This window comes from Arthrobacter sp. CAN_A212, from assembly GCF_015752345.1.
Classification (GTDB): domain Bacteria; phylum Actinomycetota; class Actinomycetes; order Actinomycetales; family Micrococcaceae; genus Arthrobacter_D.
Genome location: NZ_JADOUT010000013.1, coordinates 1 through 102,738 on the forward strand (window position 1 = coordinate 1; position 102,738 = coordinate 102,738).

Genomic DNA, 102,738 nt, shown 5'->3' on the forward strand with positions numbered 1-102,738 from the left:
GGCTCCCGCCAGGACGCGGTCGCCTGGGCCAACGAATTCTTCCTTTACTATAATTTCGAACACCGCCATTCCGGGATCGGGCTGCATACCCCCGCGACGGTCTTCGACGGCACCTACGCGGCCATCCAGGGCCGCCGGGCCGCGGTGCTCCAGGACGCCTACGCGGCGACCCCGCACCGGTTCGGTCAACCGCCGGCGCCGCCGGCGGGCCCCACGGCGGCGTGGATCAACCAGCCCCAACAAAGCGAGGTCCCCACACACGCCTAACCACTTAGCTGTGTCTCAAACGCCTTGACAGATTCCGGCGCCAGTGTTGGGTACTCAAGGAGATGGGCGGGCAATCGTACGAGGACATCGCCGAGACGCTGGAAATCAGCACCGACAGCGTTCGCGGCAGGCTATCGAGAGCACGAACCACCCTGATGAAGGAAATGGAGGACTGGCGATGAGCAACGACATCCCTGATCCCGGTTGCGGCCACAGCCTCGACGAGCTCGAAGAATACCTGCGGACCGGTCAGTCGACCGCCGAACAGCACTATGAGCGCTGCCCCGAATGCCAGGCCGGGTTGGCTGGACTCCGTGCGCTGCGTCGGCTGACCGGCGAACTCGCGGCGGCCGATACCGAGCAGGCCGGCTCGGGTGACGAACCCTGGCTGCAGTCAATTCTTGGCAACCTCCGGTTGGAGATGCGTTCCGGCCGGAGCATTCCGCTGTCCAGCGAGTACCCGGAGGACTCCTTCGCGGAGACCGAGGGTAGCCTCGTCGCGTTGATCCGCTCCACGGGCGACGACGTCGACGGCGCCACGATCGGCAAATGCCGCCTGCACGGGAACATCACCGAGCCGGGCGCCGAGGTCCGGATCGAAGTGAACGTGACGGCTTTCTTCGGCTACCCACTCCCCACCATGGTCGAGTCCCTCCGGGCACGGATCGCTGAGACGGTCAGAACCCAGACGGAGCTGGTTCTGACTGACGTCGATGTGTCGGTGACCGACATCCACGAGCGTGTTGCCCGGGATCCGAGAGGAGAGGTCAATGAATAAGGATCGGCTGGAGCTCCGGGTGGAGGAGATCATCGCCGGAGTCGACGGGGTGGCGGGACTGTACCCGGCGCGTTCGGCAATCCTGGCGGGGATTGCCAGCACCCTGCGCGCCGACGAAACGCTGGTGGCCATTGACGTCTCCGGGCCCAGGCTGGTGATCAGGGCGCGGATCGCCGCACTGGCTGATGTGTCGGCACCGCGGCTGGTCCGCGCGGTGGCCGCAGCAATCCGGGCCGGGCTGGCCGGGGAACCGGATGCCCGCTCCCGGGAGGTCGCCGTGGAGATCACCGTCTGCGGGTTCACCAACGCCGCGTTCTCCTAGTTTCCGCACCTGGTCAGCCAGAAACGGCCCCGAGGCTCACGTTCGCCGCTTGCTGGCGGCGGGTCTGAGCCTCGGGGCCGTTTTTCGTCCGGCGCGGGCAGGTTAGCCGCCGAAGAGTGGCGCGACCGCGCCGACCAGCTGGTTGAGTCCGAGCACGATGAACAGCAGCGCGACAACCGCCAGCGCGATGTTGCTGTACATCTTGTTCGCGTACTTCTTGGGGATTCGCTTGCCGTTCAGCAGACCCAGGAGGGTGACGGCCAGGAACGGCATGAACAGTGATCCGAGGACACCGTAGGCGAGGATCAATCCGATGGGCTGACCCAGGGCAAACAGAATCATCGGCGGGAAGGTCAGCCACAGCACGTAGAACCTGAAGTACTTGCCGCCCACCCGGGTATCGGGGTGGCCCGACTCCTTGCCGCGCAGGTTGCCCCAGAAGTCGGCGAACATCAGGGAGACGCCGTTCCAGACGCCGATGATCGAGGAGAAGGAAGCAGCCCAGAAGCCCACGAGGAAGCCGATCCCGACGACGTCGCCGTACTCGTCGCGGAGCACGGTGGAAAGATCGAGCAGCCCCTCGTCACCGGCACTGAGACTGACCCCGGCGGACCGGACGACTTCGGCACCGACGATGAGCATGGCGATGACGAAGATACCGGTCATCACGTACGCCATCGAGTTGTCGATGCGCATGACCTTCATCCACTTGGGTGTGTACCAGCCCTTTTCGCGGAGCCAGTAGCCGTAGGCCGCGAGCGTGATAGTCCCGCCCACGCCGCCGGCGAGCGCCAGCGTGTACAGCAGCCCACCCTCGGGGATGATCGGCACCAGTCCGGTCACCATCTCCGGGAGGTTCGGCGCCGCAATGATAGCGAGACCCACCACGGTGACGAACATGATGCCGACCAGGACGGCGGTGATCTTCTCGAAGGTGGCGTAGCGGCCAAACCAGACCATCACGAAGCCGGCCAGGCCCATCACGATGGCCCACGCCCAGAGCGGGAAGACCGGGAACAGGGCGGCGAGGGGCAGCGCAGCACTCGACATCGCCGTCGCCCCGTAGACGAAGCCCCAGATCATGATGTACGGCCCGAAGTACCAGGTGGTCCACCTGCCCAGGGACCGCCAGCCCTCGAAGATCGTGTAGCCGGTGGCCAGGGTGAACCGCCCGGCACCTTCAACGAGGATGATTTTCAGGAAGACACCGAGGATGACCGCCCACAGGAGGCCGTACCCGTACCGGGACCCGGCCACCAGGGTGGCGACCATGTCCGCGGCGCCGACACCGGTGGCGGCCACCACCAGGCCCGGACCGACGATCTTCCATTTGGCGGGCTTACCGCCGTCGTCGTCCACCCGTTCGGCGTGGTTGAGTTTCTCGGCGGGCGCGTGGCCCGTCTTCTCAGGGGGCATCTCGCCGGGCATCAAAATTCCTTCAGGTTTGGGGCGGGGAGCCCGTGCCGTCGTGGAACGGGCCCTAGGAATCCTCTCATGGATCCGGATTTCATCTGTGAGTTGACCCACATGATCGCACGCGCCGATATCCCGCCTTCTGGCTGGGCAGCAGCCGGAGCCTTTATTCTGAACTCCGGAACCGGAAAAGTTCGGCAAATACCTTTCTTACTCCGAGATCGGTATCGGAGCAGCGCTGCTGGCTCCCTTCATCCCCGCCCGGCTGGCGGGTCTCGCCCTGGGTGCTTTTGCTGGCGGCACCATGCTGATGTACTTCCGCACTCCGGAGATGACCGAAGCGGATGGCATCCGTCCCAGCCAGGAGGGCATCCCCGTTGCGAAGGACGTCTGGATGGCCGGTATTGCTCTGGCCCTGATTCTCGCTCGCAAAAAACGGTAGCCCAGCAGCGACGGATCCAGATCCGGGCCCGCGTCCCCCCGTGCGGCGGGTGGGCCCGGATCGCCTAATGTTGCTCTCATGGACTCTCCGATCGAAAGCTACCTCAAACGCATCCACCAGGAGATCGCCGAGCTCAAGGATGGCAAGCCCTACAGCACCATCCCCGCCATGGCGAACGTCGATCCGAATAACTTCGGCATCTGCCTCACCACAGTGGACGGCTACATCTACGAAGTGGGAGACACCCGGGACGAGTTCAGCATCCAGTCCATCTCCAAGCCCTTCACCTACGGACTGGCCCTCGCCGACCTGGGGATGGATGCCGTGGACGAAAAGGTGGACGTCGAACCGTCCGGCGACTCATTCAACGAGATCTCGCTCGCCGAAGGCACCGGCCGCCCCTCCAACGCGATGATCAACGCCGGCGCCCTGACCGCCACCTCCCTGATCAAAGGATCAGGCGGCAACGGACGCTTCAAACGCATCCTGAACACCTACTCGGCCTTCGCCGGCCGCCAGCTGAGCGTCAACACCGAAATCTACGAGTCCGAGCTTAAACACGGGCACCGCAACCGGGCGCTCGCCCATCTGCTGCGCTCATTCAACATCATCGAGGACGATCCGCAGCCGGTGATCGAGGACTACTTTCGCCAGTGCTCGGTGCTGGTGAATTGCCTTGACCTCTCAGTGATGGCGGCCACCCTCGCCAACAGTGGCCGCAACCCGCTCACCGGACGCCAGGTGCTGGAGATCGGCCCCATTGAACGCGTGCTGTCCGTGATGACCACCTGTGGCATGTACGACGACGCCGGCGCCTGGATCAGCACCGTCGGCATGCCCGCCAAGAGCGGGGTCGCCGGCGGAACCATCGCCGTCCTGCCTGGCCAGGTGGGACTCGCCGTGTACTCCCCGCCCCTCGACGAGCACGGCAGCAGCGTACGCGGCATGGCCACCAGCCAGCGCCTTTCCCGGGACATGGAACTCCACTTCGTCAGGGCCGCCCGGACTGGCAAGTCGGCGATCCGGTCCACCTACGACATCTCCGCATCGCCGTCGGGCATCCGCCGCAACGACGAGGCCATGGACATTCTCCGTGACAACGGTCACCGCGCCCGGGTGATCGAACTCAACGGCGACCTGCTCTTCGCCGGTACCGAGTCGATGATCCGCGAACTGAGCTCCCTCGACCAGACCGTCGAACTGATCATCCTGGACCTTCGCCGCGTGGACGAGGTGGCCGATGTCTCCCTGCGTCTGCTGGCCGAAGCACGCGAGAACCTGGTCGCCGACGGAAGGGAGTTGGTCCTGATTGACAGCGACGGGACCCTCGCCGAGACCTTCCAGGATGTCGACCGCGACGTGCCCACGTTTGACACCCGCACCGCCGCCGTCGAATGGTGCGAAGACCGGCTGATCGCCGCGTACGGCGATGACCTGTACCTCCCCTCGGTGGTCAAGGTCATTGACTGCCCCGCGCTGAGCCCGCTGACCGGCGCCGATGCCTCGGCGCTTGCCGACCGGATGGAGGAGCGCGAGTACGACGACGGCCACGTGATCCGCCGCGTGGGCCAACGATTCGGCGGCGTGTTCTTCATCCTTTCCGGGAAGATTACGACGTCGGTGCCCGGACCGACCGGCGGACGGGTGCGGCTCACCACTCTCAGCGCCGGCATGACCTTCGGTGAACTGGCGCTGGGCAGCGACGACCGGCAGGAGACCACCGTGAAGGCCGAGGGCGGGGTGAAGGTCATGGTCCTGACCGCCGACGCCATTTCCGCCCTCGAATCCGAGGATCCCCGCCTCGCTGTTGAACTGTGGAAGGCCCTCACCCGGGACGCCTACACCCGGGTGGACCTCTACCTCCGTGAAACCGCTGTGCGGGTCCGGGACTAGCCGTTTCGGGTTTCCCTGGCCGAAATCGACGGAGCAATAGTGCGCGATCCTTCGGCGGAAACCTTCACCCTGGGCGTTTCGGCCAGCGATGATTTGGCAAACCCACTAAACAACAGCGAGGGTGAGACAGCTTAACGTCGGTCCGCCGCGAAACGCCAGCAGGCGTCCACCCGATGGAAGTGCATGCAGAAAGTCCCGCCAGTTCGGCAACCGGTTAGCCAAATCCGCATCAGCCTAAGTCATCCGAGTTGTCACTACTTCTAGGGACGTTGGCGATCATTACCGGAAAATCAGGTGTGGCGGCGGTTCAGCCAGTCTTTGGTCACGGCGACTGATGCGGCTACCAGGTAGAAGAGGATCGCGATCACCACAATGGCAGCACCGGGTGCGAAATCGCCGTAGTACGAGGCTGTCAGGCCGAGAACGGCGCTGACGGCACCGACGCCTGAGCCGATGGCGAGGGTGGCTCGGTAGCTGGTTGCTATTTGCGCGGCCGCCGCGATGGGAACGACCATCATTGCGTAGATGAGCAGCAGCCCGATGGTGGTCATCCCAGCGACCACGATGAGGGCCACCATGAGGGTTAGGACCAGGGTCAACGCCTGGGTTGGTATCCCAGCAACTCGCGCAGAAGCTTCATCGAAAGCCACTGCGACTAGCTGGCGGTAGACCACAGCGGTGACAAGCAAAACAATTCCTGCCAGTGCCCCGATGGCTGCCACCTCCCACCATTGCAGATTGAGAGGGCTGCCAAAGAGTAGTCCGACCACAGCGGTCTGCCCACCGCCCGCCCTGGCCGCGAACAAGAACCCAGCAGAGATACCTCCATAGAATAGAAGGGCCAACGACAGATCACCACCCCCGCGGCGTCTGGACATACGTACCAGTGCAACCGCCGCGACCACGGTCAGGCCCAGGGCGCCGCGGGCTGTACGCCTGGCAGGCAGGTTCCCTGGGCCAGAGCGGTATCGACAAGTTCCTCCTCCTCGGCCCCCTGGCCGGGGTGGTCATCCTGGTCCTCCTGCTGACATCGCGGTCCCTGGACCTGCTCACCCTCGGCGACGACCAGGCCCGCATGCTCGGCGTCAACGTCCGGCGCACCCAGGTAATCGCCATTGTCCTGACGGTCCTGCTGGCGGCGGCCGCGGTCACCATGGCTGGGCCGATCGGCTTCATCGGTCTCGCCGCTCCGGCACTGGTCCGGTTGGCGGCATCAGCGGTCCCCGGTCTGCACAAACACGCCGCAATGATTCCGGTGTCGGCGCTGACCGGCGTCGTCCTGGTGCTCGGCGCCGACGTCTCCTTGCGCGCACTGGTCGGCGCGCAGGCAGCCGTCGAAGTGCCCACCGGGGTGATCACCACCATGTTCGGTGCGATCTTCCTGGTGCTGCTGGCGCAGCGCCTGCGGACCGCCGGCCCGGTGCGAGAGCCGCGCCGGATCAGCATGGCCACGCCACGCTCACGCGGCCGGGTGGTGCTGATCATCGCGGTGATCGCCGTCCTCACCGTCGGCACCGCGTTTGCCGGCATCCTGCTCGGCGACACCAAACTTCTCCTCGGCGACCTGGCCAACTGGGCTGCCGGCCAGGCGGGACCGGTGGTGTCCAACGTGATGGACACCCGACTGCCGCGGGTCGGTGCCGCGTTGCTGGCGGGTGCCTCCCTGGCTTTGGCTGGCACCACCGTGCAGGCGGTGACCCGGAACCCGCTCGCTGAACCGGCAATTCTCGGCGTCAGTGGCGGCGCGGGATTGGGCGCCATCGCCATCATCACCTTCGCCCCGATCGCAGGGTTCTGGCTGATCAGCGCCGGAGCGGGCCTCGGCGCCGCGGTGACCGCCGCGATCGTCTTTGGCCTCGCGCTCCGCGGGGGGCTGCAGACGGACCGGCTCATCCTTATCGGGTTCGGGGTATCCGCCGCGGCCACCGCCGGAATCACCCTCCTGATCGTCCTGACCGACCCCTGGAACGAGGCGAAGGCACTGACCTGGCTCTCCGGCTCCACCTACGGCAGGTCCCTTCAACATCTGGTGCCGATGATCGTCGCGTTGCTCCTCACGGCACCGATCATCGCCGCCGCCCACCGCACCCACGACCTCCTCGCCCTCGATGACGACACGCCCCGCCTGCTCGGCATCCCGGTCCCGAAGGCAAGGGCCATCCTCATCAGCTGCGTCGTGGTCCTCACCGGATCCGCGGTGGCCGGCATCGGCGTGATCGGCTTTGTCGGCCTGGTGGCACCGCACGCGGCCCGGGCGCTGATCGGCCACCGGCACCGACTCGCCCTGCCCACGGCAATGCTGCTCGGCGCGCTGCTGGTCTGCCTCGCGGACCTGCTGGGGCGCACGGTGATTGCCCCGTCCCAGCTCCCCGCCGGACTGCTGACAGCCATTCTCGGCGCGCCGTACTTCATCTACCTGCTGTACCGCAGCCGCCGGAACAGCTGATCACCTGACAGACTGGGCAGATGGCAATGTTTGAGGAACTGGACTGGAAAAAGACCCGACTGGGCGAGATCAGCCTCAGACGGCGCTGGGATCGAACCTTCGACAAGGAGGTCTACGAGGTGAAGCTCGACGACGACTTCCTGATGTCCAGCCTCTTCACCGTCGCCGAGATCGAACTGACGGAGCTGGCACTCGCCGAGCTCCCGGACGACGGCCTCGACGTTGTCGTCGGCGGGTTGGGTCTCGGCTATACGGCCCAGGCGGTCCTGGACAGCCCGAAAGCCCAGTCCCTCCTGATCGTCGAAGCGCTCGGCGAGGTCATCGAATGGCACCAGAGCGAGCTGATCCCGGCCGGTAAGACACTCACGGCCGATCCCCGCTGCCGCTACGTCCACGGCGACTTCTTCGCGATGGCCGCCTCCGCCGAGGGCTTCGATCCCGAGACTCCGGGCCGACAGTTCCACGCGGTGATTCTCGACGTCGACCACTCCCCCCGGCACGTCCTGAATCCCAGCCACGCGCCGTTCTACGATCCGGCCGGGACGCAGCGGCTGGCTGGCCACCTGCACCCCGGCGGAATCTTCGCCCTCTGGTCCAACGACCCGCCCGACGACGAGTACCTTGCCGTTCTCCGCCAGGTGTTCACCGAGGTGCGCGCCGTCGTCGTCAGCTTCGACAACCCGCTGCAGGGCCGCGACTCGACCAACACGGTGTATCTGGGACGCAAACCCCGGTAGCCCCGCGACCCGCTACAGCCTGGCGATCCGTTCAATGTCCTCGCGGAATTCCTGTGCCACGGACGCCGACACAGTGGTCCGCGTTTCGGCGATGGCCGCCAGGTAATCCTCACTGCACGGCCCCGCAGCGGGCGTACCGCCGTCGGCCGCCCCAAAGACCGCATGTTCCAGCGCCCGCTGTGACGCTTTGCGGGCGGCGAACTCAATGTCCGCCGGGGAAAAGCCGTCGGAGGTGTCGACCAGCTGGTCAATGGCGACGTCTGCTGCCACCTCGGACGGAATGTAGCGCTGCCAGATGGCATAGCGGGCGGCGTCGTCGGGCAGACCGATCGGAATGACGTAGTCGAAGCGGCCGTGACGGAGGAACGCCGTGTCGAGCGCGCGGATGAAGTTCGTGGCACACACCAACAGCCGACCCGGCCGCTCTCTGAACGCCGGAATGATCTTAAGCAGTTCGTTGGTGACGCCCTGCAACGGGGACGGCGGCTCGCCCTGCCGTTGGGCGGCGATCTCCTCGACCTCGTCGATAAAGACCACAGCGTGTTCCAGTTCAGCGATCTCAAGGAAGGTCTCCCGCAACGCACCCGCAAGTCCCTTTGAATCGACGGCGAGCCGTGACGGAAACACCTCCACGAAAGGCCATTCCAGCCGTGACGCGATGGCCTTGGCGAAGGTGGTCTTCCCGGTACCCGGCGGCCCGAAGAGCATCACCGCGCGCGGCGGGACCACCCCGTACTGCTGGGCAAGATCGGGGTTGGCCAGCGGAAGGACCAGCCGGCGTTCGAGCAACTCCTTTTCCCGCTGCATCCCGCCGACGTTGTTCCACAGGTTCCGCGGCATCAACCGTCCGCCGAGTTCGCTCAGCAGACCCATTTCCTGCCGTTGAACAGGGATATCCCGTTCGAAGTACCTCAGATGTTTCCGGTCCTGAAAACCCGAGTGGAGGAGGGCATCCACCCGGTGTTCAGCGTCGGGCACCAGGGTGGAGAGCTTGGTCAGGCCATGCGGAGCCATCCTGCCCTCGATAGCGGCGAGCAGAGCGCTGCCAATGCCATGGTTCCGCCACCCCTCATCGATGGCGAAGAAGACAATCCACCCCTGATCGTGGGCGGCGCGGGCCACCGCCGTGCCAACCACCCTCTCACCGTGAACGGCGACGACGGCGTGGTCCTTCTGACACGACGCGAGTACCTCCGCAAGGGCATACACCGGTTCGACGCCGGCGCTGCGGGACTCCTCCCACAGGTGCAGGATCGCGTCCATGTCAGCGGCGTGAAAGTCCCTGATTCTCCAACCGGTCATGCTGATGACTCCTTCGTCGTGTGCTGATCGTGACGTCTGCGAAACGTTCCCTCGCTGATCATGGCATACGGCTGGACGGTACTGGAGATTGTGACTGTCAGAGGCGGCTGACAGGATGCTGTGATGCAACTCGATCGTTTCCCGATCCGAAGGGTCACCGCCCACCCGGCCCACCCGCTCGATCCCGGCACCTGGCCGGCGAGCCTGCCACCGGTGAGCCAGTTGCTGACAGACGGGATGGACCTCGGCGGCGCCACCGTGCTGGTGGGCGAGAACGGCTCCGGCAAATCGACGCTGGTGGAGGCAATTGCGCTGGCGTTTGGCCTGTCCCCGGAGGGCGGATCCACCGGCGCCCGGCATTCCACCCGGCCGTCCGAGTCGGAACTGTCGGAGAGCCTGCAGCTGGTCCGCAATCCGGGTGCCACGAAACGCGGCTACTTTCTGCGGGCTGAGACGATGCACGGGTTTTTCACCTACCTGGAGATGAACCCCAGCACCTCAGGACGCAGCGACTCCGAGTTCCATTCGATGTCTCACGGTGAGTCCTTTCTTGAGCTCGTCGTCGACCGTTTCCGCGGTCCCGGTCTGTGGGTGCTGGACGAGCCGGAATCTGCGCTGTCCTTCGGTGGCTGTCTGGCGCTGCTCGGTATCCTGAAGGAGCTGCTCGCGGACGGGAAATCCCAGGTGGTGCTCTCCACCCACTCCCCGCTGCTCGCAGCGCTTCCCGGCGCCTCGATTCTGGAGATCGGGCCCTGGGGGTTCCGCGAGAGGCACTGGGATCAGCTGGACCTGACCGTGAACTGGCGAAGCTTCATGAACGGACCCGACCGGTACCTGCGCCACCTCTGAACCGAGGCATTCGGAGAGTCGGGCTATCGGGTCAGACTGTCGTCACGGAAGAGATAGATGATGGGCACCGGGCATTCGTCCGCCGGACATTGGATCTCTTGAACGACCGGGTTCAGTGGCTTGCCGCAGACAAGTCCGTTTGCATTGCCCTCGGCGTCGATCACCCCGGGGACTCGGTAGCCCACCGCGAGGAGGTCGGCGACGACCAGGACCTGGTTACTGGCGGGACATCCGGTCGCCGAAGCAGGCGCGGCGAAGGACGCCGTCGACGGGATGAGGGCGAGCGCCGCGGTTGCCGCCGCGACAAGGAGGAAGCGTTTCATCGGATTACCTTTCGACAGGGCCGCACCATTGCGGCCATCGCCAGTGTGTCCCTCCCCGAATTAACCCGCAATGCCACAACGAGGTATCGGAAAAGAGCGCCCGGCTTCGGCTTTCGCAACATGCCTGTAACACAACGGTGCAAAACTCAACCATGTTCCTCACACCCTCAGACCAGGACAAGCTGCTGCTCAGCGTCGCTGGCATGGTGGCCCGCGACCGCCTCGACCGCGGTGTGCTGCTGAACTACCCCGAAACGGTTGCCCTGCTCTCCTGCTGGGTGATGGAGCGGGCCCGGGAGGGTGCCCAGGTCGCCGACCTGATGAGCCGGGGCCGCAGCGTCCTCACCCGTGCCGAGGTGATGGAAGGGGTGCCCGAGATGATCCCCGACCTGCAGATCGAAGCCACCTTCCCCGATGGCCGCAAGCTCGTCACCATCACTGAGCCCATTCCGTGAGCCGCGAGGAGAAACCGATGATTCCTGGCGAGATCCGCACCCTTCCCGGAACCCTTGAGCTCAACGCCGGCAGGGAGCATCGCACCCTGGTGGTGGTGAACGACGGCGACCGCCCCATCCAGGTGGGATCCCACTTCCACTTCGCTGCCGTCAACGCGGCGCTCACTTTTGACCGCGCAGCCGCCACCGGGTTCCGGCTGGGCATCCCGGCCGGTACCGCCGTCCGCTTTGAACCCGGGGCGTCCCGCGAGGTCCTCCTGGTCAAACTCGCCGGCACGGGCACCGTTCCCGGGCTCCAGCGTCGTCCCGCACCGGAAGGCGGCTAACCCATGGACATCAGCAGGCACGACTACTCCCACCTCTACGGACCCACCGTCGGCGACCAGATCAGACTCGGCGACACAGACCTGTGGATCACCCCCGAACAGGACTACACGTTCGGCGGAGACGAGTCAGTGTTTGGCGGCGGCAAGAACATCCGCGAATCCATGGCCCAGTCCACCCGGACCAGCGCCGAGGGCGCCCCGGATCTGATCATCACGAACGCGGTCATCCTGGACCACTGGGGCATCGTCCGGGCCGACGTCGGGATCCGGCACGGAAGGATTATCGGCATCGGGAAGTCGGGCAACCCGGACATCATGGACGGGGTTGACCCAGCCCTGTTCATCGGGCCGGGGACCGAGGTGATCTCCGGGGAGGGCAAGATCCTCACCGCCGGCGGCATCGACAGCCACGTGCACCTGATGGGCACCGACGCACTCCGGGAGGCGGTCGCCTCCGGAATCACCACCGTCGGGGGCGGCGGAACCGGTCCCGCCGAGGGCACGAAGGCCACCACCGTGACCCCCGGCGCCTGGAACCTCGCCACCATTCACCGCGCCCTTGATTCGCTGCCCCTGAACTTCCTCCTGTACGGCAAGGGCAACACGGTCAGCGACGCGGCCCTGGATGAGCAGGCCCTCGCCGGCGCCGCCGGATACAAGGTCCATGAGGACTGGGGATCCACCCCCGCCGCCATCGACGCGGCACTACGGGCCGCAGACCGGTGGGGTATGCAGGTGGCGCTTCACGCCGACTCGCTCAACGAGGCAGGCTACGTCCAGCAGACCCTCGAGGCGGTCGGGGGCCGGGGCATCCACGTGTTCCACGCCGAGGGGGCCGGCGGGGGCCACGCCCCGGACATCATCACCGTCGCCGCAGCAGCCAATGTGCTCCCCGCGTCAACCAACCCCACGCTGCCGTTCACAGTCAACACGGTGGCGGAGCACCTGGACATGCTGATGGTGTGCCACCACCTCAACCCGCGCATCCCCGAAGACCTGGCGTTTGCCGAGTCGCGCATCCGGGCCACCACCATGATGGCCGAGGACGTGCTGCAGGACCTGGGCGCCCTCTCCATCACCTCCTCCGATGCGCAGGCGATGGGCCGCATCGGCGAGACCATCACCCGCACCTGGCAGGTGGCCCACGTGATGAAAAATCATCTGGGCGCCACCGACTCGGCGTCGCCCGCCGACAACGAAAGGGCCCGCCGCTACGTGGCCAAGTACACCATCTGCCCTGCGGTGGCCCACGGGATCGACGCCGAGGTGGGCTCGATCGCCGTCGGAAAGCTGGCGGATCTGGTGCTGTGGCATCCGGCGTTCTTCGGGATCCGGCCGTCGCTGGTGATCAAGGGCGGGGCTATTGTCGCCGGCCAGATGGGCGACCCCAACGCTTCGCTCCCCACCCCTCAACCCGTCTGGATGCGTGAGGCCTTGGCGGGGACGGCGACCTCGGCGCCGCACCTGTCGACGTCGTTCGTCACGCCCGCCGCGTTGGAGGACGGGCTCGCCGACCGGCTGGGCCTCACCCGACGCCTGACGGCCATCGCTGATACCCGCGGGGTCACCAAGGCGTCGCTGCCGAACAACACGGCGCTGCCGGATATCCAGGTGGACCCCGAAACGTTCAGGGTGAGCATCGACGGCCAGGAGATCGAACCAGCTCCCGCGTCCGAACTGCCCCTGACCCAGCGCTACACCCTGTTCTAGTCATGGGACACGGCATGGGATTAGGCATGGTTCGAGGAATGGGACTTTAGGCATGGTTCGAGGAATGGGACTTTAGGCATGGGCGTCAGCGCGTCGGCTCTTGCCGGCTTCCTGCTCGCGGATTCCCGCCTGCCCTCGGGCGCGTACGCCCATTCGGCGGGACTGGAGCCAGCGGTCCTGGGAGGGCTGGGACCGGGGCAGGTTTACGGTTATCTCCTGTCCCGGCTCACCACGGTGATGCGGGTGGAGGCAGCGGCGGCGGTCCTCGCCCACCGGCGCGCGGTGCTGGCGCTGGCGCAGGCGCAGGACGAGTCAACGGACACCGGCGGGTCACCCCCCGGGACGCTGGCCTTCGCCCCGATCGAGGCGGCGCTGGACGCGAGGACGCCTGCTGAGGCCCAGCGCGAAGCATCCCGCCAGCTCGGACGCGGGATGCTGCGTCTGGCCGTGACCCTCGTCCCGGGGAATCCCGCCGTCGCCCGGCTGGCCCGTGAGGTGCCCAAGCCCACCCGGCCGGTTGCGTTAGGCGTCCTCGGCGCGGCTCTCGGGGTGCCGGAACTGGAACTGGCACTGCTCTGCTGCTACGACGACGCGCAATCCGTGGTCGCCGCGGCGCTGAAGCTGCTCCCCATCGACCCGATGACCGGCACCCGCTGGATTCTCGACGCCGGCACCGCCATGGACGACGTCGCGCGTGCCGCCCTGACCATCCACACCGAAGACGACCTGCCCGCGCTCAGCGCTCCGTGGATGGAGCAGTGGGCGCAGGAACACACCACCAGAACAAGGAGACTGTTCGTTGCCTGAAATCCCTACCCCCTCCACCCGTTCCTTCCGGCTCGGCATTGCCGGCCCGGTCGGCACCGGGAAAAGTTCGCTGATCGCCTCGATCTGCCGCGCCATGTCCGGCGAGCTGTCCATCGGGGTCATCACCAATGACATCTACACCGACGAGGACGCGCGCTTCCTGAAATCCGCCGGGGTACTCCCCGGCGAGCGGATCCGCGCCGTCGAGACCGGGGCGTGCCCGCACACGGCCATCCGCGACGACGTCACCACCAACCTTCTGGCCGTGGAGGACCTCGAGTCCGACTTCGCACCCCTGGACCTGGTCATGGTGGAAAGCGGGGGCGACAACCTCACCGCCACGTTCTCGCCCGCCCTGGTGGACGCCCAGATCTTCGTGCTCGATGTGGCGGGCGGCGGCGACGTCGCCCGGAAGGGTGGCCCCGGCATTGCGCGGGCGGACCTGCTCGTCATCAACAAGATCGATCTGGCACCGTACGTGGACGTCGACGTCGACCTGATGCTGGCCGACGCCTCCGACGCCCGCGAGGGGGGCCCTGTCCTGGCCCTGTCACGCAAGGTTCCCGCGACCGTCGCCGAGCTCGCCGACTGGGTCCGGTCAATGGTGGTGCAGCACCGGGCCGGAACGCACACGCCGCAGGATCCGGGGCCAATGGCCCCGCATTTCCACGCCGACGACGACGGCGGCTACGTGCACACCCACGACGAATCCTCCGGGTCTGCTGGCACACACCGGCACTAGGGGTGACGGCTTTCGAAGGGTCGGCTTTAGAAGGGTCGATGGGTGAAGGATCGACGGGTGAGCCGGTACGTCCCACCCGGATCGGCGTCGAGCTGGCCCGCGGGCGGGCCAGCTATTCGGTGCTGGACCAGGGCCAGTTCCTCGCCCCACGCCCAGTGCATCCCCTGGCCGGCAGCCCCGGGGCGGGAGTGGACCCCACCCACGCGCGCGTCGCCCTGATCGGGATCTCCATGATGCTCCTCGGTGGCGACGAGGTGCTGATCGAGGTGTCGGTGGGCGCCGGGGTCACCCTTGAGGTGGTGGAACCGGCGGGCCTCGTCGCCTACAACGCGGCGGGTGTGCAGGCCCGGTGGCGGCTTTCGGCGACCGTCGCCGACGGCGGCACGTTGCTGTGGGCCGGGGCACCGCTGGTCGTGGCTGAGGGCGCCAATGTCCTCAGGGAAACCCGGGTGTCGCTGGCGGCGGGCGCACGGCTCGTCCTGCAGGAGGTCCTGGTGCGCGGCCGCACCGGGGAGCGGCCAGGGGAGCTGCGCAGCTCGGTGCGTTGCACCGGACCTGCCGGGGATCTTCTGGTCGAGGAACTGGATCTGACCGGGGACCACCGGTCGGCGGTGGGAGTGCTCGGTGGTACCCGGGTGCTGGGCGCCGTAACGGCCCTGGGCTTCACGCCTCCGGTCCTCCAGAGCACGAGCCTGACCCGATTCGACACCGCCTCCGGTGGTGCGGTCGCCCGGGTCCTGGCGGATAGTGCCCACTCTGTGACACAGCAGGTGGAGCAGGTTTTCACCGCGTGGCGATAGGCTCGTGAGTATGCCTCTTCACCACCCCAAGCGCGTTGTCGGTTTCGCAAGCACTGTCGTTCGGAGGGCTCTGATGGCCCTCGGTGTCCTGCAGGCTGCGGTCGCCGCAACCCTGGTGATTATTGACACGGTCCAGAAGAAGATCAGGACCAAGCGCGAGGGGTTCCCCAAGCCGGGCATCTTCGAGGGGCGGGTCGCAGGCTCGGCAACCACCGTCTACACCTATGGCGAGGACCTCTACGAGTCAATGCTCGAGGCGATCCGGTCCGCCGAGCACCAGATCCTGATGGAAACCTACATCTGGAAGGGCGACGCCGTCGGCCGTGCCTTCCGGGATGCCCTCAACGACGCCGCCGCGCGCGGGGTGAAGGTCTATGTCATCTACGACGGGTTCGCAAACCTCGTGGTCAGGCGGTCGTTCTACAAGTTCCACCCCGCTGTGCGGGTCTTCAGGTTTCCGGTGTTCCGACCGTCGATCATCTTCACGAACATCCGGGGCACCGGCTTCGACCACCGCAAACTGCTGGTTGTCGACGAGACCACCGGGTTTGTGGGCGGCTACAACATCGGCAGCCTCTATGCCACCAAGTGGCGCGACACCCACCTGCGGATCGTGGGCCCGTCGGTCTGGGAACTCAGGGAAGCCTTCGTCAGCGTCTGGAACCTGACCTCCTCACGGTCCCGTCGTCCATTGGACGACATCAGTGCCGAGTTCTGGGAGCCACGCCTCCGTGCGGTCAACAACATCCCGGCGAACCTGGTGTTCCCCATCCGCGGGGTCTACCTCGACGCGATCAACCGCGCCAGGGACCACATCTACATCACCACCGCCTACTTCATCCCGGACCAGCAGATCCTCAATGCCCTGTTGCGTGCCAGCAAGCGCGGGGTGGATGTGCGGGTAATCCTGCCGGAGGAATCCAACCACGTGCTGTCCGACTGGTTGTCCCGGGGGTTCTATTCGTCGCTGCTGGAGAACGGGATCCAGGTGCTGCTCTACCAGAACGCCATGATCCACGCGAAGACTGCCACCGTGGACGGCCAGTGGTCCACCGTGGGCACCGCCAACATTGACCGGTTGAGCCTGACCGGGAACTACGAGATCAACCTGGAAATTTTCGACGAGGGCCTCGCCGACAGCATGGAGAAGATCTTCGCCGTGGACAGCGGGAACAGCCGGATCCTGACCAGCAAGGAGTGGGAGCGCCGCCACATTGTGGCCCGCGTCAGCGAGGCCATTCTCGCCCCGCTCCGCCCCCTCCTCTAATCTGCGAACCCGTCAGGGTGCGGCGAAGCGGTCCAGGTATCCCACCCGCGACTGGTGGACGTGGCCAGCCATCAGCCGCTCGGCCTCGGCGGGGTTGCCGGCGTCGATCGCGGCCATGATCAGCCGGTGCTCGCTCCAGGACTGTTTGCCCCGGTTGTCGACGTCGGTGGCGTAGAGCCATTCGATCTTGCCGGAAATCTGGCGCAGCAACGCCGTCAGGGAGGCGCTGCCGCTCAGTTCCGCGATACCGAGGTGGAACCTGATGTTCAGTTCCGGCAGCAGTTCGAGGTTGCCCGCGGTGACGGCCTGATCGCCGTCGTCGAGCAGGTCAGCGAGCTGCCGGCGCACCCTCCACCACTCAGCGCTCGGGGCACCGGCACTGAACTGCGCGGCCGCGCGTCGCGCCGCACGCCGCGCCGTGGCGGCCTCCAGCGCCTCGCGGACGGAGAAGAGATCGTCGGCGTCGTCCACCGGGATCTCCGAGACGGTTGATCCGGCGTAGGGCTTGGACTCGACGAACCCCTCCGCCTCCAGCGCGCGCAGCGCCTCCCGCACCGGGATGCGGGACACCCCGTACTTCGCGGCGAGCACCGCCTCGGTCACCCGGGTACCCGGCTGGAGCGAACCGAAAATAATGTCGTGCCGGATCTCGTCCTGCACCCGCTGTTTGGGTGCCGGCTCGGCCGGCCTGGGGTCAGGCAGCAAAGGCAGCACCGGGAATCGCTCCCAGCAGTTCCCGGGTGTACCCGGACTCGGGCCGGTTGTACACCTGGTCCACGGTTCCCGATTCCATCACCTCGCCTGCCTTCATGACCACCACATTATCGGCAATCTGCCGGACGACGGCGAGGTCGTGGCTGATGAACAGGTAGGTCAGCCCCAGCCGGTCCTGCAGATCGGCGAGCAGCCGCAGGATCTGGTCCTGCACCAGCACGTCCAGGGCAGACACCGCCTCGTCGAGGATGAGCATTTCTGGCTCCAGTGCCAGGGCCCGCGCGATGGCCACGCGCTGGCGCTGCCCACCGGAAAGTTCGTTCGGCCGGCGCTGCGCCATGCTGTGTGGCATGCCCACCTGATCCAGCAGGTCGGCTACCTTCTTCCGGCGGCTCTCCTTGTCCCCCACCTTGAAGATCCGCAGGGGTTCGTCGATCAGCCGTTCAATGCTGAACGTCGGGTCGAGCGAGCCGTACGGGTCCTGGAACACCGGTTGCACCTTGCGCCTCAGCGCCCTGCGCTGCTGCCCACGGCTGGCGGTGATCGTCTGGCCGTCGATCAGTGCGTTGCCCGAGGTGGCGGTTTCCAGGCCCAGGATGATCCGGGCCACGGTGGTCTTGCCCGACCCGGATTCGCCGACGACGGCGGTGGTCGTCCCCCGCTGCACGCTGAAGGACACATCCTTCACCGCCTGGACGGTCCCGCCGCGCTGGCCGCGCAGCTTGAATTCCTTGAACAGGTCGCGGATGACCAGGATCGGTTCGGGACCGGCGATGGAGGACATGCCACCGCCCGCCGGTTCCCGGCCGAGTACCGCCGCGACCGACGGCGCCGCCGCCACGAGGGCCTTGGTGTAGTCCTCCTGCGGGTTGAGGAGGATCTCGCGCGGTGTGCCCACCTCGACGATGCGCCCCTCGGACATCACGATGATGCGGTCGGTGCGGTCTGCGGCCAGGCCCAGGTCGTGGGTGATGAACAGCAGTGACGTGCCGCGGGCGTCCACCAGGTTCTGCAGGTGGTTCAGGATCTGCCGCTGCACTGTCACATCGAGGGCCGACGTCGGCTCGTCAGCGATCAGCAGTTCCGGCTCCCCGGCGAGTGCGATCGCGATGAGCACCCGCTGGCGCATGCCGCCGGAGAACTCGTGCGGGTACTGCCCGTACCTGCGTTCGGCGTCGGGAATTCCCGCCTCCGCCATCAGCGCCACGGCACGCGACTTCACCTGTGCCCGGTCGAGCCGTTCGCTGCCCGGCTCCCGGTTGGAGATCAGCGCGTCGGCGATCTGCGGGCCCACCTTCATCGACGGATTGAGGTTGGACATCGGGTCCTGCGGGACCAGGCCGAGGCGCGAGCCGCGGATGGAGCGCATCTGGGCGTCCGACGCATCGGCCAGGTCGACCACGTCACCGGAGGACCCCAAGCGGATCGATCCGTTGGAGACGTACCCGTCACCGGGCAGCAGCTGCAGGATGGCGCCGATGGTGGTGGACTTGCCGGAACCGGACTGGCCCACGATCGCCACCCGCTCCCCCCGCCGCAGCTCGAAACTGACGTCGTGGAGGACGGGGGCGGAACCGAACGTTACCTCGAGGTTCTCGACCTTGAGCAGGACCTCGCGGGACACCTTGTCGGACTCCACTGCGGTCAACTTATCTCCGTTCAGGTCATCGCCCTGCTGCATAGCCCTGCGCTCCTCTCGGGTTGGCGGCGGCCTTCAGGACGCCGGTTGCGGGGTCGCTCACCACAGAGGAAATTCGGCCGAGGGCCCAGTCTCCCGCGCGGGTGACGACGTGGCCGCGGTCCTCCAGGTCGGTGATGACATCCTCACCGAGACGGTCCTCGACCACAGCCCCGCCGGGCTCCCAGGCCCGGGGGTAGAACGACCCGGGGATTGACGTGGTGTGCAGCGAGGGTGCGTCGATCGCCTGCTGCGGCGAGTAGCCGCCGACGATGGTCCGCAGAATGTAGAGCAGCTGCCACTGGTCCTGCTGGTCCCCTCCGGGCGAACCCAACGCCACCACGGGAACGCTGTCCTTCAGGATCAGGGTCGGTGTCAGCGTGGTGCGAGGCCGCTTGCCCGGGCGCAGGGTCGACGGCGCCCCGTCCTCCAGCCAGGTCATCTGCAGCCGGGACCCCAGGCAGAACCCGAGCTCGGGGATGGTCGGTGAGGACTGCAGCCAGCCGCCCGACGGCGTGGCGGAGACCATGTTGCCCCACTGGTCGACGACGTCGATGTGGCAGGTGTCCCCGCGGGTCTCACCGCTGCGCGAGACGGTCGGTTCGCCGACGCCCGCCATCGCGCCCACGCCAGCGAGGGCTGGGGCCGTGTATTCGGTGCGCAGCGGCGGGATGAAGGGTTCGCGGCCGGGCACGGTCCCGGGCCGGAACTCGGCAGATGCCTTCTCGGTGATCAGCGTGCGGCGCTCAGCGGCGTACTCCTCGGACAAGAGGTACTCCAGGGGGATGTCGGCGTCGCCGTAGTAGGCCTCCCGGTCCGCGATCGCCAGCTTCTGCGCCTCGAGGATGGTGTGGGCGCCGAGCGCGGTGGACGGGTCGAGGTGCTCGTCGTCGTACCCGGCGAGGATGGCGAGGGTCTGCAGCAAGGCGGGCCCCTGCCCCCAGGCGCCGGTCTTCGCGATGGTGTAGCCGCGGAACTCGAAGGTGGTGGCTGGCTCGTAGCCGGCCTGGCAGCCGGCGAAGTCCTCGAGGCTCATCACTCCTGCGTGGTCCGTGCCGGAGGAGTGACGGTGCGGCTGGGCGGAGAAGGCGACGGCGGCCTGCGCGACGAAACCTTCGCTCCATTCGCGCCGGGCTGCGTCGATGCGCTCCTCCCGCGTGGCTCCGGGTGCGCCGGCTGCGGCCAGCCGGTCCAGGACGGAGGCGTAGGCCTCGTTCTTGACCATGTCGCCGGCGGCGGGGGCCCGACCCTCGGGCATCCAGAGCGCTGCCGACGTCGGCCAGTGCTCGGTGAACAGTTCGGCGACCGAGGAGATGGTGGAGCCCACCCGTCCCACGATCGGGTGCCCGTTGCGGGCGTAGCCGATGGCGAAGGCCAGTACGTCGCCGAGTTCCCAGGTGCCGTGATCGCGGAGCAGCAGCAGCCAGGCGTCGACGGCGGCGGGCACCGCGGCGGCGAGCGCACCGGAGCCGGGCACCAGTTCCAGTCCCTCCGCGAGGTAGTGCTCGCGGGTGGCGGCGGCGGGGGCTGGGCCCTGCCCCATCAGGACGATGGGTTCGGACGGGTTCTCGGCGGTGGCAAACACGCCGGTCATATCGCCGCCGGGGCCGTTCAGGTGCGGCTCGACCACGTGCAGCACAAAGGCACTGGCGACGGCGGCGTCGAAAGCGTTCCCGCCACGCTCGAGGACCGCCTGCGCCGACGCGGTGGCCAGCCAGTGGGTGGACGCGGTCATTCCGAAGGTGCCCTCCAGGGTGGGCCGCGTGGTGAAGGTAGCTGGGGTGGTGTAGGTCATCGAGTCACTTTCGGTTCTTCTTGCGGGAACGGGAGGTGCTGGTGGGATCGAGTGCGTCGCGCAGTGCATCCCCAAACAGGTTGAACGCCAGGCAGATCACGGCGATCGCGATGCCGGGGAAGATGGCAGCCGTGGGAGACCTGAAAATGTACTGCTGTGCATCCGAGAGCATGATACCCAGGCTAGGTGTTGGAGGCTGGATGCCGAGGCCGAGGAAGGACAGCAGTGCTTCGCCGATCACCGCGACCGGCATGATCACAGTGGCTTGGACGATGATCGCCGAGGCCGCGTTGGGCAGCACGTGCTGAGCCATGATCCGCAGCCCCGAGGCATCCATGGTGCGCGCCCCCAAGACAAAGTCGCTTTCCTTGATCCGCAGCGTCTCGCCGCGGACCACCCGGATCATGGTGGGGATCTGCGCGATCCCCAGGGCGATCGCGGCGTTGGACAGGCTCGGACCGCTGATCGCGGCCAGCCCGACGGCGATGATCAGGAACGGGAACGCCAGGGTGACGTCGGTGAGGCGGGAGATGACGGCGTCGAACCCTTTCCAGTAGCCGGCCAGCAGCCCCAGAGGCGTGCCGATGACGACGGCGAGCAGCACCGACAGCGCACCCACCTGGAGCGACGCCTGCATGCCGAAGAGCATGCGGGAGAAGATGTCCCGGCCCAGGTCGTCGGTGCCCAGGAGGAACCCGACGGTCAGGGGGTCCTGGAAGGGTGCCTCGAAGTGGACCTCGGTGGGGTCATAGGGAGCGATCACCGGGGCCAGCACGGCGGCGAGGACCACCAGCGCCAGCATGATGCCGCCGGCAATGCCGAGCGGGTTCCGGCGCAGCGAGCGCCAGATCCGGCCACGCGCCGAGCCGAGGCCCGCGGTTTCCGCTCCGGTGCCCGGACCGTTGCCCGGTCCGGCGCCTGGGCCGGAGCCTGTGGGGGCGATTTCTGTGGCGGCCATCAGTTGGCTCCTCCGACTCGGATTTTCGGGTTGACGACTGAGTACAGGATGTCCACGGCCAGGTTGATCACAATGTAGGAAACGGTGATGATCAGGACCACGGCCTGGATGACCGGGTAGTCACGGGTAAACACTGCGTCGAGGGTGAGCTTCCCGAAGCCGGGAAGCGCGAAGATCCGTTCGGTCACCACAGCACCGGAGATCAGCCCACCGAGTTGCAGGCCAACGATGGTCACAACCACGATCAGCGAGTTCCGCAGGCCGTAGCGCATCAGGACCCTGCCCCGGCCCAGGCCCTTGGCCCGGGCGGTGCGCACATAGTCGGTGTTCATCGTTTCGATCATCGACGCGCGGGTCTGCCGCATGATCACCGCGGCCAGTCCGGTGCCCAGGATGATCGCCGGGAGGGTGAGGTAATAGAGGCCGCGCAGCGGGTCGCTGGCGACGTCAACGTAGCCCGACGCCGGGAACCAGCCGAGCGTCACCGCCAGGTAGAGGATCGCGAGGATTCCCAGCCAGAAGTTCGGGACCGACAATCCGATAAGCGCGAACCCGTTGGCCAGCCATTCCGGCCACCGCCCGCGGAACCGTTCGGCGATGACGCCAAAGAGGATGCCGACGACGACCGCGACGACGATCGCGTAGGCCGACAGCCATAGCGTGACCGGCAGGGTGGTGGCGATGAGCTCGGTAACCGGGGTCCCGGTGCGGGTGGACTCGCCGAAGTCACCGCGGGAGATGTTCCCGAGGAACGTCAAGTACTGGCTGGTCAGCGACTCGTTCAACCCCAGCTGCTCGCGGATGGCCTCCACCCGTTCGGGGGTGGCTTCCTCCCCGGCCATGGCCAGTGCCGGGTCGCCGGGTAGCTGGCGGACGCCGATGAACACCACCAGTGATGCCAGGATCAGGGTGAGCGCCGACTGCCAGAGCCGGGTGCCGACGTAGCGGATCATGGCTGTGCCCCTTCGGTCTCGATGAAGGCCACGTTGGACAGGTGCACCACGCCATCGGCGAAGGTTTCCACCCCGGCGATGTTGGTGGTGTAGGCGGTCAGGCTGCGCACCCGGTAGAGGTAGATCAGTGGGTTGTCTACCTGGATCTTCTCGACCACCTGGCCATACAGTTCGGCGCGTTCGTCGTCGTCAGTGGCCTGCGCTGCCTGCCGGAGCAGGGTGTCTGCCTCCTCAACGCTGTAACCGGAGTAGTTGTTGCCTCCCCCGGTGGAGAGGAAGTTGAACATGTTGCCGTGCGGGTCGACGCGGCCGGACCAGCCGAGCTGCAGCATCTCGAAGTCACCGCGTGACTGCACATCCAGCAGGGTGGAGTACTCGACCGGGACGATCTTCAGGCTGAACGCACCCTCCTCGGAGACGGCGGCCTGGAGGGCCTGCGCGAACCGGAGCGTGTCGGGAGCGTTGGAGACCTGCATTTCGATGTCGTAGGGAGTTTCGATGCCGGCCTCCTCCAGCAGGGCGACGGCGCCTTCCGGGTCGAACGGCGGGCAGTCTTCGCTGAGCTCTGAGGTGAAGGGGCTTTCCGGGGAGATGGGCGAACAGGCCGGCTGGTACCAGCTGTTGAACACGGTGTTCACCAGGGCTTCGCGGTCAATCGACATGGACAGGGCCATCCGCACCGCTGCCTCCTGCGCCAGCGGAGTGTCGATGGTGCCGACCGGTTCGCCGACTCCCTCGGTGTTGCCGAGGTTGATGGTCAGACCCTGGTAGCCGAGGGACCCGACCTGAAGTATGCCGATGCCGTTCTCCTGCGTCAGAGCATCAATGTCCTGCGGCGAGATGGTGTCGGCGACATGGACGTCACCGGATCGCAGGTTTGCCGCGCGGATATTCGCGTCGGTGATGATCCGGTAGGTGATGGTGTCCAGGTGGACGTTCTCGGCGTCGTAGTACAGGGGGTCCCGTTCGACGGAAATCGAGGTCTGCGGCACCCGGTCGACGAATTTGAACGGCCCCACGCAGACGGGGTTGTCACCGAAGTTCTCCCCCGTCGCGTCAAGGGCCTCGGGTGAGAGCATCATCCCGGCCCGGTCGGCCAGTGCAGCGGTCAGCGGCGCGAAGGGCGTCTCGTAGGTGATCTCAACCGTGTACTCGTCGGTCGTTTCGATGCTGGTGATCGGTCCGAGCTCGCTGGCACGGGAGGATCCCTCGAGGTTGAGGTGCCGGTCGAGTGTCTGACGGACCGCCTCGGCGTTAAACTCGGCGCCGTCGGCGAACACGGCGTCCTGACGGACCGGGATGGAGATGGTGAGTCCGTCCTCGGAGACCTCGGGGAGTTCAGTGGCGAGCTGGGGAACCAGCTCGCCCGACGCATCGATGTCGTAGAGCTTCTGGCACATGGTCTGCATGACGTAGCGCGTGTAGAGCGACGACGACGTCGTCGGGTCCAGGCGATCCGGTTCGGCGGAGAGCGCCATCACCAGGTCCCCGCCCTCGACAATGGTCTTGCCGTCGAGGGACGCGGTGGTGACCTCTTCGCGCTCGGGTGCTGGTTCAAGAGCCTGTAGTGGCTGGCAGGCGGTCATCGCGAGGGCCACGGCGGCGGCGCTGGCAAACACGCCGGCCAGTTTGAACGGCGACCGTGATCGCGTGTCAGGCGTTTCCGGTGTGTCGGGCGTTTCCGGCGGGGCCGGTGGCGTCAGTGGTGTGGGCGGCATTTTCATCCTTGGCTCAGGAGGCGGGGACTGCATGTGGTGCAGGTCTCATGTGACCGATTGCATACAACAATAAACTTTAAGGTGTATTTTGTATACATGCCGTTCGAAATGTGACGGTTCGTATAGCAAGACTCTGCACACCAGCTCTCACCGCACGGAGGATCCCATGAAGCGTCAGCCTGTCCCCACCGACCGGCTCCACCTGTGGCTCATGCTGACCCTTACCTTTTCCACCGGCGTCGTGGATGCCGTCGGTTTCCTGGGCCTGGACCAGGTCTTCACCGGAAACATGACCGGAAACGTCGTGCTGCTGGGCATGGCTATTGCCGGGGGCAGCGACCTGCCGGTACTGAGACCTGCCCTGGCGTTGCTCTTCTTCATGGTCGGCGCCGTCATTGGCGGGCGGGTGTTGCGGAAGGCACCCGAGGGGTGGAGCGGACGCACCTCGTTGACCTTTCTCACGGTGACCGTGCTCATCGGCGGTTTGGCTCTCTTCACCGCCCTCATCGATGTCACCGACGATCATCTGCTGGGCAGCATCACCACCAGCACGCTCGCCCTGGCCATGGGTGTTCAGGCCGCCACGGCAAAACGCCTCAAGGTCGCCGAGATCACCACCGTCGTCGTGACCTCCACGATCACCGGGCTGGCCTCGGACTCACGCCTCGCCGGAGGGAAGAGTCCCTTCTGGGCACGCCGGGCACTCGCCATCGCACTGATTCTGGTCGGCGCCCTCGTGGGAGCGGCCGCACTGCACATCGACCTCTGGGTCGGGATTGCACTCTCGGCCGTCCTGTCGGCAGTGGTGACGCTGATCGGCCAGCTCCGGCACCGCAAGGACAAGCGGGCAGCAGCGGCAGCGGTCGAATCCGGGCTGAAGTCGGTGACCGCCAGCTAGGAGCCCGCGCCGGCGCTCTAGTCCCACAGCGGGTTCCTTCTTTCCCACCGGCAGCGCTTAGTCACTGGGAATGTCTGGACTATCCCACTGAACGGTCCCCATCGGTGGGAAGCAAGCTGGCCCGCACCACTGTACGCTCGACATTTAAGGCATTTCGGCCGGTTCGAGAAGGGTAACGGCGTGAGCGAGGACAGGGCGATCCCGGGCGGAGTACTGATTGCCGGTTGCGGTGATCTGGGGACCGAAGCCGGGCTGAGATTCGCGGCGGCCGGACACCGGGTGACCGGGTGGCGGAGGTCGGCGGACAAGCTACCGGCACACTTCGACGGGGTCGCCGTGGATCTCACCGGCGAGTTGCCGACCATCCCGCTGGACACGAACATTGTGGTGATGGCTACCGCAGCCGACGGCCGCACCGAGGACGCCTACCGTGCCGCCTATCTGGAGGCCACCGGCAATCTCCTCGACGCCCTGGACCGGGACGGCATCGACGCACGCATACTCCTGGTGTCCTCCACCGCCGTGTACGGGGGCGACGACGGCGAGTGGATCGACGAATCCCACCCCGTGGCTCCGGCCACCCCAACGGCGACCATCCTGGCCAGCACCGAGGAGCTCCTGCGAGCCCGCCGCCCGGACGCCATTATCCTGCGGCTGTCGGGGATCTACGGGCCCGGGCGTACCCGGCTGATCGACCAGCTGACGGCGGGAACCGCCGTCGTCCCGCAGGAGATCCAGTGGACCAACCGGATCCACCGCGATGACGCGGCCGCGGCCATTGTGCACCTGACCACGCAGGTCAGCAACCCCGGGACCGAGTACATCGGGGTCGACAATGAACCCGTTGACCAGGGTGAGGTGGTCGAGTTCCTCGCCGCGCAGTTGGGTCTACCGACCCCGCCGGTGGGACCGTCGTCGTCGGCCAGGACCGGCGGAACGAAGCGGGGAACCGGGAAGCGCCTCAGCAACGCGGCGCTGCTGGCCACGGGGTTCGGGTTTACCTATCCGACGTTCCGCGAGGGGTACCTGGCCGTCATCAATGGTGACGGGGTCAGGCACCCCTAGCCCTCGTGCCGGGCCGGTTAGTGAACGGCTGGTACTCCGGCGCCGTCGACTGGAGCCTCTGCGGCGTCGACCGGCGTGTCTTCGGGCTTCCGGATGAAGAAGGCCGCTACGACGGCGAACATGAAGACGATCGCGCCGCAGAAGAACGCGGCCTGGATGCCACCGGCTTCGGCGGCCACCTCGGAGGCGCCGTCGTCGAGCAGGGCGGTGGCCTGGATGGTCAGGACCGAGATGAACAGGGCGGTGCCTGCGGCACCCGCAAGCTGCTGAACGGTGCCCACGATTGCACTGCCGTGTGAGTAGAGCTGCGGGCGGACGGACCCGAGGGCCGAGGTCAGCAGCGGGGTGAACATCAGGGCGAGGCCGATGCTGAGGAAGACGTGAGCCACCATCACCATGAGGAAGGGGGTGGTTTCGCTGAGCATCGTCAGACCCCAGAAAACCAGGCTGACAAGGATCGCGCCCGGCACCACGAGGACCCGGGGGCCGCGCCTGTCATAGATGCGGCCCACTATCGGGCCGAGCAGTCCCATGGTCAGGCCGCCCGGGAACAGCAGCATACCCGCTACCACTGGGGAGAGCCCGAGCACGTTCTGGACGTAGAGGGGCAGCAGGATGATGGTTCCGAAAAGCGCCATCATGGACACCGAAATGACCAGGATGGAGATGGTGAAGGTGCGGGACTTGAAGGTCCGCAGGTCCAGCAGGGCACGGTCGGCGCACTGCAGGCTGCGCTGCCGGAGGATGAACAGCACCAGCGCCACACCGCCGACGACGAGTGGCAGCCAGGGCGGTACCGGTCCCCCGCCTTCGGCAGCCTCGCCGAACTGGCTGAGGCCGTAGATGATCCCACCGAAGGCAAGCGCCGAGAGGATGACCGAAAGGACGTCAATGGGCAGGCGGCGCGGCGTGGTGACGTTCTGGATGCGGGTGGCACCGAGGACCAGTGCGCCGACGGCGATGGGGAGGACCAGCCAGAACAGCCAGCGCCAGTCCAGCACACTGAGGATCAGGCCGGACACGGTGGGGCCGATGGCCGGCGCCACGGAGATCACGATGGCGATATTGCCCATGGTGCGGCCGCGGGAGGCCGGGGGGACGAGCGTCATCACGGTGGTCATCAGGAGCGGCATCATGATGGCGGTGCCACTGGCCTGGATGATCCTGCCGACCAGGAGCACCTCAAACCCTGGCGCGAGCGCCGAGACCAGGGTGCCGAGGCTGAACAGGGACATGGCGGCCATGAATACGGGACGGGTATGGAACCGTTGCAGCAGGAACCCGGTGACCGGGATGACCACTGCCATGGTGAGCATGAAGGCCGTGGTGAGCCACTGCCCGGCACTGACGGTGATGCCCAGGTCAACCGTGAGTGTCTGCAGCGCAACGCTCATGATCGTCTCGTTCAGGATCACCACAAAAGCCGACACCAGCAGCAGCGAGATCACCAGCCGGTTGCGTTTGGCGTTGTCGATGTCGTCCGGACGCTCGGCCGACTGGGTCTCAGTGGCGGGCGGGGCGCTATGGGGCACGGAAGGTCCTTCGAAAGGGTATGGGCGCGGGAATCCTACTAGCGGCAACGCCGGGAGGATTGGCTTCTATTCCGGCCTGATTTTGGCGGGCGCCTATTGACGGCTGTCCCCGGACGACGTCGGCACGTACCCGAGCATCTTGTCCACCGGATGGGGCAGCCCCTTCCCGGCATGCCAGGTGAGGAAGTTGCGTTCGAACTGAAGCGCCAGATCGTCCAGCCAGGAGTCGGCGTCGCTGGCCATGTGGGGTGAGATGAGCACCTGGTCCATCCCCCAGAGCGGGCTGGAGGGCGGTAGTGGCTCGACGGCGAAGGTGTCCAGCACCGCCCCGGCGATGCCACCGTCGTCGAGCACTCGCACCAATGCTGCCTCATCCACCAGCTTTCCCCTCCCCACGTTGATCAGGACCGAGGTGGGAGCCATGGCGTCAAGCACAGCTGCGCTGACCATTCCGTTGGTCTGTGGGGTCAGCGGTGCCACCATGACCAGGTAGTCGTAGCCGCCGGCCAGGGCCGCCAGGTCGGAGCTGGCGTGGACTGTACCGAAGTCGGGGTCGTTAGTGCGGGCGTTCCTGCCGGCGCCGTCGACCCTGGCTCCGGCCGCCGTCAGGAGCCGTGCGGTGCACCGCCCGATGCTGCCGGTGCCCACCACGAGGACCCGGGAGCCGGCGATGTTCCGGGTGGTGCGCCGACCCCAGACCAACTGGCGCTGAAAGTCCCGGGTCTGACCGAAGCCTTTGGCGGCGAAGAGCATGGCGCCGAGTACGTACTCGGCCATGGGGCGATCAAACACGCCGTGCGCATTGGTCACGGTGACCGGCGAGTTGACCAGTCCCGGGAACAGCAGCTTGTCGACGCCGGCCGCCGCCACGTGCAGCCACTGCAGGGAACCTGCGTGTTGCCAGGCCGGTTCCAGTGCGCCCGAGAAGAAATCCCAGAGGTAGAGCACGTCGGCCCCGTCGATGGCTGCCGGCAGGCCGGCCGCGTCCGTCTCGCGGATGTCCGCGAGAGCTGCGACGCGCTCCAGTCCGATCACGGGCCGGTCCCCCACCAGGACTGCGACGATGGGCCTGCGGTCGGCGGGGGTGGAACTGGAAGGGGTAGAACTGGTGAGGTTGGACGAGGTCATGGTCAGCATTTTCCCACGGCACACCCCAGGTGAAGCACGAGCGGACGGCCGCGCTGCACTCGTTGAGCCGAGCGCTACTGGTGGCTCCGTGGCGAAGATCGGCTATCCCTGTGGCGGTAAATTAGTTCTAGCCTGGAAGAAATAGGATCAGGGTGGAACCAACAGACCTGAGGAGACCGATCATGGCGAGCAGTGGAGAAGTGGCAGTCGCACGTGCGGTGCTGATTCACGGACCCTTGTCCCGGGCAGCGCTGACGGCACGGCTCGACCTGTCGGCCGCCAGCCTGACCCGTCTGGCGAAACCCTTGCTGGATAGCGGGGTACTCGTGGAGGTCAACGACGTCGCCGACGGTTCAGTGGGACGCCCATCGCGGCCACTCGACATCGCCCCCCATAAAGGCCGATTCGTCGGGGTGAAGCTCACGGGAACCCACCTTTACGCCGTATCGACCGGAATTCGGGCGGAACCGATGGCATGGATTGATCACCCGCTAACGGACCGCAGCCCGGGGGGCGTCATCGACGACATAGCCCGCAGCATCAACAATCTGGAGATCGAGGACCTCACCGGCGTCGGCGTCAGCCTGGGCGGCTTTGTTCGGCACGGGGTCGTGGAGCACGCACCCTTTCTGGAGTGGCACGGCGTCCACCTCGCGGAGCTGCTGTCGGAACGCGTGGGCGCACCAGTCACCGTCGAAAACGACGTCGTCGCCCTCGCCGAGGCAGAGCGCTGGTTCGGCATAGGCCGCGACCTTCCGGGATTCGCCATCGTCACGATCGGAGCGGGTGTCGGCTACGGCCTGGTGGTGGGCGGCCAGGCCGTGCGTACCGTCGACGCCGGAGCGGGCACCGGCGGTCACATCCCGCTCGCAGCGGGCGGACCCGTCTGCCCAGATGGCCATCGGGGCTGCGCACAGGCCGTGCTGACATCCGGAGCGATCGCAGGGCAGGTTTCGGCCGCACTACAGCGGCCCGTCAGCTACGACGAAGTCCTCCGGTTGGCATCCGCCGGGGAGCCTTCAGCACAGACCGTGGTGAACGCCGCGGGCGATGCCCTCGGCAGATTCATCGCCCTTGCGGCTAACCTCACCCTTCAGTCCTCGGTGGTGCTGGCCGGTGAGGGGATCGGAATTTACGACCTCGTTGCCCACCGCGTCACCAATGCTGTCAACGCTGAGCGGGGGCCCAACGCCGAACCGGTACACATTCACGTGGACCGCTCCGGTTTCCGCGCGTGGGCGCGGGGAGCAGCCGCTGTCTCGATCCAAACGGCAATCCACCGGCTTCCCGCCTAGCGGGGCAGGTGGGCCGCCGGAGCGTTCGGCGCGCGTCATTCCCCTCAGAGCATGCCGCTCAGAGAAAGGCGAGGACCTCCTGCAGGACGGCCTCGGGCGCCTCCTCGGGCAGGTAGTGTCCGGCATCGAGCGCGCGGCCGGTGGCAGTGGGGGCCACCGCCCGCCAGAGGGCCAGCGGGTCGAACTGCTTGCCGACGACTCCGTGCTCGCCCCACAGGACCCGCAGCGGGGTGTCGATCAGGAGACCGTGGTTCCGGTCGTGGCGGTCGTGCTCCAGGTCGATGGTCGACGACGCCCGGTAGTCCTCACACATGGCGTGCACCGCACCGGGCCTGGACAGGGCGCCAACATACCGGTCCAGGACCTCTGCCGGGAACGGGGCGAGCCCGGCGTACCGGCTGCCCATCAGATTCTCGATGTAGGCCCTCGGGTTGGCTTCGATCAGCGACTCGGGCAACGGCTCCGGCTGGATCAGGAAGAACCAGTGGAAGTAGGCCTCGGCGAACGCCCGGTCTGTGGATTCATACATGTCAAGGGTCGGGGCGATGTCCAAAAGGATCGCGGCGGTCACCCGGTCCGGGTAATCGGCGACCAGCCGGTGGGCCACGCGGGCGCCCCGGTCGTGGGCGCAGACCGCGAACTGTTCGAAGCCGCGCTCAGCACCGAAGTGTTGCATCAGCAGCGCCTGATCTCGGGCCATGGTGCGCTTGCTGTAGGTGAGGTGCTGCGGGTCGCTGGCCGGCAGACCCGACGAGCCATAACCCCGCAGGTCCGGCATCACCACCGTGTACTTTTCCGCGAGCCGGTCGGCGATCTTGTGCCACATCAGGTGGGACTCCGGGTGCCCATGCAGCAACAGGAGAGCCGGCTTCGGATCGGCGGTCGGACGGGAGATCCGGCCTGCGATCTCGACGCCGTCAATCGTCGTCGCGAATTCCGTAAAAGCCTCAAACATTCAGCACTTCCTGTTCTGGTGGCAGCCTGAACCCACAGTAGTTGTACTTCACGTCTCCGCCGCGGTTGGGCGTTAAACGACGACTGACCGCCGGACCGTTCTCCTGCGGTCAGTCGTCGTTGATCTATTTACTGCGCGGGTGCCGGAAAACGGTCCCAGACGCGGTGCTTGGCCAGCAGTTCACCTAGAGCGGTGAGCACAGGTGTGGCGTCACCGGTCACCACGCCCGGCGCATCGATGCTGATGGCACTGGCCTGCAGCACTGCTGCCACGTCGCCTACGCCACCGATGGCCTTGGAGTGCCTGAACGCCTCGGAAAGAAGCAGGGCAACCCGTGGGTCAATGGTGCCCCCCGGGGATCCTGCCTTCGCGTCCCGGCTGTTGGCGGCGTCGTCGCCCGGTGTCGCAGCGCCGGCGACGATCAGTGCGTCGAACTCGGTGGAGCGGGCGGTGAGGTAGGTCCGCTGGACCACCATGCCGCCGTCGAGCTTCCCGCCGGTGGGAGCGATGAGCAGCGGAACCATCCCGGCGTCGTGAATACCGCTGGTCAAGGTGGCAACGGCCGTGAGGTCGCTGTTGGCGTCGGCGATGATGCCGATGATCCGGCCGTCGACCGGCCAGGTGCCGCCGATCTGCGAGACGGTGGGGCTTGGCTCGTGATCCTCGACCTGCACGGTTGGTGCTGGAGCTGTGAGACCGAGACCCAGGGCTACCTCGGCAGCGAGACGCTCGTCGATGTTGGCCAGATGCTGGAGCTGGCGAACCCGCAGGGTCTCTTCGTAGACCTTGCCCAGTTCGAAGGTGTAGGAGGAGATGACGTGGTCCTGCTCCAGCGGGGTCAGGGACTTGAAGAACATCCGCACCTGGCTGAAGTGGTCCTCGAACGTGGCGGGGCTTTCCCTCACCTTCTGCGACGCGGGCAGTTCCTCAGGCACCTCAATGTAGGCGCTCATGTCCTCGCCCGCGAGGAATGGGCATCCGCCGTCGAGCGAGTTGGGCCGGTAGGGCGCCACTCCGCCGTGGACCGCTGTCTGGTGCATTCCGTCCCGGAGCATGTCATTGACCGGTGCGTGGGGTCGGTTGATCGGCAGCTGGGCGAAGTTCGGCCCTCCGAGACGACTGATCTGGGTATCGATGTAGGAGAACAGCCGGCCCTGCAGCAGGGGGTCGTTCGTGACGTCGATGCCCGGTACCAGGTGCCCCGGGTGGAAGGCGATCTGCTCTGTCTCAGCGAAGTAGTTGGTCGGATTTGCGTTCAGGGTCATCGTGCCGATGATCTGGACGGGAGCCAACTCTTCTGGGACAAACTTGGTGGGGTCCAGCAGGTCGATGCCTTCGAACATTTCGTCTTCGGTATCAGGGAACGTCTGGATGCCCAGGTCCCACTGCGGGAAGGCGCCGGCCTCAATCGAGTCGGCGAGGTCGCGGCGGTGGAAGTCGGGGTCCATGCCGTTGATGATCTGGGCTTCTTCCCAGACCAGCGAATGCACGCCCTGCTTGGGCTTCCAGTGGATCTTCACCAGCGTGGTCTCGCCCGCCTTGTTCTGGAGCCGGAAGGTGTGGACGCCGAAGCCTTCCATCGTCCGGTACGACCGCGGGATTCCTCGATCGGACATGTTCCACATGGTGTGCGCCTGCGCTTCGCTATGCAGGGAGACGAAATCCCAGAACGTGTCGTGGGCACTCTGCGCCTGGGGGATCTCGCGGTCCGGGTGCGGTTTGCCTGCGTGGATCACGTCGGGGAACTTGATGGAGTCCTGGATGAAAAACACCGGGATGTTGTTTCCCACGAGGTCGTAGGTGCCCTCGTCGGTGTAGAACTTGGTGGCGAAGCCGCGGGTATCGCGCACCGCGTCAGCTGAGCCTCGCGAGCCCAACACTGTGGAGAATCGCACGAAGACTGGCGTCTCGACGTCTTTGGCGAGGAAGCCAGCCTTCGTGACGCCTGCTGCGGCACCATTGGCCACAAAGGTTCCATGAGCACCAGCGCCGCGGGCGTGGACGACACGCTCCGGGATGCGCTCGTGGTCGAAATGGGTAATCTTTTCGCGCAGGTGGTGGTCCTGCAGGAGCACCGGACCGCGGGGGCCCGCCTTAAGTGAGTGATCGGTGTCAGCGACCCGCGTGCCCTGGGCGGTGGTGAGGAAGCGCCCGCTCTGCGAGTTGACCGTTTTTGCTGCTCCGGTGGGGGTGCCGGTGGGCGACACCGTCTCGGGTGCGCCCTGATCTGGTTTGGGCGGCAGTGGCTCGCGAGGTTCCACCGGCTCCGTCAGGCTGGGAGGCTCCACCGAAGGTGCCCCGGGGATAGGCGGGGTGGTGCTCGGTGAATTCTCATCAGTCATTGATCGCTCCAAACGCTCGGATGGGGCAGTGTTCCTGCTCCACCTTCCCAGCCTACACTTAATACTAAGCAGGCTTTGTAGTTTGGCGAGATGGTTAGACCGGGGTGAAGGTTCCCGGGATGTCGGCGACCTTCCTGCGGATCTGATACACCAACCAGTCGACCAGCAGCCGACCCGCCGCAGGATGGTTCGCATCCGTGTCGTGCTGCTGGGCGTGCCAGCGCATCACGTCCTCGTTGGCGGGACTGTTGTTGAGCAGCCAGGTGAGTGGGCACTCTTCCAGCGCTCTGGGGTGTGGTGCACCCAACCGCGCGAACTGCCAGTGGTAGGCCAACCCGCCGAGGTAGGTGCGCGGAGCCGCCGGATGAATGTCCAGCGTGAATCCTTCCGCCCACTGCGCCGCCTCGGCGGCGGGGATGGGGCGGGAGAAGTAGTATCCCTGCCCCAGGGGCGAGCCGAGGACGACGGCGGCCTCAGTTATCCCCAAATCCTCCAGTCCTTCGATGGCCACATTCATTCCGAAATCCCGGCCCATCTGGATGAGCGAGGCAATCATGCTCAGTGTTTCCACCGGCTTCCTCCGGATTTCGGACAGCAGTTCGCGGTCCAGTTTGATCGCGCTGAACGGGAGCGCGGAGAGCCGTTTGAGGCTGCTGTAGCCGGCCCCCAGGTCATCCATGGCCAGCCCGACGCCGAGCGCCACCAGCTGGTCCAGAGCATCCCGCTGCACCTCCCACTCGAGGGTCTGGGATTCGAGCAGTTCAAGACCCAGCCTGTCCGCGGACACCCCATGACGCTGCAGCGAGCTGCGCACCAGGTCCAGGCACTCGGGGTTCAGCAGGGTACTGGGAGGAAGGTTCACCGAGATATTCGCGTGGAGGCCGTCCCTATCCCAGGCGGCAACCCATCCCACCGCCATATCAATCATCTGCGCAAACAGGTCATCAAGCTCAACGTCCGACAAATAGGGGAGGAATTCGCCAGGAGCCACCAGGCGCCCATCAGGCATCCGCAGCCGGGCCAGCGCCTCAAACAAATGGACAGACCCATCCCGCAGGTCGATGACGGGCTGCATGTGCGCTTCCAAGCCACCCGACCGCAGTTCCTTCCGGTAGGCCTCGATGACATCGGCGTCGGGACGCGGCCCCGCACCCGCGACCCCGGCGTGCAGGTACGTCAGGTTGGATCCAGCCTCGGCGAGTGGCTCAATCGCTGCAAGCGTCCACCACCGCGCACGGTTCGTTTTCGTCTTCTTCGATTGATAGAGCGCATCATCGGCGCTGCGCAGCAGGGACGCCATGTCACAGCCATCCCGGGGAAACAGCGCCAGCCCCATGCTCATACCCACCCTGACACTCCTGCCCGAGGCAAGGAACGGCCGCTCCAACGCAGTGTGGAGCAGGTCGAGGATGTTGGCGAGCACAGCCGGCGCGGAAGCCCGGTCAATATCCTGCACCACCAGGACGAATTCGTCACCGCCCATCCGGCCGAGGAAGTCGCCGTCGCGCAGGTTGGCCTGCATCCGCACTCCCCATTCCTTGAGCAGCTGGTCACCGGCCTCATGGCCAAAGGCGTTGTTGACCGCACGAAAGTCGTCGAGGTCGATCATGCCAACCGCCGCCGTGACTTCGGAATGATCCCCGACGGTGAAGATTTCCGACAGCCGCTCCGCGAGCGCCACCCGGTTGGGCAGTCCGGTCACGGGATCGTGCAACGCCTGGAACCGGAGCTGTTCGTGCAGTGCCATTCGGGTGTTGATGTCGCGCTGGACGCTGACGAAATGGGTCACCTTTCCCGCAACGTTGCGCAGCGGGGTGATGCTGAGATCGTTCCAGAAGGCCGACCCGTCCTTGCGGTAGTTGAGAATCTCGCCCCGGAAAGGCTCCCCTGCAGCCACCGCAGCCCGCATGGCCCTCTTGGTCTCGGGATCGGATCCGGGCCCCTGCAGCATGCTGCAGTTCCGACCCATCACATCCTCCGGCCGATGTCCGGTAATGGCGGTGAACGAGTCGGAGACATGGAGGATTCGCTGGTGCGCGTCGGTGATCAGGGATACTTCCGACATGGCAGCGTGTGCCTGCGCGAACAGCGAATCAGGCAGGCCCTCCCCCTTGAACCGAGATCCCCATTTCAGCGCCATTCAGATCATTCCCCTGAGAACTACCGCACACCAGCATGGCGCGCCTGTGACCGTTGATGATTGTTGCCGCAGTGCGGGCAGCTCGTCTCCCCAGACTGACTTCCTTACACGAATGCTAACCCCAATTGTGACCGACGCCTCACCCATCGGGGCGACACAACAAAAAAGGCGGACGACGACGCTTGATCATTGGCCCGTGCCTGCAACCGGCGTAGGGTGTCTTCACACCCAGCGCACCCCTGCCGAATCGCCGGAACTTTTAGCGGAAGGAACTCCCATGACCATCCCGGAGCCACCGGCACCCAGGCAGCCGGACCGACCCTTTGGGTAAGGCCACGCCCTCGGACAGCGCCATGCTGGCCGAGACCGCCTCGCACCTCTACGGACTACCCCTGGAGGCGTTCACCGCCGAACGTAACGCCCGCGCCAAGGACATCGCCGACAAGGAAGTGGCCGGCCAGGTCAGGAAGCTGCCCAAACCGTCAATGGCGGGCTGGCTCATAAACATGCTCACCCTGCACCGCCGCCCCGCCGTCGACGAAGCCTTGGCCCTGGGCGTTGAGTTGCGCGCCGCGCAGGAGCACCTCGATCAGGCCCGAATGAAGGAGCTTGGCCAGCAGCGGCGGCGCCTGCTGGCCACGCTGGGACAGGACAGTCTGGATCTTGCCAAGGAGTTGGGTCACGGTGTCAGCGCCTCGGTTGCCGCCGAGCTGGAACAGACGTTCCGCGCCGCGATGACCGACCCGGACGCGGCTGCTGCGGTCGCTACCGGCCGGTTGCTGCGTGCCCTCACCGCCAGCGGCTGGGATGCCGTCGATCTTGCCGGCGCCGTGGGCGGACCCTTTGATCGACCCACCAGCAGCCCCACATCCGGCTCTCAGAAGTCCGGGGACGACGGCGGCGCAGAGGTCGAGGGCGCCCGCAACGACCTGGAAGACGCCGAACGGACGCTCGCAGATGCCGACGACGACGCCGAGGACGCGGGGCGGCGGATCACCAAACTACAGGACCGCCGTCGGGGTCTCTCCTCCGAGATTGAGGAGTTACAGCGTCGCCTGACCGATCTGTCGACCGACCTGAGATCACTGGACGGGCAGATCGACGACGCCGAACGTGTCCAGTCCGGCGCGGTGCGCGCCGCCCGCGATGCGCAACGGACAGTGGACCAGGCCAAACGTCAGCTGGAGCGGCTCCTCCGCTGACTCGGGCTCTCCCCGCTTCCAATGCTTACCCTCCGGAAACGCCCCGTTAATCCGGCGGTGTCGCCATGGTGTTTGACTAACCGGCCATTCAACGAGGGATCAATGACACGTATCGGCCTCATTAGGGTTCTCACCTCCTCCAATCCACGACTGCTGAATCTCCATGGGCACGCGGTTCGGGAGGCTTTCGGCGTCGATGTGTTGTCCCGCGCCGTGCAGGAACAGCCGGAAGGCGTCCACGATCGCCGGACTCACGACGCTGCCGCGCCGAAGGTTCTGGCCATCGCGGCGGAACTGGCGCACCAGGTGGACGGCATCATGATCAGCTGCTCCTCCGATCCAGGACTGGACGAGGTCCGCGGTCTTGTGGACCTGCCGGAAGTCGGGGCCGGTTCGGCTGGAGCGGCCGCCGCGCTGGCGCTGGGATCCCGGGTGGGAGTGCTGGCCCTGGGCTCAGCCCCACCACGCGCGGTGTCGCAAGTTCTGGGCAGCCACCAGTATTCGGTCCGCTCGCCCGACGGCGTCCGACACACCCAGGATCTGCTCACGCCGTCCGGGGTGTACGAAACCTACCGTGCGGCGGAACGGCTGGTCGACGACGGCGCGGATGTGATCCTGCAGGCCTGCACCGGTCTCACCAGCATGGGCGTGGCCCTCGAGCTACGCCGCCGCTACGGGCTACCCGTCGTTGATGCAGTGCTCGCCGCCGGGTCCGCCCTCACCCTTCAGCTGGCGGCGCTCGGTGCCCAGAGATCGTCGGAGCAGCTCACCGCCGCCACCAGGTAGGCACGTCAAAGCAGTAGCGCAGCTTTCACTGCCAGCGGATCTCTGGAGTTTGGGCTACTGCCCGCTGGGCCGGGTGCGGCGGCTGAGTTTCGTGAGGGAATCCCATCTCCGTGCCGCAAGCCTCTGCAGGTCGCTCGTCGAACTCGAGGGGGCGGGTTTCCGCGACGTCCGCCGACTCGGCCAGCCGACCCTTTTCCGTTCAACTGAGCGATCCGTCCCCGTGTCGCCATCTGGCCGCGCGCCCGGGTCGTCACTCATTTCATGATGCTTGCTCATCCTGCTCAGCCCCCTCCTCGATACCTCGCGCCCAGTCAGCTGGACAGCCCTTCTCTCTCTCCTGCAACTCCTCTAGAAGTAGGAGGTAGTCTTCCTGCGCCCCAAATTCGGGAAAGTCATGGTTCATCTCGTTGAACACAGCATCGCAAAGTGCTGTCAGGTCGACCATTGGCAGGTCGGAAAGGTCCTCTGGAAGCCGCGACAATGGTGCTTCGAAATCGGACGGCAGGATCGGATAGTTGACTTCCCAATCCGCAGGGGTCAGCAGGCTAGGATCCGCCACTTCTGTCATCTCTTGATGTTTCATGAACCGCTCCACAAAATCACGCTGCTCTCGTGGCCCACTGCTAAACGCTGCTCCGATCATAAGGCCAAACGCATGTTTGGTAAACAGTTGTAAGAAACGTGGGTGCTCGCCGGCTTCGCTGGCCTCATCGAAAGATAGTAAGTATGCTTGGTGGTTGAACTAAGCGATATAACGCATCTGCACCCCCATGATCATCCTGTTTTAACTCTCGCCGGGTAGTGAGGATGTCCGACCGCGTACCGAGCCGCCCAATTCGGGTAGCGACCACTCGTTACAACGTGGACTGGAGGTTCTACCCTGAAGACCTCCGGGAAGAATAGGACACCATGATCGACTACGCCATCGACGCGCTCCCCCTCCATTCGCCAGAGGCATTGGTTAGTTTGGGGCGCGAACTCGAGAACCCCGTGGCCTGTCATGCGTTCATTCAGATCTCCATCGGCATGTGGGACCAGCGGTATTACCGGCTCACTCATGCCGTCGCTGACCGCGACGAAGCACAGCTGATGGACGTCATCCTCAGCATCGAAAGCTCCTGCAAAATGCTCGGACTCCAGCAACTTGCCGCGTTGGCCACCCTGATGAAGACCCGCCTCGAGAACCACGACCTTGACGGCGTGCAAAATCTTCTCGAACCCCTTGAGCGCTGCGGACAGTTGAGCATGCGTGCGCTTCAGGAAGCCTACCCAGCCTAGGCACCCGCCGACTCAGGTGTAACCGGTCAGGTCCCGCTATTCAGCGCCCAGCACCGGCGGACCCCGAGCGGCTTGCCCGCCACCGCGCAACCTCGGCGTCGACGTCGCGAGTCCGGGTAATCACTGGCGGTCCACCCAGCAACTGACGACGTGCGTTGATCACCCTTCGGTTGAACTCCTCGAGGATTTCGCGGACCGCAGCCTCAGTCCGCTCAGCCTTTAGCCGACCGTCCAGTTCAGCGTCGTCCTTCCGCAGGAGGAACGGCTCCGGGGCTAGACCCGTCAAACGCTCCCGAACGATCAGTTCCTTGACCCACCAGTCGGGGTCAACACTCTGTGCGGCCCGGTAGCCCCTGGCTCGCTGCACCCGACGGGCGGCGTCATTCATCTTGTCGTTCATCTCCGCCTCCCGTGCAGTGTCCGCTTGCACACCCAGTATCCAAAGATCCCGCATCGGCGGCAACAGGAATACCGGGGGCTGCCGATTGTTGTACCGGGCATGAGTGAACAGCTAAAGACAATAGGTTTCATTGGCAGCGGCCACATCGGCTCTCAGTTGGCACGGCTGGCGGCGGGGCACGGTTACCACGTGGTGGTGAGCAACTCGCGTGGACCGGAGACCCTGCAGGATCTGGTCGCTGAACTTGAGTCATCGGCTGGCAACGGCACGGCCCGAGCGGGAACGCCAGCCGAAGCAGCCGCGGCGGGCGACGTCGTCGTCGTGACCATCCCGCTGAAGAATATCGCGTCGGTGCCCGCCGAGCCGCTGACGGGGAAGATTGTCATCGACACGAACAATTACTATCCAGAACGTGACGGGCAGATTCCGGTCCTCGACAACGAGGCCAGCACCACCGCCGAATTGCTGCAGGACCTCCTGCCCACTTCACACGTGGTGAAGGCGTTCAACAACATCTACACGGCGCACCTGACCTCGAAGGGCACCCCCGAGGGGACACCGGGGCGGCGGGCGCTGCCCATCGCCGGGGACTCCGCTGCGGCCAAGGAGACGGTTGCCTCCCTCATGTCGCAGTTCGGGTTTGACACCGTCGACGCTGGCGCACTGGCTGAGGGATGGCGTTTCCAGCGGGATACGCCCGCCTACGGTCCCACGTTCGACGTCGACCAGCTGCGGGAGGCGCTGTCGCAGGCGAAGCGTTACGCGGAAATGGACTAGGCAGCGCGGCTCAGGTAGGAAAGTGGCATCGCAAAGGATCCCCGCCGTCAAGTCCTACCAGTCGTGAATGGTTCCGTCCTTCAACCGGTTGAACGGTAGGTAGGCAGGGTTGTAGGGATGCGCGGAGGCGGCCTCGAGATTCAGGTCGACGCCGAGTCCTGGCTTCTCCCCTGGGTGCAGGTAGCCGTCCTCGAAGCTGAAGGACTGCTGGAACACCTCGTTGGTGAGATCCCCGTGGCGCATGTACTCCTGGATACCGAAGTTGTGGATAGCCAGGTCCAGGTGCAGAGCGGCGGCCATCCCTACCGGTGAGATGTCGGTGGGCCCGTGGATACCTGATTTGATCTGGTACTGGGATGCATAGTCGAGGATTTTCTTCATTGCGCTGATTCCCCCAGTGTGGGTAACGGCGGAGCGGACATAGTCGATCAGCTGTTCCCGGATCAGGGTCTGGTAATCGAACACCGTGTTGAAGACCTCGCCAATCGCAAGTGGCGTGGTGGTGTGCTGGCGGACCAACCGTAGCGCATCCTGGTTTTCCGCTGGCGTGCAATCCTCGAGCCAGAACAGGTCGTACGGTTCCAGGGATTTCCCCAGCCGCGCAGCCTCGATTGGCGTCATCCGATGGTGACCGTCGTGCAGCAGCGGCAATTCCGGTCCAAACTCGCTGCGGACCGCCTCAAACACTGTCGGAATGTGTCGGAGGTAGGCGCGGGTGTCCCAGTCCTCCTCGGCGGGGAGCGCTGCGCGCTGCGCCGGCTCGTAGTCGTATCGGGTGCCGCCAGCACTCGGCTGGGCAGCCACCCCGTAGACAGCGTCGATACCGGGAACCGCCGTCTGGATCCGGATGGCCTTGTAGCCCAGGTCAAGGTGCTCCCGGACCGAGTCGAGAATCTCGGGGATGTCCCGCCCGCTTGCATGGCCGTAGGCGCGGATGCCATTTCGGGACGCGCCCCCCAGCAATTGGTAGAGCGGCATCCCGGCTGCCTTCGCCTTGATATCCCAGAGCGCAACATCGACCGCTGCGATCGCCGCCATGGTCACTGGTCCGCGGCGCCAGTACGCTCCCCGGTAGAGAAACTGCCAGGTATCCTCGATCCGGTGCGCGTCCCGCCCGATCAGCAGGGGTACTACGTGGTGCTCCAGGTATGCAGCAGCGGCAAGCTCCCGCCCGTTCAGGGTGGCATCACCAAGCCCGGTCAGGCCATCCTCGGTGGTGATCTGGAGAGTGACGAAGTTCCGGTCCGGACTGGACACGATCACTTCTGCGCTCTTGATTTTCACATAGTCTCCTTGATACGAACTCGTGATTGATGAAACGACTGGTTAGCGGATGGTGCTTCCCGCGGATTGCCCGGCAAGGGGAAGCTCGCTGCGGTAGGGCAGGTTCTCCCAGTCCCCGGAGCCGGCGACGGCGAAGGCCCCGAGTGCAACCCCTCGCAGCAGTCGGCCAGCGGTGGGCTCCCCGTCGAGCAGGGCAGACAGGTATCCGGCGGTGAACGCGTCACCGGCACCCACCGTGTCGACGACCGGCACCGGCAGGGCGCTTTGATGGACCGCTGCCTCCCGCACGGTGAAGGCCGAGGCGCCCGCTGCGCCGCGTTTGATGATGACGTCGGTGACGCCGCGCCGGTGCAGACTGGCCACTGCGCCGGCTTCCGAGTCGCTGGACGCCACGAGGGCGAGTTCGTCCTCGGAGGCGATGACGAGATCGGCCAGATCTGCCAGCGGACCCAGGACGGCAGCAGCTGCAGATACGGTCCACAGCTTGGCGCGATAGTTCACGTCGAAGCTGACCAGGATGCCCCGGCGGTTCGCCTCGCCAGCTGCCCACAGCGTCGCCGCTGCGGCACTGCTGGACAAGGCGGGGGTGATCCCCGTGAGGTGGAGAATCCGTGGCTGGCAGTCCAGTGCCGTCTTCAGGTCGTCGATACAGAGGGCCGAGCCCGCAGAGCCTGCCCGGTAGTAGGCGGCCCGGGACACATCGGCAATTCGCTTCTCCAGCAGCATCAGTCCGGTGGGTCGGCTGGGATCCGTGACGACGAGGTCGGTTATCACCGCCTCGGCGCGGAGGGTCCGCAACGCGAAGGCACCTACTTCGTCGTCGCCAAGCCGGCCGACCCAGCTCGCCAGATGGCCGAGTCGGGCGAGTCCGATTGCCACGTTGCTCTCCGCCCCGCCGAGGGACATGGTCATCGCTCCCCCGGCCCTCAGCAATCCTGCCGCGCGGAGCGAGGCCATGGTCTCACCGAAGGTCACCACCTCAACCTTCGAACCGGTTGGGGTCCCGTCACTCATTCGGCGACGGCTGCCGCGAGATCCAGGTACCGCCGCGCACGCTGCCGTAACGCGGCGAGGTCCCCGCCGGACGCCGAGTCCCCGATAAGAGGTGAACCCACTCCGACAGCGACTGCGCCGCGCGCCAGATAGTCGGCTGCGGCTGCCTCGTCCACCCCACCAACTGGCACAACCGGGATGCTCGGGAAGGGGTCGCGCAGCGCGGAGAGATACCGGGGTCCGCCGAGCGAAGCGGGAAAGAGTTTGATGCCGGTAGCGCCCTGATCCATCGCCGAGTACACCTCAGTGGGGGTCAGCGCTCCGGCAATGACGGGGAGGTGAAGCCGCACGGCGGCCGCCACCGATGCTGACACCGCTGGCGTGACAATGAACTGGCCCCCAGCAGCAGCAACCCGCTCGACGTCGTCAGCGGTCAGCACGGTGCCGGCTCCGACAGTCGCCCGCTCCCCCACCTCCTGGCGGATAGCGGCGATGACAGCGACGGCGTCCGGGGTGTTAAGGGACACCTCGAGAAAGCTGACCCCCTCGTCAGCCAAGGCCACGGCGGCACGGATGGAGGCGTCGCGGTCGGTACCGCGAATGATGGCCAGCAGGCGGTCTTCGGTGAGTCCGGCGAGGAAGTCAGACACAGGTTGTCCTTTCGTAGTACTGGAAGGTCGGCTCTACCACTCGGCGTAGGAACCGTCGGCGTGCCGCCACATGGGTGAGCGCCAGGCGTGGCCGCTTTTATCCACCCGGCGGACGGCGGCCTCGTCGATCTCGATCCCCAGCCCTGGACCAGTGAGGCGCTCCACATGACCGTCCACGAACCTGAGTGGAGTTTTGTCGAGGACGTAGTCGAGCACCTCGGCCCCCTGGTTGTAGTGGATGCCGATGCTCTGTTCCTGGATCAGGAAGTTGGTGGTGGCGAAGCCCACCTGCAGGCAGGCGGCGAGCGCCAACGGTCCGAGCGGGCAGTGGGGCGCTAGCTGGACATCGTAGATTTCCGCCAGTGTTGCAATCTTCCGGACCTCGGTGATCCCGCCGGCGTGTGAAAGGTCCGGCTGCGCGACGGAGATCCCGGCCTGGAGCACCGGCAGGAACTCCTGCCGGTTGTACAGCCGTTCCCCGGTGGCGATGGGAATGCTGGTGGAGCTGGCGAGTCCGCCGATCAGGTGCGAGTTCTCCGGCACCGTCGGCTCCTCGAGAAAGAACGGGTGCAACGGTTCGAGCAGCGGCGCCACCCGGCGGGTGTTGGCGAGAGTGAATCGGCCGTGAAAGTCGACGGCGACATCGCGGTGCGGGCCGAGGACCTCCCTGGCTGCGGCGACGCGCTCCACGACGGCATCGATTTCGGCGACGCTGCCTAGCGGGCTCATCCGGCCGCTGGCGTTCATCTTCACTGCGGTGAGCCCCACCTCAAGTTGGGCGGCAATGGAGTCGGCCACCTCGGCGGGCTCGTCGCCGCCAACCCAGCCGTACATCCGGATCCGGTCGCGGACGTGTCCGCCGAGCAACTGGTGCACCGGCACGCCGAGGGACTTTCCGGCGATGTCCCAGAGCGCCTGGTCCAGGCCGGCCACTGCGCTGGCAAGAATGGCGCCGCCGCGGTAGAAAGACCCTTTGGTCATGACCTGCCAGTGGTCCTCGATCCGCAGTGGGTCGGCGCCGATCAGCAGTTCAGAAAGTTGCTCGACGGCGGTGCGAACCGTCTCGGACCGCCCCTCAATTACCGGCTCACCCCACCCGACGATCCCGCTGTCTGTCTCCACCCTCACAAAGAGCCATCGCGGGGGAACGAGGAAGGTTTCGATCCTGCTAATGCGCATGAATATTGCTTTCGGTCAGGTACGCGACAACATTGTCAACCATTGCCTGCGGCGGGAGGGAAATGTCGATGGTCAGCCCACGTTCGTCGTCGCCCAGGGTCTGCAGGCTCTCGTACTGGGAGGCGAGCAGCGACGGCGGCATGTACTCGTGCTCGCGTGCCGAGATCCGCGCGGCCACCAGCTCCATGGTCCCGTGTGGGTGGACCACCACCAGCTCCGGCACATGGCCCCTCAGCAGGTCTCGATAGGCCAGCTTCAGGGCAGAGCAGGCGACGACGACGCCGGCCTGGCGGCCCTGCGCAAGCACGTTGCCCACGGTGTGCAGCCATGGCAGCCGGTTATCGTCGGTCAGCGGCGTGCCGGCCGACATGAGCGCCTTGTTGTCATCAGGGTGGAGATCGTCGCCGTCAATGAACCTGACACCTAGACGCTGCGCAAGCAGGGCCCCGACGGTGCTTTTGCCAGAGCCCTGCACCCCCATAACCACGATCGGAGGGGAGGTTGAGTATGCCATGACCTAGCCTTTGGTCGCGCCGGCGGTCAGGCCGGAAACTATGTACTTCTGAGTGAATAGGGCGATCACCATGATCGGGATGGTGACCACCACCGAGGCTGCCATCAGCCCTCCCCAGTCGATGCTGGCGTAGGCCACGAAGTTGAAGATGGCCACGGGCAGCGTCTTCGTCTCGGCGCCGGAAAGCACCAGGGCGAACATGAAGTTGTTCCACGAGAAGATAAACGCCAGGATTCCGGCGGTGGCTACACCTCCGACGGAGAGGGGCAGGGTGATCCGCAGGAACGCGCCGATATGGGTGAGTCCATCTACTCGGGCCGCCTCTTCCAGTTCCAGCGGCATCGAATCGTAGTAGGACATCATGATGTAAACGATCAGAGGCAGGGCCACGAACATGTGCGAGAGGATTAGCACCCCGTACCCGCCCACCAGCGACAGGTTGGAGAAAACGTAGTACCAGGGCACCAGCAGGCTGACTCCGGGGATGATGCGGGCCATCAGCACCACTACTGCCGAGCGACGCATAGCAAACCGGCTCATCGAGTAGGCGGCCGGGACCCCGATGATCAGGGACAGCGCGGTCGAAGCGAAGGCCACCCAGAAGCTGTTGAAGACGAACGAAAAGTAGTTGTTGCGGCCCAGCACCGTCTCGTAGTTGGCGGTGGTGGGGCTGAAGATCAGGGTTTTGCCGGCGTCGTAGATGTCCACGTTGGTCTTCAGCGACGCCAGGAACATCCAGACCAGTGGGGCAATGAAGGCCAGGACAACGAGCGTCAGAGCGACGATGCGGAAGATCTTGTAGCCCTGCCTGCGCAGTGGCTTCTTCCGCCGGGCGGGAATGCCGGCGGGCTTGGTACTGCCCTGGGTGAGGTTGGGAGCGATTGTGCTCATGTGCTACACGTCCTTCCGGCGCCGGGTCAGGACCCACATTGCCGCGATGATGATGAGGAAGAAGATGATCAGGACGGTTGAGGACAGCCCGTAGTCGTTGTAGTCGAAGCTGAGCCCGTAGGCGTAGATATTCAGCGTCTCCACCTCGTTGAAGGATCCGCCGCCGCGGCCCTTGGTGGCGTACAGCAGGTCGAAGGTCTTCAGCGCGTCGATGCTGCGCAGCAGGACCGCAACAATGATGGTCGGCATCAGCAGCGGGACGGTGACGTAGCGGAAGCGCTGCCAGGCGTTGGCGCCGTCGATCCGGGCCGCTTCGTCAGGTTCCTCGGATAGCGAGGTGAGTCCCGCGAGCAGGATAATGACCACCATCGGGGTCCACTGCCAGATGTCAATGAAGATCACCGTGGGCAATGCCGTCGACTGGCCGGACAGCCACGGCTGAGCCGGAATGCCCACGAAGGCCAGGACCTGGTTGGCGAAGCCGATGTTCGGGTCGAAGATCAGCCGCCACATCATGCCGACGGCAACGGGGGTGGCTACCAGGGGCAGGAGGATGGCTACCCGGACCCATTTCTCACCCTTGAAGGGTCGCCACAGCAGGAGGGCGATGCACATGCCGAGAATCATCTGGACGGCGAGCGCCACCGAGGTGAAGGCGAAGGTGCGCCCCACGGCAGGCCAGAAGCGGTCAGTGTCGGTGAGCACTTCGGCGTAGTTGGCGAATCCGATGAAGTCGGATTCCGCACGCACCGACCCGGAGGAATCGGTGAGGCTCAGATACATGGTCCAGCCGAGCGGGAAGATGATCAGGATGCCAACAAAGATCATTGCCGGTGCGGCGAACAACCATTTTCGGTGGTTGTTCGCCCAGTCGGAGTAGGTCTTGTAGCGGGTGTTCCCCGGCCTGCGATCCTTCGGCGGGTTTGTCCTCGGTGGGGAGGCGACAGTCATGGTCAACGTCCTTGTTGCAGGAGGTGCAGTGGTTGCATTCTTGGTGGGGTGGAGCGCGTGCGAGGGGATACTGAGCCCAGTTGTCGTCACGGGCCGGTGGTTGCGCCGCCCGGCGGAGTCTTAGTCCACCGGGCGGCGCCGCATCGCGGGGCGGCTAAAGGAGCCGCCGTCAAACGCTATTCGCGTTCGTCGTCCAGGAACGACTGGAAGGATTCGCTGGCCGCGTCAGCGGCGGCATCGACGTCGCCGCCGGTGATGCCGATGACAAGTGGGTCACCAACGATTTCCCGGGCTTCAGCCACATTGATCACGAGCGGGCGGTCGTAGCCCACGCCATTCTCGGCACTGGCTTCGATTGCTGCGGCGAGGTCCTCAGGGTAGGTCGAGGTGCCTTCAGGGTCGGCCCAAACCGAGGTGCGGGGACCGGGGACGCCTTCCTGCTGGATCTCAAGAACCATTTCCTTGCTGGTGGCCCATTCGAGGAACTTCCAGGCGTTGTCCTGGTTGTTCGACGCCTCGTTGATACCGAGACCCCACGAAGGAACGTTGTAGGGCTTGGAACCGGCGGGGCCGGCGGGCAATGGAGCGAAGCCCACGTTCTCGGCGACCTGGGAGTTGGCCGGGTCGGTGGCGTTCTGATACAGGCTGTCAGCCTCGGTGTAGAAGGCTGCACCGCCCTGCGTGAAGATGGCCATCGCCTCGGGCCAGCTCATGTCGGTGCTGACATTCTCCGGACCGTATTCGTTGATCATGCGGCCGTAATACGCGTAGGCTTCCTTCGCTTCAGGCGACGCGACGGCTGAGTTGCCCTCTTCGTCGATAAAGTCGCCGCCGAAGCTGTAGAGGAAGCTGGAGAACTGGGTGACTGCCGGTGACTTGCCGGTGCGGGCAACAAATCCTGCAACATCGGGGTTCTCTTCACTGATCTGCTGGGCAGCCGCTTCAAGTTCCTCGAGGGTCTCGGGGACCTCGAGGCCGGCAGCCTCGAGGAGGTCGGTGCGGTAGTAGAGCACCTCTCGTTCGGTAATGGTCGGAATTCCGACCACCTTGTCCTCGAATGTCGTCGAGTCCACGGGGCCGCTCTGGAAATCAGACCATTCCCACTCGGAGTTGGATTCGACGCGTTCGGTCAGGTCCGCCAGATAGCCGTTCTGGGCGAACAGCTTGCCCTCCTGCAGTGGGCGATACATCATGACGTCGATCTCATCGGTGCCAGCGTTGAGCTGAACGTTATACTGCGCCGAGAGCTGATCCTCGCCGAGTTGGGTGAGGTCAACCGTCAGGCCGGTCTCTTCCTCAAATTCGGGGATGGCCTCGATGATTTTCTCGGTCCATACGTGGTTGGCGAGGGTGACGCGCAGAGTGTCGGAAGCTTCGTCGCCGCCACCTCCGCCGCATGCTGCAAGGGTTCCTCCAAGCAATGCCGTGACCGCCAGTCCGGCTACCCGCATAGTTTTGCGCTGCACTGTTGCTCCAGTTCTCTTCGTTGAGGACACCCGTATTGACCGGGGCCAGGAGTAGATGATCGGTTTACATCTGCTATAAACCAAGATAGTAGTGACAAAGATCATACTTAAGCAACCTCACTGCCGAAATGGGATGCTCTTGGTACGCTTCATTCCATGCAGCCCACCGACCCGCTTCCCTCTCATGCCGTGTCATCCGGCGCTGTGTCATCCGGGTTGCACGCCTCGGTCATCGACCAGATGGGACTGGCAATCGGGGCAGGCGAGTGGGCGGCCGGATCAGTGATGCGAATCGAGGAACTGGAGGGCCGCTACGGCGTGTCCCGCTCCGTCATCCGCGAAGTGCTCCGGGTACTGGCGTCGATGGGCATGGTCGAGTCCCGACGCCGCGTGGGCGTGCAGGTGCTGCCCGCCACCGAATGGAACCTCTACGATCGCCAGGTCATCCGGTGGCGGCTGGCTTCGCCCGGTCGGGTAGCCCAGCTGCGGTCGCTCACGGAACTGCGCACAGCCATCGAGCCGCAGGCGGCCAAGCTAGCGGCAATGCGGGCACCCCTAGCCGACGCCAGCGAGCTGATGGGCTTGGCCGGGAAGTTATGGGCAGCCGGCCAGGACGGTGATACCGAGCTATTCCTTACCCTCGACATTCAGTTCCACCGCCTGGTCCTGTCGAGCTCCGGAAACGAAATGTTCGGCAAACTCAACTCCCTGGTCGCCGAGGTGCTCACCGGCCGGACCCACTACGGTCTGATGCCCGAACACCCGCACGAGGAAGCCCTGCAGCTGCACGTTGACGTCGCCAGCGCCATTCAGCGCGGCAACCCGGTGGACGCCCACCACTCGATGCTCGCCATTATGGAACGGGCGATGACCGAGATGAGCACCCTTTGGAATGAGGCGGCCCACAAGTAACCCGGTTGATTCAGGGCTGAGCTCCGCGCACGACCCTGTAGCCTTGAGCTACTAAACAGTCGACTTACTATCGGAGGCCGTAGTGAACATCAAAGACGTAACGTGGAATGACGAAGCTCGCGAGAAGATCCTGTCGGACGCGGACAAGGCACTGCAGGAGGCTGTCAAGGAAGCCGCTAACAACCACGCAGACAGTGAGAGGGACGAGATCTACAAGTTCCTGTTCGAAAAGCTGCAGCCTCAGTTCGTCGATTTCAAGCCGGGGCCAGACTTGGGTAAGTACGCAGATGCCATCGCCGCGGGTGAGCTGGCTCCCGAGTAACTATCGATGGAACTGATGCGGTGGGGTGAGTCTGGCCACGAAATCCCGGTGGTGCGCCAGGACGGCACGGTGTACGACTTGCGCGCCCTCACCGCCGATATCACCGGGCCCTTCCTGAGGGATGGCGGGATCGGGCGGGTCCGTGATGCGCTGACCGCCGGTGAGCTGCCGGAGCTCCCCGGGGCCGCGTCCCTTCGGGTGGGTGCACCCCTGGCGAACATCGGCGCCGTCGTCTGCGTCGGCCAGAACTATGCGGCGCATGCCGCCGAAACCGGCGATCTGCCACCGGCCGCTCCCATCATCTTCTTCAAGCACCCCAATACCGTGGTGGGACCGAACGACGACGTCGTCATCCCGCCGGGCGCGCAGAAGGTGGACTGGGAGGTGGAACTGGCGGTCGTGATCGGCCGACGTGCCTCCTACCTGGACCGCACCGAAGAGGCGCTGGCGTGCATCGCCGGGTTCACCATCAGCAACGACGTTTCCGAACGGGACTACCAGATTGGCCATTCCGGCGGTCAGTGGTCCAAGGGCAAGTGCGCTCCCACCTTCAATCCGATGGGACCCGCGCTGGTGCCAGCCGAAGAGGTCACTGACCCGCAGGCGCTTCGGCTGTATTCGAGCGTAAACCGCGACCCCCGGCAGGATTCCAGCACAGCAGACATGGTGTTCAGCGTCGCGGAGATCATCCGCGACCTGTCCCAGTACATGACCCTGGATCCGGGAGATGTGGTGAACACCGGCACCCCTGAGGGCGTCGCGCTCTCCGGCCGGTTCCCCTACCTAACCGCGGGCGACGTTGTCACGATAGGTATTGAAGGCCTCGGCGAGCAGGTCCAGCGCATTATCAACTCCTGAGTTTTCCGCCGAAACAGTCTCTCCAGGCGTAAAATCGGCGTTACAACGCACTTCTGGTTGCCGCGTTAGTCAAGGAGGACTGTGATGGAAAGAAACGCGGAGGATCCACATGTAGTCGTCGGCGTCGACGGTTCTGGACCTTCCATCCTCGCCCTGCGTCTGGCCGCGAAACTGGCTCCAGCGCTCGGATCCGAAATACACGCAATCGCGTGTTGGGATTATCCGAAAATGTACGAAGAATATCTTCTTCCGGATATGACCATCTTTGAAAAAGGTGCACGCAAACGCCTCGACGAGGCAATCCACGAAGCGTTTGGCGACGAGCCGCCTCCCGGCTTCACCAGCTCCACTGTCCGGGGCCACGCCCCAACCCGTCTGGTCGAGGCCGGAGCCAAAGCACAAATGCTGCTGGTCGGTCGACGCGGCCATGGAGGCCTGCGGGGCTTGCATCTGGGATCAGCGAGCAATGCCTGCGTAGCCCGTGCAGTGTGTCCGGTCGTGGTGGTGCATGAAGACGGACAGACGGAGCCTCACCACCGTTGGCGCGACCGCTACCGCGAGAACCGCCCCCTGGAGCCCTATGACCTGATCTGACAGCAACACGGGAAGCCGACCAGCCGTCGTCATGATGTCACCCAAGCGGTGACGCCGGGCCCGGCAGATCGAGGATCTGCCGGAAAGTCTGCAGAGTGACGGCCGACCCCAGCTCGATCCCGAATGGGTTGTCCAGCACTTTGGCGGGTTCGTCGTCTTCACCCGGATCGCCGAGGGAACTGACCACCAGCGAGGCGCCCGTGAGGTCCTCGCCCCGGGAGAAACCGCTGATGGTGACCACCGTGCGCAGTCCGGCGCCGACGGCGGCGCGGAGCCCGTTGGCGCTGTCCTCCACGACGATGGCCTCGCCGGGTTCGAGGCCCAGATCATCGAGGATCAGCAGGTAGATGTCCGGCGCGGGTTTCTTGGCCAGCACCATGTCGCTGGCGAAGATGCTGAACATGGCAGCAAGTCCCACCCCTACCGCGTGGGTGAGTACTGCCCGCACCTCGGGTTCGAGCGCGGTGTACGCGACCGCGAGGCCCCACCCGGCGAGGTGTGCTTCCTGCACCACCCGGAAGATGCCGGGCCGGGCCGGCATGACCCCTTTGTCCACCAGTTCCGTGTAGATTGCCGTCTTGCGTTTGTGCCAGGCCAGGATCGCCTCGTCCTTGGCGTCCTCGCTGGTCAATCCCAGCTGCTGGCTCAGCTCGTCGGTAAGAATGCTGCGCATCCGTTCTTTCCCGCCGCCGATCAGCACCTTCTGCGCGTACTCGTCGACGGTCCACTGGACGGGCACGCCAAATTCTTCAAAGGTCTGGTTGAAGGCGGGAAGGTGACCGAACTGTTCGGTATCGGCGATCACGCCGTCGCAGTCGAAGATCAGCGTGGGCACGATCTGTGGTGTGTCGGCCACGGCAACCCCCTTGTTGGCTGGTCTCCATGGTAGGCGAACCCAGACCGTCCGGATAGGAGGGACTGCCCTCCCCTCATTTACCGCAGCGCTTGCAAGAGCCCGGTACCCCCAGGTTTGACTAGCCGGTGAGCACCCGCGCCATCAGGGCCGGGTCCACCGAACCTCCCGACACAATTGCCGCAACCTTGGCACCGCGCGGCGCGAGATCGTGCATCCAGGCTGCGGTGGCAACGGCGCCGGATGGCTCGGCGACCAGCCGGCCCTCCACAGCAATGTGACGGACCGCGGCGAGGATCTGCTCTTCGGACACGGTGACGACGTCGTCGACGTAGCGCCTGATGTGCTCCCACGGGTGGACCCCGACAGCTGGCGTGCGCAGCCCGTCGGCGACCGTGCGGTAGGTGAGGGCGGTGTCCCAGGTGACGCGGCGCTGCTCGCGCAGGCTTTCGGCGGCGTCGGCTGCCAGTTCCGGTTCGACGCCGATCACCTGCACCTCCGGGCGCAGCGCCTTGATGGCGGTGGAGATTCCGGAGATCAGCCCGCCACCCGAAATGGGGACCAGGACGACGTCGACGTCGGGCAGTTGCTCAATCAGCTCGAGGCCTACGGTGCCCTGGCCGGCAATAATCCGCAGGTCGTCGTACGGGGGAACCTCGACGTATCCGTGCTCGGCGGCGAGTTCAAGCGTGTGGCTATCCCGTTTGGACGCGGGGACCAGGACCACTTCGGCGCCCAGCGCCCGGACGGCGGCAACCTTGGTGGGTGGGGCGGCGTCGGGCATCACTATCACCGCGCGCAGGTCGAGGCGCTTTGCCAGCCACGCGACCGCGCGGGCATGGTTGCCCGAGGACTGGGCGATGATCCCGCGTTCGCGGGACTCGTCGAGGACCTGCGAGATGGTGTTGTAGGCGCCGCGGAGCTTGAACGCGCCGGTGGGTTGCAGGGATTCAGCTTTCAGGTGCAGCACGTCTGACGGCCGGTCCGGGTGGGGCAACGCAACTATCGGGGTGCGCAACACCAGGTCCTGGATGCGGTGGGCGGCTGCTCGGATGTCAGCCAGGGTGACCAACTGGGCGTCGGTGCTGGAGGAAGGCTGATCCGTGGTGGCGTACGCGTTGTCCATAGGTGGATCTTACGTGGTGGTGTGGGCTCGGGAAGGGAGCCGGGACTCTCCGGCTATGCTTGGCGGGCTGTCCACAGACAAGTGGTCGGCGTCACAACACATTTGGGGGAAACATGAAAAAGCGAACAGCAGGACTGGCAGTTGCGGTGGCCGTTGGGTTCACCGCGTTGTCGGCTACACCAGCCCTTGCAGTAGCTCTTCCGTTCGAAACTTGCGATGCTGCAGCAGCAGTAGGGGTCTACAACATTCCGGCTGACACTCCCGGTTACCAACTCAAGTTGGATGCGGATAAGGATGGCTTCGGGTGCGACGCGCAGGGCAATCCTCCCTACGAAGCCTCCATCGTGGCAGACATCGTCGTGCAGAACACTCCTCCGGTTCCGGTAGAGGAGGTAGTCGAGGCGCCAGTCGTTCAGGTTCCGGCGGCCCCGGTGCCTGCGCAGGTTTATGAAATGCCAGTAGGCGGCGTCGACACCGGCGTGGCACAACAGGCAGGCACGGATATGGGCGCCATCGCACTGGGTGGCGGTCTGATCCTGACGGCTGCTCTCGGCGGGGCGTACCTGGTTCGCCGTGCGGCAACCCAGTCATAGGATTCGTTGCTGGCTAGCACCCTCTTCGGAGAGTGTCGCGGTCGGTGTAGCTGCTTCGGCGGCTACACCGACCGCTTTCGTCTAACTCCGGTGCCGCTGCGTAGTGGCGCCTATTCGCAGCCCACGCCGTCGCCGTCGCGGTCCAGATGGCTGCCGTACCCGGGCTGCCCTGCGTAGACCGGTGCGGCGCCGGCGGCGCGGGCGGCGGTGCAGTTCTCGAACGGGACGGCGGGTGCCGGAGCGGGTATCGGTGCAGGAGCGGGTGCAGGTGCAGGTGCCGGTGCTGGTGCCGGCGCAGGTGCGGGTGCGGGTGCCGGGGCCGGCGCCGGCACAGGCACCGGCACAGGCACCGGCGCCGTCTGGCTGGTCGGAGCCAGCAGGTCGGAGCAGTTCCCGAGAACCCGTGCCATCGCGTCCCGTTCGGCTTGGGTGACCCACAAATTGTAGGTGGCCTTCACCGAGATCTGCCGGGCGACGTACTCGCACCTGAACGACTGGTTCGGCGGCAGCCAGGTGGCGGCGTCGCCCGCTCCCTTTTGCCCGTTGGTCGGCCCATCGGTGGCCTGGAGGTTCAAGGGATCGTTGGCGAAGGCGATGCGCTGATCGACGGTGAGCTGCTGGGCACCCTTCTGCCAGGCATCGGAGAGTGCCACCACATGATCAATCTGGACCTCGATGCTGGTGGACTGGCCCCGCAGAAAGTTGATGGTGGTGCCCGTATAAGGGTCGTCGAGAATGCCTGACGAAACCTTGCAGGGCACCGAGTTGGCGTGAATGATCGCCGTGAGATCCCGGTTGAGCATGTCGTTGCGGGTGTCGCAGCCGTTGCGGTCGACGTCGGCCCAGGCCTGTCCAAACTGGTCCCGGTCATATCCGGTCTTCGGCGCCCGGCCCTTGACGGCAAGGGTGTCCAGCAGTTCGAGGGTGCGAACGCCGTACGCCGGCTGGTCTTCGGGAGCACTCGGGTCGCCGTCGACGGCGGTGGGCTCGTCAACGTCAACCGGCGCGACATCTTCGCTCAGTGCGGGCGTCGGCGTCGCAGTCGGAGTTGGTGTGGGTGTGGGTGTCGGCGTGGCACTGGGCGTCGGTGTCGTCGCGGGAGGGGTGGCCGACTCGACCTCGGCCGGAGCGGAGGTTGTCTCCTCGGCAACTGCCGCGGGCGTGGTGGTGTCGGTCGGAGGCGCCAGGAGCCCTCCGATCAGGAAGGCGGCCAGCGCGCCCGCCATGGTGATCGCGCCCATCTTCCTGCCGGCGATGCCGGCCCAGGACGCGCGGTTGGTGATCACCACGTACAGGCCGGTGAAGAACGCAACCAATCCCGCCATCACGAGGGCGCCACTGGGTCCGCTGGTGATGAGGCCCAATGCGATCAGGAAGAGACAGGCACCTGCTACCACCGCTGTAGAGATCCTGATTTTCGGTTTATCCGTCGCCGGCTCGGTCAACGGGTCAGGTGGCAGCGACGAATTTGGCAAGTGGTTCCCCCAGGAAAGTGATTGTCAGCGAAGCCTACCGTTGATCAGTCGGCCGCCCGGCATCAGACCAGACGCTCCTCCCGGGCGATGATGGCGGCCTGGGTGCGCGACCGGCAGCCGAGCTTGGTGAGCACCCGTGACACGTGGGTTTTGGTGGTTCCCGCCGAAATAGTGAGCCGCGCTGAAATATCCCGGTTGGACAGTCCCTCGGCAATCAGTGCGAGCACCTCAGTCTCCCGTTCGGTCAGCTGGTCCTCGGGCCCGCTGCTGCTCGGGGCGGGCGCGGTGTCCTGCCCGGCGGTGAGGAGTGACGCATCGCGATCCAGGGCAACGTACGCCTCCAGGAGGCGGCGGGTCGCTTCGGGGGCAATGACGGCGTCGCCAGCCGCGACCCGACGGACCGCGTCCAGCAAAGCCGCAGGCTCGGCGGTTTTGAGCAGGAACCCGGCCGCGCCAGCCCGCAGCGCGCCGAAGATGTACTCGTCCACGTCGAACGTGGTCAGGATCAGCACCTGTGCCAGCCCGGCGCCAACAATGGTCCGGGTGGCCGCGATCCCGTCCATTCCGGGCATCCGTACGTCCATCAGCACGACGTCGGGACGTAGTGCGGTCGCGTTGGCCACCGCCGCGTTGCCGTTGGATGCTTCACCGACCACCTCGACGTCGGGCGCTGCTTCGAGGATGAACCGCATGCCGGCCCTGATGGCTGCGTGATCGTCGACGAGGAGTACCCGGATCGGCGTGCCGTTCACGGGGTCGCGGTCGCCGGGGAAGAAGTCAGCGGGAGGATGGCCGCGACCGTCCAGTGGTGGGCGGTCGCGCCGGCCGTCACCTGTCCCCCGATGCCCGCTGCCCGTTCCCGCATCGAGATTAGGCCGAGGCCGAGACCTGGCGGCGAGTCAGTGCCGGCTTCCGTGGATAAGGTGTTGCGGATCGTGATGCCTGTGCCGGCCGGGTCGTGGTCCGGGATGACCTGCACGCTGACCTGACTGCGCGGGGCGTGCTTGGCTGCGTTGGTGAGCGCCTCCTGCACAATCCGATACCCGGCCAGTTCGGTCGCCGCACTGACGCGCCCACCCGGCAGGTGGGCGAGCTGGTTATCAACCGTCACTGTCAGACCGTTGGCCCGGGCCTGGTCCACGAGGGGTTGGAGGTGCGTCAACCGCGGGACGGCGGTGTCGTCGTCGTGCGGTGACCCGTCCATTGCACTGGACTGGTCATCCCCGCCAGGTTCGACGTCGGGGTTGCGGAGCAGAGCGATCATGGTGCGCATGTCCTCCATCGATTCGAGGGCCGATCGGCGGACCTGGGTGAGCGCTGCCCGGTCCTTTGCTTCGGCGGGCGGGGTGGCCAGCGCGCCGCCCGAGTGCAGGGCGATCGCGGAGAGGTGGGAGGCGACGACGTCGTGCAGGTCCCGGGCGAGCGAGTCGCGTTCCTGCCGGATGGCCTGCTGTCGGCTGGCGAGCGAGAGGCGCTCGACGGCGTCGGCCCGGGCAGCGGCGACCTCGGCGAGCTCGGTCTTGCGCCGCACGTCCATGGCCCACCAGAGCGGGGCGATGAAGATGGCTGCCTGTTGCAGGCCAGTGAGGACGGTGATTTCCAGGTCGCCGGTGTTGGCGAGCCGGTAGATCACCGGGAGGGCTACAAACACCCCGGCAACTATCCACAGCACGCGGCGCACCCGGGGAGACACGATCAGTCCTGCCGTGTAAAGGAGGTCGAAAAAGGGCAGGAGCATGGCGATGCTGCCGCCGAGGAGAAGGTCGACGGCGAGCGCAATCACGCCGATCAGCAGGGTGGTCACGGGTGCGCGCCGTTTGAAGACGAGGACCACACAGGACACGGCGAGCGGGAGGGCGAACCACCACCGCTCGTCGTCGGTCAGGCGCACCAGAGCGGTCTGGCCGCCCCACACCCCGGTAAGACCCAGCCCGATCAGCAGCAGCCCACAGACCAGGGTGATGGCTGCGGTGAGTGCGTCCCGGCGCAGGTTGGTGTTGTCCACCAGTTCATTGCATCACAGCTGGCCCGTGCAGGAGTCGGCCGAAAGTTGTATTGATTCACCCCAGATCAGTCTTATCGCAGATGCCGCCGGACGGTCCCCAGCCGTACCGTCCTTGGCATGACACTTGCACTTGCTGGAGCGCTCGCCGCGCTCGCCCTGATCGATTCCACGAGTTTCGGCACCCTGATGATTCCGCTGTGGCTGATGTTGGCGCCCGGAAGACTGCGGGTAGGGCGTATTCTGCTTTTCTTGGTGACGGTGGCATCCTTTTACTTCGGGGTGGGGCTGGCTGTCATGTTTGGTGCGGAGGCCGCGATGGAGCGGCTGGGCGGCCTGTTCAGTTCCCGACTCATGCTGACGGCGCTGTTTGTGGCTGGGATTGTCCTCGTCATCTGGAGTTTCCAGTTGGAGGCCAAGGCCAAGCGGGACAAGAAGGAGGGGACGCCGCCGTCGTCGCGCGTCCTGCGGTGGCGTGACCGCGCGGTGGGGACGCCGTCGTCGGGCACGGGTGACGGGTCGGGCGGTGTCGCGCTCATGGGGCTGGCGGTGGGCGCCGGGACAGTGGAGGTGGCCACGATGCTTCCCTACCTGGGGGCGATCGGGCTGCTGACCACTTCGGACGTTGGCTGGCCGCTGTCCGGCGGGGTGCTGGCAGCGTATTGCCTGGTGATGATTCTTCCGGCGCTGGTGTTTCTGCTGCTGCGGTTGGTGGCGGCCCGCTGGGTTGATCCGGCGCTGATGAAACTTGATGGGTGGCTCACCCGCAATTCGACCAACACCCTGTCCTGGGTGGCAGGGATCCTCGGCGTCCTGCTGGTGGTCAACACCGCCGGTGGGGTGCTCTAACTCAGGCTTGGTTGACGAGCGTTTCGTTGTTCCGGTTCCTGCCAACTGGCAGTATGTGGCGAATGGAGGAGAGCGAGATTATCGAGATCGTTTCTGCACTGCCGGGAGTCGTGTCTCTCACCGCGAGCGCTGCAGATGGTTCGCCCGAGAGCGCGTGGGGAGATACTTTCTTCTTTTACGATCCCGACGGCGACACCCCTGACACGCACCGGTTCCCTTTCGCGACAATTGTCGGCTCCAACTACAAGGGATTCGACGAGGCGTCCAATCTCGACCGGCCCGGAGTCTTCAGGGTGAATGTCGCCGTCGGTCGTTCGGCCTTTGAAACGCTCTTCGGTCGGTCGCCGAAGGACGCTGCAGAGCACCTTTCGGATCACGACGTCGCCGCGTCGGACGTTCTGTTTCCTCACCCGAATTACGCGTCGCAGGCCTGGGTGTCGGTCATCAATCCGGCGCAGCGGACCAGCGCTGAGCTGAGGCCGCTGCTGGAGTTGGCCCACGATCTCGCACGGAATCGGTACGACCCGCGGGGCTGAGGTGGCCTCGCCAATGGGACGGATATCCGTCCCATTAGCGAGCCTTCACCTACTTTTCGCATGGCTCAGCTATCGCCAGGCTGAATTCCGTCCTGAATCCAGGGATAGCCAGTTGCGAGGGGTGCTCCGTCGTCGTGATGGGAGAGCCACTCGACGGCGGCCCCATGGTATCGGTGGAAGCCCTTATAGTCGGCGAGTTCGAGGTCCAGTGAAGAAAGAGCCCGGTGTACTCGCTTTGCCCAATCCGGTGAGTGTTCCACAAGTTCAGCCAGGCTGACAAGGTACGTACGGACCGGGAACACTATGGCATTGGACCGGGGCAGACGGTGCAAAGGCTGCAGTTCGATGCGGAGGTAAACCTTCTCTCCTGCATTTTCGGCCGTGACTTTCGCCCGATCCGGCGCCCATTCAGGGAGCGTTTCCACCGAGGTCTCAAGTCGGGGGTTTACGGTCAGCGACCAATTGACCCGCCGGACTGGGTGGCCGGGTTTCATCCGAAGCAGGAACTTAAGCGCTCGGTCGAGAATGCCCAATTTGTCCACCTTCGGCACCGGACCATGGAACTCGGCGAAATTCATTCCCATATTGAACTGGAGGGAATAGTCTGCCCGCTGCGTCGTCATACCAGCGCCGATGACAAGGGTGTTGTCTCTCTCCTCAAGAACGACGAACTCACCCTGGGCCTGCCGCGTCGCGTACTCCATCGGATCCATTGGCAGCGTCGCAGGATCACCGAAAGTGAAAGAGTCATCAATGCCCAGCAGCCGGTTCTCCCACCGCCACTCGTTTCCGTTCTTGGTAAGCGTGAAGTGCTCAGGGAAATCCCTGTTGTAGGACTCGAAGATGAGCTCCAGGAGGTCCCACTGCGCCTCCAACATGTGCGGCAACGCCAGATAGTGGACACCTGGCATCTCCGCGAGCATCTGCGCGCGATGGGCACACTCGGACACATAGTGTTCATCGATGTCGAATGCGGCCACTAGGGCGCCGGTGCCAGCTGAGACATGAGGTTCTAGGTTCATCGAGTACATATACTCGTCGTCCGGAAATGGGAACGGGAGTCGACGGACTCCCTCACGGGAGTTGGCGAATCGGTATTGCCCCTCAGGTGTGTAGGTTTCGTCGGTAGTAAATTTGGTTGACTCAGGTATCGCTGTCATAGGAGCTCTCCTTAGGCGTTGATGACAAGTTTTGTGCAGGTGGCGCGCGAGACGCAGGGCATGATGAGCGTGTTGGCGCACCGCTCGGGTTCAGACAACCAGTCGTCCCTGTGATCGATAGTGCCCTCGAGTTCGAGAACCTCGGTCTCGCACTCACCGCATGCGCCACCGCGACAGAGGTAGGGCAGTTTATGACCAGCCTCTTCCACCGCCTCCAATAGCGATTGCTCCGGCGACACCACTACTTCTGCTCCAGACCGGGCCAGAGTGACTGTGAAGGGACTTCCGGTAGATCCGAGGTCTTCAAACCGTTCGTAGTGAATATGCGACTCGGTCCATCCGAGTGACTGTGCCGCCTCGATGACGTCATTTACCATCCGAGCTGGTCCGCAAACGTAGGTATGAGTGCCAAGTGGCCGTCCGGCGAGGATTTCTGCCGAGTTCAGCCGGGAGCCTTCCCCAAGGCCGTAGAGCGTAACCCGATCCCCGTAGAGTTCCTTGAGCTCACGGCCGAGGGCGGCATGAGCGGACCCTCGAACCGCCAGGTGGAGCTCAAACGAGCCTCCCTTGACGCTTAGCTCTTCCAATTGCGAGTAGATCGGAGTGACACCGACACCACCGGCAATGAACAGATGATGGCGAGCGTGTTTCGATACTGGAAAAAGGTTCGCTGGCGTCGTGACGGAGAGGACATCGCCTTCCCGGACGTTCCGGTGCATGGCAATTGAGCCACGCTTTCCTTCGTCAATACGACGGACGGCAATTTGGTACTTGCTCGTGTCATAGGGCGAACTCATGAGCGAATAGGCGTTGCGACGCGTCTCCCCCTCAAACGGAATGAGAACCCGAACATGGCTCCCTCCAGAGAAGGGTGGAAGCCAGGTCCCGTCCTCGGCGGAGAAGGTATATCGATTGATTTCCGGTGTGACCGCTTCGATCCGGTCGACTCTCAGCCGCAGGGCTCCGTTGTGCGCTTCACTCATGTATCCAACTCCTCGTCTTCCGGTAGTTCCCCAGGCACTTCTCCGTCGGCTTTCACTCCCTGGAATGCGGCGAGCCTCCCAGAGTAGTGATCGCGGACAACCAGATTTCTCTCACACCCGGGGCACCGAAACACCCGCCGGGTTACGTTCTCGGAATAGTGACTGCAGTGCGCGCACCACACACGTCGGACGAAGGAACCTGCGTGCTCTCGCAGCACCTCGTCCCTATTCATCCCATAAGAGGTGGCAACCTGCATCGAGGTGCCGATGAAGCCCTCAGAGCCCGAAATGTACAAGCGAATGCCCATCTTGGCCCCGGCGAGGAATGAGTCAAGACCGCTAACTGCATCGCCGTTGCTCTCAAAGACGAGGAGGTGACCCACGCCAGATTCCTGTAGTTCGGCCAAATAGTTTCGGCCCGTGAACGATTCAGTCGAGTACAGGACGCTGGTCGCGGACAGCTGTGCCGGATTCATTTCGCCGAGAAGGCGCATCAGCGGCTCTCCGCCGCTGCCCTGCGCAGCAGCCACGTGGGTCAAGCCCTTCGCCATGGGGGTGAGCTTGTCGTACACGGGGCGACTTTTGATGCCAGTGATGAGCATGAGCGTTGTTACCTCTCATCTTTCTCGACCACTGTCGGGGCCAGGGTGTCCGAGCTGTTACCTGACGTCGCCGCCGGAACAGCGTCAGCTGCTGGAGCGTCGCCCAGGAGGTAAGGCTTCTTCCAGGCCATGTAGACCAGACCGATGACTACGACGGTGACCGCTGAGATCAGGACGACGTAGTTTGCGAACCACCCGTCTTCAGGGGTCCGGGGCCACGCCATGTTGATCATGCCAAGCACTCCCCAGACGAGGGCCGCGATGTTCACCGGGATACCCCAAGCACCGAGTTGGAAAGCTCCATTAGGCTTCCATCCGAGAAGGCGAGCCCGCAGCGACGCCAGGACCACCATCTGGAACCCCATGTACATGCCCATCGCGGCGAACGAGATGATGACTGTCAGTGCGTCGCTGGAAACTTTTGATCCAATGACGATGAGCGCTGGAACCAGTCCTGCTAGAAGCAGTGCGTAGGGAGGTACGTGGCGTGATTCGCTGAAGGTGCGCAGGAGCTTGCTGCCCGGGAGGATGCCGTCGCGCGCCATCGAATAGGCAAGACGGGAGGTGGCCGCCTGCAGGCTCACCACGCAAGAGAGGAAAGAGACCAAGACGATCACGAGAACAGCTTTGAAACCGATAGGTCCAAAGGCAGAGAGGAGTACATTCCCCACGGGATCTGCGTCCTCTCCAGAGATCACTGCAGCGAAGTCAGGCACCGCGAGAATCAGGGAAAGACAAACGAACATTGCAGCAAAACCACCAATGTAGATGGTCATCCGCATGGCTTTGGGGATGGTCCGCCCGGGATTCGGGACCTCTTCCGCCACATCACCGCACGCTTCGAAACCGTAGTACTGGAAGATGCCGATGAGCCCGGCAGCTGCGAAGGCCACAAAATAGCCGCTGCCTTCCCCCGCCCCGAACGACTGAAACAGAACGCTGAGATCGTGCTGGCGGGCAGTCACGAATAGCCAGGTTCCCACTGCGAGTGCACCGCCGAGTTCAGCCAGGAGCCCAACCATTGCCACGGTGTTCAGAACTTTGGTTCCGCCAAGATTCAGGATCGTCGCAAGCGCAATGACCACCAGACCGGCAATGATCACGGAATTTGTGCTGTTCTCCATGCCGACAAGAGTGCTCAGGAATGGCCCGGCTCCGTATGCGACGCTGGCGATAGTGGTTAGCAGAGCAACGAGGTACACCCAGCCGTTCATCCAACCCCATTTGCGGCCCCAGAGCCGACGTGACCAGGGATAGACTCCGCCAGCCACCGGGTATGCCGCCACTACCTCACCGAAAACCGTTGCGACAAAAAACTGACCGAATCCGACGATGACCAGGGACCAAAACATCGGGGGTCCAGCAACACTCAGGGAAACCGCGAACAAGGAGTAAATGGCCACTACCGGTGACAGGTAGGTAAATCCCAGGGAGACGTTTCCCCAGAAGGTCATCTCCCGTTTGAACTGCTTCTCATATGAGTAACCAAGGCTGGCGAGGTGCTGAGCGTCTTCGTCAACGTCCAACTCTTTCGCAGGCTCCGTGATGTCTCCGCGCATGGAACTCCTTCCGGTCGGGCCCGATTGTCTGTGAGCAGGGCCACATTCGAAAAACCCTACTTCCAAAGGTTTAAAAGAGCAAGAAGCAGAGTCTGGCCAGACTCAAGCCCGTAAAAGAGCCATTAATCCGACATATTCGCAATTTAACCTTTGCTTCCATTGCTTTTTGCCAGGTCACAGCTAAACTCAACGAAGCACAAGCCGAGCCTTGAACGGATCTCGCACGTCCCACCTGACCACCCGGAGGATCAAACTTCGACACGGGTTAGAATCGGGCCTAGTCCCTACACCGCATGGAGTCGTTTCTTGGCAGCTACTACCGCGTTTCAAGCCCAGGTCTACCGGTCGTTGCCCGAAACAGAACGCTCCGAGGCGATCGTCAACAGGATCTCCAAAGCCATCGCCTTGGGCCTGTTGAAGGTTGGGGAACGTCTCCCGCCGGAGACGGCCCTTTCGGAGATGTTCGGGGTTGCTCCGTCGACGCTCAGGGAAGCTCTCGCCGACTTGCGGGATCAGGGAATCGTCACCACCCGACGCGGACGCAACGGCGGCACATTCATCGTCAAACAACCTTTCACCTCCGCCGATGCCATACGAAAATGGTTCGAAGAAACATCGATCGCCGAGATTCGTGATGTTGGCGACGAGCATGCAGCGATTGCCGCAGCGACCGTGCGGCTGGCCTGCGAGCGGGCCGAGCCTCACGAAATCGACAGACTGCTTGAGCTCGCCCGGGCCCTTGTCCTGTCGGACAAACCGGAACTGCAAGCTCGCGCCGACAGCAGGTTTCATATTGAGTTGGCGGTTCTGGCCCAATCGCCCAGGCTGACAAACGCCGAAATACGGCTGCAGGCCGAAACGGTTCAGGCACTGTGGACTCCGGTGTCGTTAACCCGAGATGCGGAACGTGTGGCGGCCGAGCACCTTGCTTTGGCCCGCGCTATCGCCGACGACTCTCCTGAAGACGCGCAACGGCTAGTGCTGAATCACATTCGGCAGGACGTTCATCATTTGGTGGATGCCAAATTGTCTCTCGGGTATCCGACACCCCAGGAGGATCGCCCGTGACCACCAATAGTCATGCGATGAAGGCTGCCGATGAAATTGCTGCCTGGATGAACACGCTGGGTCTCGACGTTCATCGTTTTGCGGAGCAGACGGCGGCGTTGTGGTTGGACCACCCAAGTCCCCTCAGCCTTGAGCGCAACGACCTCGCGAGACTGGAGATCATGACCCGGAATTTCCTTAAAGCACATAGTTTTGTCGTCGGAGCCGGCGTCATTTTCTCCCGGGAGGTTATCAGGAGCAGGGAAGGTGGTCTGGAGTGGTGGATCAAGCGCTCCGGAAACGTCGAGAAACTGGAGTTTGATCTGACGCCCGGCGGGGAACGGTTCTACGACTATCAAAATATGCCGTTTTTTGCCGCCGCCAACCGCACTGGAGAACAGACTGCGTGGGGGCCCTACGTCGATTATTTGGGACTCGACGAATACATCCTCACTCACTCCGCTCCCATTATGCTCGAGGGGAATTTCGCTGGAGTAGCTGGCTGCGACATCAGGATCAGGAAGCTAGAAGAGATATTCATGCCTTTTCTTCGTGCTATCCCTGGCGACGCGGCGCTTCTCAACGGAAACGGACGCGTCGTCGTCGGGAACTCAGGTGCCTACCTGGTGGGCGAGCGAATTCGCTCCATTCCGAGGGACAAAGAAATCATCCCGATCGACGTGCCCCACCTTGAATTCTCGCTATTGTGTGGGGGTTGTTGAGCACGGAGCGATGGTCACAAGCGAGATGTCATCGTGCTTGAATGGAGCCATGCGCAGGGATAGGAATCCTCCGAGAATGAACAAGCGTGCCGCCCGCGCGCTCGCCATCGGCGCGATGAGCCTCGCGCTCATCTTCGCCGCCTACGCCGTCGTCCTTGCCCTCTCCGGCGCTGAGCCGTGGTCGGTCGCGATGACCGCCGTCTTCGCCCTCGCCTACGCTGGCCTGTTCCTCTCGCTGCGAAGGAAACACCTCCTCCCGCCCCGGCGATCGACAGCAATACCCCTAGCCGTCTCAGCCAAACCGGAGTAGACAGTGCCTATGAGCAAATCACGGGGGTCCGCTGCACGGTTGGCTGAGGCATTGGCCATTTTCCTGGGCACCGAGGAAATCCCACTCCGTCTCAAGGCGTGGGACGGATCGGAGGCAGGACCCGCCGGTGCGCCGGTAATCGAGTTCCGTTCACGGCGGGCACTGCGGCGGATGCTCTGGTCCCCCGGCATGCTCGGCCTGAGCCGCGCCTACGTGGCGGGCGATATCGATGCCCCCGGCGACCTCTACGAAAGCTTCTCAGCGCTAAGCGCCGTCGGGAAGTTCGCCGACCTCGAACCCTTCAGCCCCCTGACCCTCCGCGAACGCGCCAAGCTGCTGGGCACCGCGATCCGGTTGGGTGCCATCGGCCGCAATCCCACGCCGCCGCCCGAGGAGATCAGCATCGACCGGGCTGGCCGGAAGCACTCCAAGAAGCGTGACGCCGCCGCGGTTTCCCACCACTACGACGTCGGCAACGACTTTTACGCGCTCGTCCTCGGTCCGTCGATGGTCTACTCCTGCGCGGTCTGGGACTCCCCCGATACCGGCCTCGACGCAGCGCAAACGGCCAAGATCGACCTGGTCTGCCGCAAACTCGGCCTGCAGCCGGGGATGCGGGTGCTGGATGTGGGCTGCGGGTGGGGCAGCTTCGCCCTTCACGCGGCGAAAAGGTATGGGGCCGTCGTCGTCGGCGTCACCCTGTCCACCGAGCAGGCCGAGCGTGCCCGCAAACGGGTGGCCGAGGCCGGGCTGACCGGCCAGGTGGAGATCCGGGTCCAGGATTATCGCGACGTCGACGACGGCCCGTTCGACGCCATCAGCTCCATCGGCATGTCCGAACATGTGGGGCGCGATCAGATCGGCGGCTATGCGGCACATCTGTTCGGTCTGCTCCGCCCTGGCGGCCGGCTGCTCAACCACGCCATCTCGTGGAACGCCGGCGACACGATGCGCCCCGATCCCGATTCGTTCATTCCGCGCTACGTCTTTCCCGACGGCGAGATGCTCAGCCTGACCGTGATGCTCGGCGCCCTCGAGTCGGCGAAGTTGGAGGTGCTCGACGTCGAAGCGCTGCGCCGACACTACGCCCTCACCCTCCGCGCCTGGGTGCAGAACCTCGAGGATCATTGGAAGGAGGCGGTGGGGTTGACAACTGAGGGTCGTGCACGGGTCTGGAGGCTCTATATGGCGACCAGCGCGCTTGGGTTTGAGAACGGGCTGACCGGCGTGAACCAGGTGTTGGCGCAGCGACCAGGCGGCGCGGAGCCACCGCTGCGGCGAGCCGACTGGCTGTAACTACTGAACGCAAAGGGCCTGGTTCGACGCATCGCGACAAAACAGGTGCGCCCCTGCGGCACCTCATCCGCAGCGCCCCCTACACGCCCGTGGTGCTCGCTGAAGCATCTCCCCGATCCCTGTACCGTTGAAGCCGTGAGTACACTCAGCGCTGCCTACGCCGCTGAACGGCTGTTTAAGGACCACCCCGCCTGGGCGCTCCTCCGCGGACGCAACGCCGCTGCCGCCGTCGCGCTGCTGGGCGCCCATCTGGCGGGAGACAGCCGACGTCGCCCTGCTCCTGAGCTTTTCGATCTGATCGAGGACGACCTTCAAAACCTTCGCGACCACGGGTTCGACCTGCCTCAGACCTCCCAGGCGTACTGTTCGGAGTGGCGCACGGAAGGTATCCTCATCCGCAGAGCGTCGGAAGAGGCACGGGGCGAAACCTTCGAGTTGTCGCAGGGGGCCCTAACCGCCATCCAGTTTGTCTCCCAGCTCGCCGAACCGCGGCAGGCGGTTACGGAGTCCCGCCTGTCGAGCATTTTCAGCTCGCTGCGCCAGCTTGCCCAGGACACCGATCCGAGCTCAGCCTCCCGGCTCGACGCCCTCAGGGCCGAGCAGGAACGCCTGGCTGCCGAAATCGAACGGGTACAGGCGGGCGATTTCGAAGTGCTGGACACCGGACGGGCGCTGGAACGCGTCAAGGAGCTTCTCCTCCTGGCTGACGAAATCCCCAGCGACTTCTCCAGGGTCCGCGCTGAACTTGAGTTGATCAATCGGAACCTGCGCGAGCGGCTCATCAGCCAGCAAGGATCGCGCGGCACAGTGCTCGAGGACATCTTCCGCGGCGTGGACCACCTCTCCGAGTCCGATGCCGGCCGCAGCTTCAATGGTTTCTTCTCCCTCATCCTCGACCCCGAGCAAAGCGCCGAGTTTGAGGTATCCGTGGGCAACGTACTGGACCGCGACTTCGCGGGAGAGCTGACCCCACGTCAGACTCGTTTTCTCAGGCGCCTGCTCCCGTCGCTCCAGGATTCAAGCGGCGAAATCCACGAGGTAATGACAAACCTCTCCCGCAGCCTTCGCCGGTTTGTCCAAAGCCAGGAACTCGAGGAAGACCGCAAAATCAACTCGCTGCTCCGGGACACGCTGCGCGAAGGTGTGGAGCTGAGCAGAACCGTCAGGGTGTGGCAGTCAACCTCGCTCGACCTTGACCTCACGTCCATGCCCCTCGGATCCATCTCCGCGTTCTCGCTGCACAACCCTGCCGATTCAGAGACCGTGGCTGGCATCGTGACCCGCGAACCCGAACCCGTGGATCTTCGCGAGCTACGGGCGCTGGCTCGCGCCTCAGAAATTGACATGAAGGAACTGGTGAGCAACGTGAACGCTGTTTTCGACCGCCGCGGTGCGGCCACGATAGCTGACATCCTGGACGCGCGCCCGGCCACCCAGGGGGTGGCCAGCGTGGTGGGCCTCCTGGTCCTCGCCGAAGCGCAGGGCCGCCTTCTCGACGGCGACGAACCGGTGACCTGGCACTCGTCCCAAGGCATAGCCAGGTATGGTGTGGTGCCGCGCTATCTCTTCACCCGGAGGATCACATGAGTTTCAACACTGACGAATCCATCACGGCTGACCCTCCCACGCACACCTCCGACGCTGGAGGCGGGCTGTGGGACGGCGATACCGGAACGCTCGGCGACGCATCCCGTCGGGCACTGGTCCAGTTGTACCGCGGTCCGTTCCTCTCCGCCGAGCGTCATGGCCACCTTTGGGCGGCACTGCTCAACGACGAGAGGGAAATCCGTTCCCGGTTGGCGGACGCTTACCTTGAACTGGTGATCGACGTCGAAAGTCAGTTGGCCTTTGCCCGGAACGCCCAGGCACCGGACACCGACATTCCAAAAGTAATGCGCAGCCATCCGCTCACCTTCATGGATACCGCCATGCTGCTGCACCTGCGCCAACAGCTGCTGCACGGAGACGGTCGCGAGCGGGTCATTGTGGGCAAGGACGAGGTCGCGGACCAGTTGCAGGTGTACCGCGGGGCCGATGACTCTGATCCAGCCGGCTTTGCCAAACGGATCAACTCCTCGTGGCAGAAGATGAGCACTTACGGCATTCTCGCGGCCACCAGCACCGAGGACAGGTTCGAGGTCTCCCCCGTGCTTCGATTGATTTTCGGGGCTGACGAGATCGCCGCAGTCCAGGCCGAATATCGCAGGCTTGCCAACGGACGGAACCTGTCCCCCGAACCAGTGAAGGGAGAATTGGCGTGACCACTGAAGCGTTACCGGGCCTTGATTTCAACCAGGCCGCCGACGCCGCGGACAATCATCCCGGCCAGTGGAGGCTGGACAGTGTGGAACTGGTGAACTGGGGGACGTTCCAGGGCCACCACCGGGTGGATGTGGCTCGCGAGGGCTTCCTGATCACCGGCCACTCGGGTTCCGGGAAATCCTCCCTGCTCGATGGCATCGCCGCTGTACTGACCCCACGCAAATGGCTCAGGTTCAACGCAGCAGCCCAGGATGCCTCCAGTCGGGGCGAGGACCGGTCGATCGTCAGCTACATCCGCGGGGCATGGCGGCGGCAGGCCGACGAAGTGACGGGCGAGGTGGCCAGCGACCACCTCCGGCCGGGTGCTACCTGGAGCGGCATCCTGTTGCGCTATCGGAACGGTAGTAGTGGACAACCGGTGGTCCTGACCAAGCTGTACCACCTGAAACGGGGCAGCAATACTCCGGCGGAGGTCAGCGAGCTGCACATCCTGCTCCAGGAGGACGTACAGCTCACCGATTTCGAGGACTTTGCCCGCAACGGTCTGGAGACCCGCAAAATCAAGGCCCGCTGGCCTGGCGCCGCCGTCGTCACCGACCAGCATTCCGCGTTTGCCCGGAAGTTCCGGGGCCTCCTGGGCATTGGCAGCGACAACGCGCTGCTCCTGCTTCACAAAACCCAGTCAGCCAAGAGCCTCGGGAATCTGGATGAGCTGTTCCGCAACTTCATGCTCGACGAGCCGGCTACCTTCAAGCTGGCGAAGACCGCCGTCGACCAGTTCTCCGAGCTCGCCGAGGCCCACCGGCTCGTGGTGGAGGCCCGCAGGCAGGTGGAGCACCTTCAACCGCTGGTCCCGCTGTGTCAGGACTATGAGGAGAGCACCTCCACGATGGACCGGACAGCCGGTCTGCGGCAAGCGCTCACTCCCTTTAAGGATGGGTGGAAGCTCAGGCTAGCAACAGAGGAAAAGGCGGTAGCCGACCAGCTGCTGAAGGTGACCGAAAGCGAGCTGGCTGCTGCAGCTGCCGCAATCGAGGCAGCGGAAAGGGCTCATTCCCTCGCCCGCGCCCAGGTGGAGAACAGCGGCGGCCAGGCTCTGGCTCAGCAGAAGGAATGGCTGACCATTGCGGAGGCCAGGGAACAAGACGTACGACGCCGTCAGGCTGAGTTGGAGAACGATCTCACCTCGGTGGGTGTGGAGTTTCCCAGCACTGCTGGTGAGTTTGAGGAATTGCGGTCCATGGCCGAACGGGAACGTGCCGAACTGGCTGCGGCACAGGTCCGCGGGGATGCCCAGCTGGACGGGCTAAGGGACACGCGAACCGATCTGACCCGTCGTCGTGACGCGCTGACCAATGAGGTTCGGTCGCTGCGCCAACAGTCCTCCAACATGGACAAACGGTATTTGGACGCGCGGCGCTTGATCTGCCACGCCACCGGCCTACCGGCGTCGTCGCTACCGTTCGTCGCCGAACTGATCCAGGTACGACGCGAGCATGCGTCCTGGACCGGGGCCCTGGAACGGGTGCTTCGTCCGTTGGCCACCATCATGGCTGTTCCGGCGGTCCACGAGGGCGCCGTCTCCGCAGCGATGAACAGCATCGACCTGGGTACCCGGCTGGTAGTGGAAGCCGTCGGCAATCGGATCGAGGCACCGCGCACCGCCCGCTCCGACCGCTCGCTGATCCACAGGTTGGAGGTTCACCGGGGCCCAATGGCGGAGTGGGTCCACGGACAGTTGTCCAAACTGTATGACTACGAGTGCGTCGATGACCCGGCCGAGCTGAAGGGCCTGGAGAAGGCTGTCACCATCGCTGGGCAGGTGAAACGGTCACGGACCCGCTACGAAAAGGACGACCGCCACCGGGTCGAGGACCGGGAGTTCTGGATCCTGGGCTTCGACAACGAGGCCAAAGTCGAACACTTGCTCGGATTGGTGAGGGAGGTCACCGGGCAACTCGACGCCGTGAACGGGCAGGTCACCAAGGCTGAGCGGCTCCGCGAAGCGGCACGCATCCGGGTCAAGGTACTCGAATCCCTGAACCGGCAGAGCTGGGAAAGTCTGGACGTCACGGCCGCAACCGCTGCCAGGCGGCAGCAACAGCAGCAGCTGACTTCGCTGCTCGCCGCCAGCACTGACCTGAGGTTAGCCGAAAAGGCGCAGGCGGAGGCGTCGGAGCGCCGATCCGCTGCGAAGAACCACGAAACCGCTGTGCGTACCCGGTTCGCCGACTATCGGAGCCAGCTCAGGGAGCTGGAAACCGTCATCGACGCCCTCATCGGACAGGACACGGGTTCCGTCGAGGCCGAGGACATGGCAACCCTCGAACAGCTCTTCCGATCGGTACGGCGCAGCATCACACATGCGCAGATTGACGACGTCGCGCTGCGGGTCAGCAACTCGCTCACCGAGGACGAGAACGCTGCGCGCAGAACGGCGCTCAAAGCGGAGCAGGCCATTGCCGACATTCAGCGGGGCTTCATCAACTTCTGGCACGCGATGGCAGGGGATCTGACCCCCGAGATCACCGATCGCGGCGGTTTCCTCGACATTCTCGGGCAGCTCCGGGCGGATCGGTTGCCGGATTTCGAACAGAAGTTCTTCGACCTGTTGGAGAGCCAGGCGCAGCGGAACGTGGGGCAGCTTGCGAACGAGATCCGGCGCGCCCCGGGCCAGATCCGGGAACGGATCGATCCAGTGAACCGCTCGCTCAGGCGGTCACCCTTTGACCAGGGCCGGTACCTGAAGATCACTGTCAAGGACAACAACTCGGCAGTCAAAGCCAGGTTCATGCAGGACCTCCAGACGGTCTCGGCCGGGTCCTGGGCGGCTGGCAGCCGGGACGCTGCGGAACAGAAGTTTGACGTGATGAACCGGCTGATGGCACGCCTGTCTTCCAGCGAATCGGGAGACAGAAGCTGGCAGAACCAGTGCCTCGACACGCGGCTGCACGTCCGGTTCACCGGGGTGGAACTGGATGGGTCCGGGCATACAGTCAATATCCATGATTCCAGCGCGGGCCTGTCCGGCGGGCAGCGTCAGAAGCTGGTGATCTTCTGTCTGGCGGCAGCCCTGCGCTACCAGCTGGCTGAGGATGAGGACGACATCCCCGGGTACGGCACCGTAATCCTCGACGAGGCGTTCGACAAGGCGGACAGCGCGTTCACCAAGATGGCCATGAACGTGTTCCTGGAATTCGGTTTCCACATGGTGCTTGCCACGCCCCTCAAACTGCTACAAACCCTCGAAGACTACGTGGGCGGTATTGCGCTTGTGGTGTGCCGGGACTTCAAGGACTCCCGGATGGGTGTGGTGTCAGTCAACGACGGAGAACTGCAGGCCTCGCTGGACGACGCATGACCACGCATTGGGGACGGGTTTCCTAATGGCCCGCCCCTGGGTCACCGTCGAGGCGGCGAGAAGGACAGCGGCCACCAAGTACTCCCGCAGCTTCGGTGAGTGGTCGGTGGGCAGAGGCACCGCGTTGATGGACGTTCCGCTGCACCCACCGACAGAATCAGGCGCTCTGGCGGATCAGGCTGCGGCTATCGCCTGGGTGACATCTTGGCGCAACGCTGGCCTGGATGACTCGGTGGTCTGGACTACACGCCGCTGGGCGAGCGTTGGAAGCCAGGAGATACCCGACCGTCTGCGACTGGAAGGTGCGGCGGCAATCGCTGGATTCGCTCGGAAGGGATCCCAGTGGTTGCAGATCCGTAGCCGGGCCGACGCACTGCTGACGCAGTTTGCGCCCGGGCCGGCTGCGCGCACCGGAGTTCCTGATGACCCTGTTGCCGGTGAGTCCACCAGCGATCGAGGCAATCGTGTCGCTGACGCAGTGCAGCGCAGCTCCAGAGCACTATCGGACCTGGCCGACATCGACTTCGAGCGGCTGTTGTCGGTTCTTCTCTGGCTGGAGGCCAACCCCGATTCGGGGTTGTATATCAGGCAACTGCCGGTTCGCGGTGTGGACACCAAATGGATCTCCATGCACCGTGTGCTGGTGGAGCGGCTGTTTGCTGCGGTAACCGGTCACGATTCGTTGGGGTTGGCGCTACCTCCCGCCCAGGTGAGAATAAGATTCCTGGATCCTGAGTATGCTCCCGGCGGGTTGGTGGACGTTGCCGTCCCGATTACTGAGCTGGCTGACTTGCCCATCCAGCCCCGAACTGTGTTTGTCTTCGAGAATCTCGAATCCGTGGTCGCAATGCCCCCGGTACCCGGCGCCGTGGTGATCCACGGTTCCGGGTACGCAGTGGGCCGGTTGAGCGGGATCCCGTGGGTCAGCGACGGCCACGTGGTCTATTGGGGAGACCTCGACTCGCATGGGTTCGGGATTCTCAACCGGGTCCGGTCGTCCTGCTCAGACGTGTCGGTGGTGCTGATGGACCTAGAAACCCTCAGGGCCCACCGTGACCTGTGGGTGGAGGAACCCTCACCGAACAGTGGCGTGTTTGGCTATCTGTTACCGGACGAGCTGGTCGTCGTGGCCGAGCTCCAGCGCCTTGGGAACGTGCGGCTTGAGCAGGAGCGGATTGGGTGGGCTTATGCCCTGACGCAACTTCTGCAATCAGCACAGAAAGCACGATAGACGTCCACCTTAATTCCCGATGTGCTACAGTTGCTACAGGTACTGAACCCTGGTACGGAGGCTACTTATGACAACCCAAATTCCCCATCGAGAGTTGCGGAATCAGAGCAGCAAAATTCTCGAACGCGTCAAAGGTGGCGAAACAATCGCCGTCACCAACAGCGGTGAAGTCGCGGCGATTCTGGTTCCGCCGTCAGCGTCCCCCCTTGAGCAACTGCTCCTATCAGGCAATATCAGACCCGCAGTTGTAGGCGGCGTCGATTTTCGTCTCCTGCCCCGTAGCCCGGGCGAGGAAACTACCGAAATTTTGTCTGATCTGCGGGGAGACCGTTGATCGTCTACGTCGACACGTCGGCGGCACTCAAACTCATCATCGACGAAAAAGAGTCCAGCGCGCTCGCTGACTTTCTCACCACTGCTGCCGACAGAGGAGATCAGCTTGTCTCGTCAATGCTGCTCTACACCGAGCTACATTGCGCCTCGCGTAGACGTTTGGGCATCCCGTCCTCCGCGGTAAATGCGGTCCTGCGGGGAATCAGCCTCGTTGACCTCACCCGGTCGGACATGGTGTATGCAGCCGCCTTGTCCAATGGCCTACGCAGCGCAGACGCGATTCACCTAGCGGTGGCACTCCGCCTCGAGGCGGATTCGTTGGCGGCGTATGACGGCGAGCTTGTTGCCGCAGCAGTAGATGCGGGACTTTCAGCGGTATCACCCCGGTAGGGTGAATTAGGCCACTACCACCAGCGAAAGGCACCCATGACGCAAGCGACTGTCCTCAAAAACGGCCACGTGTTCGACGGCGAACGCTTCCTCCCCGGCGCCACCGACGTCGTTTTCCGGGACGGAGCGATTGTGGCCGTGGGACGGGACGCCGGATTGGCCGCGGAGTACGCGGAGGCCACCGTGGTGGACTGCGCCGGGCGCACGGTGCTGCCGGGCATCATCGATCTGCATGTGCATGTGATGACTTCGACGCCCGGTTCCATCCAGTCGATGGTGGAGCCCTATTCGCTGCAGTTCTACGAGTCCGTCAAGAACCTTGAGGCAACGCTGCGGGCTGGCGTCACGACAGCGCGCGACGCCGGTGGTGCCGACCTGGGCGCCAAGACGGCAGTCGAATCAGGCCTCATCAAGGGTCCACGGCTCCGGTTGGCGGTCAGCATCATGTCCCAGACCGGCGGACACGGCGACATGTGGCACCCTTCAGGGCTTGAGTCGCCCGACTTTGGCCCCCATCCCGGGCGCCCGAGCGGAATCGCCGACGGCGTCGAGGAAGTCCGGAAGGTGACCCGCACCCTGCTCCGGGCAGGCGCCGACCAAATCAAGATCTGTTCCACCGGAGGCGTGCTCTCGCCGACCACCGATCCGCGGCACTCCCAGTTCACCCCCGCTGAGATCGCTGTAATCGTCGAGGAAGCCGGGATGCAGGGCAAATACGTGATGGCACACGCGCAGGGAACCGCCGGGATCATCAATGCGTTGCGGGCGGGAGTCCGGACGATCGAGCACGGCATTTACCTCACCGATGAAGCAATCCAGCTGTTCCTCGACTCCGAGGCCTACCTGGTGCCGACCCTTTCCGCTCCCCTGGCAGTAATCCGCAAGGGTGAGTCCGGCTCCAGCGGACTATCGCAGCAGGTCATCGATAAAGCGCAACGGGTTGCGGAGAACCACCGACAGTCGGTCGCGCGGGCAATTGCGGCCGGCGTGAAGATCGGAATGGGCACCGATGCCGGTGTCGGTGAGCACGGAGACAATCTGGAAGAACTTTCCCTCATGGCCGACGCCGGCATGAACCTTGAGCAGGTGCTGGCCGCTTCCACGTCGGTGCCGGGTGAGCTGATCACACCGGTGGGTGCTGTGGGCCGGCTGGCCGAGAAGCACCTGGCCGACGTCGTGGTGCTTAATGGGCTGCTGGAATCGACCGAGCAACTGGCTGGATTGAGGGGCATGATCGGGCAGGTCTACCAGGGCGGCGTGCTGCAGTTTCAGGAGGGGTAGCCGGTCAGGTCTTCCGAGCCTTCGATGAGTATCGACCTGAACTCGTCCTGAGCTCGACCGCACAAACACGCCGGTCGCTCGGTGGTCCACCTTCGGCATTACGGCTGGCTAGCACCTTGATAACGGGGATCTGAGGGTTGCCAGGGTGCCCTTGTTGAATTTTGCAAGCCATCCGCAGAACGACAACTTAGACTCGAACATTCATTCGAGAGGTTTGTCCACATAGCCGGGAATTCCGCAGGAATGTCGGTGGGGTTTGGGACAATAGAGGTATGGAAGGCAGCGCAGCTCCATCACCGAAACGGAAGGGAACCCCCTCCCGGGTGACGGCTCCGCGGGGCGCCTCTGGTACCGGTTATGGGCCCGACGGCGGCCGACTCTCTGGTGCTGCGGACGGCATTCCTGTCGATTCTTCTTCTGCTACGTCTGCCGGTGCTGCTCCGACGAGCAACACTCCTGTGAGCACCCTTGCCGGGGCTGGCCGTGAGCGTTCCACCCGGGCCCTGGCCGAAGCGCTGAACTCCCTGAAACCGGCGGTGGATGCGGCAGGGTTGATTGATCAGTTGCGGGAGCTGGAGGATCTGAAGTCGGCGATTGCTGGGGTGCAGGCCCGGATCACGGTCGCGATCGACGTCTCCGAACGCGACACCCAAACCCTCGCCGGGGTACCCGCCGCCGAACAGGGCAAAGGCGTGGGGGCGCAGGTCGCGTTGGCGAGGCGTGAATCCCCGTCCCGCGGCAGCCGGCTCCTCGGCTTGGCGCGGGCGCTGGTGACGGAGATGCCCCACACACTGGCGGCCCTTCACACGGGTCAGCTCAATGAGTGGCGGGCGACCCTGTTGGTGAAAGAGACCGCGTGCCTCAGCAGTGTTGACCGTGCTGCCGTGGATGAAGAGCTATCAGCTGATACGGGTAGGTTCACCGGGTGTGGGGATAAGGCGGTCGTCGCCGCGGTGAAGGCCGCCGCGTACCGGCGGGATCCCCGGTCGGTGGTGAACCGGGCCGCCCACGCTGTGACGGAGCGGTGTGTGAGTATCCGTCCGGCACCGGACACCATGGCCTATCTGACCGCCCTGCTCCCAGTGAAAGAGGCCGTCGCCACCTACGCCGTGTTGACTCGTCACGCTGACACTGTCCGGGGTGCCGGTGACCCCAGGTCCCGGGCTACGGCATCGTCCCCTCCAGCTGGGCACGCAACCTCATCGGCACCGGCACACCAACAGACTCCGGCACGCCAACAGGCTCAGACCACCAATTGATGGGCACAGACGGTTCTGGAAGCTCCTGTTATCCGGCTAGTTCAGACCCTTCGGCGCGCAGCAAGAAGCTTAATGGTCACGAACATCGAGCTTTCGATGTCTGGTTGCGTCGCCTCTACACCGCCCCATCGACCGGGGACCTGGTGGCGATGGACTCCACCGCCCGGCTCTTCACGAAAGCGCAAAGCCGGTTTATCACCGCCCGTGATGACACCTGCCGCACCCCGTACTGCGACGCACCGATCCGCCACTTCGACCACATCGTGCCGTGGCATGGGGGCGGACCGACCACCACCACGAACGGGGCAGGACTCTGCGAAGCGTGCAACCACACCAAAGAACACCATGGCTGGGCTGTAGTCCCCGTCCCCGGACCCAGGCATAGACTCCGAGTCACCACGCCTGCCGGCCACACCTACCACTCCACCGCACCACCTCTGCCAGGGGCAGCGACGATCGAACGTGAGCAGGTCAAGACCCTGAAGCAGGTCAGGTCACGACCCTGATCGAGTGCGACTACTGTCCCACCGCACCACTCAGCGCTCCAGGCCCCAGGCCCCAGGCCCCAGGCCCCAGGCCCCAGGCGACCGTAGTCTACAAAGTGGCCTACCCAGTGACGCCGGACCGTGTGGCACCCGACCTGGTAATGACCGATCCCGCCACGACAACCAACACCAGCACACCCGCCGACCAAGCCAGCCCGGCATACCCGATCAGCACCAAAGCTACGCCCGATGAGGCTCCGCCAACCGCCCCGGCGAGGTTCATGATGAGGTCGGTCCGACCCTGAATCTTTGGCCGGGCCGCGCCGGTCACCAGATCCGCCACCAGTGCCGATCCCGCAACTGTCGCAGCACTCCACCCCAACCCAAGGAATACCAGCCCTACCGTTACCAGAACCGGATCATCCTCGCCCAACGCCACAACCGGCAGCGACACAGCAAACAGGCCCTGGCCGATCAAGATGGTGGTGACGCGCCCCACTTTGTCGCTGAGCCATCCGAACAGCGGCGACAACGCGAACATGCCGGCAATGTGCAGGCTGATGGTCAGCCCAATGATCGTCAGCGTGACGCCGTGGTTGATCAGGTGGACGGGCGTCATGGACATGACCGCCACCATTACCGCGTGGCTGATGGCAATAGATCCGATCGCGAAAATCAACGGACCCCGTCCGCGGATCGCCCCGGGATCGGTCTCCTCGGCACTCTTTGCCGCACTCGACGTGCTCAACAGATACGGGTCCGGACGCAGCGCCACCAGATAAACAGCCGCGGCGGCAAGCTGGGCGGTGAAGGCGATAAGGAAGGAGCCGGTGAGATCGGGCATTCGCAGCGTCGAAGCGATCGTCTCACCCGGCCCGATGAGGTTAGGACCCAGGACGGCGCCAACGGTCGTAAACCACACCACCAGGGACAGGTCCCGGCCACGATGTTGCGGGCTGGCGAGGTCGGTAGCGGCGAACCGGGATTGCAGGTTCACGGCAGCACCCACACCCAAGAGGGCAAAGGCGAGCATCAGTAGAGGAAAGGAACCAAGGGCGGCCGCGGTGATGGCAACCACCGACCCCGAAGCAGCCAAGAGCGCACCGGTGGTCAGAGCCCGACGACGGCCCAACCGCTGCGCCAGTCTGGCCAGCGGGATGGCACTCGCCGCGGCGCCGAGCGTGCTCAGCGTGCTAGCCGTCCCGGACAGCGCGTCGGAGCCGGAGATATTGGCGGCCATCACCGCGCCAATCGACAGGGTGCAGCCAATACCAATCCCGCCCAGCACCTGCCCCACGATCAGCACCGCGACAGTCCGCCGCTGGACAGCGACGACGTCGATCGTCTGGGTCGGTCCGGCTGCCCCGGGAGCGCCGTGGGCGCCGTGGGCGCCGGGACCGCTGTGGGTGCCGAGGGCTCCGGATGCGGATGCGGCGCCGGGAGCGTTTGACCCGCCGGGCGGTCGATTCTGAGGCTGACTGCTAGTCATGGAAAGAGCGTAGCCCGAACCGTCCATTCCGCCGATGTGTGACCTATGGCGACTTCCGCGTCTCAGAAGTGGCCTTAACTCAGGGTTCAGTGGGGGTGGGTAGGCACCCGAGACCACCCTATCTGGGCATTACACCTAGATGCCCTACACCAAGCGGAGGTATCCACCCCTGCCCTTTCCCCCGCCGACAGCTGACAGCGCGGCCACGTATCCGGTGCTGTCCACCGTTGTGCTGAACCCAGCGGCAGGCCTATACCGGCTCGCATCCACATGACCGGCAAGCACCGACTGAAGCTGATCCAGGATCTCCTGCCGATTCAGACCCTGCGCCTGCAACCGTTGGGCGGCGTCCCACACCTGCAGGGGTTCACCATTCCACAATTGCGCCACGACCAGTTCGCGCAGAGCGGCAACCCACACGGGACTGCCATCGGGTTCCCCAGCGCTCGGGTATTCGTCCGTTCCCACAGCATGGAGTTCCTTGAGCTCGCCCAGCACCAGCAATCGCAGTTCGCCCGGAAGGTTGGCGTTGAGATGTGGATAGTCGACGGCGCCAATCCAGGTGCCGTAGTACGGCATGGCGAGTTGGCGGCGGGCCATCGCAGCCTGGGCCTCCTCCAGGTCGGCTAACTCAAGCCCCTCGAGGAAGTTGAGCCCCGGAGACCGCACCTCCTCGCCCGATTCCCTCATTTCTTGAGCCTCCTCGAGAACTTCCCCCACAACATCCACCAGTATGTCCATAGCCGCCTCGGGCAGCTCCATCTGTGCGCCGCACCAGTCGACCCACGCACCGAGGAACCAGGGAAGGGCATCAAGCTCGTCGGCGTCGAGCATTGTCTTCCTCGGGAGGAACCAGCTGATAAACGTTTCCATTTTGACCGGGCTCACGCGCACCAGCCTGCCGTCGTCGTAATAGCGGCCAAAACTAATCGCCAACTCGGCAAGACGAAGGAACTGCGCCCTGAAGGTCTGGGACGATGTGGGGGCGATGGTCTGTCGGATGTCCGCCATGAAGGTGGTCATCAGTCGCTTGGACTCAGCCTCGTCAGCGTCACTCTGCGCCATTCCATCGGCTTCACTGGGCACCCTTCGTGCGTCGAGGTCCACGACGTCGCCACCAGGCATTGCCTGCAACCGCTTCAGTGCGAGCGCTCGCTCAACGTTGTAATCCTGACCCACCTCGGGATCGGCGGTGGTATCGGTGGCGCCGATTGCTGCAATACCCAGCTTCCGCGCTTCGGGTAGCCCAACCGGCGCAACCGACATCATGCCTTGCATCTGCCCAGCCAGTCGTTCGAGAGCCTTCAGCAGGTCACGGGCACTGTTGCTGAACCCCACGTCGATGGCGTAACCGCCCAGGTGGTTGGTGTCGATACTGAGATGCATGCCATGTTTGCGCCGTCCGGTCCGGAACTCAATCACCAGCTCGATGGAGTCGCCAAACACGTCGGTCAGTATCCAGGCTTCGGTGGCCTTCAGGGTGCGCACCGGCTCGAGCCATGCGGGCGGAGCAACCCCGGCCTCGGCCAGGCGTTCAGCGGCGGCGGCGGCCTGGTCGGCTCCAGGATCGTCAGCGACCTGCGCCATGGCCCAGAGAATGGCCGCCGCCGACCGGTTCCCCTGGCGCTCAAGGTAGCGTAGCCACTCACCGAACAGCTTGCTGTCGATACCCGGACCCAGATTGGTGGTCTCATGCATGCCGCTGTAGATGTTGGACGCCAGCTGCTCTGACTCCAACGACGACGTTTGGTCGAGGGCTTGCTCGAAGAACGGGGCCACCCGTCGGTACATGGTGGCAATGATGCTGGTGGTGGACTCGGCGGTGTGCCGCTTATCCTTGCCTGCGGACTTCGGTTTACGGGTGCGACTCTTCGGGCTCATGAGTCGATGATGGCACTCTTGCCAAAAGAGCCCAACTCTTAAATTGTTGAACAATCCTCACTTTTCGTGCATCCTTGAGGGACACCCAAAAGAGACGAGGATCACAAATGGTTTCGATCGACCTCAACAGCGACGTCGGTGAATCGTTCGGCAACTGGACCATGGGCGACGACGCCGCCATCTTCCGCTCCGTCTCCAGCGCCAACGTGGCGTGCGGCTTCCACGCCGGCGATCCATCCACCATCGCCCAAACCTGCCGCGAAGCCGTCGCCGCGAACGTCACCATCGGCGCCCACGTGGGGTACCGCGATCTGGCCGGATTCGGCCGCCGCTTCCTCGACTGCTCCCCCACCGAACTGGCCGACGACGTCCTATACCAAATCGGCGCCCTCGACGCGCTCTCCCGCGCTGCCGGCGGCACCATTAAGTACGTGAAACCCCACGGCGCCCTCTACAACACGATCGTCACCCATGAGGTGCAGGCCCAGGCCGTGGTCGACGCCGTCAAGGCGTTCGGCGGCGACCTGCCACTCCTTCTCCTCCCCGGCTCCGTCGCACTGAAAGCCGCCGAGAAAGCTGGCCTCCGCGGGGTCTCCGAAGCCTTCGCCGACCGCGCGTACAACCCGGACGGCACCCTGGTCTCCCGCCGCGAACCCGGCGCCGTCCTGCATGACGAGGACGAGGTCGCCGCCAACATGGTCCGCCTCGCGACCGACGGCGTCATCATCGCCCGCGACGGATCCACCCTCAAGACCACCGCGGAAAGCATCTGCCTCCACGGCGACACCACCGGCGCGGTCTCGATGTCCGCCGCCGTCCGCCGAGACCTGGAGGCAGCCGGCGTCAGCATCCGGAGCTTCGTATGAGCCAGCCCGAGATCCGCTGGGCCGGGCCTCGCGCCCTCCTGATCGAACTCGATTCCCTGGAATCCGTCCTCGCCGTCCACTCCCGACTGCAGGAGCGGCCACTCCGCGGCCAGGTCAACGTTCTCGCCGCCGCCCAAACCGTGCTCGCCGTCTTCGACTCCGGCACCGCCGCCCGCGCAGCTCGAACCGCCCTCGCCTACCTCGACACCGCTCCCGCAACCGACACCGCGGCCACCGGGGATCCGGTCCGGATCGAGGTGGTGTACGACGGCGACGATCTCGCCGAAGTGGGACGCCTCACCGGCCTCGACCCGGACGGCGTCATCGCGGCCCACACCGGCCAACTCTGGACCGCCGCCTTTGGTGGCTTCGCCCCGGGTTTCGCCTACCTGGTCGGTGAAAACGAGACCCTCACCGTCCCCCGCCGCACCTCACCGCGCACCGCTGTCCCAGCCGGCGCGGTCGCCCTGGCCGGCAACTTCTCCGCCGTCTACCCGCGGCGCTCCCCTGGCGGCTGGCAGCTCATCGGCCGGACCGCGTCCCGCCTCTGGGACCTGAACCGGGACCAGCCCGCCCTGTTGCGCCCCGGCACCGCGGTGCAGTACGTCGCCGTGCGGGAAACCGTGACCCTCCCGGACCGAGCAGCCGACGACGACGCCCCCGCAGTCGCGACGCCTCAGTCCACTAGCCATGCCCTCGAGGTCATCGCCCCCGGGCCGCAGTCCCTCATCCAGGACTTGGGACGCCCCGGATTCGGCGACGTCGGCGTCTCCAAAGCCGGCGCGGCCGACACCGCGAGCGCCCGTCAAGCCAACCGGCTGGTCGGAAACGCCCCCGGCGATGCCGTGATCGAAACTATCCTCGGCGGCCTCACGGTTAGGGCACACGGCGAACTCACCCTCGCACTGACCGGTGCCATCACCCCCGCCGAGATCAGCGGCAAGGACAGCACCCGGACCGTCCCCCTGTGTTCCCCGTTCGCCCTGCACGACGGCGAGACTCTCCACCTCGACGCGCCCGACACCGGGCTGCGCACCTATCTAGCCATCCGCGGCGGCATCGACGTGCCGGAGGTACTCGGCAGCCGCTCCACCGACGTGATGTCGGGGATCGGGCCTGATCCTCTCGCTGCGGGCACCCTGCTGCCGATCGGCCCGATCGATCAGGGCCGCACGGTCGGCGCCGCGGAACCGTCCACCCTGCCCGACGCCATCCTCAGGGGGTCGAAAGAGCCAGTGCTCCTCCGGATCACCACCGGTCCCCGCCAGGACTGGTTCACTCCCGAATCGCAGGAAGCACTCACCGGACAGACCTGGACCGTGACGGCCGAATCGAACCGGATCGGTGTCCGCCTCGCGGCCGGCGAGCCGGGGCAACCAGACGAGACTGGCCAACCACTGGAACGGGTCACCACCGACGAACTTCCGAGCGAGGGCGTCGTCGCCGGATCACTGCAGGTGCCGCCGTCGGGCCTGCCCGTCCTCTTCCTCGCCGACCATCCGGTGACCGGCGGATACCCGGTGATCGGCGTCGTCGTGCCCGAGGACCTGCCGATTGCCGCCCAACTGGCACCCGGTACTACCCTCCAGTTCCAGACCGTGGATCCCACAACCCTGCAGTCGAAACAGACACCGCGCCCGATCACCACCCACAGCTCGTGAAAGTAGCACCCATGAAAAAGGTCCTGATCGCCAACCGCGGGGAAATTGCCGTCCGCATTGCCCGCGCGTGCACCGACGCGGAGCTCACCTCGGTGGCCGTGTACGCCGAACCGGACGCCGATGCCCTGCACGTCCGGCTCAGCGACGAGGCCTATGCGCTCGGCGGATCGGCCAGCGCAGACACCTACCTCAATATCGACAAGCTCCTCGCCATTGCCGAAAAGGCTGGCGCCGACGCCGTCCACCCCGGCTACGGGTTTCTCTCCGAGAACGCCGACTTCGCCGAGGCGGTGCAGGACGCCGGACTCATCTGGATCGGCCCCTCGCCAGCGGCGATCCGCAGTCTCGGCAACAAGGTCACCGCACGTGAAATCGCCGTCAAGGTGGGTGCCCCGCTGGTCCCCGGGTCCGACGGACCGGTCGCCAACGCCGAGGAAGTCCGCGCGTTCGCGGAGGAATTCGGCGTCCCCGTCGCCATCAAGGCGGCCTACGGTGGCGGTGGTCGCGGCATGCGGATTGCCCACCGGATGGAAGATATCGACGACGCATTCGACTCCGCGGTCCGCGAAGCCACTGTTGCGTTCGGCCGGGGCGAGTGCTTCGCCGAACGGTTCCTGGACAAGCCACGCCACGTCGAGGCGCAGGTGCTGGCCGATACGCACGGAAACGTGGTCGTCGTCGGCACCCGCGACTGTTCCCTGCAGCGCCGCAACCAGAAGCTCGTCGAGGAAGCGCCGGCCCCATTCCTCACCGACGAGCAGCGCGCCCGCATCCACGAATCCGCCCGCGCCATCTGCCGGGAGGCCGGGTACACCAGCGCAGGTACTGTCGAATACCTGGTGGCGCCCGACGGCGTGATCTCCTTCCTCGAGGTCAACACCCGCCTGCAGGTGGAGCACCCGGTGACGGAGGCGACGTCGGGCATCGACCTGGTGCGCGAACAGTTCCGCATCGCCGCGGGACTGCCCGTCAGCAATACTGAGGATCCGGCCCCGCGGGGCCACGCGATCGAGTTCCGGCTCAACGCCGAGGACGCTGGCCGCGGTTTCCTGCCCTCCCCCGGCCCGATCGACGTGTTCGAGGCGCCCACGGGCCCCGGCATCCGCGTCGACACCGGGGTGCGGTCCGGCTCCAGCGTCCCCGCCGAGTACGACTCCCTGATGGCCAAGCTGATCGTCCACGGCGAGGACCGGCCGCAGGCGTTGCGACGCGCCCGCGCCGCCCTCGACGAGTTGCGGATCGAGGGCCTCCCCACCGTGCTGCCGTTCCACCGCGCAGTGGTGCGGGACCCGGACTTCACCAACCCGGACCGGCTCGGCGTCTACACCACGTGGATCGAGAATGCGTTCGCCGAACGTCTGGACGCTGCCCTGTCCAGCGGGACTAAGGGTCCCCTCGCCCGCCGGGAAACGCTCACGGTGGAGCTTGATGGCAAGGCGGTCCAGCTGGGGCTGCCAGCCGAGATCTTCGCCGCGCTGATGAGCGGCGGCGGAACCGCAGGAGGCGCCGTCGTCGGGCAGACCTCGGGAACGACGGCCGCCGACGGCCACGTCGCCGCCTCGATGGGCGGCACCCTGGTGAAGTGGCTGGCCGACGACGGTGCCGAGGTCACCGCGGGGCAGGCTGTTGCGGTGCTGGAGGCGATGAAGATGGAGACCGAAGTGGTGTCCTCGGCGTCCGGGACCTTCAGCCGTGGCGGACAGCAGCCGGGCGCCGCCGTCGCGCGCGGTGAGGTGCTGGGCACAGTCGGCTAACATCTGTTGGTGACGAAGGTGGGGGAAAGCAATGGCAATAGAAGCCGCAACTGAGCTGGACAGGACATCGGGTGTGGCCGAGCACGCGCACACGGCGACGTGGATCGCCACCGTCCTGAGGGGCCGGATAGCCGCAGGAAAGCTCACGCCCGGGTCCAAGTTGTCGGAACAGACGTTGTCGACGGCGCTGGGAGTCTCCCGCAATACTCTCCGAGAGGCGTTTTCGACGCTCGCCAGCGAGTCGATGGTGACGAAAATCCCGAATCGCGGCGTGTTTGTGGCCTCTCCCGGGATCGAGGAAGTGCGCGAAATCTACCGGGTGCGCCGGATGATCGAACCGGCGGCGGCCCTGTGGGGCGAGGCCACCCCCGAGGTCCTGGAAAACATGGAAGCCATCGTGCGGCGCGCGCAGGCGGCCCGCGACGCCGGATCGGTCCCCGGCATGGCCGACGCCAACCAGGCGCTCCACAGTGCCGTGGTTGGCCTGGCTGGCAGCGCATCGTTGCGGACCCTGATGGACCGGGTGCTTGCCGAGATGCGGCTGGTGTTCCACGCGATGGCGTCGGCCCCCGACTTCCACAGCCACTATGTGGACCGCAACGTGGAGCTCGTTGAGCGGCTGCGCGCTGGGCACCGCGAGGAAGCCGCCGCCGGGCTGCGTGATTATCTGGACTCGGCTGAGGCTGAGCTCCTGGGGCACCTCGCAGGGGAAGCTGCCGCCCGGGCAGGCCCGGGCCGGCGAGGGTGCCCGGTAGGGGCCGGGTGCCAGCCGGACCTTTCCCGCTAGTGCAACGCTAGTCACCGGTTTCGTCCTTGGCCGTTTTCCGCTGGGTGAATCCGCGCGGTTCCTTTTCCGAGGCCCACTTGAAGAACTTCAGGGACAGGAAGGTTCCAGCAACTCCCCAGGCGAGCAGCAGCAGCATCGCACCGGTGTCCCAGGACGGACCGCTCTGAGACAGAGCCCCAGTGAACAAAGCCATCAAAGGTTTGCCTGGCAGCAGGGCCAGGATACCGTCGGCGGTCTCCCCCAGCGAGAGTGCGAAGAATGCGCCCGATAGGAACGCGAGCGGGAAGAAGATGCCATTGACGATCGGAACGGCGGAGTCTGCATTCGGCGGGACGAGGGAGAGTGCGGTGCCAAGGGGCGCAATGCAGAGGAAACCGATGGCGGTGGCGCCCAACAGCATAGGCAGCCGGTCAACGATCAGGTCCACCCCGAGGCCAAGAGTGCCGATGAGGGTCAGCGTCACGAAGACCACCACCAGGGTGACGATCGCGTTGGCGAGGAAGGCTCCCATCACCACCAGCGGGGATACCGGCGTCGTCCGGAACCGTTTGAAGAGTCCGTGGTGCCTGCGGATCGCAAGTCCAATCGCGACATTCGCGAAACAGACGGACAGAAGCGCAAAGGTCAGGACACCTGCGTAGCTGTAGTTGCCCTGGGTGATCTGGTTTGACTCCAATTCCAGGACGACTGCGGATTGGTCACGGTAGGCGAAACCGAAACCCACGTAAAACATCACCGGCAACAGGACAATAAATGCCAAAGAGATGATTGACCGCCAAAAATCCTTGAACTCAATTTCGACGTGCAGCAGGAATGACCGGACGAAGGTTCCCTCGTTGGTGGTGGGAGCGACGGTTGCGGTACTCATGGGTTTCCTCCTGTGGTGACTGCTGGCTGGAGCAGGGTCGCGTAGGCATCGTCCAGGCTCGGAGGGATGACGGTGAGGCCTTGAAGTGGCTGGCCAGCGTCGGTGGACCACCGCTGCAGTGCGGCGATCAGGTGATCCTGGTCGAGCGTTTCGTAGCGCACCATCCCGGCGTTCACCTCGGCACCGGCTGGTAACGACGACGGCTCAATGCCGCCCAGCAGGAAACGGACCTGCGTCTTGGAATGCGAGCCCGCGATGATTTCACGGGGCGATCCGGACGCAATGAACGCTCCGTCGGACAGGACGTGGACTGTGTGCGCCAGATCCTGGACCTCTTCAAGGTCGTGGGAGGTGAGAATCACCGTAGTTCCTGCACTGTTGACTTCGCGGATCAGTTCGCGGATGCTGCGGCGAGATAGTGGGTCCAAACCCGTGGTCGGCTCATCCAAAAACAGGATCTCTGGGTGGCCGATCAGTGCGAGAGCAATGTCGAGGCGCCTACGCATTCCGCCCGAGAGCGTTCGGACCAGATCGTTCTGTTTGTCGGCCAACCCCACCTTGCACAGGATGTCCTGCACCTCCATGGGATGGGAGTAGTAGGAGGACTGCCGCCGAAGGAGATCCCGGGAGGAGATGCCCGGTTCCAGCATGGTCTGCTGCAGGACAACGCCCATGCGCTGACGGAGCGACCGGAAGTCGGTCCGTTCTGCGGGGTCAAGTCCCAGGACGCTGAGGGTCCCCCCGGTGCGCATGCGGTGACCTTCCAGGATTTCAACCAGGGTGGTCTTGCCGGCCCCGTTGGGGCCAAGCAACGCAACGATCGCTCCTTGTGCAACGGAAAGATCAATGCCTCGGAGAACCGGGGTGGCGGAATAGGCCTTCACCACACCTACCGCGTTGATTGCGCTCACTGGCTGTTCCTCATCTCTTTTATCGAGCTGCATGAACTCGACCCGCTCGTTGCGCCGGTCTCGGGTACGACGACCGCTTTGCGGACCGACATCACCAAAATGGGACTCATGTTTGACACTTTTTTGTCAATTCACTTTTCGAGGAATGTATGCGTGAGGGTCAGACTAGATAGCCAGAAGATGACCCCTATCCGACTACATCTTCCTCCCAGCTAGGGCTTGCACCCGATCGCTGCCTACCTCCTGAATGTGATGTGTAGTAGAATTTCGACTACTTGTTACAAACATTTGACAAAATGAGTGAAACGGAGATTTGCAGGGTTGTCAATAGATACCGCTGGTCTGGGTACGTGCATGAAGGAGTGGCAGTGACTTTCGGAGAAAAGCTTCGTGAAGCGCGGATAGCCAAAGGCTTAACGCAAAATGAAGTGGGTGGAGGAAAGTACTCCACCAGTTATGTGTCACTGCTCGAACGGGCCCAGCGTCAGCCCACCCCTGCGATGACCCGCCACTTCGCGGGCATCCTGGGGATTGATGCAGAGCTGGTCGCCGGCTGGATTGACCCGCCCGAGGCCAACAGCGGTGGATTGTCGGCCGCAGTGCTTCATGCGAACAGCGCCTGGAACCTAAAAGATCAGGCGCTGGCAGCGTCGGAAGCCGAGTACGCGGCAAGCCTGGCCAAGGAACAGTCGAACACCGTCGTCTGGTGGACAATGACCGCCGTGCAGGCTGACGCCTATCTGGCGCTGGGCCGGTTCGGTGAGGCCGCTGCCACTCTGGATGAACTCCTGAAACACCCGACCACTCTGACGCAGCCGGAACTCCAGGTAACGGTTCTCGCGCGACTGTCGGCGATCAAACGCGCCACTGGCGAACTCGAAAGCGCGATTGCGCTGGCACGCTCTGCCACCAGGGCGGCTGCCAGCCTGCCCCAGCACTCAGCCACCCGACTCGAATCCGGCTACGTGCTGGTTGCGGCATTGGCGGTCCGGGGGAACCTCGACGAAGCCTGGCATTACGCCTCGGAGCTCGCCCAGATGGATAAGTTTCCGGAGGTGCCATCCCTGTCCATCGGCCGGGCTGCCTGGGTGGTGGGCAACGTTGCGTTCCGCCGCGGAGACTCCGAGACCGGACTGCAGCAACACCGGCTGGCCGCAGAACACATCACCCCCCATGCCGATCTCAGGATGTGGGCACAGTTCAACCGTGCCAGCGCATCGAGGCGGCTGGCGGCTGGAATAGCTGACGACGGCGTTGACCAGTGCATTGCGAACGCCGAACTCGGTCTTCGCATCTCCGGCAGCTCCGAAGAGCATCGCGAGCTGGCCCTGACGAAGGCACAACTGCACAGCATGCGGGGCGACTATGCAGCGGCGAAACCGTTGCTTCTTGAAGTCCTGGAGCAGGCGTCAGGACTTGAGTTCGAGGCAGCCGGACTGCTGCAGCACCTGTTGGGCCGCTACTACGCCAGCATTAACGACGATGACGCTACCAAGAAGCACTTCATGCTCGCAGCCAAGCTCTACTCCGATGCCGGCGCTTCGGACATCGCATCCCAGATTCTGGGCGAGCTGATGGACGTCACCCCGTGACTTGGCTGAAGGCCACCACTGCCCGAAAAATTCTCCACCAATCGTAAAAACCCCGAAAGGACACACCATGGAGTATTTCCCCTGGTTCGCATGGATCGCTATTGCAGGAATCGCGGCGTTCGCCGTCACACAGGTGGCGACCCAGCTCGCCCGCAGGAGATCTGAGCCCTCAGACGATCAGCTGATGCAGGCCATTCGGGAGACCCGCGACAGTAACCAGGCCCTGCGCGCCAGGCTTGAGCAGTTGGACGGTCGCTTGTCCGCGGTAGAGCGCGGCACCTCGGGTCGCAACGTCCCTCTCTAGCCCGGCGATTGGAACCCCGCCACGTCAGCGAAGCGTTCTATGGCACCAGGTAGTCGCTGTCCCGGGCATCGGTGATCAGCATGTGCCCCGGCGCGTGACCGATCGCCAGCGGCGGGCGTGAATGCATCACCGCCGCCTGCGGCGTAACGCCGCAGGCCCAGAACACCGGCAGGTGGCCTTCGGGGATCTGCACCGCATCGCCGAAGTCCGGTGAGCCCAGATCGACACCGAGCTCCTCCGGATTCCCCACGTGCACGGGAGCCCCGTGCACCGCTGGATAGCGGGAGGTAATGCGGACGGCGTCGGCCACCTGGGCTGCTGGCACCGGCCGCATCGAGACGACCAGCGGACCAGACATGGCTCCGGCCGGAGCGGCGTCGCGGTTTGTCCGGTACATCGGCACGTTCACGCCCTGGTCGATGTGCGCAATCCTGACTCCCCCGTCCTGCAGCGCAGCCTCGAAGGTGAATGAGCAACCAAACAAAAACGTCACCAGGTCATCGCGCCAGTGTTCGGTGATGTCGGTGGGCTCGTCCACCTTCACGCCCTCGTGATACACGGTGTACTTGGGAACGTCGGTCCGGATGTCACCGCCAGCCAGCAGGGGCCCGGTGGTTTCGCCCGGCTCCAGCACCCCGAGGATGGGGCACGGCTTGGGGTTGCGCTGGGCGAAGAGCAGGAGGTCGAACGCCTGCTCCCGCGGGATCGAGAGCACGTTCACCTGCGCGTAGCCGCGGGACCAGCCCGACGTCGGCGTCGCCAGTCCGGCGCGGAAGGCGGCCCGTGCATCGGCGGGCAGGATCGCGGCCGGGTCTTGCGGCATGCCGCTCAGCCCGGCGCTCAGCCCCATAGCTTCGCCAGCCCAGTGATGGAGGTGTAGCCGAGGAACAGGGTGAGGAACCAGGTGATGACGCCCACGATCAGCAGCCACTTGGGGTAGACGTAGCCGTGCAGCAGGTCCCGGCGGCGCCAGGCCACCCAGAGGAGCACCCCAAAGCCGACCGGCAGGATGAGCCCGTTGAACGCACCGGCGAAGATTAGTAGCTGCTGCGGCGCCTGGCCCAGGAAGAGGTAAACAGTCGCACAGCCGGCGATGAACGCAACGGTGATGAGGTTGCGCTTGCGTTCTGAAGTCTTCGAGGTGGTGATGAAGGAGACCGAGGTGAAGGCTGCACCGATCACCGAGGTGATTGCGGCGGCCCAGAGCACAATGCCAAAGACCCGCATGCCGATTTCCCCGGCTGCAATGCCGAAGGCTTCGGCGGCCATGTTGTCGCTGGTCAGCACCGCGCCGCCCGCAACGACGCCGAAGATTGCCAGGAACAGCAGCACCCGCATGACGCCGGTGACCAGGATGCCCAGCACAGAGCTGCGGGTGATTTCCCTGACGTTCTCAATCCCGGTGGCGCCCGAGTCGAGCATACGGTGGGCACCGGCGTAGGTGATGTAGCCGCCCACTGTGCCACCGACGAGAGTGGTGATGATCAGGAAGTCGATCTGCTCGGGCAGGATCGCGTTTTTCAGTGCTTCGCCGACCGGCGGGGCCGCAACGATGGCGACGTAGATCATCAGGAGGATCATGATCGCACCGAGGAATACTACTATGCGGTCCAGCGCCATGCCGGCCTTCTTGCTGACGAAGATCATGATCGCGATGACGGCTGAGATGGCGCCGCCGATCTTGGGGTCGACGCCGAGCATCGCATTGGCGCCGAGCCCGGTGCCGGCGATGTTGCCGATGTTGAATACCACTCCGCCGATGAAGACCAGCCCGGCAAGGAACCAGCCCACCCCGGGGATGACCTTGTTACCGAGTTCCTGGGCGCGAAGTCCTGAGACGCCGATGACACGCCAGACATTCATCTGGACGGCGATGTCGATGAGGATCGAGGCCAGGATGGCGAAGGCGAAGGCCGCGCCGATCTGGGCGGTGAACACTGTGGTCTGGGTGATGAAGCCCGGCCCAATGGCGCTGGTGGCCATCAGGAACATGGCCCCCAACAGCGCTGTGCGCCGAGCCGAAGAGCTCAACTTTGGTTTGTTCTCGGTATCTGCCATTGGTCCGTCCGTTACGTCAAGGTGACTGGAGTCACATCTAGTATTGGGAAAGACCCTACAGGTTGTTGAACAATCTACGCAAGGTATTGTTCAACAATTCTCGCGAATGACCTATTCGAACAGGTTCCGCACGTCGCCCGCTGTGAGGGCTGACGAGAACATTGCGTCGTCGTCCATGACCGCCGTGAAAAGCTTGGCTTTCTTCTCTTTGAGGGCCATCACCTTTTCCTCGATGGTGTCCTTGGCCACCAGCCGGTACACCATCACGTTGCGGGTCTGGCCGATCCGGTGTGCCCGGTCCACCGCCTGGTTCTCGCTGGCCGGGTTCCACCAGGGGTCCAGCAGGAAGCAGTAGTCCGCCTCAGCGAGGTTGAGCCCAAACCCACCCGCCTTGAGACTGATCAGAAACACCGGAGCCTTCCCGGACTTGAACTTCTCCACCACCTGCGCGCGGCGGCGGGTTTTTCCGTCCAGGTAGGCGTACTCCATTCCGGCCGCATCCAGTCGTTCCGCGGCCTTGGCCAAAAACCCGGTGAACTGGCTGAAAATCAGCGCGCGATGCCCCTCGGCAACGATGTCTTCGAGCTGCTCGAACAGGGCATCGAGCTTGCTGGACGGCACCGACGCATACTTCTCATCGACCAGCGATGCGTCGAGGCTGAGCCTGCGCAGCATGGTCAGCGAACGGAAGATCTCGAACCGGTTCCTGTTCATGTCATCCAGCAGGCCCAGCACCTTCTGTCGTTCGCGCTGCAGGTGCCGCTGATAGATGGTGCGGTGCCGCGGCGACAGCTCGAGCTCCAACACCTGCTCCTGCTTCGGCGGCAGGTCTTTGGCAACGAGTTCCTTGGTGCGCCGGGTGATCAGCGGACGGATCCGTCGCCGCAACTGCGCCAGCCGCTCGCGGTCCGCGTCCTTCTCGATGGGCCGCTGATAGTACTCGGCGAATTTCTTGGAACTAGGGAAAAGCCCCGGCGCCGTAATCGCGAACAGCGACCACAGCTCCATCAGGTTGTTCTCCATCGGCGTGCCCGTGATCGCCAGTTTGAACGGCGCAGGGAAACTTCGTGCGTTCTGGCTGCCCCGGGTCAGTGGATTCTTCACGAACTGCGCCTCATCCAGGATCAGGCCAGCCCAATCCTGAGTTGCATACAACTCGTAGTCCAACCGGAAAAGGGTGTAGGACACAATGACGACGTCGTTATCCGCGGCGAGTTCTGCGGGCTGCGCACCGCTGCGGCGCAAGGTATCCATTACAGCCGTTGTCCGCAGGTGCGGCGCGAAGCGGTGCGCTTCAGCGGCCCAGTTGGGAACCACCGAGGTGGGAGCCACCACCAGGAACGGCCTTGTCTCTTCCGCCGACTCGCGGGTATGGGAGATCAGCGCCAAGGTCTGCAGCGTCTTCCCCAAACCCATGTCGTCAGCGAGAACGCCGCCGAGCCCATGCTTCCAAAGGAAGACAAGCCAGCTGAAGCCCTCCTGCTGGTAGGGGCGCAGCGTCGCGTTGATACCCGCCGGGACGGGCACGACGGGAACCTCGGAGAGCTCAAGCAGGGCAGACACCGACTCCCGCCACGCGTCGGCCTGCGCTGCGACCGTCGCGAGGTCGGTGAACTCCTCCCAGAGACTCGCCTGAAACCGGCTGATCCGAAGCTCGCCGGTGTCCTTCTCCTGCAGCGACCGCGCCTCCTCGATGAGCCGCCGCAGTTGCTCGAACTCCGGCTGATCCAGCGCGAAATAGCCGCCGCCGGGCAGCAGCAGGTGCCGTTCGTCAAGGGCCAACGCACGGAACAACTCACCGAACGGCACCTCAATCCCGCCCAACGACACACTAACGCCGAGGCCAAACCAATCGCGGTCCTCTGTTTCGGTGGTGCTCACCGACACCTCCGGCTGCTCCGTCAGCTCGGTGTAGTCCGGCAAATCCTCGCCCTGTACCACCCGCACCCGTTCCACGGTTTCCAGCTCGGGCACCAGTTCGGCCACGAAGCGGGCCGCAGCCACACCCTCCAACTGGAGTGACTCGGACCGACCCGGGACGCCGTCAGCCGGGCGGGGGAAGGCGTCAAACCAGGCGGCACGAAACCCATCCAGGACGCCCGCGACGGCGGCGAGCGTCGCCTTCTCGGCGGCGCGGTCACGGTGGCGGGAGCCGTCGTCCGGCAGGAGGTGCGTCGTCGTCGTGCCGGCGTGGGTGTAGTCCCAGGACCAGCCCAACCGCACCGCGCCGTGGCTCGCCTCGCCGGATCCGGCAGAGCGACGGCGGGACCGGGCGCCCGACAACGACGGCGCGGGAATGTAGGTGAGCGTGAGGACCAGCGTGGGTGGCGCAATCTCGGGGAGGTCGACAGAGCCGTCTCTAGAGATCACCCGTACCTGTTGCTGCAGCTGCGGGTAGTACTCCTCCAGGAACGCCTGACGTCCGGTACCGGGAATCTTCAGCGGGGCGTTCGCAGTTACCAACGACCGCAACGCTTCGGGTACGGGAGCCCGGGTTCTGGCGAGCGAAATATTGCCTGCCGCCTGGGTGGGGATGGCGTCCCACCAGAAGAGACCGTGCGCGGGTGTGCCGATGAGGCCAAACGCTGCCGGGTCCAGGACGCGCCCGCCCACCTCCAGGTGGGGAGCCAGATGCAGCCCCCGACCCGCAGCGCTCACATCGAGGTGCACGTCAGCGACGTCGTGGAGGGTGACCCGCGCATCGCCCGTCCCCACAAACTCCACGCCGGCCTCACGGCCCTGCGCCAGGAGATCCCACAGCAGCGGCGACCGAAAATTGTTCAGCTTCATGGAGGTTCCGTGGCTGTAGCCGTAGCTTTGGCCCCGCCCGCCGACTGCCGCGAACGTGCACATCCAGTCCCAGTGCGCTTCCTCCAGCCCACCGGCTGAGTATCCGCCCTGAAACTTCTCCCAGCGCAACTGGCCAGTCACCCAGTTGCCTGCGGTGCTGCGCTGGACCGCCTTCACCGAGAGGAAGACCGCGACGGCTGACGTTGAGTAGTCTCGTTCCCCGTGCACCTCAAAGTGCAGAGCGAGTGGAACAGTGGGTGCTGCGGCCCGGGATCCGTAGCCGCTGGCTGAGTAGTGAGTGGTGGAGGCTGGCTTCGGCACGTTCACCAGGGCGTCCAGCCGGCGTTGCCAGGGTGACGGCTTCTGCTGCTGGGGTGCGGGCGATGGTTCCGGTGCTGGGGCAGGGGTGGCTTTGGTTGGCTTCCTGGATGCGCGCGGCTGGGCGGCATTGTGCGTGAGCAGCAACGCTGCAACGTGCTTGCAGTTGCTGCGCATCGGGCACGAACACAGGCCGTACGACAAACCGGGGATGGCACCGGAGGAGCCCGAGAACTTCACAGTCGTCCGGTACGCCGAACCGCGGGATCCCTCAACTTTTCCGGACAGCTCCGTGAAGCCGGCATTCCACGTCAGATCGTAAACCGAGCCCTTGCGGGCGTAGGTACCACCACGGCGGAAACTGGTGTCACCGACGAGGCCCCGAACCTGTTCGGGAAGTGCGGAGGGAGGAGCAGCAAAGGCCATTGAGTTAACGTTACTACCCACCGGTGGCGGTGATCCGCAAGTGACGCAGCGCGAAATATGCAAGAAACTCAGAGATTGGAGCTTCCTGCCTTGAGGGGCACCGGTCGCTTCCTCCGCTTCCAGCGATGTCCGGATATCCGAACACTGCGCATCGTCCTAATATCCGGGCATCAGGCGCTGCCCCAACCCGCATCATCCCCCGAAACCAAAAGCCAAACCAATACCTTGATGCCCAGATGATTGCGTAATACGATATTATTATGTGCACAGGAGAGACGATCAATGGCCTGCCGGTCTCCGAGGATCAAATCGAGGAATGGGCAGCCGAGGCCGAAGCTGGGTACGACGGCGGGGCGTTAAAGAAGCGCGGGCGCGGACGGCCGGGGCGGGGCGCAGGGCCGACGCAGGTCGTCGCGCTTCGTCTCACTTCAGAGGAGCTCGCCGCGATCGACGTTCGGGCGGCACATGAAGGGAAAACACGTTCCGAGGTTATCCGCGAGGCGCTAGCGACGTTCGCTGCATGAAGGTCCATGATGCTGCGCTCAGGCACGGCATCCTTCCTGTGGACGCTATTCAGGCCGCCACGTGGGCACTATGGATCGAGGAGCTCGACGAAGGAAGTCCAGCGCGCCAGCTTCGGCTCGGGTTTGATACCCAAGGTCGGCTGCTGGAGACCATTGTGCTCGTGTTCGACAGCGGGAACGAACTCGTCATCCACGCCATGAAGGCACGACCCGAGAGGCTCGATCTTCTCCCCTGACTGCTTCTCTCACCTGACCGAATACATTGCCACGGCAAACCTTCGCTTTGCGAGACCCGGCGGTGAATCCATGCTCGGGCAGCGACCGATCTCGCCGACGCGATCGGCGCCGCCCGTCCAATCGGTGCGGTGCTCTTCGGGTACATCGGCGACCGGGTGGGCCGCAGACCGGCCCTCTTGATCACCATCGTGATGATCGGTGTGGCCACCGGTCTGATCGGGGTCCTGCCGGACTTCGGCAGCATCGGCCTCGCGGCACCGGTCATGCTGGCGGTCCTGCGGCTGATGCAGGGTCTCGCCGTCGGTGGTGAGTGGGGCGGCGCCATGACGATCGCCGTCGAGCACGCCCCGATCGAGAAGCGCGGCAGGTACGCGGCGCTGGTGCAGGTCGGTTCGCCGGTCGGCACGCTGATGTCCTCGGGTGCGTTTGCCCTGGTGCTGCTGCTGCCCTCCGAAGCGTTCGACGCCTGGGGCTGGCGCCTACCTTTCCTGGCCGCATTCCCGCTGCTGCTGATCGCCCTGTACATCAGGTTGCAGGTCGAGGAATCCCCGATCTTCCGTGAACTGGTCAAGCTCGAAGAGCGCGCCAAGATCCCCGCCGTCGACGTGTTCAAGCAGGCCTGGGGCCGGCTGCTCGTCGCCATCGCCGCAGCATTCCTGGGCGTCGGCGGGTTCTACGTGATGACCACCTTTGTGATCAGCTACGGCACCACCACCCTGGGTATGGACCGCCAGCTGATGGTCAACGCCACCCTGGTGGCCGCCGTCGTGCAGATCGGCGTCGTCCTGTTGGTCGGCCGGATCAGCGAGAAGGTGGGCCCGGGCCGGATGACCTTCTTCGGCGGATTGGCGACGGCGGCGGGCGCGTTCCCGCTGTTCTGGATGATCGACACCCGCAACCCTGCGGCCATCATCCTCGCCGTAACCATCGGTATTGCGCTCGTTTCGCTGGCCTACGCTGTGACCGGCGCGCTGCTCACCGAATTGTTCCCACCGCACCTGCGGTACAGCGGTGTGGCCCTGGGCTACAACCTGGCCGGCGCGTTGAGTGGGTTCCTCCCGCTGATCGCGGTGGCCCTGCTGGGTGCCACCGACGGCGGGTCGTGGACCGCGTCGCTGCTGCTGATGGCGGTGGCGCTGATTACGGCGGCCGGCGGATTCTTCGGTGAGAAGCTCCGCGTCAAAGACAAAGCGATTGTGCAGTAGTCATGTTGACTCCAGAAATCACGAAACGGATTACCGACGCCGTCGACGCCGCCTTCGACCGTCAGCTTGAGTTCACCGCCGAGCTCGTGCGGCACCCGTCACTCCGGGCCGAGGAGGCCAGCGCGCAGGACCTGATGTTCGCGCAGATGGAAGCCCGTGGGCTCACCATGGACCGCTGGCAGCTGGACGAGGAAACCCTGTCCTCGCATGTGGGCTACGGGCCGACGACCGTCGCGTTCGAGGACCTCATCAACGTGGTCGGCACGTACACGCCTGCCCCGCCCGCCACCGGGCGGTCGCTGATCCTCAACGGGCACATCGACGTCGTCCCCACCGGGCCGGAAGACACCTGGTCGCGGAGTCCGTGGGACGCCGAGATCAAGGACGGCTGGATGTATGGGCGGGGGTCCGGCGATATGAAAGCCGGGCTCGCCGCGAACCTGTTCGCGTTCGATGCGCTGCGGGCGGCGGGGCTCGCTCCGGCGGCGTTCATCCACATGCAGTCGGTGGTGGAGGAAGAGTGCACGGGCAACGGTTCGCTGGCTGCGTTGCAGCGCGGGTACACGGCGGAGGCAGTGGTCATCCCCGAGCCGGAAGAGAACATGCTGGTGCGAGCCAACGTGGGAGTGATCTGGTTCAAGGTGCATGTCTCGGGGAAGCCGACCCATGTGCGGGAGATGGCGACCGGGTTCAACGCGATCGACGCCGCGTACACGGTGATGGGCGATCTGCGGGAGCTGCAGGACAAATGGAATGCCGACAAGGGAAGCCACCGGTACTTTGAGGACCTGGATCATCCGATCAACTTCAACATCGGGATGATCTCCGGCGGCGACTGGCCGTCGAGCGTGCCGTCGTGGTGCGAGTTCGATGTGCGGGCGGCGCTATATCCGGGGGTAACGGCTGCGGACGCGTGGTCGCAGATCGAGGACTACCTACGGGACTCCACGTCTGGCGCTGAGGTGTCGGCGGTGCGCAGTGGCTTCTTCTCGGAGGGCTATGTGCTGGAGGAGGGGTCCGACGCCGAGGGCGTCCTGGCGTCGGCGCATCGGGAGGTGTTCGGGTCGGCGTTGGAGTCGTTCACGACGCCGGGCTACCTGGATGGCCGGGTGTTCACCCTATACGGCGGGATCCCGGCGCTGGTCTATGGGCCGGTGTCGGAGGCGATCCACGGGTTCGATGAGCGAGTGCACGTCGAGTCGGTCCGGAAGGTCACGAAGGCTATCGCACTGTTCATCGCCGAGTGGTGCGGGGTGACTAAGACCGGCTAGGTCTTCGAACACACAAGGAAGGGGACGTCCGGCCGGACGTCCCCTTCCTTATGTCTATCTATTACTGCCGGTCGAGTTCCCCCTCGCACAGGCTGCGAACGACGTCGGTCAGGACATGCAGGCCGGTGACGATGTCCTGGTCGGTGGTGTACTCGTGTTCGTTGTGGGAGATGCCTTCGACCGAGGGGACGAAGAGCATGACGGTCGGAACGATGTCCTTCATGTTGGTGGAATCGTGCCCGGCGAGGGTCTTCACCCTTGCGTGGCTGACGCCGCGGTTGGCGGCAATCTTTTCCGCGAGGGCGACGCCTTCGGTTTGGTAGGGCGTGACGGGCCAGCAGTGGGAGCTGGCCTTCTCGATCTTGACCTGAGCGGAGCGTTCGATCTGTTCGAGGCGCTCGTGCAGCATCCGGTCTGCTTCCTGGAGCAGCGATTCATCGGCGGATCGCAGATCCAGTAAGAGGTTGACGCGTGAGGGGACGACGACGGGCGAGTTGGGGTAGACATCCAGCTGGCCAACCGAGGTGTGGACGGCGCCGTCGGGGAAATGGTCGGCAATTTCCCGTGCTGCTGCGACGAGCAATGAGGCTCCAAGGAGGTCGTCGTGCCGGTCGGCTATGACTGTGGAACCGGTGTGCGCCTGTTCGCCGTGAACAACGAATTCGTACTTGTTGGCGGCCCAGTTGGAGTCGACGACGCCGATGGCGATGCCGTCGCGCTCCATGCTGCGGCCTTGTTCGATATGAATCTCGGCGCAGTAGGCTGCCTGCGGCCCGGTGCCTTCGCCTAGTGTGTTGGTGAATTCAAGCGCCTCTCGAACGGTGACCCCTGCAGGGTCGGTAGTTGCCAGAGCCGAGTCAAGGGTCATCTTGCCGGTGTAGACGGAGCTGCCCATCATCGATGGTTTGAACCGGGATCCCTCTTCGTTGAACCAGTTTACGACCGCGAGGTTGTAGCGAGGGGTGACGCCGCTCGCTTGCCATTCGGCGGCGAGACGGAAGGCAGCGTGTGCTGCGGCAAGGACACCATAAGCACCGTCGTACCGGCCTGCGGTGGGCTGGGAATCAAGGTGAGAGCCGACAACAACGTAGGGCCTGCCAGCTTCAAGTTCCAGTAGCCCGAACTGGTTGCCGATCTGGTCGAAGCTGGCGGTGAATCCGTTCTCAGTGAGTAGCTGGGTGAACCAGGCGCGTTGCTCCCCGTCTGCTTCAGATCCGGCCTGTCGGTCCACACCTCCTCCGGCAGTGGCGCCAAAGGTGCTCAGCATCCTGAAGTGCTCTAGAAACTTGGTATCCTCCACACATACCTCGGAATGACCTGGCTCATGGTTACCAACGCTGCTCATAGATCTAGTCCTTCTCCTAATGGGTAAGCTCAACTCTTCCAACCAGAGCCGCTATAGCCAATGGCATCTAACATCGAGTTCTCGCGGAGCGCCTGTGCACAAACACATTCACGCCGCCATCCCGCATACACCGCACCGGGCTGTTTCAAGCTATATTTGCCTTACACCACAACGCAGACGTAGCGGGCCGGGACACTCTCTGATCGACAACTAAGAGGATTTACATGGATACCCTAAAAGCTCTCCTTGATCCCCCGGAAGAATCATTTCTAGGTGAAAAAACTGGCGTCGAAAAAGAAGATGAACAAGTAGAGATGGAATCGGTCAAACCTTGGGATCCTGAAAAAATCCGAGTGACCACGAAAAACTTTTCCCTTCGCAACATAATCGACATGATCGATGCAGAAGATCTGGATCTCGCTCCCGATTTTCAGCGTAACCAGGTGTGGAAAAGGCGCCAAAAGTCCCGGCTAGTTGAAAGCATACTCCTCCAGATCCCTCTACCAGCATTCTATTTCGCTGAAGATGAAGACGGAACCCTACGAGTAGTAGACGGCCTTCAACGTCTCTCTACCATTCACGCGTACGCAAGAGGTATTGATAAACACTTTGTGTTGCGGGACTTAGAGTATCTGGAGCACGAAGAGGGTAAACGATTTAATGATCTTCCGCTGGTGCTCCAGCGAAGAATACTAAATGCTCAAATTGTTGTTCACGTCATCGATCCTTCAACGCCAAATGAAGTCAAGTATGATATCTTCAAGCGAATTAACACGGGCGGGGAACCATTGAACGCAATGGAAATTCGCCATTGCATGAGCAAGACTCGAAGTCGCAGTTTCCTGAAGCGTTGCACCGAGAGCGAATTATTTCAAAACGCCACCGGCAATACCTTACGAAACCATATCAGAATGCAAGACAGAGAAGCCGTGCTCAGGTTTTGCGCCTTCTCGATGATCGATAAAATCGAAGACTATGAGAATTTCGGCTCGATGGAAAAGCTACTGTCATGGACCTCAGCCTCATTGGATGACAGCTCAGTCATCTCCGATGATGGTCTTGAAATTCTCTTCAATAGCTTCGAAAATGCTATGAGTAACGCAATAACCGTGTTTGGCGAAAAAGCTTTTCGGAAGTGGCCCCTGGACTCGAACCGAGCCGCACCAATCAATAGGGCTCTATTCGAGAGTTGGGGCCACGTGCTATCTAGATACGAGCTTCCTGAGATTGAAGCTGTGGCTGAAGAAATTCGTACCGAAGCCCGCACTCTAATGACTCACGAAGGTCCGTATCTAGACAGCATCAGCTACTCGACATCCGATCCTCGAAGAGTTTACACTAGGTTCAACCAAGCCTCCGTAATTGTAGCGAGGCTAGTCAAGTGATCTCGTCAATCCGAATCAAGGACTTTAAACGATTTAGAAATCTCACACTCGAGTTCGGTCAAATTACGGTACTAACCGGGATGAACGGGAGCGGGAAGAGTTCCGTCATACAAGCAATTTTGTTGGCGGACGAAATTGCTGGTTCACCCAACGAATGGGTAGGGCTAAACAACGAATTTGGCATTGAACTTGGCGAAGCCCAAGATGTCCTACATCAGGACTCGACTGATGGACTAATTGAAATTGAAATCGACGGAGCCACGTACATCTTGGATGCCGGCAATCTCGCCGGAGATTATACTCCGTATCTAACGATTACATCTAAACCGTCGGCTGTCGCATATACCGCGAACCGCGACAATACTCGACCAATTTATCTTTCTGCCGAACGGCTAGGTCCACGACGGACTAGTCCAACATCATCGAGCCTACCCAAAGAAGTCGCCCTCGGAGCGGATGGGCGGTTCACTGCCCATACGTTTGCCGCGAATACACAGAGAGAAGTCCATGAGGGTCGACGGAACGCCTCCGCGGGCAGTGTAAAAACCTTACGCGTGCAGGCAGAAGCCTGGCTCAGCGCGATCGTAGGTCCAATCGACGTTGAACCGAGGCTAATTTCTGGGACCAACCTCGCAGCAATTCGAATGCGGAAGGGTGGAGAGAATTCGGAATGGCGTCTACCAAGCAATATGGGCTTTGGTGTTAGCTACGTGCTACCTATCATCATTGCAGGACTCCTGGCACCTCAAGGGGGGTTGCTAATCGTGGATAGCCCAGAGGCCCACCTACACCCTGCGGGCCAATCAGCAATTGGCGAGTTCTTGGCTACTGTGGCTGGATCCGGGGTTCAGGTGATAATGGAGACTCATAGCGATCACGTGCTTAACGGAGTTCGGAAGGCCGTGTCTATAACGAAAAGCATACCGAGCGAACAAGTTTCGATACACTATTTTTCGGATAATATCCCTCCTAAAAAGCTGAAAATCTCCCCTCGTGGCAAGCTGAGCGAATGGCCCAAAGGCTTTTTTGATCAAATTAGCATAGATCTTGCGGCTTTAACCAAAAGGCGGGCATAACCTCATGCTCTTCGTCCTGGATGAATCCGGGTTGGATCTTGGCGATACAGATATATCTCTCCTGGAGGATTCTTTCAGGAAACTCTCTATGCTCCTAAATCTAGTCGTTACGTCTGATTTTCCAGCCTACTGTTGGAGTGATATATGGAGCGTAAAGTGCAACAGTTCCGATGAACTTCATCAGCTTGTGTTTAATCAAGCTGGAATCGACCCCGAGGTCACTCGACAGCTCGCGGTAGAAATTGATCGACTTAGCTATTGGGACGACGATTTCGACATCGACCCTGAATTTGAATTCACATGTGGGACACATCGAATTGAGTTCGCGCCAAGCACCGGTTTCTGTATGAGGATGATCGAACAGGGCCGCCGGGGGGTCATGGTCACCACACAACAGGGCACACTTCAGGGCGTAAAAGATTTATTCTCCCCACGGCAGTCCAAGCATACTGAGGTACTCTACATATCGGCAAAGACCGATTGGGTCAGTTGTATCCGAGAATGGCTCAAGTCGTCAGATTGCCCGGTTTCGCAGGTAGAGCGTTATTCTGAAGACGTGTTCGATAATTTAGTGTTTGCGGATGGTATATGGTCTCAAGTTCGACACTTTGAAGGTGATAATCGAACTATTCGTCGTCAGCTGATCAATAATCTTGCCGGACTCAACGACCATCTTTTGACTATCCGATCGCACCACGTCACCAATGATCGGATAATTCTTGAGATGAAGATTCGAGCTGACGTGGTTTGTTCACCTGACAGCCCTAAGACCCATAAAAATAATAGGGCGATGAAGCAGCGCGAAGTTGAAACTGCTTTCGGTAAGGTCGACTGCGAATGGCACGCAAAATTGGAACCACATAGAAATCGCATTCACTTCGGATTAAATAGAGGAAAGGTGTTTATAGGGATTTTCAGTGGACACCTCGAAACCTAGGAGCTTCGCAAGAATTGGTATCTTCGTAAGCTTCGACCACGCCAAACAACGAGCCCTCCGGTGAGCCCACCGTAACCGATTCAGCCTCTAAATCACCGCCCAGTGCACTGCCTCTACTTTGAACTCACGGTTATGGGGCTCTTCAGAATTGAGAGTGTAGTTGGCGGCGCCGTGAGGAGTCTGGGGCGGGAGGTTGTTTCGGCTGATGGGAGGGCCTTGGGAGAGAATCGG

General features: G+C 64.2%; 95 protein-coding genes and 2 pseudogenes. 54 read left to right on the forward strand and 43 right to left on the reverse strand.

Features of this window, described 5'->3' with window-relative positions; genetic code table 11:
* The 4 genes and pseudogenes from IWX64_RS10955 to IWX64_RS10970 all read left to right on the forward strand — a co-directional run.
* Positions 1-267, forward strand: a pseudogene (locus tag IWX64_RS10955) (IS3 family transposase); the annotation flags it as partial.
* A gap of 8 nt (positions 268-275) precedes the next feature.
* Positions 276-449, forward strand: a complete 174-nt coding sequence (locus tag IWX64_RS10960; protein WP_334683261.1) for an RNA polymerase sigma factor — start codon at positions 276-278, stop codon at positions 447-449.
* Complete coding sequence (locus tag IWX64_RS10965; RefSeq protein WP_196867165.1) at positions 446-1,045, forward strand: Asp23/Gls24 family envelope stress response protein; 600 nt, start codon at positions 446-448, stop codon at positions 1,043-1,045. Before IWX64_RS10960 ends, IWX64_RS10965 begins: the two co-directional genes overlap by 4 nt.
* Positions 1,038-1,367: a hypothetical protein gene (locus tag IWX64_RS10970; RefSeq protein WP_196867166.1), complete on the forward strand. Its 330-nt coding sequence runs from the start codon at positions 1,038-1,040 to the stop codon at positions 1,365-1,367. Before IWX64_RS10965 ends, IWX64_RS10970 begins: the two co-directional genes overlap by 8 nt.
* Positions 1,368-1,469: 102 nt before the next feature.
* On the opposite strand, the gene IWX64_RS10975 is transcribed toward IWX64_RS10970, so the two are convergent.
* Positions 1,470-2,795, reverse strand: a complete 1,326-nt coding sequence (locus IWX64_RS10975) for an Nramp family divalent metal transporter (protein WP_442859048.1) — start codon at positions 2,793-2,795, stop codon at positions 1,470-1,472.
* Positions 2,796-3,300: 505 nt separating this feature from the next.
* On the opposite strand from IWX64_RS10975, the gene glsA reads away from it, so the two are divergent.
* The gene (gene glsA / locus IWX64_RS10980; protein WP_196867167.1) at positions 3,301-5,115 is read left to right on the forward strand and encodes a glutaminase A; all 1,815 of its coding nucleotides are present in this window, start codon (positions 3,301-3,303) and stop codon (positions 5,113-5,115) included.
* Between the two features lie 290 nt (positions 5,116-5,405).
* On the opposite strand, the gene IWX64_RS10985 is transcribed toward glsA, so the two are convergent.
* Positions 5,406-5,993, reverse strand: a complete 588-nt coding sequence (locus tag IWX64_RS10985) for a metal ABC transporter permease (RefSeq protein WP_245345731.1) — start codon at positions 5,991-5,993, stop codon at positions 5,406-5,408.
* A gap of 8 nt (positions 5,994-6,001) precedes the next feature.
* Between IWX64_RS10985 and IWX64_RS10990 the strand changes: the two genes are divergently transcribed.
* Both IWX64_RS10990 and IWX64_RS10995 read left to right on the forward strand, forming a co-directional pair.
* Positions 6,002-7,561, forward strand: a complete 1,560-nt coding sequence (locus IWX64_RS10990; RefSeq protein ID WP_196867169.1) for an iron ABC transporter permease — start codon at positions 6,002-6,004, stop codon at positions 7,559-7,561.
* Between the two features lie 20 nt (positions 7,562-7,581).
* Positions 7,582-8,298 (forward strand): spermidine synthase, encoded by a 717-nt coding sequence (locus IWX64_RS10995; protein ID WP_196867170.1) that lies wholly within the window; start codon positions 7,582-7,584, stop codon positions 8,296-8,298.
* A gap of 12 nt (positions 8,299-8,310) precedes the next feature.
* Here the strand turns inward: IWX64_RS10995 and IWX64_RS11000 are convergent, their stop codons facing one another.
* Entirely contained in the window at positions 8,311-9,600 is a 1,290-nt protein-coding gene (locus tag IWX64_RS11000) for an ATP-binding protein (protein ID WP_196867171.1), read from the reverse strand.
* A gap of 123 nt (positions 9,601-9,723) precedes the next feature.
* On the opposite strand from IWX64_RS11000, the gene IWX64_RS11005 reads away from it, so the two are divergent.
* Positions 9,724-10,449, forward strand: a complete 726-nt coding sequence (locus IWX64_RS11005) for an AAA family ATPase (RefSeq protein ID WP_196867172.1) — start codon at positions 9,724-9,726, stop codon at positions 10,447-10,449.
* A 23-nt stretch (positions 10,450-10,472) separates the two neighbouring features.
* Here the strand turns inward: IWX64_RS11005 and IWX64_RS11010 are convergent, their stop codons facing one another.
* Complete coding sequence (locus IWX64_RS11010; protein WP_196867173.1) at positions 10,473-10,772, reverse strand: hypothetical protein; 300 nt, start codon at positions 10,770-10,772, stop codon at positions 10,473-10,475.
* A gap of 152 nt (positions 10,773-10,924) precedes the next feature.
* On the opposite strand from IWX64_RS11010, the gene IWX64_RS11015 reads away from it, so the two are divergent.
* The 7 genes from IWX64_RS11015 to IWX64_RS11045 all read left to right on the forward strand — a co-directional run bounded on the left by IWX64_RS11015 (position 10,925) and on the right by IWX64_RS11045 (position 16,879).
* The gene (locus tag IWX64_RS11015; RefSeq protein ID WP_171585516.1) at positions 10,925-11,227 is read left to right on the forward strand and encodes an urease subunit gamma; all 303 of its coding nucleotides are present in this window, start codon (positions 10,925-10,927) and stop codon (positions 11,225-11,227) included.
* A 17-nt stretch (positions 11,228-11,244) separates the two neighbouring features.
* Complete coding sequence (locus IWX64_RS11020) at positions 11,245-11,553, forward strand: urease subunit beta (RefSeq protein ID WP_196867174.1); 309 nt, start codon at positions 11,245-11,247, stop codon at positions 11,551-11,553.
* Positions 11,554-11,556: 3 nt separating this feature from the next.
* A complete protein-coding gene (locus IWX64_RS11025; RefSeq protein WP_196867175.1) occupies positions 11,557-13,263 on the forward strand; it encodes an urease subunit alpha in 1,707 nt (568 codons plus the stop codon).
* Positions 13,264-13,341: 78 nt separating this feature from the next.
* A complete protein-coding gene (locus IWX64_RS11030) occupies positions 13,342-14,070 on the forward strand; it encodes an urease accessory UreF family protein (RefSeq protein ID WP_196867176.1) in 729 nt (242 codons plus the stop codon).
* A complete protein-coding gene (gene ureG, locus IWX64_RS11035; RefSeq protein ID WP_196867177.1) occupies positions 14,063-14,812 on the forward strand; it encodes an urease accessory protein UreG in 750 nt (249 codons plus the stop codon). The genes IWX64_RS11030 and ureG overlap by 8 nt, the downstream gene beginning before the upstream one ends.
* Positions 14,813-14,850: 38 nt before the next feature.
* Positions 14,851-15,612 carry an urease accessory protein UreD gene (locus IWX64_RS11040; protein WP_196867178.1) on the forward strand — a complete coding sequence of 254 codons (762 nt, stop codon included), beginning with the start codon at positions 14,851-14,853 and terminating at the stop codon, positions 15,610-15,612.
* A gap of 73 nt (positions 15,613-15,685) precedes the next feature.
* Positions 15,686-16,879 carry a phospholipase D-like domain-containing protein gene (locus IWX64_RS11045; protein ID WP_196867249.1) on the forward strand — a complete coding sequence of 398 codons (1,194 nt, stop codon included), beginning with the start codon at positions 15,686-15,688 and terminating at the stop codon, positions 16,877-16,879.
* 12 nt (positions 16,880-16,891) lie between these two features.
* Here the strand turns inward: IWX64_RS11045 and IWX64_RS11050 are convergent, their stop codons facing one another.
* Genes IWX64_RS11050 through IWX64_RS11075 form a run of 6 tightly spaced genes read right to left on the reverse strand, consistent with a single transcriptional unit; the run spans position 16,892 to position 24,695 of the window.
* Positions 16,892-17,593, reverse strand: coding sequence for a GntR family transcriptional regulator (locus IWX64_RS11050; protein ID WP_334683255.1), 702 nt, complete (start codon positions 17,591-17,593; stop codon positions 16,892-16,894).
* The gene (locus tag IWX64_RS11055) at positions 17,574-19,274 is read right to left on the reverse strand and encodes a dipeptide ABC transporter ATP-binding protein (protein WP_196867179.1); all 1,701 of its coding nucleotides are present in this window, start codon (positions 19,272-19,274) and stop codon (positions 17,574-17,576) included. The genes IWX64_RS11050 and IWX64_RS11055 overlap by 20 nt, the downstream gene beginning before the upstream one ends.
* Entirely contained in the window at positions 19,258-21,066 is a 1,809-nt protein-coding gene (locus IWX64_RS11060) for a gamma-glutamyltransferase family protein (RefSeq protein ID WP_196867180.1), read from the reverse strand. The genes IWX64_RS11055 and IWX64_RS11060 overlap by 17 nt, the downstream gene beginning before the upstream one ends.
* Before the next feature lie 4 nt (positions 21,067-21,070).
* On the reverse strand, positions 21,071-22,024 hold the full coding sequence (locus IWX64_RS11065) for an ABC transporter permease (protein WP_196867181.1): 954 nt from the start codon (positions 22,022-22,024) through the stop codon (positions 21,071-21,073).
* Positions 22,024-22,977 (reverse strand): ABC transporter permease, encoded by a 954-nt coding sequence (locus IWX64_RS11070; RefSeq protein WP_196867182.1) that lies wholly within the window; start codon positions 22,975-22,977, stop codon positions 22,024-22,026. The genes IWX64_RS11065 and IWX64_RS11070 overlap by 1 nt, the downstream gene beginning before the upstream one ends.
* Positions 22,974-24,695 (reverse strand): ABC transporter substrate-binding protein, encoded by a 1,722-nt coding sequence (locus tag IWX64_RS11075; protein ID WP_196867183.1) that lies wholly within the window; start codon positions 24,693-24,695, stop codon positions 22,974-22,976. The genes IWX64_RS11070 and IWX64_RS11075 overlap by 4 nt, the downstream gene beginning before the upstream one ends.
* Before the next feature lie 166 nt (positions 24,696-24,861).
* Here IWX64_RS11075 and IWX64_RS11080 point away from each other — a divergent pair, with 166 nt between their 5' ends.
* A complete protein-coding gene (locus tag IWX64_RS11080; RefSeq protein WP_196867184.1) occupies positions 24,862-25,593 on the forward strand; it encodes a YoaK family protein in 732 nt (243 codons plus the stop codon).
* Between the two features lie 180 nt (positions 25,594-25,773).
* Entirely contained in the window at positions 25,774-26,658 is an 885-nt protein-coding gene (locus IWX64_RS11085; RefSeq protein ID WP_196867185.1) for an SDR family oxidoreductase, read from the forward strand.
* A gap of 17 nt (positions 26,659-26,675) precedes the next feature.
* On the opposite strand, the gene IWX64_RS11090 is transcribed toward IWX64_RS11085, so the two are convergent.
* Both IWX64_RS11090 and IWX64_RS11095 read right to left on the reverse strand, forming a co-directional pair.
* Positions 26,676-28,190 carry an MDR family MFS transporter gene (locus IWX64_RS11090; protein WP_442859049.1) on the reverse strand — a complete coding sequence of 505 codons (1,515 nt, stop codon included), beginning with the start codon at positions 28,188-28,190 and terminating at the stop codon, positions 26,676-26,678.
* Between the two features lie 93 nt (positions 28,191-28,283).
* Complete coding sequence (locus IWX64_RS11095; RefSeq protein WP_196867186.1) at positions 28,284-29,318, reverse strand: D-2-hydroxyacid dehydrogenase; 1,035 nt, start codon at positions 29,316-29,318, stop codon at positions 28,284-28,286.
* A 182-nt stretch (positions 29,319-29,500) separates the two neighbouring features.
* Here IWX64_RS11095 and IWX64_RS11100 point away from each other — a divergent pair, with 182 nt between their 5' ends.
* Positions 29,501-30,613, forward strand: a complete 1,113-nt coding sequence (locus tag IWX64_RS11100; RefSeq protein WP_196867187.1) for an ROK family protein — start codon at positions 29,501-29,503, stop codon at positions 30,611-30,613.
* Between the two features lie 58 nt (positions 30,614-30,671).
* Here the strand turns inward: IWX64_RS11100 and IWX64_RS11105 are convergent, their stop codons facing one another.
* The 3 genes from IWX64_RS11105 to IWX64_RS11115 all read right to left on the reverse strand — a co-directional run bounded on the left by IWX64_RS11105 (position 30,672) and on the right by IWX64_RS11115 (position 36,050).
* A complete protein-coding gene (locus IWX64_RS11105) occupies positions 30,672-31,568 on the reverse strand; it encodes an alpha/beta fold hydrolase (protein ID WP_196867188.1) in 897 nt (298 codons plus the stop codon).
* Positions 31,569-31,696: 128 nt separating this feature from the next.
* On the reverse strand, positions 31,697-33,910 hold the full coding sequence (locus IWX64_RS11110) for a catalase (protein ID WP_196867189.1): 2,214 nt from the start codon (positions 33,908-33,910) through the stop codon (positions 31,697-31,699).
* Between the two features lie 94 nt (positions 33,911-34,004).
* On the reverse strand, positions 34,005-36,050 hold the full coding sequence (locus IWX64_RS11115) for a putative bifunctional diguanylate cyclase/phosphodiesterase (RefSeq protein ID WP_196867190.1): 2,046 nt from the start codon (positions 36,048-36,050) through the stop codon (positions 34,005-34,007).
* 353 nt (positions 36,051-36,403) lie between these two features.
* Here IWX64_RS11115 and IWX64_RS11120 point away from each other — a divergent pair, with 353 nt between their 5' ends.
* Positions 36,404-37,252, forward strand: coding sequence for a hypothetical protein (locus IWX64_RS11120; RefSeq protein WP_196867191.1), 849 nt, complete (start codon positions 36,404-36,406; stop codon positions 37,250-37,252).
* Between the two features lie 102 nt (positions 37,253-37,354).
* Positions 37,355-38,038: an aspartate/glutamate racemase family protein gene (locus tag IWX64_RS11125; protein ID WP_334683256.1), complete on the forward strand. Its 684-nt coding sequence runs from the start codon at positions 37,355-37,357 to the stop codon at positions 38,036-38,038.
* Between the two features lie 259 nt (positions 38,039-38,297).
* Here IWX64_RS11125 and IWX64_RS11130 read toward each other — a convergent pair whose 3' ends face one another.
* On the reverse strand, positions 38,298-38,621 hold the full coding sequence (locus IWX64_RS11130) for a hypothetical protein (protein WP_196867192.1): 324 nt from the start codon (positions 38,619-38,621) through the stop codon (positions 38,298-38,300).
* 326 nt (positions 38,622-38,947) lie between these two features.
* Between IWX64_RS11130 and IWX64_RS11135 the strand changes: the two genes are divergently transcribed.
* Positions 38,948-39,316: a hypothetical protein gene (locus IWX64_RS11135; protein ID WP_196867193.1), complete on the forward strand. Its 369-nt coding sequence runs from the start codon at positions 38,948-38,950 to the stop codon at positions 39,314-39,316.
* Positions 39,317-39,356: 40 nt separating this feature from the next.
* Here IWX64_RS11135 and IWX64_RS11140 read toward each other — a convergent pair whose 3' ends face one another.
* On the reverse strand, positions 39,357-39,716 hold the full coding sequence (locus IWX64_RS11140) for a hypothetical protein (protein WP_196867194.1): 360 nt from the start codon (positions 39,714-39,716) through the stop codon (positions 39,357-39,359).
* Positions 39,717-39,815: 99 nt separating this feature from the next.
* Between IWX64_RS11140 and IWX64_RS11145 the strand changes: the two genes are divergently transcribed.
* The gene (locus IWX64_RS11145) at positions 39,816-40,493 is read left to right on the forward strand and encodes an NADPH-dependent F420 reductase (RefSeq protein WP_196867195.1); all 678 of its coding nucleotides are present in this window, start codon (positions 39,816-39,818) and stop codon (positions 40,491-40,493) included.
* Positions 40,494-40,547: 54 nt separating this feature from the next.
* Here IWX64_RS11145 and manD read toward each other — a convergent pair whose 3' ends face one another.
* From manD to IWX64_RS11185, 8 genes are all read right to left on the reverse strand, one after another.
* Positions 40,548-41,777, reverse strand: a complete 1,230-nt coding sequence (gene manD / locus IWX64_RS11150) for a D-mannonate dehydratase ManD (RefSeq protein ID WP_196867196.1) — start codon at positions 41,775-41,777, stop codon at positions 40,548-40,550.
* 42 nt (positions 41,778-41,819) lie between these two features.
* A complete protein-coding gene (locus IWX64_RS11155; RefSeq protein ID WP_196867197.1) occupies positions 41,820-42,791 on the reverse strand; it encodes a sugar kinase in 972 nt (323 codons plus the stop codon).
* A complete protein-coding gene (locus IWX64_RS11160) occupies positions 42,788-43,420 on the reverse strand; it encodes a bifunctional 4-hydroxy-2-oxoglutarate aldolase/2-dehydro-3-deoxy-phosphogluconate aldolase (RefSeq protein ID WP_196867198.1) in 633 nt (210 codons plus the stop codon). The genes IWX64_RS11155 and IWX64_RS11160 overlap by 4 nt, the downstream gene beginning before the upstream one ends.
* A 33-nt stretch (positions 43,421-43,453) precedes the next feature.
* A complete protein-coding gene (gene dgoD, locus IWX64_RS11165) occupies positions 43,454-44,599 on the reverse strand; it encodes a galactonate dehydratase (protein ID WP_196867199.1) in 1,146 nt (381 codons plus the stop codon).
* Positions 44,589-45,113 (reverse strand): gluconokinase, encoded by a 525-nt coding sequence (locus tag IWX64_RS11170; protein ID WP_196867200.1) that lies wholly within the window; start codon positions 45,111-45,113, stop codon positions 44,589-44,591. Before IWX64_RS11170 ends, dgoD begins: the two co-directional genes overlap by 11 nt.
* Before the next feature lie 3 nt (positions 45,114-45,116).
* Positions 45,117-46,004 (reverse strand): carbohydrate ABC transporter permease, encoded by an 888-nt coding sequence (locus IWX64_RS11175; protein ID WP_196867201.1) that lies wholly within the window; start codon positions 46,002-46,004, stop codon positions 45,117-45,119.
* A gap of 3 nt (positions 46,005-46,007) precedes the next feature.
* Positions 46,008-46,955 (reverse strand): carbohydrate ABC transporter permease, encoded by a 948-nt coding sequence (locus IWX64_RS11180; RefSeq protein ID WP_196867202.1) that lies wholly within the window; start codon positions 46,953-46,955, stop codon positions 46,008-46,010.
* A 176-nt stretch (positions 46,956-47,131) separates the two neighbouring features.
* Positions 47,132-48,421: an ABC transporter substrate-binding protein gene (locus IWX64_RS11185; RefSeq protein ID WP_334683257.1), complete on the reverse strand. Its 1,290-nt coding sequence runs from the start codon at positions 48,419-48,421 to the stop codon at positions 47,132-47,134.
* Between the two features lie 156 nt (positions 48,422-48,577).
* Here IWX64_RS11185 and IWX64_RS11190 point away from each other — a divergent pair, with 156 nt between their 5' ends.
* The 4 genes from IWX64_RS11190 (at position 48,578) to IWX64_RS11205 (ending at position 51,107) form a co-directional block, all read left to right on the forward strand.
* Positions 48,578-49,333, forward strand: a complete 756-nt coding sequence (locus IWX64_RS11190; RefSeq protein WP_245345734.1) for a FadR/GntR family transcriptional regulator — start codon at positions 48,578-48,580, stop codon at positions 49,331-49,333.
* An 82-nt stretch (positions 49,334-49,415) separates the two neighbouring features.
* Positions 49,416-49,655, forward strand: coding sequence for a hypothetical protein (locus IWX64_RS11195; protein ID WP_196867203.1), 240 nt, complete (start codon positions 49,416-49,418; stop codon positions 49,653-49,655).
* Between the two features lie 6 nt (positions 49,656-49,661).
* Complete coding sequence (locus IWX64_RS11200; protein ID WP_196867204.1) at positions 49,662-50,513, forward strand: fumarylacetoacetate hydrolase family protein; 852 nt, start codon at positions 49,662-49,664, stop codon at positions 50,511-50,513.
* Positions 50,514-50,597: 84 nt separating this feature from the next.
* Entirely contained in the window at positions 50,598-51,107 is a 510-nt protein-coding gene (locus tag IWX64_RS11205; protein ID WP_196867205.1) for a universal stress protein, read from the forward strand.
* Between the two features lie 37 nt (positions 51,108-51,144).
* Here the strand turns inward: IWX64_RS11205 and IWX64_RS11210 are convergent, their stop codons facing one another.
* Positions 51,145-51,963, reverse strand: coding sequence for an HAD-IA family hydrolase (locus IWX64_RS11210; protein WP_334683258.1), 819 nt, complete (start codon positions 51,961-51,963; stop codon positions 51,145-51,147).
* 118 nt (positions 51,964-52,081) lie between these two features.
* Positions 52,082-53,086, reverse strand: a complete 1,005-nt coding sequence (locus tag IWX64_RS11215; RefSeq protein ID WP_196867206.1) for a threonine ammonia-lyase — start codon at positions 53,084-53,086, stop codon at positions 52,082-52,084.
* A gap of 113 nt (positions 53,087-53,199) precedes the next feature.
* Between IWX64_RS11215 and IWX64_RS11220 the strand changes: the two genes are divergently transcribed.
* The gene (locus IWX64_RS11220) at positions 53,200-53,679 is read left to right on the forward strand and encodes an excalibur calcium-binding domain-containing protein (RefSeq protein ID WP_196867207.1); all 480 of its coding nucleotides are present in this window, start codon (positions 53,200-53,202) and stop codon (positions 53,677-53,679) included.
* 110 nt (positions 53,680-53,789) lie between these two features.
* Here IWX64_RS11220 and IWX64_RS11225 read toward each other — a convergent pair whose 3' ends face one another.
* The 3 genes from IWX64_RS11225 to IWX64_RS11235 form a co-directional block, all read right to left on the reverse strand.
* Positions 53,790-55,076, reverse strand: coding sequence for a GmrSD restriction endonuclease domain-containing protein (locus tag IWX64_RS11225; RefSeq protein WP_334683259.1), 1,287 nt, complete (start codon positions 55,074-55,076; stop codon positions 53,790-53,792).
* A 140-nt stretch (positions 55,077-55,216) separates the two neighbouring features.
* On the reverse strand, positions 55,217-55,846 hold the full coding sequence (locus tag IWX64_RS11230; RefSeq protein ID WP_442859051.1) for a LuxR C-terminal-related transcriptional regulator: 630 nt from the start codon (positions 55,844-55,846) through the stop codon (positions 55,217-55,219).
* Positions 55,847-55,902: 56 nt separating this feature from the next.
* Positions 55,903-57,159 carry a sensor histidine kinase gene (locus tag IWX64_RS11235; protein ID WP_196867209.1) on the reverse strand — a complete coding sequence of 419 codons (1,257 nt, stop codon included), beginning with the start codon at positions 57,157-57,159 and terminating at the stop codon, positions 55,903-55,905.
* Between the two features lie 117 nt (positions 57,160-57,276).
* Between IWX64_RS11235 and IWX64_RS11240 the strand changes: the two genes are divergently transcribed.
* Together IWX64_RS11240 and IWX64_RS11245 are read left to right on the forward strand one after the other, a co-directional pair.
* A complete protein-coding gene (locus tag IWX64_RS11240; RefSeq protein ID WP_196867210.1) occupies positions 57,277-58,005 on the forward strand; it encodes a GAP family protein in 729 nt (242 codons plus the stop codon).
* A 62-nt stretch (positions 58,006-58,067) separates the two neighbouring features.
* Positions 58,068-58,541: a DUF6194 family protein gene (locus IWX64_RS11245; RefSeq protein ID WP_196867211.1), complete on the forward strand. Its 474-nt coding sequence runs from the start codon at positions 58,068-58,070 to the stop codon at positions 58,539-58,541.
* A 65-nt stretch (positions 58,542-58,606) separates the two neighbouring features.
* Here IWX64_RS11245 and IWX64_RS11250 read toward each other — a convergent pair whose 3' ends face one another.
* The 4 genes from IWX64_RS11250 to IWX64_RS11265 are packed head-to-tail and all read right to left on the reverse strand — an operon-like array spanning position 58,607 to position 62,845.
* Positions 58,607-59,701 carry a heme-dependent oxidative N-demethylase family protein gene (locus IWX64_RS11250; protein WP_196867212.1) on the reverse strand — a complete coding sequence of 365 codons (1,095 nt, stop codon included), beginning with the start codon at positions 59,699-59,701 and terminating at the stop codon, positions 58,607-58,609.
* Between the two features lie 11 nt (positions 59,702-59,712).
* A complete protein-coding gene (locus IWX64_RS11255) occupies positions 59,713-60,684 on the reverse strand; it encodes a PDR/VanB family oxidoreductase (RefSeq protein ID WP_196867213.1) in 972 nt (323 codons plus the stop codon).
* A complete protein-coding gene (locus IWX64_RS11260; RefSeq protein ID WP_395939849.1) occupies positions 60,681-61,286 on the reverse strand; it encodes a dimethylamine monooxygenase subunit DmmA family protein in 606 nt (201 codons plus the stop codon). The genes IWX64_RS11255 and IWX64_RS11260 overlap by 4 nt, the downstream gene beginning before the upstream one ends.
* A gap of 8 nt (positions 61,287-61,294) precedes the next feature.
* Positions 61,295-62,845: an APC family permease gene (locus IWX64_RS11265; RefSeq protein WP_196867215.1), complete on the reverse strand. Its 1,551-nt coding sequence runs from the start codon at positions 62,843-62,845 to the stop codon at positions 61,295-61,297.
* A 306-nt stretch (positions 62,846-63,151) separates the two neighbouring features.
* Here IWX64_RS11265 and IWX64_RS11270 point away from each other — a divergent pair, with 306 nt between their 5' ends.
* From IWX64_RS11270 to IWX64_RS17040, 12 genes and pseudogenes are all read left to right on the forward strand, one after another.
* Positions 63,152-63,913, forward strand: coding sequence for a FadR/GntR family transcriptional regulator (locus tag IWX64_RS11270; RefSeq protein WP_196867216.1), 762 nt, complete (start codon positions 63,152-63,154; stop codon positions 63,911-63,913).
* The gene (locus IWX64_RS11275) at positions 63,910-64,614 is read left to right on the forward strand and encodes a cache domain-containing protein (protein ID WP_196867217.1); all 705 of its coding nucleotides are present in this window, start codon (positions 63,910-63,912) and stop codon (positions 64,612-64,614) included. The genes IWX64_RS11270 and IWX64_RS11275 overlap by 4 nt, the downstream gene beginning before the upstream one ends.
* 76 nt (positions 64,615-64,690) lie before the next feature.
* Positions 64,691-64,924 (forward strand): hypothetical protein, encoded by a 234-nt coding sequence (locus IWX64_RS11280; RefSeq protein WP_196867218.1) that lies wholly within the window; start codon positions 64,691-64,693, stop codon positions 64,922-64,924.
* A gap of 9 nt (positions 64,925-64,933) precedes the next feature.
* On the forward strand, positions 64,934-66,220 hold the full coding sequence (locus IWX64_RS11285; RefSeq protein ID WP_196867219.1) for a class I SAM-dependent methyltransferase: 1,287 nt from the start codon (positions 64,934-64,936) through the stop codon (positions 66,218-66,220).
* A gap of 135 nt (positions 66,221-66,355) precedes the next feature.
* Positions 66,356-67,807, forward strand: a complete 1,452-nt coding sequence (locus IWX64_RS11290; protein WP_196867220.1) for a DUF3375 domain-containing protein — start codon at positions 66,356-66,358, stop codon at positions 67,805-67,807.
* On the forward strand, positions 67,804-68,481 hold the full coding sequence (locus IWX64_RS11295; RefSeq protein WP_196867221.1) for a DUF4194 domain-containing protein: 678 nt from the start codon (positions 67,804-67,806) through the stop codon (positions 68,479-68,481). The genes IWX64_RS11290 and IWX64_RS11295 overlap by 4 nt, the downstream gene beginning before the upstream one ends.
* Positions 68,478-71,843: an ATP-binding protein gene (locus IWX64_RS11300; protein WP_196867222.1), complete on the forward strand. Its 3,366-nt coding sequence runs from the start codon at positions 68,478-68,480 to the stop codon at positions 71,841-71,843. Before IWX64_RS11295 ends, IWX64_RS11300 begins: the two co-directional genes overlap by 4 nt.
* Before the next feature lie 25 nt (positions 71,844-71,868).
* Positions 71,869-73,074, forward strand: a complete 1,206-nt coding sequence (locus IWX64_RS11305) for a Wadjet anti-phage system protein JetD domain-containing protein (protein ID WP_196867223.1) — start codon at positions 71,869-71,871, stop codon at positions 73,072-73,074.
* A 67-nt stretch (positions 73,075-73,141) separates the two neighbouring features.
* Entirely contained in the window at positions 73,142-73,408 is a 267-nt protein-coding gene (locus IWX64_RS11310; protein ID WP_196867224.1) for a type II toxin-antitoxin system Phd/YefM family antitoxin, read from the forward strand.
* Positions 73,405-73,797: a type II toxin-antitoxin system VapC family toxin gene (locus tag IWX64_RS11315; RefSeq protein ID WP_196867225.1), complete on the forward strand. Its 393-nt coding sequence runs from the start codon at positions 73,405-73,407 to the stop codon at positions 73,795-73,797. Before IWX64_RS11310 ends, IWX64_RS11315 begins: the two co-directional genes overlap by 4 nt.
* A gap of 36 nt (positions 73,798-73,833) precedes the next feature.
* On the forward strand, positions 73,834-75,078 hold the full coding sequence (locus IWX64_RS11320; protein WP_196867226.1) for a metal-dependent hydrolase family protein: 1,245 nt from the start codon (positions 73,834-73,836) through the stop codon (positions 75,076-75,078).
* A 272-nt stretch (positions 75,079-75,350) separates the two neighbouring features.
* A pseudogene (locus tag IWX64_RS17040) lies at positions 75,351-76,843 on the forward strand (DUF222 domain-containing protein).
* A 100-nt stretch (positions 76,844-76,943) separates the two neighbouring features.
* Here the strand turns inward: IWX64_RS17040 and IWX64_RS11335 are convergent.
* A complete protein-coding gene (locus IWX64_RS11335; protein WP_196867228.1) occupies positions 76,944-78,311 on the reverse strand; it encodes an MFS transporter in 1,368 nt (455 codons plus the stop codon).
* Between the two features lie 144 nt (positions 78,312-78,455).
* Positions 78,456-80,192 (reverse strand): hypothetical protein, encoded by a 1,737-nt coding sequence (locus IWX64_RS11340; protein WP_196867229.1) that lies wholly within the window; start codon positions 80,190-80,192, stop codon positions 78,456-78,458.
* Between the two features lie 107 nt (positions 80,193-80,299).
* Between IWX64_RS11340 and IWX64_RS11345 the strand changes: the two genes are divergently transcribed.
* From IWX64_RS11345 to IWX64_RS11360, 4 genes are read left to right on the forward strand one after another with little or no spacing between them, the layout of a single operon-like run.
* The gene (locus IWX64_RS11345; RefSeq protein ID WP_196867230.1) at positions 80,300-81,058 is read left to right on the forward strand and encodes a LamB/YcsF family protein; all 759 of its coding nucleotides are present in this window, start codon (positions 80,300-80,302) and stop codon (positions 81,056-81,058) included.
* Complete coding sequence (locus tag IWX64_RS11350) at positions 81,055-82,719, forward strand: 5-oxoprolinase/urea amidolyase family protein (RefSeq protein WP_196867231.1); 1,665 nt, start codon at positions 81,055-81,057, stop codon at positions 82,717-82,719. Before IWX64_RS11345 ends, IWX64_RS11350 begins: the two co-directional genes overlap by 4 nt.
* A gap of 11 nt (positions 82,720-82,730) precedes the next feature.
* Positions 82,731-84,473 (forward strand): acetyl/propionyl/methylcrotonyl-CoA carboxylase subunit alpha, encoded by a 1,743-nt coding sequence (locus tag IWX64_RS11355; RefSeq protein WP_196867232.1) that lies wholly within the window; start codon positions 82,731-82,733, stop codon positions 84,471-84,473.
* Positions 84,474-84,504: 31 nt separating this feature from the next.
* A complete protein-coding gene (locus tag IWX64_RS11360) occupies positions 84,505-85,260 on the forward strand; it encodes a GntR family transcriptional regulator (protein ID WP_196867233.1) in 756 nt (251 codons plus the stop codon).
* Between the two features lie 7 nt (positions 85,261-85,267).
* Here IWX64_RS11360 and IWX64_RS11365 read toward each other — a convergent pair whose 3' ends face one another.
* From IWX64_RS11365 to IWX64_RS17300, 3 genes are read right to left on the reverse strand one after another with little or no spacing between them, the layout of a single operon-like run.
* Entirely contained in the window at positions 85,268-86,128 is an 861-nt protein-coding gene (locus tag IWX64_RS11365) for an ABC transporter permease (RefSeq protein ID WP_196867234.1), read from the reverse strand.
* Complete coding sequence (locus IWX64_RS11370; RefSeq protein WP_196867235.1) at positions 86,125-87,039, reverse strand: ABC transporter ATP-binding protein; 915 nt, start codon at positions 87,037-87,039, stop codon at positions 86,125-86,127. Before IWX64_RS11370 ends, IWX64_RS11365 begins: the two co-directional genes overlap by 4 nt.
* The gene (locus IWX64_RS17300; RefSeq protein ID WP_442859050.1) at positions 87,036-87,149 is read right to left on the reverse strand and encodes a thiopeptide-type bacteriocin; all 114 of its coding nucleotides are present in this window, start codon (positions 87,147-87,149) and stop codon (positions 87,036-87,038) included. Before IWX64_RS17300 ends, IWX64_RS11370 begins: the two co-directional genes overlap by 4 nt.
* Before the next feature lie 258 nt (positions 87,150-87,407).
* On the opposite strand from IWX64_RS17300, the gene IWX64_RS11375 reads away from it, so the two are divergent.
* Both IWX64_RS11375 and IWX64_RS11380 read left to right on the forward strand, forming a co-directional pair.
* The gene (locus tag IWX64_RS11375; RefSeq protein WP_196867236.1) at positions 87,408-88,631 is read left to right on the forward strand and encodes a helix-turn-helix domain-containing protein; all 1,224 of its coding nucleotides are present in this window, start codon (positions 87,408-87,410) and stop codon (positions 88,629-88,631) included.
* Positions 88,632-88,698: 67 nt separating this feature from the next.
* On the forward strand, positions 88,699-88,935 hold the full coding sequence (locus IWX64_RS11380) for a hypothetical protein (RefSeq protein ID WP_196867237.1): 237 nt from the start codon (positions 88,699-88,701) through the stop codon (positions 88,933-88,935).
* Positions 88,936-88,972: 37 nt separating this feature from the next.
* On the opposite strand, the gene IWX64_RS11385 is transcribed toward IWX64_RS11380, so the two are convergent.
* The 3 genes from IWX64_RS11385 to IWX64_RS11395 form a co-directional block, all read right to left on the reverse strand.
* The gene (locus IWX64_RS11385) at positions 88,973-89,758 is read right to left on the reverse strand and encodes a putative hydro-lyase (protein ID WP_334683260.1); all 786 of its coding nucleotides are present in this window, start codon (positions 89,756-89,758) and stop codon (positions 88,973-88,975) included.
* 17 nt (positions 89,759-89,775) lie between these two features.
* Positions 89,776-90,993 (reverse strand): NRAMP family divalent metal transporter, encoded by a 1,218-nt coding sequence (locus IWX64_RS11390; protein WP_196867239.1) that lies wholly within the window; start codon positions 90,991-90,993, stop codon positions 89,776-89,778.
* A gap of 111 nt (positions 90,994-91,104) precedes the next feature.
* Positions 91,105-94,527, reverse strand: coding sequence for a DEAD/DEAH box helicase (locus IWX64_RS11395; RefSeq protein WP_196867240.1), 3,423 nt, complete (start codon positions 94,525-94,527; stop codon positions 91,105-91,107).
* A gap of 260 nt (positions 94,528-94,787) precedes the next feature.
* Between IWX64_RS11395 and IWX64_RS11400 the strand changes: the two genes are divergently transcribed.
* From IWX64_RS11400 to IWX64_RS11415, 4 genes are all read left to right on the forward strand, one after another.
* Positions 94,788-95,051, forward strand: a complete 264-nt coding sequence (locus IWX64_RS11400; protein WP_196867241.1) for a ribbon-helix-helix domain-containing protein — start codon at positions 94,788-94,790, stop codon at positions 95,049-95,051.
* Entirely contained in the window at positions 95,048-95,287 is a 240-nt protein-coding gene (locus IWX64_RS11405) for a toxin (protein ID WP_196867242.1), read from the forward strand. Before IWX64_RS11400 ends, IWX64_RS11405 begins: the two co-directional genes overlap by 4 nt.
* 120 nt (positions 95,288-95,407) lie before the next feature.
* Complete coding sequence (locus IWX64_RS11410) at positions 95,408-96,493, forward strand: MFS transporter (RefSeq protein WP_334683262.1); 1,086 nt, start codon at positions 95,408-95,410, stop codon at positions 96,491-96,493.
* A 2-nt stretch (positions 96,494-96,495) separates the two neighbouring features.
* On the forward strand, positions 96,496-97,764 hold the full coding sequence (locus IWX64_RS11415) for an ArgE/DapE family deacylase (RefSeq protein ID WP_196867243.1): 1,269 nt from the start codon (positions 96,496-96,498) through the stop codon (positions 97,762-97,764).
* Positions 97,765-97,825: 61 nt separating this feature from the next.
* Here IWX64_RS11415 and IWX64_RS11420 read toward each other — a convergent pair whose 3' ends face one another.
* Positions 97,826-99,109, reverse strand: coding sequence for a M20 family metallo-hydrolase (locus tag IWX64_RS11420; RefSeq protein WP_196867244.1), 1,284 nt, complete (start codon positions 99,107-99,109; stop codon positions 97,826-97,828).
* A 224-nt stretch (positions 99,110-99,333) separates the two neighbouring features.
* Here IWX64_RS11420 and IWX64_RS11425 point away from each other — a divergent pair, with 224 nt between their 5' ends.
* Genes IWX64_RS11425 through IWX64_RS11435 form a run of 3 tightly spaced genes read left to right on the forward strand, consistent with a single transcriptional unit; the run spans position 99,334 to position 102,507 of the window.
* Positions 99,334-100,494 carry a GmrSD restriction endonuclease domain-containing protein gene (locus IWX64_RS11425; RefSeq protein ID WP_196867245.1) on the forward strand — a complete coding sequence of 387 codons (1,161 nt, stop codon included), beginning with the start codon at positions 99,334-99,336 and terminating at the stop codon, positions 100,492-100,494.
* On the forward strand, positions 100,491-101,570 hold the full coding sequence (locus tag IWX64_RS11430; RefSeq protein WP_196867246.1) for an AAA family ATPase: 1,080 nt from the start codon (positions 100,491-100,493) through the stop codon (positions 101,568-101,570). Before IWX64_RS11425 ends, IWX64_RS11430 begins: the two co-directional genes overlap by 4 nt.
* A gap of 4 nt (positions 101,571-101,574) precedes the next feature.
* Complete coding sequence (locus tag IWX64_RS11435; protein ID WP_196867247.1) at positions 101,575-102,507, forward strand: hypothetical protein; 933 nt, start codon at positions 101,575-101,577, stop codon at positions 102,505-102,507.
* Positions 102,508-102,738 lie beyond the last annotated feature (231 nt).

What these genes read in the sequence shown, in the direction of transcription:
- IWX64_RS10970 (WP_196867166.1), top strand. Translation starts at nt 1,038, where the DNA reads ATGAATAAGGATCGGCTGGAGCTCCGGGTGGAGGAGATCATCGCCGGA.
- IWX64_RS11000 (WP_196867171.1), bottom strand. Translation starts at nt 9,600, where the DNA reads ATGACCGGTTGGAGAATCAGGGACTTTCACGCCGCTGACATGGACGCG.
- IWX64_RS11355 (WP_196867232.1), top strand. Translation starts at nt 82,731, where the DNA reads ATGAAAAAGGTCCTGATCGCCAACCGCGGGGAAATTGCCGTCCGCATT.
- IWX64_RS11245 (WP_196867211.1), top strand. Translation starts at nt 58,068, where the DNA reads ATGGAGGAGAGCGAGATTATCGAGATCGTTTCTGCACTGCCGGGAGTC.
- IWX64_RS11205 (WP_196867205.1), top strand. Translation starts at nt 50,598, where the DNA reads ATGGAAAGAAACGCGGAGGATCCACATGTAGTCGTCGGCGTCGACGGT.
- IWX64_RS11415 (WP_196867243.1), top strand. Translation starts at nt 96,496, where the DNA reads ATGTTGACTCCAGAAATCACGAAACGGATTACCGACGCCGTCGACGCC.
- IWX64_RS10965 (WP_196867165.1), top strand. Translation starts at nt 446, where the DNA reads ATGAGCAACGACATCCCTGATCCCGGTTGCGGCCACAGCCTCGACGAG.
- IWX64_RS11265 (WP_196867215.1), bottom strand. Translation starts at nt 62,845, where the DNA reads ATGCGCGGAGACATCACGGAGCCTGCGAAAGAGTTGGACGTTGACGAA.
- IWX64_RS11010 (WP_196867173.1), bottom strand. Translation starts at nt 10,772, where the DNA reads ATGAAACGCTTCCTCCTTGTCGCGGCGGCAACCGCGGCGCTCGCCCTC.
- IWX64_RS11025 (WP_196867175.1), top strand. Translation starts at nt 11,557, where the DNA reads ATGGACATCAGCAGGCACGACTACTCCCACCTCTACGGACCCACCGTC.
- IWX64_RS11230 (WP_442859051.1), bottom strand. Translation starts at nt 55,846, where the DNA reads ATGCGGTTCATCCTCGAAGCAGCGCCCGACGTCGAGGTGGTCGGTGAA.
- IWX64_RS11250 (WP_196867212.1), bottom strand. Translation starts at nt 59,701, where the DNA reads ATGACAGCGATACCTGAGTCAACCAAATTTACTACCGACGAAACCTAC.
- dgoD (WP_196867199.1), bottom strand. Translation starts at nt 44,599, where the DNA reads ATGCGCATTAGCAGGATCGAAACCTTCCTCGTTCCCCCGCGATGGCTC.
- IWX64_RS11340 (WP_196867229.1), bottom strand. Translation starts at nt 80,192, where the DNA reads ATGAGCCCGAAGAGTCGCACCCGTAAACCGAAGTCCGCAGGCAAGGAT.
- IWX64_RS11255 (WP_196867213.1), bottom strand. Translation starts at nt 60,684, where the DNA reads ATGAGTGAAGCGCACAACGGAGCCCTGCGGCTGAGAGTCGACCGGATC.
- IWX64_RS11335 (WP_196867228.1), bottom strand. Translation starts at nt 78,311, where the DNA reads ATGACTAGCAGTCAGCCTCAGAATCGACCGCCCGGCGGGTCAAACGCT.
- IWX64_RS11030 (WP_196867176.1), top strand. Translation starts at nt 13,342, where the DNA reads ATGGGCGTCAGCGCGTCGGCTCTTGCCGGCTTCCTGCTCGCGGATTCC.
- IWX64_RS11260 (WP_395939849.1), bottom strand. Translation starts at nt 61,286, where the DNA reads ATGCTCATCACTGGCATCAAAAGTCGCCCCGTGTACGACAAGCTCACC.
- glsA (WP_196867167.1), top strand. Translation starts at nt 3,301, where the DNA reads ATGGACTCTCCGATCGAAAGCTACCTCAAACGCATCCACCAGGAGATC.
- IWX64_RS11385 (WP_334683260.1), bottom strand. Translation starts at nt 89,758, where the DNA reads ATGCCGCAAGACCCGGCCGCGATCCTGCCCGCCGATGCACGGGCCGCC.
- IWX64_RS11170 (WP_196867200.1), bottom strand. Translation starts at nt 45,113, where the DNA reads ATGGCATACTCAACCTCCCCTCCGATCGTGGTTATGGGGGTGCAGGGC.
- IWX64_RS10975 (WP_442859048.1), bottom strand. Translation starts at nt 2,795, where the DNA reads ATGCCCGGCGAGATGCCCCCTGAGAAGACGGGCCACGCGCCCGCCGAG.
- IWX64_RS11280 (WP_196867218.1), top strand. Translation starts at nt 64,691, where the DNA reads ATGAACAAGCGTGCCGCCCGCGCGCTCGCCATCGGCGCGATGAGCCTC.
- IWX64_RS11220 (WP_196867207.1), top strand. Translation starts at nt 53,200, where the DNA reads ATGAAAAAGCGAACAGCAGGACTGGCAGTTGCGGTGGCCGTTGGGTTC.
- IWX64_RS11095 (WP_196867186.1), bottom strand. Translation starts at nt 29,318, where the DNA reads ATGACCTCGTCCAACCTCACCAGTTCTACCCCTTCCAGTTCCACCCCC.
- IWX64_RS11155 (WP_196867197.1), bottom strand. Translation starts at nt 42,791, where the DNA reads ATGAGTGACGGGACCCCAACCGGTTCGAAGGTTGAGGTGGTGACCTTC.
- IWX64_RS11080 (WP_196867184.1), top strand. Translation starts at nt 24,862, where the DNA reads ATGAAGCGTCAGCCTGTCCCCACCGACCGGCTCCACCTGTGGCTCATG.
- IWX64_RS11075 (WP_196867183.1), bottom strand. Translation starts at nt 24,695, where the DNA reads ATGCCGCCCACACCACTGACGCCACCGGCCCCGCCGGAAACGCCCGAC.
- IWX64_RS11110 (WP_196867189.1), bottom strand. Translation starts at nt 33,910, where the DNA reads ATGACTGATGAGAATTCACCGAGCACCACCCCGCCTATCCCCGGGGCA.
- IWX64_RS11065 (WP_196867181.1), bottom strand. Translation starts at nt 22,024, where the DNA reads ATGGCCGCCACAGAAATCGCCCCCACAGGCTCCGGCCCAGGCGCCGGA.
- IWX64_RS11350 (WP_196867231.1), top strand. Translation starts at nt 81,055, where the DNA reads ATGAGCCAGCCCGAGATCCGCTGGGCCGGGCCTCGCGCCCTCCTGATC.
- IWX64_RS11105 (WP_196867188.1), bottom strand. Translation starts at nt 31,568, where the DNA reads ATGTTTGAGGCTTTTACGGAATTCGCGACGACGATTGACGGCGTCGAG.
- IWX64_RS11055 (WP_196867179.1), bottom strand. Translation starts at nt 19,274, where the DNA reads ATGCAGCAGGGCGATGACCTGAACGGAGATAAGTTGACCGCAGTGGAG.
- IWX64_RS11345 (WP_196867230.1), top strand. Translation starts at nt 80,300, where the DNA reads ATGGTTTCGATCGACCTCAACAGCGACGTCGGTGAATCGTTCGGCAAC.
- IWX64_RS11045 (WP_196867249.1), top strand. Translation starts at nt 15,686, where the DNA reads ATGGCCCTCGGTGTCCTGCAGGCTGCGGTCGCCGCAACCCTGGTGATT.
- IWX64_RS11060 (WP_196867180.1), bottom strand. Translation starts at nt 21,066, where the DNA reads ATGACCTACACCACCCCAGCTACCTTCACCACGCGGCCCACCCTGGAG.
- IWX64_RS11420 (WP_196867244.1), bottom strand. Translation starts at nt 99,109, where the DNA reads ATGAGCAGCGTTGGTAACCATGAGCCAGGTCATTCCGAGGTATGTGTG.
- IWX64_RS11100 (WP_196867187.1), top strand. Translation starts at nt 29,501, where the DNA reads ATGGCGAGCAGTGGAGAAGTGGCAGTCGCACGTGCGGTGCTGATTCAC.
- IWX64_RS11285 (WP_196867219.1), top strand. Translation starts at nt 64,934, where the DNA reads ATGAGCAAATCACGGGGGTCCGCTGCACGGTTGGCTGAGGCATTGGCC.
- IWX64_RS11070 (WP_196867182.1), bottom strand. Translation starts at nt 22,977, where the DNA reads ATGATCCGCTACGTCGGCACCCGGCTCTGGCAGTCGGCGCTCACCCTG.
- IWX64_RS11295 (WP_196867221.1), top strand. Translation starts at nt 67,804, where the DNA reads ATGAGTTTCAACACTGACGAATCCATCACGGCTGACCCTCCCACGCAC.
- IWX64_RS17300 (WP_442859050.1), bottom strand. Translation starts at nt 87,149, where the DNA reads ATGAGTCCCATTTTGGTGATGTCGGTCCGCAAAGCGGTCGTCGTACCC.
- IWX64_RS11040 (WP_196867178.1), top strand. Translation starts at nt 14,851, where the DNA reads ATGGGTGAAGGATCGACGGGTGAGCCGGTACGTCCCACCCGGATCGGC.
- IWX64_RS11115 (WP_196867190.1), bottom strand. Translation starts at nt 36,050, where the DNA reads ATGGCGCTGAAATGGGGATCTCGGTTCAAGGGGGAGGGCCTGCCTGAT.
- IWX64_RS11180 (WP_196867202.1), bottom strand. Translation starts at nt 46,955, where the DNA reads ATGACTGTCGCCTCCCCACCGAGGACAAACCCGCCGAAGGATCGCAGG.
- IWX64_RS11005 (WP_196867172.1), top strand. Translation starts at nt 9,724, where the DNA reads ATGCAACTCGATCGTTTCCCGATCCGAAGGGTCACCGCCCACCCGGCC.
- IWX64_RS11015 (WP_171585516.1), top strand. Translation starts at nt 10,925, where the DNA reads ATGTTCCTCACACCCTCAGACCAGGACAAGCTGCTGCTCAGCGTCGCT.
- IWX64_RS11390 (WP_196867239.1), bottom strand. Translation starts at nt 90,993, where the DNA reads ATGGCAGATACCGAGAACAAACCAAAGTTGAGCTCTTCGGCTCGGCGC.
- IWX64_RS11120 (WP_196867191.1), top strand. Translation starts at nt 36,404, where the DNA reads ATGCTGGCCGAGACCGCCTCGCACCTCTACGGACTACCCCTGGAGGCG.
- IWX64_RS11320 (WP_196867226.1), top strand. Translation starts at nt 73,834, where the DNA reads ATGACGCAAGCGACTGTCCTCAAAAACGGCCACGTGTTCGACGGCGAA.
- IWX64_RS11395 (WP_196867240.1), bottom strand. Translation starts at nt 94,527, where the DNA reads ATGGCCTTTGCTGCTCCTCCCTCCGCACTTCCCGAACAGGTTCGGGGC.
- IWX64_RS11020 (WP_196867174.1), top strand. Translation starts at nt 11,245, where the DNA reads ATGATTCCTGGCGAGATCCGCACCCTTCCCGGAACCCTTGAGCTCAAC.
- IWX64_RS11360 (WP_196867233.1), top strand. Translation starts at nt 84,505, where the DNA reads ATGGCAATAGAAGCCGCAACTGAGCTGGACAGGACATCGGGTGTGGCC.
- IWX64_RS11365 (WP_196867234.1), bottom strand. Translation starts at nt 86,128, where the DNA reads ATGAGTACCGCAACCGTCGCTCCCACCACCAACGAGGGAACCTTCGTC.
- IWX64_RS11200 (WP_196867204.1), top strand. Translation starts at nt 49,662, where the DNA reads ATGGAACTGATGCGGTGGGGTGAGTCTGGCCACGAAATCCCGGTGGTG.
- IWX64_RS10985 (WP_245345731.1), bottom strand. Translation starts at nt 5,993, where the DNA reads ATGTCCAGACGCCGCGGGGGTGGTGATCTGTCGTTGGCCCTTCTATTC.
- IWX64_RS11400 (WP_196867241.1), top strand. Translation starts at nt 94,788, where the DNA reads ATGTGCACAGGAGAGACGATCAATGGCCTGCCGGTCTCCGAGGATCAA.
- IWX64_RS11125 (WP_334683256.1), top strand. Translation starts at nt 37,355, where the DNA reads ATGACACGTATCGGCCTCATTAGGGTTCTCACCTCCTCCAATCCACGA.
- IWX64_RS11240 (WP_196867210.1), top strand. Translation starts at nt 57,277, where the DNA reads ATGACACTTGCACTTGCTGGAGCGCTCGCCGCGCTCGCCCTGATCGAT.
- IWX64_RS11380 (WP_196867237.1), top strand. Translation starts at nt 88,699, where the DNA reads ATGGAGTATTTCCCCTGGTTCGCATGGATCGCTATTGCAGGAATCGCG.
- IWX64_RS11405 (WP_196867242.1), top strand. Translation starts at nt 95,048, where the DNA reads ATGAAGGTCCATGATGCTGCGCTCAGGCACGGCATCCTTCCTGTGGAC.
- IWX64_RS11175 (WP_196867201.1), bottom strand. Translation starts at nt 46,004, where the DNA reads ATGAGCACAATCGCTCCCAACCTCACCCAGGGCAGTACCAAGCCCGCC.
- IWX64_RS10995 (WP_196867170.1), top strand. Translation starts at nt 7,582, where the DNA reads ATGGCAATGTTTGAGGAACTGGACTGGAAAAAGACCCGACTGGGCGAG.
- IWX64_RS11435 (WP_196867247.1), top strand. Translation starts at nt 101,575, where the DNA reads ATGCTCTTCGTCCTGGATGAATCCGGGTTGGATCTTGGCGATACAGAT.
- IWX64_RS11145 (WP_196867195.1), top strand. Translation starts at nt 39,816, where the DNA reads ATGAGTGAACAGCTAAAGACAATAGGTTTCATTGGCAGCGGCCACATC.
- IWX64_RS11140 (WP_196867194.1), bottom strand. Translation starts at nt 39,716, where the DNA reads ATGAACGACAAGATGAATGACGCCGCCCGTCGGGTGCAGCGAGCCAGG.
- IWX64_RS11135 (WP_196867193.1), top strand. Translation starts at nt 38,948, where the DNA reads ATGATCGACTACGCCATCGACGCGCTCCCCCTCCATTCGCCAGAGGCA.
- IWX64_RS11305 (WP_196867223.1), top strand. Translation starts at nt 71,869, where the DNA reads ATGGCCCGCCCCTGGGTCACCGTCGAGGCGGCGAGAAGGACAGCGGCC.
- IWX64_RS11215 (WP_196867206.1), bottom strand. Translation starts at nt 53,086, where the DNA reads ATGGACAACGCGTACGCCACCACGGATCAGCCTTCCTCCAGCACCGAC.
- IWX64_RS11310 (WP_196867224.1), top strand. Translation starts at nt 73,142, where the DNA reads ATGACAACCCAAATTCCCCATCGAGAGTTGCGGAATCAGAGCAGCAAA.
- IWX64_RS11425 (WP_196867245.1), top strand. Translation starts at nt 99,334, where the DNA reads ATGGATACCCTAAAAGCTCTCCTTGATCCCCCGGAAGAATCATTTCTA.
- IWX64_RS11130 (WP_196867192.1), bottom strand. Translation starts at nt 38,621, where the DNA reads ATGAAACATCAAGAGATGACAGAAGTGGCGGATCCTAGCCTGCTGACC.
- IWX64_RS11190 (WP_245345734.1), top strand. Translation starts at nt 48,578, where the DNA reads ATGCAGCCCACCGACCCGCTTCCCTCTCATGCCGTGTCATCCGGCGCT.